Genomic DNA, 114,475 nt, shown 5'->3' on the forward strand with positions numbered 1-114,475 from the left:
CGGGTTACACCTTCCCGAAGCAGTGCCGGAGCGGCTACTGCGTCTGAAATTCAGCATCCTCCTGTAAAGCGCAGTGGCGGATGGTTTCAGTCTTTTTTGTTGATTTTATTGGTCGCTGCCTGCTCCGGATTGGGGTACTGGGGGCTGACCATGTATGAACAGCTGCAGGCCGAGAGAGCGTCGGTAGCAGAGTTGCAAGCGCAGATGAAAGAGATGAGAGGGCTGTTGAATCTGGCGGAAACCAGTGCCCAAAAATCGGGAGATACGTTGCTGGATCAGGTTACCAGCATGAGCAAAGCTGCGCAGGATAAGTACAAGCATTTTGATTCTGAGATCGCGAAGCTATGGGCGATTACCTATCAGAAAAACAAACCTGAGCTGGAAAAGCAGGCGAAACAGATTGCAGGTCAAAATAGTCAGCTCAACTCTCTGGATAAACAACTAAAATCCCAGGGTGCTCAGCTGAAAGCGCAAGCAGAGAAAATTAGTGAAGAGACAAAGGCGATTGCCGCCCAGACGAAAGCGCTGAATGCCGTTAAACAATCATTAGCCGTGCAGCAGAAAAAGATCACTGCGATGTCCGCTGAAGTGAATAAAAGCAAGTCTTCAGTCAAAGACCTGGTTTCCGCTGACCTGAAAAAGGTGCGCTCTGAAGTGGTAGCGGCGCAAACGGCGATGCGTCTCAGTGAAGAAGTAATGACAGAAGAGCAGGCAGTATTAACTGCTTCTCTCCGCAAACTGACAGATCGCACTGCGGCACTGGAAAATGGGCAGCGCAAAAACGGTTTGGAACGGCGCGTGAAGAATAATGAAGATGCGGTGCGTGCTTATGATGCGACACGTCGTGAGCTGAATCGGAACTTGCTGCAGATTAAGAAGAAAATTAACGAGTTACAGCTGGCTGTAGAAAAGCAGGTTAAGTAATCCCTGAGGGCGATGGCAGATGATTAAAGTTTATGGTGGTGTATTTTCCCGTGGCAGCATGGTGATGTGCGCACTGGAAACATTGGGTGTCGAATATGAAATGGTATCAATGTCGGCCCGTGATCCGAATACACAGACCGCCGAATACCGTGCGCTGAATCCTACGGGTAAACTGCCGACCATTGTTGATGGTGATCTGGTACTGTTCGAGACGCAGGCGATCTTGTTTTATCTGGCACAGAAGTACGGTAACAATCTGTTGTGGGCCGATACAGCGGAAGAGGTGGCCGACATCTATCGTTGGTCACTGTATGTGAGCAATCAGATGGAAGTGCCCTCGCTGAACTTGCTGTTACAGATGAAGTACAGCCCGGATGGCCAAGGTGATCCGGCTAAGATCTCGGAAGCGAATGCTGAATTGGACCGTTTTCTGCCAATACTGGAGCAGCGCCTGGAAGGTCGTGAGTTTGTTGCCTGTGATAAGCGTACAGTCGCGGATATTCACGGTGCCAGCGTATTAGCATGGGCCAAACTGTCTGGATTTGATTACGATCGTTATCCAAACGTACATGCCTGGATCAAGCGTCAGTTGAAGTCTGAGGCTGCGCAACGGGTAATGGCAAAAGCAAAAGGGTGATTCGGGTGCTGAGGGGGATGATTACCCCCTTAGCTAACGCGGATTTGATCATGGCCTGTATAACAGGCAGAATAAGCGGTTTCCTCTGAATATACTTTGAACACATCCATGAAAATTCGTGCGTTCTTTGCACTGACCCTACCTGATTCCGTCGTGCGCTGGTTAGCTGACCACGCAGATACTCTCTGTGAATACGATAAGCAGGTCGAAGTAGAATGGGTTGATTCAGAGACCTACCACCTGACATTGTGTTTCCTGGGCGATATTAGTCTGGAGCAGGTGGATCAGGTAGAAGCTCTGGCACGTGAGCGGCTGAAGGATAGCACCTCATTTCAGGTGCATATCAATGCAACTGACTATTACCGTGTCAGTAAGAAGTTGGCGCTGGTTGCTGCGCTACCCAATGCCAACGAAGAGATTATGCATCTGCACGATCTGATGGGGCAGGTTGCTACCGAGGCAGGCATTCCGCAGGAAGACAAAGGTTTTAGCTTTAGGCCACATGTCACGCTGGGACGCTTGCCAGGTAAGAAAAATGGATTTAAGCCGCCAGAAGCGTGGCCAGAGGTTGATCTGATCAGTTTGGCTGATTCGGTTGTCCTCTTTCAGAGTAAACCGGGGGAGCGTGGTTCGATTTATACACCGCTGTTCGAAATCCCCCTGCAAGATTTGGCTTAAGCGCTTTATTCAAGCGACCCCTTAAGTTTCCCAGACATCCCAAATTAGATACTAAATTTATGCGTGCTCCTGAACTTCTGTCCCCTGCCGGGACGCTGAAAAATATGAAATATGCGTTCGCCTACGGGGCGGATGCGGTCTACGCAGGTCAGCCTCGTTATAGTCTGCGAGTGCGTGAAAATGACTTCAATATGGATAACCTCCAGACCGGGATCGATCTGGCGCACAGTCTGGAGAAGAAGTTCCTCGTCGCAAGTAACATCATGCCTCACAACGGCAAGCTGAAAACCTATCTGGATGATATGCGTCCGGTGGTTGAGATGGGACCTGATGCACTGATTATGTCTGATCCCGGCCTGATTATGATGGTGAAGGATACCTTCCCAGATATGCCGATCCATCTGTCTGTCCAGTCCAATACAATGAACTGGGCAACCGTGAAGTTCTGGGAGCGGATGGGTATTGAGCGTGTCATTCTGTCCCGCGAGTTGTCACTGGACGAAGTGGCAGAGATCCGTCAAATCTGTCCGGACATGGAGCTGGAGGTGTTTGTACACGGCTCTCTGTGTATCGCTTATTCAGGTCGTTGTCTGTTGTCGGGTTATATCAATCACCGTGATCCGAACCAGGGTACCTGTACCAATTCGTGTCGCTGGAAGTATGACGCCCATGAAGCCAAGCAGGATGAAACGGGCGATCTGATTCCTCTCGCTCAGGACGGTCAGGAGCAGGCAGCAGAGGCTGCGCAGCAGTTTGATCCGACGACTGATCTGGGGCTGGGTGGTCATACTGATACGCCGTACTTGCTACAAGAACGTTCACGTCCGGGTGAATATATGCCTGCTTATGAAGATGAGCACGGTACTTATATCATGAACTCCAAAGACCTGCGTGCGATCCAGCATGTACATCGTTTGGCGGAGATCGGTGTTGACTGTCTGAAGATCGAGGGACGGACGAAGTCTTATTACTATGTCGCCCGTACTGCTCAGGCGTACCGTAAAGCGATTGATGATGCCGTTGCCGGACGTCCGTTCGACATGGGTCTGATGGATGAACTGGAAAATCTGGCGCACCGTGGTTACACCGAAGGTTTCTACCGTCGTCATGTTCACGATGAGTATCAGAACTACGAAACCGGTAACTCTATCGGTTATCACCAGCAGTTTGTGGGTGAAATTCTGGGCCGCGAAGGTGACATGTTGAAAGTGGACGTGAAAAACCGCTTCCAGAAAGGTGATACGCTGGAGCTGATGACGCCGCAGGGTAATCGCAAGTTTGTGCTGGAAACGATGCACAACAAAAAAGGTCAGGATGTCGATGTTGCACCGGGTTCCGGTCACGTGGTCAGCATCCCGATGGGCGGTGATTTTGATCCTGAGCATGCACTGCTGATGCGTGATCTGCGCGACGTTGAAACAACCCGCAAGAAATAAATATCGCGCGCCCATGGACCTGAGTAAATACAGTTTCCGGCGCGCACTGCGTCCCTTCTCTTTTACCGTTGCACTGGTGGTCTGCCTGACAGGTATCGCGAGTGCAACGGTGTCTAGTGCCTTCAGCAGTCTCTCTGCCGCGCTGGTTTTAGCCGGTGGTTTACTGCTACAGGCGGGTGTTAATCTGATTAACGATTACGCCGATCGTCATCAGCTTGAAACCAACATTACGAATGCTGCTCATCTGCGTGCGATGATCCGAATCGAGCAGAACTTCCGCATTGGCCTCACATGTTTTCTCTTGGCATCTGTTATCGCGCTATATCTGGTGACCCAGGTGGGTCTTGGGTTGCTCTGGCTCGCGCTATTGGGGATTATCGGAGCGTTGGGGTATACCTTGGAGCCGATGAACTATAAACGCCGGGGATTGGGCGTGGTGCTGGTGTTCTGGTTTATGGGCGTATTGATGGTCAGTGGCAGTTACTTTGCGGTGACCGGTGATCTGTCTGCGATGGTGGTGTGGCAATCGGTGCCGGTCAGTCTGCTGACATCACTGTTGCTGCTTTCCAACGAGTTGCGGGACTATGAAGCGGACCGGAGGGATAATATCGCGACGCTCAGTGTGCGAATTGGTTATGCCCGCGCCTCGGGTCTCTATCTCATTATGGTTATCTCGACCTATCTTTCAGCGATGACGCTGTGGTGGAGCGGGGCGCTGCAGTCGCTCTGGCCGCTGTTGCCGAGCTTGTTATGTGCACTCCCTCCTTACCGCCTGCTTCAGGCGGATGAAGCTCAGCGTAAGGCGTTGACCCCGTTGACCGGGCGTCTGTTTCTGGTCTTCGGATTGGGTTACTGTCTGGCGCTATTTCTCTGAGCCGATCACTCTTCCGCGCTGCAGTAATTAAGACTAATGCCGAGCACCGAATCACTTTCTAATTAGTGTATAATCTCGCCACAACTAATAAGCGGTCCTGTGGTTGTTGTCTGTCAATGCGGTCTGAAAATACTGTATTAATAGGCACTTCCTATCTGCCCCATGAGTGATGGGAGCAAGCCGTTACCCTAATGACAAAGAGCCAATTGGAGTGTCGCCGAATGAGTGTTATTCGCCAAGACGACTTCATCAGCAGTGTTGCTGATGCCTTGCAGTTTATCTCCTACTATCACCCGATCGATTTCGTTCAGGGCGTTCACGAAGCGTATCAGAAAGAGCAGAACCCAGCGGCGAAAGACGCGATGGCTCAGATTCTGATCAACTCCCGTATGTGTGCGGAAGGTCAGCGCCCAATCTGTCAGGATACCGGTATCGTTACCGTCTTCCTGAAAGTGGGCATGAACGTGACCTGGGACGCGAAAATGAGCGTGACCGACATGGTGAACGAAGGTGTTCGTCGTGCATATACTCATCCTGACAATGTTCTGCGTGCGTCCATTCTGGCTGATCCTGCCGGTAAGCGTCAGAACACTAAAGACAACACGCCAGCGGTTATCCACTACGAAATCGTAGAGGGTGACGAGGTGGAAGTTCACGTTGCAGCGAAAGGCGGCGGTTCCGAGAACAAATCCAAAATGGTGATGCTGAACCCATCCGACAGCATTGTTGACTGGGTTGTTAAGACTGTGCCAACCATGGGTGCAGGCTGGTGTCCGCCGGGTATGCTGGGTCTGGGTATCGGAGGTACCGCAGAGAAAGCTGCCGTACTGGCGAAAGAATCTCTGATGGATCCGATCGATATCCACGAACTGCGTGAACGTGGTCCTCAGAACCGCGTTGAAGAACTGCGTCTGGAGATTATGGATGCGGTCAACAACCTGGGTATCGGTGCGCAGGGTCTGGGTGGTCTGACAACCGTTCTGGATGTGAAGATCATGGATTATCCAACTCATGCGGCGTCTCTGCCGGTGTGCATGATCCCTAACTGTGCTGCGACACGTCACACCCATTTCACACTGAACGGTAACGGCCCTGCCGTGCTGACGCCTCCATCTCTGGATGAGTGGCCGGAAGTGACCTTCGAAGTAGGTGAAAGCACCCGCCGCGTTGATCTGAACACCGTAACACCTGAAGATGTTAAATCCTGGAAGCCTGGTGAAACAGTTCTGCTGAACGGTAAGATGCTGACCGGTCGTGATGCAGCTCACAAACGTATGGTTGAGATGCTGAACAACGGTGAAGAGCTGCCGGTTGATCTGAAAGGTCGCTTCATCTACTACGTGGGCCCAGTAGACCCAGTGGGTGATGAAGTCGTAGGTCCTGCTGGTCCTACAACGGCTACCCGTATGGATAAGTTCACCCGTCAGGTTATCGAAAGCACAGGTCTGCTGGGCATGATCGGTAAATCTGAGCGTGGTCCGGTCGCGATTGATGCAATCAAAGATAACCAGTCGGTTTACTTGATGGCTGTCGGTGGCGCTGCCTATCTGGTCTCTAAAGCGATCACCAACGCAGAAGTGCTGGCCTTCCCGGAAATGGGTATGGAAGCGATCTACGAGTTTGACGTGAAAGATATGCCAGTGACAGTGGCAGTGGATGTGAACGGTGAATCCGTACACAACACGGGGCCTGCTAAATGGAAGAAAATTATCGCTGAAGAGATCGCATAAGCGTCTTCTTCTTAGATAGTAAAAAGCCCCGCAATGCGGCAATGCTGTTCACTTTAGGGGAGCCGCTTTGCGATCCACTGGATAACGGGTTTTTGATATCTTCACCGTCCGAGGCGTTGTTCGCCTCGGACGCCTCTCTAAAAACAGACCACCAATGCCTGATCTCAACTCCGATAGCCTTCGTCCTGTGCCGGATACCGGGTTAGCTGCAGCCATCACTATCAGTTGAACTGCAATGTATTGGCATACAGATTTAAATCTTATTTCGGATGGCCTTCTATCAAAGGCGATTGCTGCCAGAGAGGCCTCTCTTCTGATTACGTTATACGTCAGTAAAAGGCCCCAAACTTCTTGATAGATCAACTCGACTTTCTTGCTGCGCAACGTGATTGCATTGTGTTGCATTGAGCTCTTAATATCGCGAAAACCAAGCTCTATCTCCCATCGTTCTTGATATAACCCCGCAATAGCTTTTGCGCTATACGTTTCTACCGGCAAGGATGTGAAGACAGTTTTCATGCCATCTTTGACTTTATAGCTGACTTCCCGTACCTCCCAATATTCGGGTAACTCCGGGTTTTTCTTTCGAGCCTGGGGTGAGACTTTCATCTTTACCAGCCGATCATTTTTTCCGTACCTTTGCAGCTCTTCTCGCACAAGGTTTTTGCGTTCAGGGATGAGCCAGTGACGGTTTTTACCTTGTCGTGATACGTTGAGCAGTAAATTAGCCCCCCAAAAGCCTTTATCAAATAAGGTAACGGAGTTATCAGGTATTTGATGTAAAAACGCGTCAGCGAGTCGCATTTCGCTACGGCGGTAGGGGCTAATCTGGGCATCAACAACAATATGCGATCTCACATTCATGAGGGCCACGAGCCGCATCATTGGAAAAGGTGTTTGGCGTTTTGTTGATGTATTTCCCGAACCGAAGTGCTCACGTAATTCAGGCGTATCCGGGGTTCTGAATAATGCCCCGTCTACAGCAAAGACCTGTAGCCCTTGCCACTCATCACCCGTATATCGTTCACGCCCCCATTGGTGGCCGGTCTGGCAAAATAGCCACTCTATGGGCTGCGAGCCGAGTCTTTTACGGGCCTCGGTCACACCGCTTTTAGCAAGCAAGCTATCTGATGCCAGGCCTTGCGCACAGATATTCAAGCGCCGAGCAACCTCATGAACGGGCTCATCGCGGAAAATTGCCATACCCAGTACGAGCCACAACACTTGATCTGAAGGCAGGCGTCTACGTCGAATAGTTGCTTTATCAGATAGGGTTAAAGCCGATTCAACCCATTCAATTGGAATATTATGAGTAAATGTACTCAAATCTGAGAAATTGAAAAGCTCACCAAGGTCGAGAAGGGATTGTTGAAAAGGCATAAAAAAATCCGATGCTGAGAACAACATCGGATTTTCTACTAAGCCTGCTTTTACCTCAAATGCTTAAGTGAACAGCATTGCCGCAATGCGGGGCTTTTTTGTGGCGGGCTGTTAGATCTGCGCGCGAACCTGTGCGAGAGAATTACTTCGCAACGATCGGTGACAACCCGTTTTTCTCTGCATATTCCTGAAGCTTTCCGTTTGCTTTCATGGCTGCGACAAAGCGGTTTACTTCCGATAACCATACATCGTCATTTTTAGGTACGGCATAGGCATACGGTGTTGGCGCCAGTGGTGTTTCAGGAATAAGCAGCTGAGCCCAGCGAGTGAGTGCTGCCATGCGTTTACCGTAAGGGTAATCCGTCATAAAGACGTCGGCGCGACCGCTTTGTACTTCCTGTTCACGTGCTTTGAAACTATCCACGACGCTTAGCTCCGCCTGCTGGAGATAGTCGCGCATCACCGGTTCCATATACGTACCTTTCTGCACCACGATGATGTTCCCTGGCTGATCAATGTCATCCCAGGTTTTGATGTGTGAGTTAGATTTCATGCTGATCGCGTAGATTCCGCTGGCCAGGTGCGGTTCGGAGAAATCCATATGAGGTTTTCGGCTGTCGCGCACACCGACACCGTGCATCGCAATATCACAAGCATCGTTGCTCATGTTTTTCACCAAGGCACCAAACGAGCTTTCGACAAAAGTGAGTTTTACATCGAGTTGTTCTGCGAACGCTTTAGCCATATCGATATCGATCCCTTCCAATGACATCGTACGAGGATTGCGGTAGCTGATGGCAAAGTAATCGGGCCATATACAGACTTTTAGCTCGCCGCGGGTTTTTATCTGATCAAGTCGGGAGTCTGCATACAACGGTTGTCCAAGCAGGCTGAAGGTGAGGGCTAAATAAATTAATCGTTGTACAACATATTTCATGGCGGCGTCCTGACTCAACGATGGGGAGGTTGATGACCATTACTATCATGAAGCTTTTGTAGTGAGCTACTGTGAGTGGGTGAAAAACCGCGATATTGTGTACTAACTTGAGTTGGGCCAAGGTTTTATTGGGTTGGTTTGGCAGATAACGGCTTTTGACTTCGCAATCTGTGAAGAGTTTTTAAGTGCGTAACGCCGTTGTCTCAGTATAATCCGTCAGGTTGGTTGTGGTTTATTGCAGATATTCCGGACTGACGCACTTTCTCTATTGAGCTGTATTGATGATGCAAAGCCCTCGTGACCTGAATATAGGTATCAGTAAAAAGCCCTTTATTGCCTGGGTCGGGGTTATTGCGCTTGCCGTCATGTTGCTGTTTACGGCGGTGCTGTGGTTTAGTTTCAATCAGGCGGTGCAGTCACGCAATGCAACGGCTGATCTTTATAGCCGGATGGTTGAGGGATCGATTACCCGCACGATCGAATCGATGGAGGTCAGTCTGATCTCCATTGTGAATGAAATATCCAACACCAATAATCATACCGATACGCAAAGCCATGTGGAGCATCGGGTTAAGCAGATACTCGGTTTTGCGCCTCATATCCGTCAACTTACTGTGGTGAAAGGTGATGATGTCTGGATTGATTCTGCTGGCCGTACATCGGGACAACTGAATTTATCGCTGATCGGGTTTGATTATCAGCAGCACAATGAGTTTGCGTCGGGGTTAAAAATTGGTAAACCGCTGCATGGGCGTTTTTTGCCTATACTGGGTAAACCTGAACCCGGACGTAACCGCAGGCTGATCCCTTTTGGTCTGGATTATACCGAACCTCAGACCGGAGACCGCTATCAAGTTATAGCGGCATTTAATCCGGGCTATCTGCAGCACTATATATCTGAACTGCAACTCGCCATGAGTGACAACGTATATCTGGTGAACTTTGTTGCCGATGCCTTGCTGGTTCACGGTGAATACTCTCCCCATAAGAAGACAGTTACATCGTTACTCAGTCAGTTAGTCCTTGAAGGTCAGGATGAACGCTCGAAGTTGGTTCAGGAGGGCTATCTGCCACAGAGTTACACCGCTGTAAGATTGTCTGAAAAGTACCCTCTCGCTATTTCCGTGAATATAGATCATTACAGTACCTTCAGAATCTGGCGGCAGGATAACTCCGCGTTGTTCTGGGGGCTTTTGCTGGCTGGGCTGGTGATTCTCACTTCTGCGGTTATGCTGATCTATAGCTACCGTAAATCCCTGACAATGAGAGAGCAGCTACATTTGTTATCTGCGGCGATTCAGCAATCATCGATTGCCACCGTGATTACGAATGAAAACCGGGAAATCCAGTACGTAAATAAGGCGTTCACAGATCTGTTCGGATACCAGATGGCTGAGTTGCTGGGTAAAACACCGGTCGTTCTGCAGTCTGAGCATACTGATCAATCAGTGTATGAGGCACTGGATGAAAAGTTGAAGGATGCTGAGCCGTGGCAGGGTGAATTCGTCAATCAAGACAAAAATGGCAATCTGATTACGGTGGAATCCAATATCTTCCCCGTACAGCATCTGCACGGACAAGATACGCACTTCATATGTATGCTCAGTGATATCCGTGAGCGTAAGGATGCTGAAGAGCACATCCGTTTGCTCTCGCGGGTGGTGGAGCACAGTCCAACGATTGTGGTAATCACCGATCCAGATGGAAATATAGAATATGTTAATCCCATGTTTGAAGAGGTCACGGGATACAGTCTGGATGAAGTATTGGGGCAGAATCCACGTTTGTTGAAGTCTGGTGAAACGGATCAGGATGAGTACGAGCGACTGTGGGAGACTATTTCTTCAGGTGGCGTCTGGGTAGGAGAGCTACACAATAAGCGTAAGGATGACAGCCTCTACTGGGAGCGGGCCAATATCGGCTCCATTAAGGATGATCAGGGTGAGATCGTCCACTATGTGGCGATTAAAGAGATCATTACCCAGCTGAAAGAAGATGAGAAGCAACTGCGTCTGGCGTCGGCGGTCTTTCAGACTGCAGCGGAAGCGATCATGGTGACGGATGCGGATAACCGTATACAGATGGTGAATCCGTCCTTCAGCCAGATTACCGGTTTTAATGAAGAAGATGTGTTGGGGCAAGATCCCGGCATTCTTAAATCGGGTAGACATGGCAACCATTACTATCAAGAGATTTGTAATGCGCTGACGCAACGAGGCTTCTGGGAAGGTGAAATCTGGAATAAGCGTAAAAATGGAGAGGTGTATCCAAAATGGCTGACCATTTCTACGATGCGCGATGCTCAGGGAGATGTAGAGGGGTATGTTTCTCTGTTTAACGATATTACTCAGCGTAAGAAAAACGAAGAGTTGATCCTGCAGCAAGCTAATTTTGATGCATTAACCGGTTTACCCAATCGTAATTTGTTTGCAGATCGCCTGTCACAGGCGTTATCGCGCGCCAATCGTATTAACGCCCAGGGAGCGTTGCTATTTGTAGACCTGGACCGCTTTAAACTGGTCAACGATACCCTTGGTCACTCGGCAGGTGACAAATTACTGAAGGAAACATCTGAACGACTCAAAGTGTGTTTGCGGAGCAGTGATACTGCTGCACGTTTAGGGGGGGATGAGTTTGCAGTCATTCTTCCTGATATCACGGATCCGTATGTGGTGAAGAGTGTTGCTCACAAAATACTGGAGAGCCTGTCGCAACCCTACCTGATTGATAGTCACGAGGCGTTTGTCTCTGGCAGTATCGGGATCACGATCTACCCGGATGATGGCCTGGAGGCTGAACATTTGGTGCGTAATGCTGACAGTGCGATGTATAAAGCGAAAGAGCACGGACGTAATACCTATCAGTTCTATACGGCCGAGATGAACGATGCCGCCTTGCGTAAACGTGAGTTGGAAAACTCGCTTCATCAGGCGCTACGAGAGCAGGAATTTACGCTGCATTATCAACCGATCTGGAATATCCACACGGGTGCGTTGGAAGCGGTTGAAGCACTCATTCGATGGCAGCATCCGGTGCATGGTCTAATTTCACCATCTGATTTTATCCCGGTTGCAGAAGAGGTTGGTTTAATCAGCAAGATTGGCGCTTGGGTGATGGAGGAAGCATGCTGGTTCGGAGCCTCGTTGCATCAGTATTGTGATACGCCTCCAAAGATCAGTGTGAACGTTTCCAGTCGACAGATTCAGCGCCTGGATGTGGCAGAACTTGCAGAGTCTGTATTACAGATGACAGGGATGAGCGGTGAGCGGCTGATTGTAGAGATTACAGAAAGTATTCTGATCGCGGATGAGCAAAAAACACACCAGCAACTGGAGCGACTGCGTGATATGGGTATTGATATCGCTATCGATGACTTCGGTACAGGTTACTCGTCGCTGAGCTATCTGAAGAAATACCCGATTAGTCGCCTGAAGATTGATCGCTCCTTTGTGAGTGATCTGGCCCAAGATGCGGAAGATCGCGCGTTGGTGAACGGTATTATCTCACTGGCCAGTTCACTGTCATTGAAGGTGATCGCGGAAGGGGTTGAAACCCGGGAGCAGGTTGAGCTGATCCGGGAAATGGGATGCCACTCAATTCAGGGGTTCTACTTTGATCAACCGCTGGAAGGCTCGGCGCTGGTGGCCTTGCTGGAGAAGCAGCCGGTCCCTGATGTGAATCCGGTCAACTGATATTGATGACCTCTCTGCAACAGAGTGTTCGTTAACTTCTTAACCAATCATCTGGTATAGTGGCACTTATCTCGGACAGATCTATCTGCATCCGATGTCTCCTCTCTGCCATCCTTGTATGGCTAGCCGAACAACCCTATTTCAAGACACCTGAATGCCAGAACATTACGCACAAAAGCCGTCCGCCCGTTGGTTGGCGTTAGTTAGCATCTGTATCGCCACTTTTTTGATTCCACAGTCGATGTCAGCCGTGAATATGGCCCTGCCTGCGATAGCGGAAGATCTGCAGGCGGATGCCGTTCTGGTTAGTTGGTTACCAACGGCGAATATCTGGGGCAGTATTATCCTAATGCTTCCGGCCGGGCGGATCGCGGATATGATCGGTCGTAAACAGGTGTACCTAGCAGGTGTATTGTTCTTCTCTCTGTCGTCGTTGATGGCGTTGGTTGTTGAGAGTATTGAGTGGTTGCTGATCGCGCGGGTGCTGCAAGGATTAGCGAGCGCAATGGTATTCGCCACGGGAATGGCGCTGGTGAGTACGATCTTTGACGCCAAGCAGCGCGGGATGGCGCTGGGGCTGGGATCAACATCGGTCTATCTGGGATTAACCTGCGGGCCATTGATTGGCGGTTGGCTTACAGAAGCCCTGGGATGGCGGGCGGTTTTTTGGGCGCCGGTTCCGTTTGCAATGATCGCAATGATACTGGTGGTTGTGAACGTTAAAGGGCAATGTGTCAGTGTCGTCAAAAATAAGCTGGACTGGTTGGGCAGTCTGTTATTTGCATTGTGGACGACGGCGTTTTTCTTTGGTCTGTCGGGGTTGCCCGATCCTCGTTATGTGATAGCCCTGATTGCCGGTTTAGCGCTGCTTTATCTCTTTATCCGTCAACAGAGTGTGGCTGAATATCCGCTGATACGGCTGAGGGCGCTGGCCGATAACAAAGTATTCTCCCGTTCGATTATTGCCAGCTTGTTTATGTACGGTGCGCATTATCCCGTGCTGTTTCTGCTCAGCTTATACCTGCAATACATTCAGGGCATGTCGCCGAGCGAATCCGGTCAGTTAATTCTGGTGCAGGCACTGATCATGGCCTGTTTGGCACCGTTTGCCGGAAAATTGTCAGACATCTATGAGCCAAGGCTGATCGCGACAACCGGCTGTTTGCTGTTCGGTTGCGGTTTCGCGGTGTTGATCGGCCTGGATGCTGAGAGCAGCCTGACCCATGTACTGATTGGTTTGATTTTGTTGGGGAGCGGTTTTGGTTTGTTCTCATCGCCGAATAACAATGCGGCGCTGAGTTCGGTACGGCCTGATAGACTCAGTATTGCATCGGCGTTGCTCAATCTTTCCCGGACGCTGGGTAATATGTTCAGCATGGCAGTGGTGGTGCTGCTAGTTAATTTGATGATGGGTGAAGAAGCCATTACACCCGAGCAGTATCCGGCATTGCTTCAGGTGATTCGGGTGGCATTAGGGCTGGCCTTTATCTATACGCTGGTCGCCGCATTCTCCTCGTACAAGCGGGGCAAAATACGCGGTTGAGCGGTGCATGTACGGCGGCTACCCGTTCGGGCTAATATAGAGACAGTATTAGTTTAATTTGAGTGCTGCTGTATTCATGTCCGGAAAGCAAGATCTTACACCGCCCGCCAATATTGACTCAGAAGATGCCTGGGTCAGTGTCATCCAGAAAATGGATGAAGCCTACGCTGATCTGGTGCATTCACAGGTTGAGGTCGAGGAAAAAAACACGGAACTGGAGGAAGCCCGAAGCTTTCTGCACAGTATCCAGAGTGCCATGAGCGATGTGTTGATTGTGTGTGATCAAAACGGCGTGGTACAGGGGGTGAACCGAGCACTGGAGCAACTGACCGGACGCAGTGAAGAGGAGTTGATGGGTGCTCGTTTCACGGATCTTATTGCCACAAAATATCATTCCAAAATCAGCAGCTTTATGGGGCAGTTGCGTATTCAACCGGTGCGTGATTGCGAAGTGGAACTGATCGGCCGCGATGGTCTTGTCCCGCTCTCTATGAATTGCTCCCCCCGTCATAATCACCGCGGTCGCCTGATCGGCATGGTGATGGTCGGTCGTCCTCTGGGTGAGCTGCAAAAAGCGTACAAAGAACTTAATGCAGCACACGCTGAACTTAAGCTGGCGCAAGAGCGACTGGTGCAATCAGAGAAGATGGCGTCGTTGGGTCGACTGGTCGCCGGCGTTGCACATGAACTCAATAACCCGATCAGCTTTGTCTACGGCAATATGCACGCGCTGCAGCGATACACCGACCGCCTTTGCGCATATTTCGATGCGATCAACGAAGGTAATAGTCGTGAACAGCTGAAAGCGATGCGTGAGAAGTTGCGGCTCGATAAAGCGATCCGTGATCTGAATTCGCTGGTGGAAGGTACGATGGAGGGGGCGGACCGGGTCAAAGAGATTGTTAACGACCTGCGTCAGTTCTCTTCGACACAGGAGTCAGAGAAAGCGGTGTTTGATCTGAGCCATGTGATCAAAACCGCGATGCACTGGATTATAAAAGAGAGTAAAGCGCCGATCGATGTGGTGGAAACCATTCCTACCGATTTGACTGCGTTTGGCCACTCCGGTCAGATCCATCAGGTGGTAGTCAACCTGATCCAAAATGCCGTGGATGCCATGGACGCATCGGATCCAAAACGACTGCTGTTAAGTGCTCAGATTGAGGACCGGAAAGTAATCTTTGAGGTTCGTGATAGCGGGCCCGGGATACCGGATGATTTCCTCTCCCGTCTGTTTGATCCTTTCTTTACCACTAAGCCTGTCGGACAAGGTACAGGGCTGGGATTGTCGATCAGCTACGGTATTGTTTCCGAGCATGGCGGGGAACTGGTGATTCAGAACCATCCTGACGGTGGCGCGTTGGCATCATTAACGTTGCTGACCGAAGAGCGTTGCGAGGAGTCCAATCGTGCCTAATCTTCTATGGTTACAGTCCGGTGGCTGTGGTGGTTGTAGCATGTCATTGTTGAATGCTGAATCGCCAGACCTGATGACCCTGTTGGATGCAGCAGGTATCGAGCTCCTCTGGCATCCTTCACTGAGTGAACAGACCGGCAGTGAAGTGATTGCACTACTCGAAGCAATCATCGACGGAGAGCAGGCGCTGGATCTGTTGTGTATTGAAGGTTCCATGATGATGGGGCCGCACGGTACAGGGCGTTTTCATATGCTAGGAGGCACGGGTAAGCCGATGATCCATTGGGTGCGCGAGCTGGCTGAAAAAGCGAAATACACGTTAGCAGTGGGGTCTTGTGCTGCATACGGAGGCATTACAGCAGCAGGCAGCAACCATACCGATGCGACGGGCCTGCAATATGACGGTGAACTACCTGGCGGGCTGTTGGGTGAGAGTTACCGCTCATCAGAGCACTTTAAGGTTATTAACATCGCTGGCTGTCCGACCCACCCGGATTGGGTTACGGAAACGCTGATCAGTATTGCCTTGGGTGAGCATGGGGAGTCGAACCTTGATAGCTTGGGTCGTCCACGGATGTATGCCGATCAACTTGTTCATCACGGTTGTAGTCGTAATGAATATTATGAGTACAAAGCCAGCGCGACCGCCCCGGGTGAACGCGGTTGTATGATGGAAAATATGGGTTGTCTGGGAACTCAGGCACATGCTGATTGCAATATTCGCGACTGGAACGGTCATGGCTCTTGTACCAGCGGCGGTTATGCGTGTATCAACTGTACCGCACCAGAGTTTGAAGAACCGGGTCACAGCTTTACCAAAACTCCTAAGATTGCAGGTATCCCTGTCGGTCTCCCTACGGACATGCCTAAGGCATGGTTTGTTGCGCTGGCATCCCTGTCAAAAGCCGCGACGCCTGAGCGTTTAAAAGAAAACGCTACATCGGAACAATTGATCTATCCGCCCACCATACATAAACGCAAAGGTTAATCTGAGGACGTTGATGAGTCGTATTTTAGTAGGCCCGTTTAACCGCGTAGAAGGTGATCTGGAAGTCACTTTGGAGACCGACGGAGATCAGGTGCGAAGTGCACGGGTGAATTCTCCATTATATCGAGGGTTTGAACAGATCATGTTGGGCCACAATCCGATGGATGCGCTGGTCTACACACCGAGGATCTGTGGAATCTGTTCGGTAAGTCAGTCCGTCGCGTGTGCGCATGCTTTAGCGGATTTGATGCAGGTAGAGATGCCGGAGAATGGCCTGCATTGTACGAATTTAGTTCTCGCCAATGAGAATATGACGGACCTGCTAACCCACTTCTATCTGTTCTTCATGCCTGACTTTGCCCGTCCGGTATATGCCGGTGAAGATTGGTTTGAAATGATCGAGAAGCGCTTTAAAGCCACGAAAGGGGATGCAACCCGCGTGATGTTGCCCGCGCGGGCAGATTTTCTGCACCTGATGGGGTTGCTGGCCGGAAAGTGGCCACACACACTCAGTTTGCAGCCGGGTGGTACGACCAAACCTGTTGAACCACAAGAACGCATCAAACTTCTGACCATTATTGCGGGATTTCGTCGTTTTCTGGAGACGGAGCTTTTTGGTGATGATTTACAGGTGATTGCTAGCCTGACATCTGTGACTGAGTTAGAGCAATGGCGCCTTCAGAAACCGTGGTATAGCAGTGACTTCCGAGCATTTTTACACCTAAGCGAGCAGCTTAATCTTCAGCGCTTAGGTCGAGCGACAGATCAGTTCCTGAGTTATGGTACTTATCCGCAGTCCAGCGGGAAGGTCTTTAAATCAGGTGTCTATCTGGGAGGTGAGCACTTACCGTTAAGCAGTGTTGCGATCACTGAAGACGTATCACATTCGTGGTTAGAGGGCGGAAGCAAGCCTCGCCACCCTTCCGTTGGTATTACGATTCCGTCGCTTGAAAACGAAGCCGGTTACAGTTGGTGTAAGTCGCCCCGTCTCAATGACCAGGTGGTAGAAGTCGGAGCTTTAGCTCGCCAGGTGATCAATGACCATCCGCTCGCTCATAGTCTGATTCTGGAAAATGGAGGCAATGTCCACAGCCGTATCGTTGCGCGCTTATTGGAGTTGGCCATTGTTGTTCCTAAGATGGAAGCTTGGGCGAAATCGATCGATCCAAAAGCGCCGTTTTGCAATCATGCAGAAATGCCGGATAACGGTTCAGGTACAGGTATGATTGAAGCCGCTCGTGGTGCTTTAGGGCATTGGTTAGAAGTGAAGAAAGGTAAGATTCACCGTTATCAGATTATCGCTCCGACGACCTGGAACTTCTCTCCGCGTGATCAGCAGGAGACGCCGGGTGCATTGGAGCAAGCGCTGGCGGGAACACCGATCAGAAAGGGAGAAACGGAACCCGTCGCAGTACAGCATGTAGTGAGATCGTTTGATCCTTGCATGGCCTGTACGGTGCATTGAAGGCGATTGATATGTGGACGGCCTTCTTCTTTGTTTGAATAGGGCGTTGTTCAATGCGCTATGACGCTTTTAAAGGAAAAATAATCGCGTATTATCCGTAATCTATCGGGCTGAATTTTCGATGCGTTTTCAGATGAAATATGCCCTCTAATACATGAAGTTGTTTTGACCTGTTAGAACGTCGCTTTGCATAAGGGCGTTACTTTCTGAAGACGAGCAGCCGGATATCAGGGAAGAGATGTGGTTGCAGAAGTTAAAGCGGGAAATAGGGACGTTATGCAAAATACTATTTATGGATTTATCGTCAGCTTGCTCTTCATATCAGCACTGAGTTTTTCAGAGGATGGAATTGCTGATGAAGAAGTTGACTACTCCCTGGAGAGTGCTTATTTCTCAACTATCGCATCCGGTCACTTAGAGGCAGTCAGAAAAGCACCCGGTGTAGTGAGTGTCATCACGGCCGCAGATATCGCTTCTATGGGCGCGACTCATCTTGATGAAGTGTTGGAAACTGTTCCCGGTTTACATGTTTTGAGGTCTGACCTAAGCCGGCTGGAGCCTGTGTATAGTATTCGTGGCCTCCAGAGCGGTTTTAATCCGCAGGTTCTCGTTTTATTTAATGGTATTGAATTAAAAAATACATTAAGTGAAGGTCTTCCATCTGCATTCCATTTGCCTCTAAATTCGATAGAACGTATAGAAATAATAAAAGGTGCTGGATCGGCACTTTATGGTGCAAATGCGTATTCTGGTGTCATTAATATAATCCCAAAACGTGTCCGAGATTATATGCCTGCTATTACACAGATTAGAGTCGGTAGTTTTAATAGTAAGGAGCTTACATTTCAGTACAGGAAAGAAAATGTTCAGGGTGCTGGAATGTTTTTTTCAATGGAGCAGCAAGTAAGTGGCGGTGATAGTCGACGTATTATTGACCGGGATTTACAAGCCAGTATTGATCAACAGATGGGAACTAAGTCTTCATTGGCTTCAGGTGGGCTGAATACGGATTATTCGGTTACAAACATCCTTTTGAATATTGAGAATGACGAATGGAGCTGGAATAACTGGTTTTGGCAAAATAAGGACGCTGGGACAGGTCAAGGTGTTGCTCGGGCTTTAGACAATCAAGGCTATGTCGATTCAAGCTCTTACATATCGCATCTTCAATACAAATCGATTATAGATTTTGAGAGTTCAATAGAAAGTAATATTGGATATCATTATTTAGATGCGGAAAGCCTTTTTAAACTTTTCCCCAATGGAAGCCTCATTCCAATTGGTAAAGACGGAAACCCTTTTACACCACTTAGTCATCCTGTGCTCTTTGAGGATGGAGTAATCGGGGCGCCAGAGTACAATGCGCATAAAGTCATTGCAGATGTAACTTACCAGTATATCGGTTTCGAAGACCAAATTTGGCGATCTCAAGTTGGATTTCAGTACACATCCTTTGAAACATCAGAACGTAAAAACTATGGTCCAGGTGTTCTGGATGGAACGGTTTCACCCATCCATGGTGATTTAACCGATGTGACGGATTTGCCTTACGTATTTCTTGAGGATCAGGAGCGACGTAACGTATTTTTTGCCGTTCAAAATCAATGGTATTTTCATCCCGAATGGACATTAACGGTGGGTGGACGTTGGGATAGATATTCTGAATTTGGGAGTATATTTAACCCTAGACTGGGGCTTGTCTGGGAGCCGCGTCATGATTTCACTGGTAAGTTGCTGTACGGTGAGGCATTTAGAGCGCCGTCGTTTAGTGAGTTATATATGAAAAATAATCCCAGTGGGATTGGTTCTTCGTCCTTACTGCCTGAGCGAATTAAAACCTATGAAATCGTGGCTGATTATCAGGTCGCACCCTCTCTAAGGCTCATTAATAGTGTGTACTTCTACAAAGCTGAAGACCTTATCGAAAACAAATTGGTTGGAAGTGTCTATCAGTTTCAGAATGCTGCGCAACAGGAAGGTTACGGGCTGGAGATCGAGGCACAATGGGCGCTCAGTTCTCAACTGAAGCTAAAGGGACAATATAGTTATCAGCATAGTGAAAATACTGACACCGGAGAGGTTATTGCTGATGTACCAAACCATACAGGGTATCTATCCATAGATTATAAGATGCTGAATGGCTGGGCGCTCCATCTGAATAATCACTGGATTGGTTCCAGTGTGCGTGAGCGTACTGATACACGCGACAAGCTAAGTGGTTATGCATGGAGTACGCTAAAAGTGTCTAAAGCGTTTGAGCAACGTAATTTAGAGACGGCTGTTATTGTTAAAAACCTCTTTGATGAAAACGCCCGCACACCCTCGTCACCTATTATTCCAGGGGACTATCCGTTAGAAGGCCGTAGTATCTGGGCTGAAATCACATACTCATTTTGAGCGTGAAATACGCAGATTAAATGTCATATAGGGGCGGATAGTCTATCCGCCCGCCCATGCTGATTATGCCAACAGACCCTGCAGTTCAGTTGCAGTCGCTTCCTTCAACAGTTGTTCTACGGTTTGTCCCTGCTGTGATCGTTCGAGGCAGATAAAACGATTATTTCCTCGATTGTCTCGATATTCGATATAGATAAACCAGACGTTGTTAAGAGATTGATTGGAATCCTTACGTTTACCTTCGGCTAGCCAGATCTTAAGTGGGCGTAGGCTATGTATATGTCGTCGGGTATAGGTACGGTTATACGTATTATTGCTTGGCTGTGTTGATGCTGGAAACAGTTCGGAATCAACGGCGGTAAGAGTGTGTGCTTCAAACATGAGATGCTCCCATAAGGTTATGAGAGCTGACGTTGGAGGGCGACCTGATTTATTGTCGGTTCGACCACATCGCTGGAATAACAGCAAACCACCTTGCCCAGGTTGGCAGGTTGGCGAGGACGTCAGCCCTTCTCTTGATGTATTTAGAACTGATACTTTACTGGGAAAGAGCACGGCTAGCAAGCTGGTCCTGCTAACTTAGAATATGATGCCCGAATAAAACCGTTATCGAGGTAGGAGAACGAATGAGGCTGGGGAATTCGGTAAGGGATATAGAACAGTACTTTTTTCGCCACTCAGGTTTGCCTCAGATGGAGCTGCGAAGTACAGGGCATAGTACTCAGGGTTACAAGGCTCACAGTCACAAGGAGTTTTCAGTTGGCGTGTTGAATGCCGGCACCACATGCCTGTCATACGATGGTCAGGAACGGGTTGTACAGGAGGGAGACCTCGTGATGATTGAACCCGACAGGATTCATGCCTGTAATCCGATTGATGGCGGCTCGAGGGCGTATCATATGCTCTATATCGACGTTCAGTGGTGCCGGGAAAGGTTGTCGCTGTTATACGGAAAAGCGATCACTCACTTCTGTTGTGATCAGTTTGTAATACGGAGTCCGGCTGCATCAGGTCTATTTATGATGCTCGTTGAGACGCTGCAGAGAGGGAATGCAAAAGGAGCGGCTCATGTCTTGGATCAGCTAGCCATAACGTTGCTTCTTCAGTACTGTTCGCCAATGCCTGTTTCGTCCAGGAAAAGTGAGCTAAGTGTACAAATAAAACAAAAATTGATGGCCGATCTCAGCCAGCCTCCGTCTCTGGGCGACTTGGCAGAAGAGTTTGGTTGTGCGAGAGAAACTTTAATCCGGACGTTTAAAGAATCTTATGGAATTACCCCAAAGTCTTTTGTGAGCAATGCACGGGTGGAAAAGGCAAAACTTTTACTGCGCTCAGGCGCTAGTATTGTAGATGTTGCGTCTGATATGGGGTTTGCTGATCAGAGCCAGTTCCATCGCGCTTTTGTGAGCTACACGGCGTCCACCCCTCGGCAATATCAACAATCCAGATCAATTTCCGACAACCTTTCCTAGCATTGGCTCAATAAAGTATCGGTTTCCCCAACTTAGCTGATGCTTAGGATACATATGACTTCATTGGATTATCTGATTCCAGCGGCTTTCCCCGCGCTTGTACTGGCTCACTTTGTTGCATTGCTGAGTCCGGGGCCGGACTTCTTTTTAATCGCAGGAAATGCGATCAGGCATAACCTTCGCGGCAGCCGTTTTATCTGCCTGGGGGTGGCGCTGGGTAATGCTGTGTATATCGCTGTGGCGATTCTTGGTTGGAGTGGAATCCGGGACAACCCGCAGCTCTTTTCTGTGATTGAAACCATTGGGGCGGGTTATCTGTTGTGGATAGGTGTGCAGCTGTTACGAAGTCGTCCACACGCGTTAGCGCTGGGCTCAAACGAAAGCCAAGTGCCAGGGCTACTGAAGCAACTGTTTCTGGGGATCAACTCTGCGCTGCTTAATCCGAAAAATGCGCTGTTTTATATGAGCTTAATGGCCGTTATTTTAGGGCCGGATGTGACGTTATTGCAGCAGATAGTTTGTGGGATTTGGATGGTTTTGGCAGTGTTTCTATGGGATCTCTTTATTGCGGGAGCAATTGGCCATCAGAGTGTAAGAGGCGTGCTGAACCGCAAAATACACTGGGTGGAGCGAGGGGCTGGAGCCGTACTGATGAGCTTTGGTGTTGGATTATTGGTGCAAACCAATGGTCGTGGTTAGTCTTATCACTCATGTTATGGGTTATCAACGCGCGTGGATATGGGGACTCACGAGCACGAGTATGGGCACGTGAGTCTGCAAGTACACAACACTGGGAATACGGACAAATCGTTTCCCCAGTGTGAATACTATGCATTTGGAACTGACTAAATACCGAGCTTTTTTATCACATCTTTCTTGAATAGAAGCGACTCATTGTCGTCCGGAATTTCGGCGGCCAGCTTATCCAGTGCGGCTTCGAGGTTCAGCACGGAGTTCAGGGTATCTTCACATATAAACCCAGCCACCGGACCGATGTATTCTGCCAGACAGTCTTCCAAGATCGATTTTTGTGCATCACTGCACTCGAATACCGGCTCGGGTGTAACGTCTTTGGGGATCTCTTTAGGCGCAAGATCGGCCAGTGTTTTGATGATCTCATGGGTCGGTGGCAAAGGCGTATGTTGGTCAGTCAGCATGCCTTCCTGGAACTGGTGGCGTGCATTGCTGATATCAAACATGGCATCCAGTGCTTCGATGCCATGTTTGTTGAAGTAGTAGATGTAGTTGATCTCCCCACCTTCGATGATGACATGGGCAGAGCGATTACAATCGGTGGAGATAAACAAACTGCCGCTGACTTGCTTTCGGCACAGTTGTTTAATCTCCTCTACGACCTGGCTAAAAGGCAGATAATGCTGTGACATAGCAGGTTACCTTTCTCGTAGTCGTTCGATTGTAATATGCAGGCTGGTATTCATGCGCTTGATCGCTTTTGCCAGCGCGCCTATTTCGTCCTCGCGTTCGGTGCCATCGATATCCCCATCTAACTTGCCACGGCTGATTCCGTCTGCGATGACAGTTAGTTTGGCAATCGGGTTGAGCACCAGCTGTCCCATCATGATGTAGAGCACCAGAGAGGCAATGATTGCACTGGCAATAGCACCCATGATCGCGTTCTGGCTCAGAGTGTAGGCTTCTGCCATCACTTTCTCTTTCTCCAGTACCACTCCGATCATCCAGTTGCTGCCGGATAACCCTCGCAGACGACGGTAACTGGTCATCACGGTGTTATCGCCAATCTCCAGCTCTTGCAATTCGGAACTCAAGCGGGGCTGCTTACCGGTAAAGAGTGCATTGATCGATTTTCCGTTCAGGCTGGAATTAGGGTGACTGATGATGTCCCCTTTGGAGTTGAGCAGAAAGGCGTAACCGGTATCGTTAAAGTGCAGGGTATTGACCGCCTCTGACACGGTTTTTAGGCTGAGATCGCCACCGAAGGCTCCTTTAAACTGACGACCGTCGTAAATGCCTGCAACCGCTGAAATCAGGATGTCGTTGGTGGCTGAGTCAGCATAAGGGTCCGTTAGGATCGCTCGGTTGTGGTTACGTGCGCGGTCATACCAAGGGCGTTCGCGGGCATCCCAGTTTTCACCCGGATTCCAGTCCTGATCGTTAGATATCGGTTTACCATCGGTATTCAGACCGCCAAAAACAAGAATGAACTCTTTCTGCAGGAGCGGGCGATTCATGGTGTTCTGAATAGTCGTCTGGCTAAAGTCGTCGGCGATCGTTTCTGACATCATATTGATGATTGCCAGTTTGCCGTTCAGCCAGTTGGTGATTTGGTGTGAAAGCGCTACGGTGGCTTCGTTGATACGGTTTTCGGTACGTTCGTAAAGCGCATTTTGCACGGTGTGGTATTGGGTCCACGCGAACAGGGAAAATGCAATCATGATCACGGCGGAAGTCGCCAGTGGGACTTTATGTGAGATTTTCAAAGTGGGTATGCCTTTTTCTGAAACCGCACAGATTCTTTGAACTGGCGGGTTTCGGTTTCTTATTTTTGTTGTTCAGGCCGCAGTGACCGACGAAAGGTATCGGCTTTCTACGAGGTTTACAGGCAGAAAGAACTATCTGTCTGCAAACGAGAAGTGGGGAAGGGCGTCAAACAGGGTTCTGTTGTGATTCTGGTCCATTACTACATCCCGGTACGTAATTGAATTAGTCAAAGTGTTAACTAGAGGAACCGTTTGACTAACATAGAAGCTGTATTCAGGATCGATTAGGGCCAGTAAGGCCTTGTGTGTGGTGCCAGATGCGTATGAGATTGATTTCGGTGATCAGTCGGTTGTTATCACATATTGATTTGATTGATGGGATGCAACAGATATTGGACCTGTGACCGTTGGGCTTGCATAGCGATAGGGTTGCCCCGTTTGTTTCGCTTCATACATCGCGGCATCTGCTGTCGCGAGCAATTGCTCTGCACAACTGCATTGATCAGGATACAGTGTGATACCGATGCTGGCGCTGACAGACACCGTCTGCTCACCGATATCAATCGGTGCCTCGATGACTTTTTGCAAACACTGGATCACCTTATCGGATTCGTGCTGGCCGTGAATGGCTGGCACTATAATGACAAACTCGTCGCCCCCGTAGCGTGCAATCGTATCCGTCATGCGCAGGGTGTTTTTCAGGCGATTTGCGATCGTAATCAGCAGTGTGTCGCCTGCTTCATGTCCCAACGTGTCATTGATGGGTTTAAAGCCATTCAGATCGATAAAAAACAGTGCCAGCGATCGACCATTGCGATCAGTGTGCGCGACCTCCAACTCTAAACGATCATAAAATACACGTCGGTTGGCAAGGCCTGTGAGGGCATCGTGATTGGCCAGATCTGCCAGCTCTCGTTCTCTATCTCGATGATGGCTGATATCAATGACAGTGGTTAAGTAGAGTAACCGGTCGTCCAGATAAAACTCTTTTTCATGCAGCTCGATAGCAAAGTGGGTGCCGTTGCTACGACGTCCAAACCAGCCGTCCTCTGATGGGTGGAAAATGGCATCGCGTTTAAGGATTGTTAGGTCCTGCTGACTGTATCCAAAAGCCTCTCGGCACAGGGCGTTAGCCATACAGACCTGTCCACCTTCATCGATAATCAATAAGCAGGATGAGGTGTTATCCAAAAGCTCAGATAGACGCTTAATCAACTGTCCGGAATGCTGACTGCTTTTCCGGAATAGACGAATAATATGTGCAAAGTTAAACAATGCGAGCAAGAACGTGAAAAACTGTGCCTGCCTTAGGCGTGATGTTTTCTCGCCCGACATATCCTCAATCCGGGTCGTCAGTTGATTCATTAGTGTGAGGATTGCTCGATTATTGGCTTCGAGGGAAGATTTCAAGGCTGTAATTGTCGCCGGAGAGTTATCTCCCTGAATGAAGCGTTCAGCCATAGGCTTCAGATTCGATAACGCCTGTTCAGTGGTCTCTACAATGCCTAACACTTCGGTGTCTTCGAAGGCGATGAATGGAATCGGTTTATCCCGGGTATCTGTGACCTGCCCACCGGTTTTAAATGCAAACAGGGTATTGGTGAACAGACGATACACCTCGATAAACTCTTGTCGGTAAGCCGCCTGATTGGTGTTATTCGCTTGGTGTAGTTGCAGAGAGGCTTTGGTGAGTTGTTGCGATAACATGCGCTGACGTCCGGCGATGTTGATTGCGAGTGCATCGGCCTCAACCTCTTCGGTAATCTGTAAATTAATGCCAAGGATCGCAAAATCCAGTAGAAGGAAAATACAGATAGCAATAAAGAGTGAACGTCTATTGCTGTGCGGCGCACGAGTAAGCAGATTCATCCTGATTCCGGGGGTAGTGATTGAGCGCTGGGTGTGTCAGGCGGTCAATTTAGTCCCGTATTGTTGGATTATCCAGCCGGTTGATAATAATCAATTCAATAATTGATACTGCTCATAATATGTTCGATTTTACAGCATGCCTTAGCGACGAATGGTCTCTTTTGATGGCGAACCAATCGTCACTGGCATGTATCTGTCTGTTTGAATAATCAGGCAGCTTCCGCTTCTTTATCCGTATAGGTTGCAGCGATATCGATAAAGGTCTGCTCCACCGCCAAAAACGCCTCAATGACCGCAGGATCAAAGTGGCTGCCATTCCCTTCCAGAATAATCGAGCGGGCTTTGTCGTGGGAAAATGCAGGCTTATACACCCGCTTCGAAGTGAGTGCATCATAGACATCGGCTAATGCCATCAGGCGGCCGGAGATCGGAATTTCTTCTCCTTTGAGACCATTTGGATACCCTCGGCCATCCCACTTTTCGTGATGGGTCAGACTGATTTCGCGTGCGATCTGCAGGAAGGAGTTACTGCCAAGCTGAGCTTCTGCCACCTGCAGCGCATCGGCACCGATCTGAGCGTGTCCCTTCATGATTTCGAACTCTTCGTCGGTCAGTTTACCGGGTTTCAGAAGAATGCTGTCCGGGATGCCCACTTTGCCAACATCGTGTAAGGGGGCTGACTTGTGGAGCAGGTCGATGGTGTCAGCGTCGAGCTCTGCACGGTATTTTTCCTGAGTACTTAAGTGCTCAGCCAGTACACGGACATAGTTTTGCGTACGCAGGATATGGCCACCGGTTTCGTTATCACGGGTTTCTGCCAGACTGGCAAGCCCCAAAATACTGGCATCTCGGGTGATGCTCAGTTCTCGGGTGCGTTCTGCCAATGCGTTAATCATCTGGTTAGTATGCAGGGCCATCAGACCAAATTCATCATTACTGGTCACCGGTACCTGTACACTCAGTTCTCCACGGGATACTTGTGCCAGTGTTTGATTTTCGGCGGTGATAAAGAGCTTAAGATTGCGAGAGTAGCCGATAATAATCGCCAGGATGTAAAGCATCATCGTGCCGATGACAAAGACAATTTCGCCCAGAATATAACGTTGAGAGGTTTTCAGTGGGATACTGTCGCCGGTATGGACTAACCACTCCAGATCTTTATTGATGACCAGAAAAACGACGCCGATCACTGCGATCGCACAGATGGCTGCAAACCAGACAAATTTCTGTGTTAGTGGATACGGGTTATCATCCGGTGTGAGTTGCTGATCTGAGTCGCGCAGCATCTGAGCCAGCTTGAACTCACGAAACAGTGCCAGTTCACAGGCGATCAGGTAGCCAAGTACCGTCATTCCAACGATCACTTTGCCTCCGCTTTCCAGCGGAAAACCATGCATTAGCCAGTTATACAGCCCCAGTAGCGCCCCGAAAATCAGAAACAGTGAAAGGTCTAATTTGAACTGACTATTAACCTGCTGTTTGTACGGTAGTTGGTTTAGACGCTTTTCCAGTGTGACGCGAATTGCGCCCTGTGCACAGAACGCCACCAAAATAGGGATCAGCAGTTGCGCAGTGGTCAGGGAGTCAAGAAAAGGACAAACCTGAATACTGTAGACTGAAAATAGAATCAGTGCTGTCAGATAATGGAATGAGGTGCGTCTTACGATTGCCTGCATGATGTTTTTGAACCCTCTGCTGTGCACTTCTGTCCGCTGTAACATCCCGGACTCTATCACGCTTAATTTCCAAACCAAGAAGTAAGTTATAGATTTAAATACAGAAAAGTAAAATGCCACATGTCATTCTGGATGAAATCGGAGAATAGATCAGAGAAAGCGGAGTTCAGGATCCTTAAGGTTGGATGTTTCTCCAGATATCCGTTAAGTTCAGGGAACGTGTCGTAATGAGTAATTACCAATGACTATCTTTTCGGTATTTACGCAGTTGAATCAGGCTTACCTGCTGGTTGATCTGTCCGACTGGTCAATTCCAGTGGTGAATGCCCGTGCTGCAAACATGTTAAGGCAGACCGAGAAGACGCTGGAGTCGAGTGACCTATGGTGCTCCCGTCTCAAGCCTTTGTTACAGGCAGGCATGTCTGAATCTGATCTTGTGTTTCACATTGATAGTGCACTCTATCAGGCGCGTTGTTCTGAAATAGTCGCCGAAGAACAACGTTTTCTTGCGATCAATCTGATCCCCTTTTTATCGTCTTCCAGCCATCAGCGTGATGTATTTGCATTGCTTGATAATCTGGGCGCATACGTTTACTGCAAAGATGTGAATTACAACTATACCTATGCAAACCGTCAGGTCTGTGACCTGTTTGGTTATCCATTGGAAGAGGTTATCGGACAGAGTGATGCACGTTTCTTTGGCGCTGATACAGCGAAAGCACTGGTAGAAGGCAGTGACTGTTATGTGATTGAAGACGGTGAGGTCATTGAAAAAGAGGAGATCAACTATGTGCCGGGGTTGGGCGAGTATCGTCACTATCTGACAGTCAAAAAGCCACTGCACAACGAACATGGCGAGATCATTGGTTTGTTTGGTATATCAACCGATGTGACCGAGCTGAAAGTCGCTGAACGTCGCTTACGCGATAGTGAAACCAAACTGAGCACCATTCTCGATAACGTGGGTGCATATGTCTACATCAAAGATTCTGAGCGCCGTTTCCGTTATATCAACAAGAAGACGGAAGAACTTTTCGGGCTTTCCAGCGATAAAATCCTGGGCATGAATAACTATGAGCTGTTGGGCGATATTCAGGGAGAAGAGTTTGATCGTACTGACCGGCAAGTATTTGAGGCGGGTACGCGCATGGCATGTATCGAGACCTTTAACGCCGGTGATGACACCTATTATTACTGGTCAGTGAAAATCCCTCTGGAAAACGATAGTGGTGAAATTGATCAATATATCGGTATGTCGATGGATATTACCGAGCAGAAAAAGCTCGAGTACCAAGTGCGGGAAGCCAATCGAGCGTTAAAAGAGAAGGTTCGTGAAATCAGTCATTTACGTGATGAACTGCACGATCAGGCGATTCGTGATGCGCTGACGGGATTGTATAACCGGCGTTTTATGGAAGATAAGGTCGAGCAGACTTTTGATGATCGGCGTGCAGGGGCTTGTACGCTTATGATGATTGATGTCGATCACTTCAAGAAGGTTAACGATGAGCTGGGTCACAAGAAAGGAGATCAGGTATTGCAGCTGCTGGCGACGCTGATGCAGGATGAATGCAGGGTCGAAGATATGGTTTGTCGCTATGGTGGTGAGGAGTTTTTAATTCTGCTGCCTGCAACGGATATTCATGTCGCCTTTCGTAAAGCTGAGTGGATTCGTAAACGGTATGAAGTATTGGTAGCCGAGACCTATCCAGAGGCTGCGGGTAGTACGATTTCGATTGGCTTAGCCTCAGCACCAGACCATGGAGCCGATTTTTCCAGTGTATACCACTGTGCAGATGAGGCCTTGTATGGGGCGAAAAGTAAGGGAAGAAATTGTTCGGTGATGGCTCATATCTGAAAGGTGTCGTACTCCAGTAAAGACTATAAAAGTTCAGTGTCGGAAACATATGTAGTTGGCAAACGTAAACGGTTTCTGGAATGGTCCGATTCTTCTGCTAATATTACATTCGCAGTTTAAGCGAACTGTTGTTTTATAAGGTCATAAAATAAAAGGATTTAGTATGACCCAGTACCACCTCGCGCAATTGAACATTGCGACCCCGCTTTATGAATTGACAGACCCACGGATGGTGGAGTTTGTTGATAACCTCAATCGGATCAACACACTGGCAGAACAACATCCCGGGTTTATCTGGCGCCTGGTCGGTGATGATAATAATGCCACCAGTTGCGTGATTGCCGATCGACCGGGCGTATTACCTAATCTTTCCGTTTGGCAGGATATGGATGCTTTCAAAGACTATGTCTACAAATCAGATCACGTTAGCTTCTTGAAACGTCGGGATCAGTGGTTTCAATGTAGTGAAGGCCTGCTGGTAGTGATGTGGTGGATTCCCGCCGGGCACCGGCCAACCATTGAAAAAGCGGTTAAACGACTGGATTATCTCGCCGCACACGGACCTTCTGAACAGTGTTTTTTTGTACCGTATAAATCGTTGCCTGCACTGACCGTTGCTGATACGGCAGTGATTGATCTATTGGTGTCATAAAGAGCTGTTATATGATCAAACTATTTCGCCAGCGGGAAACACTTGCAACTTGGATATTACGTACCTTATTAGCGGGTCTGCTGTTACTGGTCGAGATCGCGAATGCGGAACCGAGCAATGCAGCATTGCCCTCCATTCAAAAAGTGTTTGATCAGCACAGTGCAATCATGTTGTTGATTGATCCGGCTTCCGGACAAATCATCGATGCCAACCCCGCCGCCAGCCGTTTCTATGGTTACTCTCAGCAGCAACTGCAAACCATGAAGATCCAACAGATCAATACCCTCACCCAAGAAGAGGTCGCAGCGGAACGAGCGCATGCCACTGAGCAGCAACGTAACTTTTTTGTCTTTCGGCATCAGCTGTCGAATGGCGAAGTGCGAACCGTTGAAGTTTCATCGGTTCCGTTTGTATTTGATGATAAGCCATTGCTGTTTTCTATTGTGAATGATGTCTCAGAACTGCGGGAAACCCAGGCTGCGCTCTGGCACTATCAAACTCAGCTAGAAGGTATGGTAGACCGTCAGACCGAAGCCTTACGTGAAGGTGATGAACGTTTGATTACGCTGTTGCTGGCCGGTTCATTGGTGCTGCTTTTTACAGTGTTGGTTTTACTAAGGCTGCTTATCAAACGTCGGCAGGCAGAAGCAGCACTGACATTGGAGCAAAAACGACTGGAAGAGATTATTCGTGGTACCAATGTTGGTACCTGGGAGTGGCAGGTGGAGAGCGGAGATATCGCGCTCAATGAGCGTTGGGCAAATGTAGTTGGCTATGAGCTGCATGAACTCAAAACGCTTACGATCCAAACACGCTTAGACCTGATCCATCCGGATGATCGCATCAAGTCAGATATGCTAATCGGGCAACTGTTCCGTCATGAACTGCATCACTACGAGTGCGAGATTCGCCTTAAACATAAAGAGGGGCACTGGGTCTGGGTGATGGAGCGGGGCAATGTGGTGGAATGGTCCGACAGTGGCAAACCGTTACGGATGTCCGGCACCCACCAGGATATCAGTCGTCGTAAAGCTGCTGATGCACAAATTCAGTATCAGGCGAAATACGATGCTCTGACCGGGTTACCCAATCGTGTACTGTTTCTGGAGCGTTGTGAAGCAGCGATCTCGGCGGCGAGTCGTACCAATGACCACGTCGCACTGTTGTTTATTGACTTGAACAAGTTCAAGCCGATCAACGATACGCTTGGCCATGAAGCGGGTGATCAGGTTTTACAGGAGATTGCTGCCCGTCTGGGTAAAGTGGTCCGTGAAGGTGATACGGTGGCGCGTTTTGGCGGTGATGAGTTTGTTATTTTGCTGACAGGATTACATTCACCGGAACCAATTAGTCGCATTGCACATCAGATCATTGAGCACGTGGACGAACCTTGTCCGCTCAGTGATGGGGATACTGTGTCCGTGAGTGCCAGCGTAGGGGTAGCGTTATATCCCGATGACGGTCCATCAATCGATGCGTTGTTGCGCAATGCGGACTTTGCTATGTACGCGGCTAAACGTGGTGATCAGGGTTTCGTGGTTTACGCCTCGGAGGTATCGGAATACGCCTGTCAGTTGCAATAAGCGGTTTAGCCTTGTCGCACGCTTCGTTATGATCAACGTTGAAAAAATCACAAGGCAGGATATTCACGCGTGAACAGCCCGACAGATGTGCAGATCTTACTCATCGAAGATGATGTAAAGCTGACCGAATTGCTGGACCTTTACCTCAGCCGCAATGGCTACAAGGTTGCAGTCGGGCACAGTGGCGCGGATGCTCAACGGTTGTTGGATGAGATGAATCCCGAGCTGTTGATTCTTGACCTGATGTTGCCGGGGATGGATGGGTTAAGTATATGTCGGGCGGTACGCGCGACCTATCACGGAAAAATTCTCATCCTTACGGCCAGTGACGACGATATGGATCAGGTCGCAGCTCTTGAAATGGGCGCCGATGACTATGTCTGTAAACCGTTGCATCCACGCGTGCTGCTTGCACGGATTCGTATGCTGCTGCGTCGTCATGAGGAAGAACCGGCTAATGGTAATACTCTGTTGGTTAATGAAGAACGTATCACTTCTACGCAGTCCCGGACATTTGGCCAGCTGACGATGGTCTGCACAACCAAACGCTGCACGTTGGCGGGTGAAGCGGTCAACCTAACGCCCGCTGAATTTGACCTGCTTTGGTTGTTAGCACAACATCCGGATCAGCCACTCTCCCGTGAAGAGCTGGTTAAACAGACCCGTGGCATAGAATACGACGGTGTAGATCGTACGATCGATAATCGGATTGTTATTCTACGTAAAAAGTTACAGGACAACGCTTCTCAGCCACAACGCATCATCACCGTGCGTGGTAAAGGTTATCTGTTTGTTGCCAACAGCTGGCACTGAGTTGTAACGATTTCCGACATACAAACCCGTACATTTATTCCCATGACCCAATGTCCGGCTGCTGCCACAATGGGACCTATGATATCTCTGTTGTTAAACCTTTCAGGCTAATCTCAGGACACCTGTATGGCGCGTTTATTCATCACCCTCTACGCCGGAATCATTGTCTCTTTCTATGTTTTTCTATTCTCTGTTGAAATCATCGCGACCAGTTTGTCTTACGACGTAGGCGCACAGGATTCGCGCAATACGCTGATGGGCTATGTTGCGTTGCTTTCGCGGGTTAAAGCTGCGGCGGGAGAGCAGGCGATGCAGGAGGCGATGCATGAAGTGGCAAACCTGAACGCAATGTTGGCTTCAGAGGTAACCGATCCGGTTGTTCTGAATCACCCAAAAATTAAAGCGTTGCCAAGTCCCGGCGGAATGGTTGATCAAATCGATCTGGAAGAGCACGAGCCGGCCTACTTTCGTTTGGCTGAAGACACGCGGGTATTTCGGGTGATTGATGATCCTGATGCGGAACTCTGGGCTAAAGAACGTTTGCTCAACACCCTTGCTCAGTGGGGACTGCTGTTGGTGATGGGGTTGATCGTGGGCGTATGGTTCTTCTACCTTCACCGTAAATTAAAACGATTGGAGCTTGCTTCCGGTCGGATCGCAGCTGGTGATTTCAGTGCGCGTGTGGGTGAGGATGGTGGCAGTCGTGTTGGCGGTTTGAACCGGGCGTTTAACGGCATGGCAGAGCGGGTGGAGCAGCTTATCGCCAGTCATAAACGGCTGACGAATGCGGTGGCTCATGAATTGCGTACCCCTATATTTCGGTTACGTTGCCAATTGGAGCTTCTGGAGCACGGTTGTGCGAAAGAGGAGCACGATCAGTTTGTGGAAGGGATGGAAGCTGACCTTGAAGAACTGGAGACGATGGTGGATGAACTACTCACATTTGCCCGCATGGAGCGCGCTGATCTTGATGTGAATCTGGTCTCCACCGATCTGGATCATTGGTTGAATCAACAATTACCGATGTTGATACGTAGCAGCGACCTGCCGCTCAGTCTCAACATCGACCAGCCGGTATCGGCCATGGTGGATTCGAAGCTGCTACAGCGTGCGATTACCAACCTGGTACGCAATGCAGACAAATACGGTCGAGAACAGGTCAGAATCTGTCTGTTGCAGACAGCGGATATTGCACAGATCTGTGTGGATGATGACGGACCTGGTATTCCACCGTCTGAGCGTGAACGTGTGCTGGAACCCTTTGAGCGTTTGGACAGTGCGCGTACCCGTAAGACAGGGGGATATGGCTTGGGCCTGACAATTGTGCGAGAGATTGTGGCCTATCATCGGGGCAGTGTGTTAATCGAAGACGCTCCATTAGGCGGCGCGCGGATTATTATTAATTTGCCCCGGAGCGTATAAATGTATGTGAATGTAAGGGCGCGTACATACATTCACATACAGAATCCAGATACTGTCAGGGACATCGGGTCGGCAGAATACACTCATCGAATTTAAATACGGATGAGGAATTCACCGATGAAAAAACTAATTATTGTCAGCACCCTGACCTCTTTGTTTGCCGCGTCAGCCGCTATGGCGGGTGATATGACCGTGGTAGGTGGTGTAGCAACCTTCGAATCACCGTATAAGAACTTTGATGATGACACCGCCGTCTATCTGGATGCCCGCTACAAAGAGGGGGATTTCAGTATCGATGAACGGGGTCTCAACTACCGCGTGTTAGGTACAGATGACACGCCGCTGAATATCCATGCAACGCTGACCAGTGCGGGCGATGGCTACGATACAGATGACTCCACCGTCTTTACGGGTATGGATGAACGTGATGGCAGTTTGGATCTGGGTGTTAGCGCAGATTACACCCTGGGTGATGGTCAGGTGAAAGCAACGCTGGTGCATGACATTACCAACAATCATGAAGGTTTTGTGGCGGATGTGAACTACAGCCATGACTTTGAACTGGATTACGGTCTGACCGTGGTGCCGCGTGCGGGTGTGGCGTATACCAGTGAAGACTACACCAACTATTACTTCGGTGTTCGTCAGAGTGAAGCAACCGGCAGTCGAGCTGCCTACAACGCCGACAGCGCTTTGAACCCGTATGTGGGCTACCGCATGACAATGCCACTGGCAGGTGCATGGAGTCTGGTACATGAAGCTGCGTATGTTTGGTTAGATGATGAAATCACCGATTCCTCTTTAGTTGATCGTGACAGCGCCTGGGTCGCAGCATTTGGTGTCGGTTACACCTTCTAATCAGATTTAGTTTTTGGCGCTCCGGAGATTCCAATGGAGCGCCACTCCCTCCGACTCGCTTATCTTTGCGTTCACCTTCCGGAATACGATGAAGGGGTGACCGGAAGTGTCTTAGGGGGCAGGTTTATTGGGTTGATGGTCTCTCCAAGTATTTAAATCTGTCCCCGTTTTTTATTTTCTATTTTTTATTTTCAAAAGTAAATTCAAGGATCGATAATCCATGCACGTGATTAAACTGACCTCCATCGCAGCGATGGTGCTGTGTGCGGGCTGCAGTGCTGTCAAAGCCGTACCGGAAGCCAAAACTGTTTTTCTGGTCGAAGATAAACCGGCTCAAAGCTGCCAGTATCTGGGCGAAGCGATTGGCAGTCAGGGGCAACTTCCTATCGGGTAACTTCACCGCCAGCGATAAATTGATGGAAGGGGCGCGCAACGACTTGCGCAACAAAGCCGTCGATATGGGGGGGAATACCGTGCATGTGCAGAACATTACATTACATTACATTACATCATCCCAATCGGATGACGCTTTAGGAACCACCAACACGCTGGTGGTTGGGCACGTTTATCGTTGCTAGTTCAAAGACTGGAAGTGGCGGCTGAACGCCACTTCCAGTGCCGATTATGGCGTGTCAGGTTTCGCCGCCCGATGCAGATGGACATCCAGCTGCGGGAAGGCGATCTCCAGCCCGGCATCTTTGAATTTCGCGGCGACCTTGGTGTTTACCCGATGCGTCATTTCCAGACGGTCGGCCATCGCGTTCACGTATAAGCGCAGTTCCAGATTCAGTGTGCTGTCGGCAAAGGCTGTAAAGAAGGCTTCGGGTTTAGGGTCTTCCAATACCCGATCTTCCTCTGTGGCCGCTTCCAACAGCAGTCTGCGCGCCAGTTCCGTATCAGAGCCATAGGCAATGCCCACCGGAATCACAATACGGGTTACTGAATCGGTCAGTGACCAGTTGATCAGTTGCTGGGTAATAAAAGTCTTGTTGGGAATGATCACCTCTTTGCGGTCCCAGTCTACAATCGTTGTCGCGCGGATCTGAATACGGGTGACTGTGCCGGTCAGGTTATCAATGGTGACGGTATCGCCGATACGCACCGGTTTCTCAAACAATATGATCAGACCGGATACAAAGTTCGCCACAATCTCCTGCAAACCAAAGCCTAGTCCGACACCCAGTGCCGCTACCAGCCACTGCAGTTTCCCCCATTCCAGCCCGAAGTTGGAAAACGCGCCCAATATCCCGACCAGAATCAGCATGTATTTAATGAGTGAGCTGATGGCGTAACCGGTGCCGGGTGTCAGATCCAGGTTGCGCAGGATCAATAGCTCCAGGAGTCCTGGCAGGTTGTATGCTGCGAGTAAACTGAGGCTGAGAATCACCACGCCAAAGAGGAGCGATTTCAGGGTAATATGGCGGGTCACTTCGCCATCATCAGATAGCGTGCTCCACAACTCTACGTTGTCCAATGCGCCGAAGAACGGCAGGAAACCACCGAGAAATCCCCAAAGCATTCCCACCAACATCACCAGCGTAGCGGTTTTTAGCAGGGTGCGTGAGTGATCAGAGATCGTTTGTAAGTTCAGATAGTTCGTTTCAAGAGGCGGTTCATCCTCCTGCTTTTCCCGTGCGGCCAGGATTTCAGCACGGCGTGCTTTCACCCGGTCAAACTCCAGGCGACGTTCTGAGATCAGGACCAAACGCATGCCCAGCTTGTAGAACACGATGACCGATAACAGCACCATCAACGTTTGTAGGACCGCATAGATCATGAAGTTGACGGTGAAGGTATATCCGGCGGCGGTCATGGCCAGCATTGATACGTTAAACAGTACTAATGCGGACAACCATAATTCGGCGCGGGACCACCAACTGATAGATTCAGTCAGTTGGTTGAGCTGCAGTTTAACCCGCCACAGACTGCTCCAAAGCAGAACGATGATGGTGATCAGCGCTAACATGACCAGACGCACAAGCCCCGAACGCATCTCGTCTGAATCAATATTCCACAGATAGATTTGGAACAATAATAGCGGCAGGCAGGCCAGATAGAGTATGGCCAGACGCTGGCGTAAGGCCCGAGTTAGTTTTTCACTCATGTTGAAGTGAGCGGCAAACAGGCCATGGGGCGTTTTCAGCCAGTTTCGCAAGCTGTGTATCACCCAGGTACTGATCGCTGCTACCACACTGAGTGTGGTCCAGGTTTCCGCATCCGGGTGAGCTGGGTTAATCAGGCTGCGGCCTGCCAACCAAAGCGTCATTGGCAGCGGTAACGCCGTCGCGACCGATAGCACCATCGTTTGTACACTGTGGTGAAAGCGATCATGAATCACATTCCCTATCTGCTGTCCCCACTGTTCCCGGTGCTGGCGATGATAGTGGCTCAACCAGCTGAAGCCCAATACCGCGAACAGCAGCAGTAGCGCCCTTAAGAAGGTGGAATCATCAGCTCTGAATAGCGGTTGAGATTGCTCCGCATTCCAGTGCTTGATCAGCTGCCCGGCGGAGATGAACAGTTCTTTTGGCCAATCCAGATTGATGGGGTTAGAGACCGGATTCCAGAGTAGCTGCTTGGTCAGCAGGTCGCTGTTACTTTCAATATGTTGATTGATCTGCTTTTCGGTACTCAGGGTTTGATTAAGGATACCGATCAGCTGTTTATGTGCATCGGTCAGTCGGATTATGAGTCGCTCTCGGTCATTCAGTAGATCTCGATACAGGGATTGTTCCTTGTCGTTGAGATCCGTCGAAATGGATGTTGGAGGCTGACCTTGCAGGCTGGTGGTTTCTGTTTGCTTCTGTTCCAGCAGGGTGTTTTCAAGTCGTAACAGGTTAATCGCGTTGGCGGTGAGCCGTGTATCAACGGGTTCCCGATTACGGAAGATAAAGCGACGTTGCTCAGGACTGACGTGGCTGACTTCCAGTTCCAGCTGCTGCGCGATCGAGCGGAATGTACTGCTGAGCGTGCTTAAACGTTGTTGTATCAGCAGACGCTTAGTATCGGCTTGTTCTATCTGGCTGAGAAGGCCGCGCAGTTCAGTTGAGAGTTGCTGGTTTTCGCTATAGGCATTGGCGAGGAATGGATTGACCTGAATATCGGACAGATCACTTTCCAGCTCTTGCAGCGTTTTTTCGGCTTCGCTGCGTTGGCGCTCCTGTTTGTATTCACGCAGCTGATCCAACAAGGCTGACTGCTGAGCGTGCTCGTTCTTGAGTTGCTGCCATGTTAAACGGGCAATCTCAGCCCGGCGCGGCAATACCAGCAGTTCCAGTTCCAGAACCTGTACCCGTAATCGCCGCTCGGCAAAGCTAGCGCTCTGTAATTGCTGGAGCAGATCACTATTTTCGCCGCTGGTACTGCTATCCGAGACATCCAGTTTCAGACTGGTGAGTTCTTCACGGATACTCTGCTGTCGTTGTTCTGCCTGGGTTTCTGCCTGACGTTGCAAAGCCTGATCGCGTTCGACTTCAAGTAAGCGGGTGTTGATCGATGTGAGTTTCTGATCCAGCTGTTCGTCACTCAGGCGTTCCGGGTGGCGGAGCGTTGCTTCTTTCAGACCCTTATCAAGCACCGTTTCCAGCGCTTTGATCGTTGCAGGCTGGTGGTCGATCTCCTGTTGTAGATCGCGTATCTGCTGATGCAGTTGCTGCTGGCTTTGCAGGGCTGCCAGTGTTTTCTGAAGTAGCTGGCGACGGTTACGATCGGTTACCGTATCGGTATCGCTCTCCGCGAACTGCTCAATCTGTTGTTGCAGCTGTTTGATATCTTCCTGCGTATCGGCGCGGGCCACCGAGGTCAGTGAAAATAGTGTGATCAGGGTAAAAAACAGTGCCAGTAACTGGACAGAAAACCGTGGCATCGGTGGTCCTCAAAGCTAGGTGGTAAGGCTGTCATTAACTATATGCAGAAAGTCCGCAAAGGGACATATCAGATCTGCGCAGCATCGTCCCTGTGACTCGGAGAACGCAAAAAAACTCCCCCCCGTTAGAAATTCATGCTCTGATAGTTCGATACAGCTCTAATCAGCAGATCGGTTCTACAACGGGAAGTAACAGGTAACATGAAGACTCAGCATAACGGCGTTCGGCTCAGCATTCACGGTTTGGTACAAGGTGTGGGGTTTCGTCCGTTTGTCTGGCGTCTGGCGCAGCAGCTGAAGTTAAATGGCTGTGTGTATAACGATGCCAGTGGTGTCAAAGTTGAGCTGTTAGCTGATGCGCAGCAGCGGGCGCTGTTTATTGACAGGTTGTATGCTGAACTGCCGCCGTTGGCCCGAATTGATGGTGTGGATAGCAGATCGGCGGACCTGCCGGACTTCTGCGGTTTTGAGATTGTGCAAACCCAGCAGGGGGCAGTGAGCACTGGCTGCGCTCCTGATGCTGCCACGTGTCCACAGTGCCGTCAGGAACTGTTTGATCCCGGTAATCGTCGTTTCCGATATCCTTTTATCAACTGCACACACTGTGGACCCCGCCTGAGTATTATCCGTCAGATTCCCTATGACCGGGCGTCAACAACGATGGCCCAGTTTGAGCAGTGTCCTCAGTGTCTGGTGGAATACCAAAATCCTGCAGATCGGCGTTTTCATGCACAGCCCAATGCGTGCGCTACCTGCGGACCGCAGGCATGGCTGGAGGATCATACCGGTACTCAGATAACGACGGATGATCCGTTTCATACGCTGGCCCGGGCGCTGAACGATGGCAAAATTATTGCGATTAAGGGGCTGGGTGGTTTTCACCTGGCATGTGATGCAAGCAACCCAGTCGCGGTGACAGAGTTACGTCGGCGTAAACATCGCCCCGATAAAGCCTTTGCGCTGATGGGACGTGATCTTGAGGTGATAGGGCAGTATGCGGCGGTGGACGATACTGCAGCTGAATTGCTTCAGAGTTGTGATGCGCCTGTTGTGCTGATGGATGCGGTTACAACTAACTGCCCACGTCTGGCGGACACTGTTGCCCCCGGTCAGTATCAATTGGGATTTATGCTGCCTTACACCCCGGTGCATCTGCTGTTGATGGAAACGCAGTCACAACCGTTAGTGATGACCAGCGGTAACCGAGCCGGTGCACCGCAGGCGATGAGCAATGAAGACGCGCGCGAGCAGCTCAATGAGATCGCTGATCTGTTTCTGATGCATGACCGCCCGATTCAAAACCGGGTGGACGATTCTGTGGTACGCCAAATAGACGGGCACAGTCACTGCTTGCGCCGTGCAAGAGGGTACGCGCCGACGTCACTCGCGTTGCCAGCGGGCTTTGAATCCGCCGCCGATCTGGTTGCCTTGGGGGCGGAGCTAAAAAACACCCTCTGTCTGCTGCAATCCGGTCGTGCCATTGTGACTCAGCATCTGGGGGATCTGGAAGATGCCCGAACCTATGAGCAATACCAGCGTACCTTGAGCCTCTATCAAAACCTGTATCAACATCAAACTTCACTGTATGCCTGCGATCTGCATCCGGAATATTTATCCAGCAAACTGGGGGAGCAGATCGAGGAGCAGGGCAATCATCTGATTAAAGTGCAGCATCATCACGCTCATCTGGCTGCCTGTCTGGGTGAAAACGGCTATCCGCTTGAGGGTGATGCGGTATTGGGAATCTGTCTCGACGGTACCGGCTTCGGTTTGGACGACACATTGTGGGGAGGCGAGTTTTTACTCGGTGGTTATCAACGGATAGAGCGCGTGGCCCATCTCAGACCGTTTCCGTTAGTCGGCGGAGTGCAGGCGATACGTGAGCCTTGGCGATGCCTCTACGCACAGGTGAAACAGGCTCAGCCTGAAATAACACACGATCAATTGGTGGCAATATTTCCTATGCTGGTGGATAAGCCCTGCGCAACGCTGGACAAAATGATTGAGAAAAGACTTAACTGTCCAATCACCAGTTCTGCGGGGCGTTTATTTGACGCAGTGGCCGCAGCGCTCGGATGCCATGCTGAACGCATATCTTACGAAGGGCAGGCCGCCATCGAGCTGGAAACTTTGGCCCGACAGGGCAATCCCGATTCAATCCCTTATTCGCTGACACTTGATCGGTCTGCAAATCAGATTGATCCAGCCTCTTTTTGGCTGCAGTTATTGCAGGATCTGAACGAAGGCACGCGCACCTGCGCAGATATGGCGTATGCTTTCCATAAAGGATTTGCCAATGCCGTGGTTGGGCAGGTTTTGAACCTGCGTGAACAGCACACCTTTAGCGCCGTTGCGCTCAGCGGAGGCGTAATGCAAAACGGTTTATTGTTCAGTGACTTGCATCAGCAATTGACCGCAGCCGGGCTTGAAGTGATGACCCATCAGAGACTACCGTCCAATGATGGCGGTATCGCCTTTGGTCAGGCATTAGTCGCTGCTGCACAACAGGGAACACAGGTGCGATAAGTTATGGTAATGTCCACATCTGGACGATGCCAATTGATAGGCAGCAGTCTTTATTAGTAAAAAAGTAAACAGGAGTATATATGGCAGGCTCTCCTAGAGGCCGGGGAAGAGGCGGATATAAGAACGCCAATCCGAAGCTAGTCGGTCGGGGAATTTTGGAAAGTGTGGCAACCACCGGACCTTTTAATGATTGGGTTGGGATGCCGCAATATTACATCCACATGCTGACGGTTGATGCTCAGGAATACAGTTATCAGTCACTTGATAAAACAGTGGAAATTGAGCTGGGTAAAAAAGTGACGTTCCGTTACAGAGAGACGGCTAAAGGCCAGATTGTTGATAAAAATTCTCTTGGGGTCGTGATTGACCCGAGTGAACTGATGTAAACGGAATCAACGTTTACAGTAACCAACTCATTTACCGTTTGCCCGCCCAGGCAGGTAAGTGAGTTGGCTTTCAGATTGTTCTGCTCAGTCTCATAGAGTGTTTCAATTGAGCGCTCATCTTCTAATAGGGCGGTGCGTCTTCCGCATCGTGATGCAGTTCCCCAATGGTCTGTAAAAACAGCTCCTTCGCCCGGTTGGGTTGAGTGGATTTTTTGCTAATAACCGCAACCCCCAACAGAAACTGTTTGGTCTCCTTCGCAACCGCTTTGAGTTGTCCTTTCTCCACATACGGCTTGGCGATCTCCTCCGGGAGGAAGCTGATAAAGCAGCCAGACAGCAGCAGTGCAATACGGGCTTCATAAAAGTATGACACGCCGCCAAGGTTCATCTGAGATAACTGCTGATAGACTTCCTCGTGAGGCTTCAGGCCCGCATGAATTAACTTATGTTGATTGACCATCTCATCGGTTATCTCGTTTTCGGGCACCTCGAATAAAGGGTGTTCCTCGCCACAGTAAACATAATGTACATCGGTAAACAGGTGGATGTAGTTCAGACCTTCTAAACGGCGATGATAGGGGATAATGGCCACATCCAGATGGTTGTTCAGCACCATCTTTTCCATGGCGGTCATATGTTCCACTTCAATCAGCAGCTCCACATCAGGTGCCTGCCGGTGAAATTGTTGGAATATCTTTGGCAGCATGCAACGTTCATCGATACTGAGCCAGTCGCTAAATGCGATGCGCAGTTGCCCGGACGGACTGGTACTCAGGTTGTTGATAGTATTTCTGAACTGATCAAGCTGACTTAACAATAGCGTGATCTGGTCGTAGATAACGGCACCTTCTTCCGTCAATGCAAAGCCGCCACGTCCCCGCTTGCACAACTTCATATTGAGACGAGATTCCAGATTGGCGATGTGATTGCTGATCGTGGGACGGCTGATATTGAGCTCAGTTTCTGCGGCGGAAAACCCCTCGCATTCCACCACTGTCTTAAAGACCTTTAACTGCTTAATTTCGAAATCGCCCAGTTGTCCTAGTGCTTTTGTTGCCATCATCGAGACCTGTAAATACTTCTGTCAGAGTCAAAATTATAGGTACTTATGTTTGGAAATATATATCTAATGCTGTCGTTACGTAAAATTTGACGAACCTTTACGTCGAGAGCACAAGATTTAACCAGAAAGGGAGATTTGGGAAGGTAGGCGGACACAATCAAAGTCTTCCATTAGTTGATGTACCACAAGGGTGAGATATGTTTAAAAAGATAAAAAAGAAGCTCTCAACGTCTGCTTTAGCAATGGCTCTGGGTCTAAGTACAGTCGCTGCCGATGTGTCTGCTGCCGAGCACAACTGGCGCTTCAGTAACTTGTACGGACGGGGCACTGCATTTGGTGAAGTCTACGAAAGCCTGGCGAAAAACATCGAGACGATGTCCGAGGGGCGCATCAAAGTACAAGTGCTTTACTCCGGTGAAGGCGTTGGTACCAGTGGCCTGCTGGGCGCTGTGAAATCAGGCCTGATTACGATGGGCGCCCCTTTCCAGTCGATGCATGCGGGTGAATTACCGGCCGGTGTTGTGGAGATTGGTTTGCCGGGTGGTACAGATGATCCGAAAGAGCTGCAGACCCTGTTTCATGACAAAGGATGGGATAAGGTGCTGACCAAGGCGTACGGCTCTCAGGGCATGGTATGGCTGGAGCCGTATATTCAGCCTCCGGTGTATGTGCTGACTAAACAACCTATCAACTCGGTAGAAGACCTCAAAGGCCTGAAAATTCGCGCGCCGGGAGCTTATGGCAAGTTCCTGCGTAATCTGGGTGCCTCTCCGGTGTCACTGGCATGGAGCGAGATCTACACCAGCTTAGCAACCGGTGTTATCGACGGTTCGATCGGCAGCAACATGATCGATCACCGTGACGGTAACCACGTAGAAGTCGCGAAGTATATGTACCGCTTGCCACTGGCTGGCGCGCAGGTACTGCCAATCGTTGTACACCGTGGTGCATGGAAGAAACTGCCAGACGACCTGAAAGCCGCCGTGCGTAAAGCGACCGAGGTGCATGCTGCTGATCAGTTGCGTTTGTCCAAACAGTGGGAATCCGAAGCGGTGGCTGAAATGGAGTCTAAAGGCCTCCAGTGGAGTCCAGAGCCATCAGATGCAGACCGCGAAGCGTGGGCAACCGCCGGTGCTGGCCTTTGGGATGAATACGCTTCAAAAGACAAATACAGCAAGCAGCTGATCGATATTCTTCGTAACGGCCAGTAAGTCCGGCGAAGCTTTGGATAGGGTGCTTTACGGCACCCTTATTCGTTGCAGGTGAATCTATGGTTATTTCCTTTCTTAGAGGTTTCTGCCGAAGCATTGATGCCTTGGTAAAAGGGTGTGGAAAACTGGCCTCATTGCTCATGCCGTTGCTTGCGCTGGTGGTGGCTTTCGAAGTGTTTTCCCGCTACGTACTCAACAGTCCAACCATTTGGGCATTTGATCTGTCGCTCTTCATGTTTGGCTATATCGCTGCATTGGGTGGTGCGCATGCGCAGCAGAATCGTGCACATATCAATGTCGATATTCTCTACCTTCAGGTGTCGCATAAAACCCGCAGTGTGTTCAACCTGATCTCCTACGCATTGGGAATCTTCTTCTTAGTTTTGATTGTTTATATGTGTTTTGGAAAATACGAAGAGGCGCTGGAATTCGACTATCGCCGACAGAGCGAATGGGCGCCACCGATGTTTCACTTCTGGGTCATGATGTGCGTGGCAGGCGGTTTGTTTATCGGGCAATTGTGCAGAGATATGCTGGCTGAACTGTTCTTTTTGGTGACCGGTCGTCCACTGCTTGAGGAGGTTGCCCATGGGCATTGAGATGTTAACCGTGGTGCTGTTGTTATGCATCCTGGTCTTTTTTGCGTTGGGTGCTCAGGTCGGACTCGCATTGGGTGGCATCGCGATGGCGATAGGTTATATGACGTGGGGGGACGGTATTTTTAACGTCATCCCTTCGACACTGGAAGCGACCTATTTCAGTTTTATCCTGCTCGCCATTCCGCTGTATATCTACATGGGGCAGCTGCTGACTAAATCGGGCATCGGTGATGCGATGTTTAATTTTAGTCAGATGCTGATCGGGCGTGTACGAGGCTCTCTGGCGATCAGTGTGATCGGCGTATGCTCAATGATCGGTGCCATGGTGGGTATTATTGGCGCGGGGATTATGACATCGGGCAGCATCGCGCTGAAACCGATGCTGGAACGTGGTTACAACAAACGTCTGGCACTGGGTGTCATCATGGCGGGCGGTGGGTTGGGTATCCTCATTCCACCGAGTATTCCGATGATCATGTTTGCCGCATCCACACAGAACTCCGTGGGCCGGATGTTTTTGGGGGCGATGTTACCCGCCTTGCTGACGGTGGTGCTGATGATTCTTTATGTGGTGATCAGCTGCATGCTGAACCCGGATCGCGCGCCGCGGGATAAAGATATTGCTGAGCAACCCGTACTCAAGGGGAAAGAAAAGCTACGTATCGCGCGTGACGGGTTGTTTTCGATGATTCTGATTGTTGCCGTGTTAGGCAGCATCATCTCGGGTATTGCGACACCGACCGAGTCCGGTGCGATTGGTGTGGTTGGCGCGATCTTTTTAGCGATCATCTTTAAACGCTTTAAAGCCGATATGTTTCTTCACGCGGGATTTCAGACGGCGACGCTGGTCAGTGTTGCGATGTGGATTATCTTTGGTGCCTCGGTATTCAGTAACTTCCATCTGCTGATGGGAGTACAGAATATGGTGGCGGGCTTTACCGAAGGTCTGGATCTTCCGCCGATCATGATCATCATCATGTTCCAGCTGATCATGCTGTTATTAGGCTTCATCATCGATGAATTCATCATTGTCCTGATGTGCGCGCCGATATTCACGCCAATCGCTGTTTCTCTGGGGTACGACCCGATCTGGTTTGGTGTGCTGATGATCATCAATATTCTGATCGCGGTTCAGACACCGCCCTACGGCTTTGCGCTTTTCTATCTGAAGGGGATCGCGCCGCCGGATATCGGTATGTCTGAAATCTATAACTCGGTTACGCCGTTTATCCTGTTAAATCTTGCGGTGTTGATACTGTGCATGGTCTTTCCTGAGATTGTGACCTGGTTGCCAAATACTGTGATGGGGGAGGGTTAATCTGATGTTTAATAAAGTGCTTTTGCCGGTAGATCTGTCCCATGAAGATCATATCCGGGAGCTGATGCGAGTGGCTGTCAAAATGGCGGAGGGGGAGTCGCCGGAAGTGCATATGCTCTATGTGGATCAGAGCCTGATCCACAGCGCCGGTTATCCCCATCTGAATGAGCAAAGCATTGCAGACCATCATCGTGACGCTAAACATACGATGGACCGATTATTGGCTGAGTTACCGGAAGGTTTGATCGGATTTAGCCATTGCTGTGAGGGAACTGCACACGACCAGATCCTTGAAACCGCGCAAGCTTTGGCCGTCAACGTGATTGTGATGATGGCGCGTAAACCGGGCATTCGCAGCTATTTTATTGGCTCCAATGCGGAGCGAGTGGTACGTCATGCGGGGTGTTCGGTGGTGATCGTGCGCAACGATTGATCTTACATCTGATGCGTTACCAGGTATAAAAAGTCCGGGCTCATCCCCGGACTTTTTTTGTTTTGAACTATCTTATCCGATTCATGACTTCAGGCTGTTCGTCAGGTTTCTTCCCATTCGCTTTGTTGGGGCTTAAGCGCTGATGCGTGGGGTTGTTTATCGGGCTGTTCCGGTCAGTTCGGCTTTCTTTCCTATACTTAGAAAACTCTTAATCAGTTTGATGGTGAGCGGAAATGAAGAAAACAAAGCAGATTGTGGCTTCAGTTCTTATCATGATGCTGGGCCTTATACAGTTGCCCGTCGCTCAGGCGGCAATGATCACGACCGACCAAGCGATACAAGCGCAGCAGGGTGATGCTGAGCGGGCACGCTTGATCTCCTTGCTGCAAAAGGATGAGTTGCAACAACAATTAACAGCCTATGGATTGGATGCGTCGATGGCGGCGGAACGGGTCCGTAGCATGAGTGATGCCGAGGTGGCGATGCTTAATGCGAAGCTGGATGAGTTACCGGCGGGTGAAGGGATTGTGGGCCTGGCTGCTTTGTTCTTTATCGTATTCATCATCACGGATGCATTGGGTGCGACAGACATATTCACCTTTGTTAAACCGATCCGATGATCAGGATCTCTGCATTCCTGAATGTGCATAAACTCAATATATGGCTGATTGTAGGAAGCCTGTTTCTGACGGGGTGTAGCAGTACAGGTGTCTGGCGTGAGCAGGCCAGCAACCTGCATCAACTCCCCATATCTGTCGAGCTGGACGATACACCATTCTTTCCCCAGACCCAATATCATTGTGGGCCTGCTGCGCTGGCGACGATTCTAAGTGCGACCGGTGTTGATACCGTGCCTGACGAACTCACACCTCACGTATATCTGCCCAAGCGACAAGGAAGTTTGCAGGTTGATCTCGTGGCGACCACCCGCCGTTTTCAACGGTTGCCCTATGAATTAGCGGGACGTCTGGATGTGCTCTTTGCCGAAGTGGCTAACAATCACCCGGTGCTGGTGATGCAGAATCTCGGATTTGATTGGTTGCCGCAGTGGCATTACGCGGTCGTAGTTGGTTATGACCTTGAGCGGGAAACGATCACGCTGCGCTCAGCTGAAGAGAAGCGGCATGTGGTTCCGATCTATACCTTTGATAAAACCTGGGCGCGGGCGAAGCGTTGGGCCATGGTGGCCGCACCACCTGAACGTATCCCTGTGAGCGCAGATGCCGATCAATATGTGCGTGTTGTGCGTGATCTAGAAAAACTGCATCCAGAGATCGCTGTTAGCGCCTACCAGCATGCAATAGAGCGCTGGCCGGAGAATGCCCTGATATGGTTGGCGCTGGGTAATGCGTTGTACAGTCAACAGCAGTATCAGGGTTCTGTGACAACGTACCGTGAAGCACTGCAGCATCATCCTGACAACGAACAGCTGTGGAATAACTACGCCTATGCGTTGAGCTCTGTCGAGTGTGGCGAAGCGTCTCGCGCTGCGATTCACTGTGCGGTGCGGATTAAACCGAATGACCCCCTCTTAATCGACAGTCTCTACGAGTTGCACCAACATAACGTCAAGACGGCATTACTGTGTGATGTGGTGCATTGCCCTCTATAAGTTGAGACATTCTCGGCTCGATCTGTCTATATGGAGACCCCATGGACGGGGCGTGCACTCCATCTTCCGACCTTCGTCGCTGCTAACTGACTTGCCGTTTGTTCGGTCAGGCTGGTAAGTCAGTTATCCATTATTTTTGTTGTTCCCCTCCTGATCGTTGATTCCTAGTGGTTTTTAAACTTGGCCCACTCTTTGCTGAAGCTATAGCTAACCAATAAAAAACAATAAAGCTGAACACTGTTTGCTGCCGCACCTTTTGCATCTGGGGTGAGTGGGTCAAAACGAGCAGTGCTTCTTCAGCGGTACCACTGCCGGAGAGAGCCGAATGTCCCAAATCGAAACCTTCTACGAAGTCATGCGACGACAGGGGATCACCCGTCGTAGCTTCCTCAAATACTGTAGCCTGACCGCCGCTGCTCTGGGTCTGGGGCCAACGTTTGCGCCGCAAATTGCGCATGCAATGGAGACCAAAGAGCGTACGCCGGTGATCTGGTTGCATGGTCTTGAATGCACCTGTTGTTCCGAGTCCTTTATCCGTTCTGCACATCCGCTGGTTAAAGATGTGGTGCTGTCGATGATCTCACTGGACTACGACGATACGCTGATGGCGTCCGCCGGACATCAGGCCGAGGCCATTCTGGAAGAGACCATTCAGAAATACAAAGGTAAGTACATTCTGGCCGTAGAAGGCAATCCACCGCTTAACGAAGACGGTATGTTCTGTATCGTGGGTGGCAAACCGTTTCTTGATCAATTGAAGCACGCGGCGAAAGACGCTGCTGCGGTTATCGCGTGGGGTTCCTGCGCGTCCTGGGGTTGTGTGCAGGCAGCACGCCCGAACCCAACGCAAGCTGTGCCAATTCACAAAGTGATTACCGATAAACCGATTATTAAAGTGCCCGGCTGCCCGCCGATTGCGGAGGTTATGACCGGTGTGATCACCTACATGCTGACCTTTGGTCGTTTACCGGAGCTGGATCGTCAGGGGCGTCCGAAGATGTTCTACAGCCAGCGAATCCACGACAAATGTTACCGCCGTCCACACTTTGATGCGGGTCAGTTTGTAGAGCAATGGGATGATGAAGGCGCGCGCAAAGGCTACTGCTTGTACAAAGTGGGCTGTAAAGGACCGACTACTTACAACGCCTGTTCAACGGTGCGCTGGAACGAAGGCACCTCCTTCCCGATTCAGGCGGGTCACGGGTGTATCGGGTGTTCTGAAGATGGTTTCTGGGACAAAGGTTCTTTCTATGATCGCCTGTCCAATATCCCGCAGTTTGGCATTGAGAAAAATGCCGATCAGATAGGTACCGCCGTGGCCGGTGGTGTGGGTGCGGCCATCGCGGCCCATGCTGCCGTGAGTGCAGTGAAACGCGCGCAGCACAAAGGAGATCAGGAATAATGACCGAACTGAATACAAAAAATCTGGATAACAGCGGTCGTCGTATTGTTGTTGATCCCGTGACCCGTATTGAAGGTCACATGCGTTGCGAAGTAAACGTGGATGAGAACAACATCATCCGAAACGCGGTGTCCACCGGTACCATGTGGCGTGGTTTGGAAGTGATCCTTAAAGGTCGTGACCCGCGTGACGCCTGGGCGTTTGTTGAACGTATCTGTGGTGTCTGTACCGGAACCCATGCACTGACCTCAGTGCGCGCAGTGGAAGATGCGCTGGGTATTCAGGTGCCGCTCAACGCCCACCTGATCCGTCATATGATGGACAAAACCCTGCAGATTCACGATCACATTGTCCATTTTTATCACCTGCACGCGCTGGACTGGGTGAACCCGGTCAACGCGCTAAAAGCCGATCCAGTGGCAACCTCTGAACTGCAGCAAATGGTGTCGCCGAAGCATGCGAAATCCAGCCCGGGTTACTTCAAAGACGTACAGACGCGCCTGAAGAAGTTTGTAGAAACCGGCCAATTGGGCCTGTTTGCCAACGGTTATTGGGATAACCCTGCGTATAAACTGCCGCCAGAAGCGGATTTGATGGCCGTTTCCCACTATCTGGAAGCGCTGGATCTACAGCGTGATATTGTCAAGATTCACACCATCTTTGGTGGTAAGAACCCGCATCCGAACTACATGGTGGGTGGTGTGGCGTGTGCGATTAATATCGATGGCACAGGTGCGTCCGGTGCGCCGGTGAATATGACCAGTCTGAACTTTGTACTGGAGCGTATTCGCGAAGCGCAGGAGTTCACCAAAAACGTTTACCTGCCGGATGTGATGGCGGTGGCGAGTATCTATAAAGACTGGCTCTACGGTGGCGGTCTGGCAGCAGAAAACGTGCTCTCCTACGGTACTTATTCACAAGTACCGTACGATAAATCCACCGACCTGCTGCCTGCTGGTGCCATCATTGGTGGTAACTGGAACGAGGTGCATCCGGTGGATGTGCGCGACCCTGAGCAGATTCAGGAGTTCGTTGATCACTCGTGGTACAGCTACGCCAACGGTGAAAAAGGCCTGCACCCGTGGGATGGGGAAACCGAGCCGAAGTTCGAGCTGGGCCCGAATACAGTCGGCACCAAAACTAACATCAAAGAGCTGGACGAGTCCGCGAAATACAGCTGGATTAAAGCACCACGCTGGCGCGGTCACGCGATGGAAGTGGGGCCGTTGTCCCGTTACATCATCGGTTACGTATCCGGTCAGGAATATGTACAGGAGCAGGTGGATCGCTCGTTATCCGGCTTTAATCAGGCCACCGGTCTGGATCTGGGACTGAAACAGTTCCTGCCGTCCACCTTGGGCCGCACGCTGGCCCGCGCGCTGGAATGTGAACTGTGCTGTGACACCATGTTGGATGACTGGCATCAGCTGGTGAACAACATCAAGAACGGTGACAGCTCGACCGCCAATGTGGAGAAATGGGACCCAAGCACCTGGCCAAAAGAGGCGCTGGGTGTGGGGATAAACGAAGCCCCCCGTGGTGCGCTCGGTCACTGGATCAAGATCAAAGACGGCAAGATCGAAAACTATCAGGCGATTGTGCCGACCACCTGGAACGGATCGCCGCGTGATGCGCAGGGCAATATCGGCGCCTTTGAAGCCGCGTTGCTGAATACGCCGATGGAGCGACCGGATGAGCCGGTGGAAATTCTGCGTACGTTGCACAGCTTTGATCCGTGTCTGGCGTGTTCTACACACGTGATGTCCGAAGACGGTCAGGAGCTGACTAAGGTGAAAATCCGGTAATGTGCTGCGCGTAGGGTCGGTTGAGTCTGGTTCTGCGCGCCGTTCTGGGAGGTTAGAAAGATGACTATGTCAGTAAAAGAAGACGACCTGCTCACCGGAGAAGATGCAACTCGTGAAGAGCAGGAAAAACCGATCACCCGCAAACAGACCGCGGTGTACGTATACGAAGCCCCGGTGCGTTTATGGCACTGGGTGACCGTGTTCTCTGTACTGGTGCTGTGTGTCAGCGGTTATTTTATCGGATCACCGTTACCGACTATGCCGGGTGAAGCGATCGATAACTACCTGATGGGATATATCCGCTTTGCGCACTTTACGGCGGGCTACATCGTCGCGATCGCATTTGTTGGCCGTATCTACTGGGCGATGGTGGGGAGCAGTCACGCGCGTGAACTGTTTTTCCCTAAGCTGGCGACCCGTAAGTGGTGGAGCGAAGCGATCCATGAGGTGCGTTGGTATCTGTTTCTGGAGAAAACCCCGAAGAAGTACATTGGCCATAACCCGCTGGGTCAGCTGGCGATGTTTTTCTTCTTTGTGCTGGGCATGATCTTCATGATCATCACGGGTTTTGCGCTGTACGGCGAAGGACTGGGGCAGGGCAGCTGGGCCGATGTTGTTTTCGGCTGGGTGATTCCGGCGATGGGGCAGAGTCAGGATGTTCATACCTGGCACCATCTGGGTATGTGGTACCTGATCACCTTCATCATGATCCATGTGTACGTGGCGGTGCGTGAAGACATCATGTCCCGTCAGAGCCTGATCTCCACCATGATTGGTGGCTGGCGTATGTTTAAGGATGACCGCCCGGATTGATCCGGCGGCATCTGACTATCTTCCGATTGCTCTGGGAGACCGTTGGTAGTCACTTATCAGACCCACCTACTGATCAGTGACTACAGGCAAAATACCTTCAGGAACCTGCCGTTCCTGAAGGTCACGATTGTCATTCAATAGTTGGGCCTGCCGAAGGTATCTTATGCCGGAGGCGGGCCGTTTTTTCAGAGTTGAGTCCAAGAGGTATCCCGTGCAAGCAGCCGTACTTCGGCGACGCTTTTGTAGCCGAAAACCGGAACATCCCGGCGCCTTCCTTGAGCGTTGCTACATGAAACCGCTCCATATCTCCCAGTCTGAACTGGCCCGAACACTGGGCATATCCCGTCGGCGGGTGAATGAGATCGTCAATGGGCAGCGAGCGATCACTGCTGATACGGCCCTTCGTTTAGCCGAATGCTTCAAAACAACCCCGATGTTCTGGCTGGAAAAACAGCAGTTGTGGGAGTTATACGAGGCGAGTCGACAGTAATTTTCCGTTAGTCCGACTCTCCTTATCCGGGCGATGCGGTTAGGCAAAAAAAAGCCTGCATACGCAGGCTGTAAATCAGGAATCACTGTTTACTGCGTGGGTTATTTAAAGTCACACTGCGCCAACATCGGACCAAAGGCCTGGTCGCCGGGAACTATGTTTTCCACGACGAAGAGATCTTCATCGCTTTTACGTTCTGATGCCTTTTTGATACGCATCTGGTACATGTCGTGCACCATGCGGCCATCATTGCGCAGGTGTGCATTACGGGCGAAGAAATCGTCTGGTTTGTTGGCTTTCATTTGGGCCATGACCGCGTCGCTGTTGTCGGTACCTGCTGCTTTGATACTGTTCAGGTAATGCATGGTCGCGGAATACACGCCAGCATGAGCCATCGATGGGATACCTCCATGACGGGCTTTAAAGCGCTTTGACCAGGCGCGGGTATCATCATCCAAATCCCAATAGAAACCTGTGGTCAGCTTCATTCCGCCTGCAATGTTCGGGTCCAGTGCCAGCGCACTCTGGGTAAATACCAACAAACCAGCGACATCCATGTTTTCGGTCAGACCAAACTCGGCTGAAGTTTTCAACGCGTTAATAAAATCGGAACCGGCGTTTGCGAGTGCGACCACATCGGCACCGGATGCTTGCGCCTGCAATACGTATGAGGAGAAGTCGGTAGTGCCCAGAGGTGCACGGACAGCGCCGACAACTTCACCGCCATTACTGGTGATCACTTTAGAGGCGACGCCTTCCAGTGCGTGGCCAAACGCGTAGTCGGCGGTGATAAAGAACCACTTTTTCTTACCCGCATCGACCATCGGTTTTACTGTACCGTTGGCTAGCGCAACCACGTTATAGGTCCAGTGTGCATTGTAAGGTGAGCAAGCTTTCGTGGTGAAGGCATGGGAGGCAGATGCACCGATTAGAGCGATTTTTTTATTATCGGTCAGTACCTTAGTCACCGCACCGGTGACTGATGAAGCGACCAGGCCGGTTACTGTATCGACCTGTTGATCTTCAATCCACTGGCGTACTTTGGCTGAACCTATATCGGGCTTGTTCTGATCGTCAGCGCTGATCAATTCGATTGGTTTACCTAATACCGTGCCGCCAAAATCTTCCACAGCCATCTGAGCAGCCGTGACGCAACCCGGTCCACAAATATCGGCATAAACACCCCCCATATCTCCCAGTACGCCGATTTTGACGACGCCGTCGGAGATGGCTTCTGCCTGTGCACCTGTTGTCATCAGGGCGCTGATAGTTAGACCAAGTGCGATTTTTTTCAGTGTTTTCATTGCGGATCCTTATCTCTCTAATTTTTATTTTTGAATAAGCATGCGGTGATGTGAAAAGCGGTCTGTCAGACCGCGTCGAGTTCGCTCAACGAGATATCGTTGTACCGTTCGCGTAAGTTGCGTTTCAGCAGTTTACCTGCGGTGTTTTTCGGTAAAGCGGGTGTAAACACGAAGGACTTTGGAATTTTGAAAGCCGCCAGGTGTTGCTGACAGTGGGCTTGTAACTGTTCGGAATCGACCGTTTCATCGTCCTTCAGCACGATGACAGCGGTGATCGCTTCAATCCAGCGTGGGTGTGGTGTACCGATTACGGCAACTTCGGCTACGGCGGGGTGCAGGTAAAGGGCTTCTTCCACATCACGGCTGGCGACCAGCACGCCACCGGTATTTACCACATCCTTAATGCGATCAACGATATAGATGTAACCCTCCTCATCGGCATAGGCGAGATCTCCGGAGTGGAACCAGCCACCTGCAAAGGCTTCAGCCGTTTGTTCTGGCTTATCCCAATATCCCACCATCACATGGGGAGAGCGGTGGATAATTTCACCCCGTTCACCCGGTGGGCAATCTTCCAGTGTCACCGGATCTACGATGCGGGTTTCCACCGACATTACGGGTTTGCCAATGGAGGCGAGACGTCCTTCCTGTTCATCCGGTGCAAGCACTGTGGCCAGCGGTGCCATTTCGCTTTGCCCGTAGCAGTTGAACAGCTGACAACCCGGCAGACGGTCTTGTAACTCGGCGACGATCGGTTCCGGCATGATGGAAGCGCCGTAATAGATATTTACCAGTGAGCTGAGATCATTCTGTTCAAATCCCTCATGCTGCAATAAGCCGATCCAGACCGTGGGTGGTGCAAATACTGAGTTCAGTTTTTCGTGGCTGATGGCGTTGAAAATGGCGTCTGGCGTCGGTGTCTGTAAGATGCAATTCATCGCGCCGGTCATCAATGCAGGCATAGTAAAGACGTGCATCTGGGCGGAGTGATACAGCGGCAGCGCAGCAAGTAAGCGGTCATTGGATCTGAGCTGTAGGTGCTGAATGCAGCTGCTGTATTCAGCCATAAAACCCCGGTGGGTGTGCATCGCGCCTTTGGGATGCGAAGTGGTACCTGAGGTATACAGGATTTGCACGATGTCGGTGTCGCATATGGATACCTCGGGTGGTGAGGCATCGGTGTTGGCCTGAGCTAGCTGAAGAATATCCGACAGCTCTGTGCTGGTATTGGTCGTATGCAAGCTACCGCGCTGTCTGATCTGAGTATCTTCAAGAACAGCGTCTACATTGTCTGCCAGTTCGTCATCGATATAGATGGCCGATGCACCGGACTGGTTGAGCAGATAGAGCAGCTCTTCTTTAACCAGTGCAAAGTTGATCGGTACGTGGATCAGACCCGAGCGAGCGCAGGCCAGAAATAACAGCAGATAAGCATCGGAATTTTTACCGTACGCCGCGACTCGATCACCTTGCTTCAGGCCACTCGACAGCAGGTGGTTGGCAACGCGATTCACCGCCTGATCTAACTCACGGTAGGTCCAGCGCCGGGATTGAAAGAGCAGGGCGTCCTGATTGGCATAACGTTTAGTGGCGCGGCGCAAGCCGTCGCCAATCGTGTTTACCGTGGCAATTTCTACTTCAGGGAGCATCATATCCGCCTTCTTATTGTTGTTATTTAAGACGAGTGTCTGTTAGAAGGCGGGTTGCTGACAATGATCAAACTGTCCAAAGGATTTGATCAAAGAGGACAGCTAATTATTGAGTGGCTTGATTGCTCATGTACAGGCTGGGAGAAACACCGGTCCAGTTCTTAAATGCCCGGCAAAATGCGGCTTGCTCGGTAAAGCCGACCAGTTGACTGGTTTCCGCAACGGACAGGGATTCTTCGGTCAGCAGGCGGATCGCCATATCGCAGCGTACCTGATCCTTTATCTGCTGAAAGCTGGCGCTTTCATCTTTCAGTTTGCGGCGCAGAGTCCGGGAGGTCATATGTAGTCGGTTGGCGATCTCCTCCAGTGTCGGGGGCTGCTCCAGACCCTGTTTGAGAATCTGCCGTCGTACCTGAGTACTGAGGGAGTGATCGCTCCCCACCCGGCGTAATATCTCCAGCGGAGACTGGCGTAGGAACAACTCCATCTCAATCGGATCACGAGCCAAGGGCAAAGTCAGCAGTTTGCTGCTGAAGGTGAATCTGGCGGTTGATTGGTCGAATAGCAGATGATCACCAAACATAGATGGGTATTCATCCACATGATCCGGCTGTGCATAGTTAAAGCGGGTGGTGTGGATCGGCACTTGGGTGTTGACCAGCCAGCAACTAAGGCGTTGCCACATCAGCAGAATGAACTCCTGCAACAGGTGATCAGGATCGTATTGTGGCTGTTTTAACGTGGCGGAAATGTCTACCAGGTCGCCGTCACAGCTGAGGTTAAATTCGATCTCATCCTGTACTGCGTTATAGAAGCGGATGCTCTGCTGCAGCATCGCACCGAGTGTCTTGAACTGGAATAACGATTCCATCATCAACGCAAACACGCCGTTCTTACAGGGCCGTGCTGTGAGCCCCATAAACTCATCTCCGGTGCTCCGCCACACTGCTTTGATCAGATTCGCCAGCTGTACTTCCGTGATCCGTGCATTCGGTTGGTGAATCAATTCAGCCGGGACAGCGGCACGTTCGAGCAACGGCATTGGATCAATGTCGGCCAGAAGTGGCCCATGAAGGCAGGCTTGAATGTAGTGATTGGAGACCAGTTTACGCTTCATTGTTGATAATGGTTTTCCCGTATTTTCTCTGAGCATACCTTGTTGCCGCACAGGGCACAAAATCTACCTTCGACTGACACTGCAAAGTGTCCGCACGGTCATTTTTATCAAATAGATTGTCTTTATCGGTCATAGAACCGCCGTCCCGCTTCACCGGATACTGCCTGCCACAAGAACAATAAAGAATCTGACAGGAGTAAACGGCCGATGAATATTAGAAACAAAGTAGCTGTCGTCAGTGGTGGTGCCTCGGGGTTGGGGTTGGCAACCAGTCTGCGTCTGTTGGCTGAAGGGGCTTCAGTACTGGTACTGGACTTGAACGAAGACGCAGGCCAGACGTTGGCTGAACAATATCCTGAGCATGTTCTTTTTTCCTGCACCGATGTGACCAATGCTGATGCCGTTGAACAGGCGATTGATCAAGCAATGTCGAATTGGCAGCGGCTGGATATCTGTATCAACTGCGCCGGTATCGTGGCAGCGGGTCGAGTACTGGGTCGTGAGGGGGCGTTGCCACTGGCGCAGTTTAGCAATGCCATCAATATCAATCTAAACGGCACCTTCAATGTACTGCGTGTTGCGGCTGAGAAGATGGCGGCGGGTAAAGACGGCGAGCAGGGTGTCATTATCAATACCGCCTCAGTCGCGGCTTTTGATGGTCAGTCCGGACAGGCTGCGTACAGCGCAAGCAAGGCTGCCATTGCCGGGATGACATTGCCACTCGCCCGGGATCTGGCGTCCCACAATATCCGGGTGATGACCATCGCGCCGGGTTTATTCGATACCCCGATGATGACCTCTCTGCCGGAAAAAGTACGTGAGCCATTGATCGAAATGGTGCAGTCCCCCAAGCGTTTTGGCTTGCCAGAGGAGTTTGCCGATCTTTGCTGCCACATCATCAGCAATCCCTATCTCAATGGCGAGGTGATCCGCCTTGATGCCGCCATCCGCATGGAGCCTAAATAGGAGATTGATATGCAAACTGATGCTGAATTGGCCGAACTGGAACTGTTCCGCGAGATGACCTGCCGTGCGCTAAAACAGGAGGTTGAGCCGTATTACGAAAGTTGGGAAAGCGCAGGACAAGTGCCGCGTAAGCTCTGGCAGACACTCGGACAGGCCGGCATGTTATGTGTCGACCTGCCGGAACAATACGGTGCTGCAGACGCCTCGTTTGAAGTGGCTCAGTTGGTGATTGGAGAGATGGCTCGGATGGGATTTGGCGGCCTCGCCAGCGGTCACAATATCCACTCCAACATCGTTGCGCCTTACATCCTGCATGTGGGCAATGAAGCCCAGAAAGCACACTGGCTACCGCAAATGGTGAGCGGTGACGTGGTGGGGGCGATTGCGATGACCGAACCCGGAGCGGGCAGTGATCTCGCAGCGCTACGTACCACCGCTGTGCGCGACGGTGACGATTGGCTGATCAACGGCAGCAAAATATTTATCACCAATGGGTTGTTGGCTGATCTGGTGATCGTGTGTGCAAAAACAGATAGCAGTGCGGGGGCGAAAGGGATCTCCCTGTTTTTGGTGGATACATCGTTACCCGGCTTCTCCCGGGGCAGTGGTATCAAAAAGATCGGCCAGCACAGCAGCGATACCGCTGAGCTGTTTTTTGACAATCTACGGGTGCCTGCGGATGCGTTGTTGGGCGAGGAAAACCGTGGCTTCTTTTACCTGATGCAGGAGCTGCCACGGGAACGACTCGGCTGTGCAACACAGGCCATTGCCGCCACAGATGGTGCGCTACAGCTAACACTGGATTATGTGCAGGAACGTAAGGCCTTTAGTCAGACCGTTGGCAGCTTTCAGAACACTCGCTTTAAGCTGGCTGAAGTGAAAACCCAGTTGGAATTGTGCCGAGCGTATTACCAGCAATGCATGGCGAAATACGTGGCAGGAACGATGACAGTCGAGGATGCGGCCTTGCTCAAGCTCAGTGCTACCGAGATGCAGTGTCAGGCTGCGGATCAATGCCTGCAGTTGTTCGGTGGTTATGGCTATACCGCTGAGTACCCCATCTCCCGTTTCTACGTCGATGCGCGTGTGCAGACCATCTACGGCGGAACGTCCGAAATTATGAAAGAGGTGATCGCCCGTCCGATGCTAGGACGCTGAGGCGGTTATCTAAGGATCTGAATTATGAACTTAAACAATGTTGTGATCGTCGATGCGGTACGCACCGCAATTGGTTCTTTTGGTGGCAGTCTGTCCGGTTTGACGCCTGCTGAACTTGGAACCGTGGCCGCAACCGAGGCGATCCGCCGTGCGGGAGTTCCGGCTACGGATATCGACCATTCGGTATTTGGTCATATCATCACCACCGCGCCGCAGGATGTGTATCTGTCGCGCCATATTGCTCTCAACGCGGGTTTACCGGAAAGCTCTGCGGCGGTGAATATCAATCGCCTGTGTGGGTCTTCGGTGCAGTCGGTCATTTCTGCGGCGCAACTGCTGATGCTGGGGGATAGTCAGATCGCACTGGCGGGTGGTGCTGAAAGTATGAGTCGTGGTGCTTACCTGATGCCAGCTGCCCGTGATGGTGCCCGTATGGGGGATACTCAGATCGTGGATATGACGCTCGGTATTCTGAGTGACCCCTTTGGCAGCGGTCATATGGGCATCACCGCAGAGAATATCGCAGCTCAGCAGGGATACCGCCGTGAAGACCTTGATCGCTTTGCTGCTGAAAGCCACCGCCGCGCCAGTGAAGCGATGGAGCGGGGCTATTTCAACGATCAGATCGTTCCTGTCACGGTAAAGCAGGGGCGTAAAACATTTGTTTTTGAGCGTGACGAACATCCACGTGAGGAAACCACGGAAGAGAGCTTGTCCAAGCTGCGTCCGGCGTTTAAAAAAGACGGTATTGTTACCGCTGGCAATGCCTCTGGTCTGAACGATGGCGCGGCGGCGATGGTGCTGACCACGCAGCAAGAAGCGGAGAGGCGGGGTCTACAGCCGCGCTGTCGTATCCTCAGCTATGCCTTTGCCGGTGTTGAACCCCGCTTGATGGGATTAGGGCCGGTTCCGGCAGTGAAGCAGGCGTTGCAGAAGGCTGGGTTAAGTATGCAGCAGATCGATGTGATCGAGTCCAACGAGGCGTTTGCTGCACAGGCGATGGCAGTCACTGAGCTGCTGGAAATGTCGCCGGAAAAGGTGAACCCTAACGGAGGCGCGGTGGCGCTGGGGCACCCAGTCGGGGCGACTGGCTCGATCATTATCGTCAAAACCATGGCGGAACTGGATCGTACACAGGGTCGTTATGGTCTGATTACCATGTGTATTGGGGGCGGGCAGGGGATTGCACTGATTATTGAGCGGCTATAACGAGGCGTATCAGCGTGGAGGCTTTGAGAAAGAGGTGTCTGGCACCTCTTTCTTCGTTTTAGGGGGCTATTTCAGGCCGAGTATATTCAGCGGATGAAGCTTGTCGGGCAGTACTTTTTCGATCTGTTCGCGAGCCTTCTCGACCGGAAAAAAATCCGGTATCGGTGGCAGGTTGTTTTTCAGATCCTGAAGTGGATTGGTACCTTCCAGATCCCGCTCGGTCAGAGATTCCGTGATCAGGCGTTTGATCGGTGCGATGTTGTTCGCAAGGCGCAGGGTGGCTTTGCGTGCCAGCTTGGCGGCCAGGGTCTCGTTGGTAAAGAGGCCAACAACCACGTTGGTGCCGTGATAGAGCACGCGGGTTGTCCGCATATGGCTGGTTTCGTAGGCCTTAAGCAGTGCCGGGCTGGCGATATCTGTACCTTCAGCGATGGCGTGGCTGATCTCTTTGGCCAGATTCGCCTGTCCGCGCAGCCCCAGGTTGAAGCCGTGGGCAGTGACCGGATGCATACCAACGGCGGCATCACCGATCAGGGCGAAACGGCGTGCAACAAACTGGTTGGCGTGTACAGCGACCAGTGGATAGACATGACGTTTGCCGATCAGCTTCATATCACCCAGCAGACCATCAAGCTGCTGCTCAACGTTGTGGTTAAACTCTGCTTCGCTCATCTCAGCAAAGCCTTGTGCATCACGACTGTTAACGGTGATAACAACGGAGGAGCGGTTACCATTCATTGGCAGAATCGCGGTGGTGCGGCCGTACATGAAGCATTCGAACGCAGTTTGCTGGTGCGATTTGGTATGTTCCATCCGGCACACAATGGCGGTGCGGGAGAAGTCGCGCATCGTTGCGGACAAACCCATCTTGCGACGTGTTTCAGAGAACCGGGTGTCGGCTGCAACGACCAGTCGTGCCTGAAGGACTTCACCGTTATTCAGTGTGACGTAGCCGTACTCATCATCGGTATTGACCTCTTCGACCACACTCTCCGTGCGGATCTCAATCTGAGTGTGACTGCTGGTCTCTTCGTAGTACGCCTTGCGGATCAGGTGGTTGGGAACCAGATATCCCAGTGCATCCAGCTTTTCCGTCTCGTTGTCGAAATCCAGACTGTAGCTGGACTGACCGTCAAAGACACGGGCCGCTTCAATGGGAGAGATACCGTCTTCAGGTATCCGCTGCCAGGCACCGGCTTCTTTCATCAGCTTTGCGGAAAGGTGGGTCAGGGCAATTTCACGGCCGTCTTCCGGTGGATCGGCCAGTGTTGACTGAGATGAGCGTTCGACAACCACGACCTTAAGCGGCAGGTCTGCTAAAGAGCGGGCAAAACTCAGACCGGCTGGACCTGCACCGATAATCAATACGTCATACGGCTGCTGCACGGCTACCACCTTTTAACTGTTAAAAAGGGGGTAGCTTACCTGAACTCTCGAATTCTACCCCCGACATGGATCAAATACTCTGTGGCTGATTGAACGAACCTTCATCATTGGCGGTGGGTTTTCGACAAAAACCGTCAAAGTATAAGAGCGGCGGGGGCTGGGTGATCCCTGATGTGGATATATTCTTTTTTTTTGCTTCAGATCAGGTCTTTAGCCGTCATTATATTCGGACTTTGATCGCATCTCTCAGTACAATAGCGTCAGGCCAAAAGCCTTGTTTTTAAACGGTTTGTGTACCCCACAACCTAATGCTCAGAGTATCTGGAGAACCCTATGAAACTCACCCATTCCTCACTGGCCTGTCTGGCCCTGTCCACTGTGCTCAGTTTTAGCGCACAGGCGGCCGAATCGATCAAAATTGGTATCGTTGGTCCTTTTAGCGGTTCACTGGCCCAGTACGGTGACATGCAATTGAACGGTGCCCATACGGCCATTGAAATGATCAACAACCGTGGAGGTGTCAACGGACGTCCGCTGGAAGCGGTTGAATACGATGATGTCTGCGAACCGAAGCAGGCGGTCACGGTGGCTAACCGGATCATCAACGACAATGTAAAATTTGTGGTCGGACATCTCTGCTCCGGTTCGACCCAGCCCGCGACTGATGTTTATCAGGATGAAGATGTGCTGGTGATTACCGGTTCAACTAATCCGGGTATTACCCAGCGTGGCTATTCCAAGCTGTTCCGCACGATTGGTCTGGATTCTGAGCAGGGGGCTACCGCGGCTGACTATATTGCTCAGGTGGTTAAACCCCAGCGGGTGGCTGTGATTCACGACAAACAACAATACGGTAAAGGCGTAGCACTGATCGTACGTGATCTGCTGCAGGCGGAAGGTATCGAGGTTGTCAGCACTGATGGTATCAACAGTGGCGCTAAGGATTTCAGTTCGCTGATCACCAAGCTCAAACGTAAACAGGTGGATTTTGTCTACTACGGCGGTTACCACCCTGAGCTGGGCTTGATGATGAGACAGGCGAAAGCCGCAGGTTTTTCACCCACGTTTATGGGACCGGAAGGCTTGGGCAACAAAGATATCGCTTTTCTCGCCGGTCAGGCTGTCGAAGGTTTGCTGGTGACTTTGCCGGTACGCTACGACCTACAGGAGAAAAACCAGCCCGTTGTTGAATTGCTGAAACAGAAGGGCGTTGAACCGAGCGGCCCGTTTATCTGGACAAGCTTTGCGGCGGTAGAAGTGTTAGCCGATGCCATGCAGCGTACGCAGTCTGATGCGCCCGTTGATGTTGCCGAGGCGCTGCATAACTTCACGTTTGAGACGGTGCTGGGACCGATACGCTGGGATGAGCACGGTGACCTGCAGGGGTTTGAGTTCGGCATCTATCAGTGGCACGCCGATGGTACCGGGACGCCGGTTGTACGACAGTCAGAATAACGCGTTTTAGTCTGATTTCTGTCCTATCTATTTCCGTGTGGTGCGCGGGAATAGATGGGGTGGAGATTAACGTTTCGTTTTTTTTGTAATGTGGAAATTAACTTTCCGGTTTGTGCTTGTCTTTAGCTGTAACCCTCCCCGTAACACCCCGTTATTCCTGAATATCTGTTTTCTGAACGTGTTGGCACGCTCCTTGTAACGTCTGTTGTTATAACAAAAGTCATAACAATAACACGGCACAGAAGACGCACAGATGAACGATAAAAACATCCTCATTCTTGGTATTGGCAACATCCTTTGGGCTGATGAAGGTTTTGGTGTGCGTTGTGTGGAAACGCTGAACGAACGTTACCGCTTTGGCGACAACGTCAAACTGATGGATGGCGGTACCCAGGGGATCTATCTGGTGCAGCATGTGCAGGCGGCCGATGTGCTGGTGGTGTTTGATGCCATCGACTACGGCCTTGAGCCAGGTACCCTGAAGAAAATCTACGATGATGAGGTGCCCAAGTTTATGGGCGCCAAACAGATGAGTCTGCATCAGACAGGCTTTCAGGAAGTGCTGGCAATGGCCGAGTTCACCGGAAACTACCCAGAGCATCTGTTGCTGGTGGGTTGTCAGCCCGTTGAGCTGGAAGACTTTGGTGGCAGCTTGCGTGAGCCGGTACGTGCACAGATTGATCCCTCGCTGGAGATTGCCCTCGATTATCTGCAGCAGTTTGGTATCACACCTGAAAACCATGATCAGCCTGCCGAAGCGCTGGCGCCGGGTGAGTTGGGGTTGAATGAGTATGAAGCGGGTCGTCCCTCTGAAATGGATGCGTTCCGTAAAGGGGATTTGAGATTCCTAAATGACGAGACCGCTGAATCTGGAGAGCGCTGAGATGTGCCTCGGTATCCCGATGCAGGTTGTGCGCAGTGATGAGCATCGTGCTGAGTGCCGTAACGGTAGCGAGTCCGAATGGGTGGATATGTCGCTGGTCGGAGAGCAAGCGGAAGGATGCTGGGTGTTGGTTTTTTTGGGCGCGGCCCGCGAGATCTTAGATGAGCCACGCGCGATGCAGATGCGTGATGCACTGAGTGCGGTACACGCTGTGATGCAAGGAAGTGAGACCGATCTGGACAGCTTGTTTGCCGATCTGGTGGACCGTGAACCTCAGTTGCCGGCGCACCTGCAGAAAAACTGACAGCGAACATACAAGAATAATCTGAAGTAGCCAAAGAAGTAGCCAGAATAGGAACCAACTATGCCATCGCCTTTGATCAATCGACTGGTCGACGAGCTGGGTTATCCCCGCCTAGACCAGAACAGTTTCGACGACTTTATCAAATCAGCGCCGTTCTCCGTGTTGTTCTTTACCGAAGAACCTAAACGTTTTCCGGAAAGTAATGACGTGGCAGTTATCCTGCCGGAACTGGTTAAAAACTTTCCACAACTGACGCCAGCTGTGATTTCAACTGACGCCGAAAAAGCGTTGCAGGGCCGATACAACTTTACCGTCTGGCCCGCACTGGTGTTTTTGAAAGAGGGACGTTATCTGGGCACTATCACCAAGGTGCAGAACTGGGATGTGTATATGGCTGAGATCGGCAGCATTTTGGCACTTGAGCCGCGTCGAGACCCGGGTATTGGTATTCCGGTTGTGGTTAATCCAGTGGCTAGCAGCTGCGGTCAGTGAGGTAAAAAGCATGCAGAACAACGGTATTGAATTGCTGAATATTCCGATGGGTCCGGGCAGTCAGGACGAAGGCGACATGGTGCTCGACTACATGAAAATGCCATCGGAGATGAATTCCTACGATATTCCTATACTTCCGGAAGCTGAAGCGGTGCAGACCTGCCCACATGCAGTCGCTGCGATGGAAAAGCTGCAAGGCTTGCTGGATCAGTATCAGCCGGGACAGCAGACGCAGTCGATGCTGCTGGACGCGATGCCGGAGGCCGATCTGGATATGCTGAACCAGATTCTGGGTGAAGGTGAGGTAAGTGTTGCGATTGAAGGCGCACAAGCGGTCAAAGTGCAGGAAACGGTTATGGCGGGTGTCTGGCGCTTACGTACCCTCAATGCGCAGGGGGATGTAATCTCGGAAACACTGGAAGTGGCTGATATACCGGCCTGTATACGTGAATCCTCATTCAGAATTCAACGGTCTCTGGATGTTGATCCGGAGCAGATGCCCGCAGGTGTGTTGAATGCACCGTCGGTGCTGGTGGAAATTGCGGAAGCGTCACAGGCCTTTGATGGCCGTCAGCCTGAAACGCCGCATGTGATCAACTTGTCGTTGCTGCCATTCTCTCCGGAGGATCATATTTATCTATCTGAAACGACCGGAACCGGAGCGGTAACGATGCTGTCCCGAGGTTATGGCAACTGCCGGATAACCTCGACGGAAGTGAATGGTTTGTGGCGCGTGCAGTACTTCAACAGCACCGATCAGCTGATTCTGGATACGCTGGAGGTCACCGATATTCCGGCTGTGGCCTGTGCGGCAAAAGAGGATCTGGATGATTCGGCTGAACGTCTGAAAGAGATCCGCGAAGTACTGGTTTGAGTGAGGACTGACGATGAATTATCAGGGCTTTGAAGGCAGTTATCTGGGCGACAGCAGTCGTATTGAAGATCAGGCCAAACTGGAATGTAAAATTTGCTGGCATCAATATGATCCGGCCGCCGGAGATCCTGTATGGCAGATCGCATCCGGTACACCCTTTAGCGCGTTGCCGGATCATTGGCGCTGTCCTGAATGTGACGGTGATAAAGATCAGTTTATGGTGCTTGAGGACTAACACTTGAATCAGGTTACTGCACTTCAGGCGCACTTTGATCTTGTCTCCGAGCGGATGGCAGATCTGCCCGTGTATAACTCTCATCTGGTCGTTGAAACGGTCGGTTTTAAGGAGTTTGCCGGGAGAGAGCTGGGCGTACTGATCACGCCGTGGTGCATGAATTTGATGCTGTTACCTGCGGAGGCGGATGTCTGGTTTGACTGGGATGAACAGCACGTTGGCGCAAAGCAGATGATTGCGCTGCCATCGGGGCAGTATGAGTTTATCTTCGGTTGGGCTGAAGCGGTAGGTGGTTACTGCAGTTGTTCGTTGTTTTCGCCAATGTCCGAGTTTGAGGCACAGGACGTTGCCGTTGAAACCGCGCAAGAGGTGATGAAAGCGCTATTTGACGGTGATAATGAAGCGCCGACAGATCGCCAAAGAGCGCAACGCGAACAGCGGGAGCAGGAGCGGTCGGCTCAGAATGTCGATCCGGTAACCACTGAACCTGTGGCAGTATCTGAATCCGCTAAAGAAAAACCAACACCTGAAAAACTCAGCCGCCGTGGCTTTTTGACGGCGGGCTTTGCACGGAGGTCGACATCGGACGCCAGACCTAAGGTTGGGGGGAGATCATCATGAACGGGATCGCCAATCTTGCCGGTAAGATCCGTGTTGATGTGCAATGGCGCGAAGGTCTGATTCAGCAGGTACAGTTGCATAGCAGCCGGCCTCGGGAGATCACCCGTGTGTTGCAGGCCAAACCCTTAACGCAGGCACTGTCGATGGTGCCGATGATCTACTCCATGTGCGCGGTGGCGCAGACAGTAGCATCACTGCAGGCCGCCGAAAGTGCATTAGGGATTGAGATCAAACCGGAAGTGACGCATGCGCGGCAGCTATTGGTACAGGCTGAAACAGCCCGCGAGTTGGGATTACGTCTATCGCAATACTGGCTGGCCGATACGGCTCAGGTTGTGGCCCTGATGCAGTGGTTTACGGGTGTGTCTCAAGAACTGCGATGGGCGCTGGATCTCAATCCGCGTGTATCTAATCTTATTGAGGTGCAGCGGATCAGCTCAGAACTGAAAGCGATTCTACTGCCGCTGGTGGGTATGGAAACCGAGTTGAGCCGGTTATTGTTTGGCGATGCTTCGCACACGCCGATCGGGGAACAGCTATGTGACCTGCAGGAAACGTTCGGTGATATTGAACTCGCCTTAGGTGTTTTGCCGTTAGAGGTTCAGCAGCGTGCCGACCTGGAGTGGATCAAAGGGTGTTTAGCGTCTGCTGATGCCGTTGAGTTCAGTGCAATGCCAGACGCGGATGGTATCTGTTTTGAAACCGGTGTCTGGGTGCGCAACCGGGAGTCCGGTTTAGTGGTGCAAGGGCGGGCTGCAGGCTTGAATGAACTGACACTTCGTTTTTTGGCTATGGTATCTGAACTGCAAGCGTTGCCTGCCCGGATGCGATCAATGGAGCCGCATGCCGCTTTGCCAGCAGGGGATTCAGGTCCGGAGAGGGGGGCAGGTATGGGGATGGTTGATGCTGCGCGGGGCGTGCTGATTCATCGCATAGTGCTGGATGGGAATTCCGTGTCAAACTGCAAGGTAGAGGATTACAACATCGTCGCCCCGACCGAATGGAATTTTCATCCGCGTGGGACGCTGGTCCAGATGTTGGAGGGTGTGCAGGTTAACCGGGAACGGTTGCACAGTCTGGTGGAAAAACTGATTCTTCTGGTGGACCCCTGTGTCGCCTGGGAGATCGAGGTCGGAAACTGATCATGCATGAGATGTCGATTGCTGAAGGGATTATTCAGGTTCTGGAAGAACAGGCGAAAGCACAGAATTACCAGCGGGTAAAAACCGTGTGGCTGGAGATCGGCCCGCTGGCGATGATCGAAACCGAAGCGCTGAGCTTCTGCTTCGATGCAGTCACACGCGGCAGCCTCGCCGAGGGGGCTAAACTAAATATTATAAATATAGTGGGCGAAGCCTTCTGTCTGCAGTGCCTGAAAACAGTGCCTGTGCAGAAACGGTATGACGCCTGTCCGGAGTGCGGCAGTCATCAGCTGCAGGTCACTCAGGGGGATGAAATGCGGATAAAAGAGCTGGAGGTCGAGTAGTTATGTGTACCGTTTGCGGATGTTCCGAGGGTGAAGTTCAGATCGAAGGTGGGCACCACCACGATCATAGTCACAGCCATGAGCACCATCATCACGACCACGGCCACGCGCATCATAGTCATGAACATCACCACGATCACGGTCATCAGCCCGACAGTAGTGTGGTCGTGAGTGACGGTGACAACATTCATTTTGGGCAGGGGCCTGCGCATGCGCATGTGGCTGGTATGAGTCAAAGCCGTATGGTGCAGATCGAGCAGGACATTCTGGGCAAGAATGATCGTTATGCTGCGATCAATCGCGCCCGCTTTGAGCAACAGAGTCTGTTTGTACTGAATCTGGTGTCCAGCCCCGGCTCGGGTAAAACCACGTTGCTGACGGAAACCCTGGAGCGTATTAAAGAAAACCGCACAGTAGCGGTGATCGAAGGGGATCAGCAAACGGCCAACGATGCCAACCGCATCCGTGAAACGGGTGTACAGGCGATTCAGGTGAATACCGGCAAGGGCTGTCATCTCGATGCGCATATGGTGGGACATGCCATGGAACGCTTTGAGGATATGAAAGGTGGTCTGCTGTTCATCGAGAACGTTGGAAATTTGGTCTGTCCGGCCGCATTTGATCTGGGGGAGGCGCATAAAGTCGCGATCCTGTCGGTGACCGAAGGTGAAGACAAACCCCTGAAATACCCGGACATGTTCCATGCCGCGGATCTGATGATTCTCAATAAAACCGATCTGCTGCCGTATCTGGATTTTGATGTGGAGCGTTGTATCGACTATGCCCGTCAGGTGAATCCTGATATTCAGGTGCTACAGCTTTCAGCCCGTTCTGGTGAGGGAATGGACGGCTGGATCGAGTGGCTGGAGAGCCGCCGTAAACATATGATCCAGAGCCGTATCGATACACTCCAGTCTGAAATCGACCAGTTCCACGCATTGCTATGATGGATTTCGAGAACCGCCCCACCGTGCTTTGCGTTGATGACGAGATACGTTCGTTGGAAACGCTTGAGCGTACGCTGGATGAAGAGTTCGACGTGCTCACGGCCAGCAGTGCCGACGAAGCGATGGCGCTGCTGGAGCACAATGAGGTGCAGGCGATCCTCTGTGATCAGCGAATGCCGGATAAAACCGGCGTAGCCTTCCTCACCGAGGTGCGCGAACGCTGGCCGCAAATTGCCCGACTGATTCTGTCCGGCTACACCGATTCGGAAGACATTATCAAAGGGCTGAATGAAGCCGGTATTCTGCAATACATCACCAAACCCTGGCACCCGGATAATCTGCTGTTGATCATGCGTGGAGCCTGCCGCTTGTGTGAACTGCAGAACGAAAATGAGCTGCTGGCGATGGAGATGCGCCTGACTGAAGGTCAGGCCGAGCAGAACATCTCACAGAAGAAACAACGCTTACAGCAGGCGTTTCAGCTGGATGAGATCCGTCGTCATCCCGATAGCCCGTTAAACGCTATCTGTAATCAGGCGGGTAAAATCGCGCCTTACGATGTGTCGGTGCTGGTCACCGGACCTTCGGGTGCAGGTAAAGAGCTGTTCGCGCGTGCGCTGCACTACAACAGTCTGCGGGTGGATAAACCGTTTGTGGTGGAAAACTGCGGTGCGATGCCGGATGAGTTGTTGGCGTCTGAGCTGTTTGGTCACAAAAAAGGCTCCTTTACCGGTGCGATTAACGATCACGAAGGGCTGTTCGAACAGGCTAACGGTGGCACCATTTTCCTCGATGAAATTGGCGAGATCAGTCCCGCTTTTCAGGTGAAACTGCTGCGTGTTTTGCAGGAACGTGAAGTCCGGCGCATTGGTGAACATCAACGGCGTAAGGTGAATGTGCGGATTGTGGCCTCTACCAATCGTGACCTTGAAGAGGAGGTGCGTGCCGGACGTTTTCGTCAGGATCTTTACTTCCGGCTGGCTGAAGTGACACTGGAATTGCCCTCCTTGGACCGCCGTACGGTGGATATTCCGGTACTTGCCAAAGGTTTCCTCGACAATGCGATGCAGGATTTCGATAAGCCGGTGAAGGGTTTCAGCGATGAAGCGCTGGATTGTATGAGTCGCTACTGCTGGCCGGGCAATGTACGTGAGTTGCAGAACGAAGTGCGCCGTATGCTGGTGCTGGCCGAAGATGAATGGCTGACTGCCGATCTGCTCAGTCCGCGTGTCTTGCGCGCAGCACCGATTGAAGAAGCAGAAGAAACCGAAATACTCGCAGGTCTTGAAGGTACGCTGAAAGAGCGGGTTGAGACACTCGAAAAACGTATCCTGCGAGAGACCCTGATTCGCCACCGCTGGAACAAAAGCCGTGCCTCCAAAGAGCTGGGTTTATCCCGCGTGGGGTTGCGTTCAAAACTGGAACGCTATGCCCTGGAGCAGAGCGGATCAGCCATCGCCCCCGAGCAGAAACAGTAACCGGAGATAGAAGTCACTATGTGTTTAGGAATTCCCGGACAGATCGTTGAGATCAAAGACGCCGATGAAGGTGTTGCGATGGTTAATGTCTCCGGTGTAAAGCGAGAAGTTAATCTGGGCTGTGTGTTGCCGGAAGACGGCAATCTCGATGCATTAATGGGTCGCTGGACGCTGGTGCATGTGGGGTTTGCCATGAGCCTGATCGACGAAGAGGAAGCGCGGAAAACGCTGGAAATTCTGGCCGAACTGGGTGAGCTGCAAGAAGAGCTGGATGCGATGCAGAATACCGAGGTCGACTGAGCGAGGGCTTTGACATGTCTGATAAGAACGATGCGAATAATATGCTCGGTGCGCTGTATCCCTTTATGGGCAGTGAGCAGGGCGATAAGCCGGATACCCGCGATAAATCGGCTGAGTTGCTGGATTCCATCCGTCTGAAAACCGAAGAAAGTATCGCCGCCAAGCAAGCCTTTTTTGCCAAGTACAACACAGTACTGGCTGATATTGCCGCGGCAATCGCCGAGTCCTACCGTCAGGGAGGGCGTTTGATCACCGCCGGTAACGGTGGCTCATCTTGTGACTCAGCTCACCTGGCGCTCGAGTTTATGCATCCGGTGACGGCGGGGCGTCCTGCGTTGCCTGCGATCAACCTGAGTCAGGACAATGCCATGTTAACGGCGATCTCCAATGACATCGGATTTCAGCATGTGTTGCCCCGCCAATTATTGGCCTTGGCAAAACCCGAAGATGTGTTAGTGGTGTTTTCCACCAGTGGGAACTCCGCCAACATCACCGCTGCCTGTGAAAAAGCGAAGCAGCTGGGGCTGACAGTGGTGGCGTTTTCGGGGGGCGACGGTGGTGAGCTGGCAACTCATAAAGCGGTGGATCATTGTCTGATTGTCGAAACCGACAGTGTGCATCGCATTCAGGAGTGCCATCTGGTGAGTTACCACATCCTGTGGGATCTGGTGCATACCCTGCTGGCGGACGAACGCGGCTTTATCGGTGAGCACGGCCGGTGATCCCCAGAGCATGAACGTAGGTTGGCCATCACGTAGTGATGCCCAACAAATAGTATTGAAAGTGTGGGCTTTGCTTTGCAAAGACCAACCTACGGGGTGTGAGGCCCTGAATAACAACATCTCTGTGAGCAAAGACAGATGAAATTTGTAGACGAATTCCGTGATCCGGATATGGCGAAAGTGATTCTCGAACGTATCCATACATTGGTTGATGAGATCCCGCAGGCACAGGATCGGCCGTTACAGATTATGGAGGTGTGCGGTGGTCATACCCACTCTATCTTCCGTTACGGTCTCGAAGAGCTGCTGCCCGATAAAATCGAGCTGGTGCACGGTCCGGGTTGTCCGGTCTGTGTATTGCCGATGGGTCGCGTGGATGATTGCGTGGCGATTGCTGAACATCCCGATGTGATCTTCACCACCTTTGGTGATGCGATGCGGGTGCCGGGTTCGAAGAAAAGTCTGCAACAAGCAAAAGCGGAAGGCTGTGATATCCGGATGGTGTATTCACCGATGGATGCGCTGCTGTTGGCCCGCAAACACCCGGATAAGAAAGTGGTGTTCTTCGGGCTGGGGTTTGAAACCACCATGCCCAGTACCGCGTTGACGCTGAAACAGGCAGAGAAGGAGGGGATCAACAACTTCTATCTGTTCTGTAATCACATCACCATCATCCCGACTATCAAGGCGATTCTGGATTCGCCGGATATGTATATCGATGGTTTCTTGGGACCGGGTCACGTGAGCATGGTAATTGGTCAGGCACCCTATGAATTTATCTCAGCCCAATACCAGCGTCCGCTGATCATCTCCGGTTTTGAACCGTTGGATGTATTGCAGTCTCTGCTGATGGTGCTGGAACAATTAAAAGCTGGCGAAGCCAGGATTGAAAACCAGTACAAACGCATCGTACCTGATGGCGGCAACATGCAAGCGTTGAAGGCGGTGTCTGACGTATTCGAACTGCGCGAGTTCTTTGAATGGCGAGGTTTAGGTTCGATTGACCACTCCGGCGTACGTATCCGCGATGCGTATGCGCAGTACGATGCCGAGCGCGCCTTCGCATTGCCGAACCTGAAAATTGCCGATCCTAAATCCTGCCAGTGCGGTGAAGTGCTGAAAGGGGTGATTAAACCCTGGCAGTGCAAAGTCTTTGGCAAGCAATGTACTCCGGAAACCCCGATGGGCGCGCTGATGGTGTCCACCGAAGGGGCCTGCTCCGCGTACTACAGCTACGGCAAAATTGACGCCCGTAATATCGCCTGATTCCTGAAGAGTAGATGTAATGACAAAACCGCAACGACGTACATTGAAAGCTTCCACTATCACCATGGCCCACGGTGCGGGTGGTAAAGCGATGCGTGATCTGATTGAAGATGTGTTTGTGGGCACGTTTGACAACGAGAATCTCAATAAACTGGAAGATCAGGCGCGCTTTGAGCTGGCTGAATTGCAGGCTCAAGGTCAGAAACTGGCGTTTACGACTGACAGTTATGTGGTCGATCCTGTGGAGTTCTGTGGCGGTGATATCGGCACGCTCGCGGTGAATGGCACTGTGAATGATCTGGCAGTATCGGGTGCTATTCCTAAGTACCTCTCCTGCGGCATGATTCTTGAGGAAGGTCTGGAAGTTAGTTTGTTGCGTCGTATCGTAGCCTCTATGCGTCAGGCGGCTGATGAAGCTGGCGTCACCATCGTAACCGGTGATACAAAGGTGGTGCCCAAGGGTAAGGGTGACAAGATCTTTATCAATACGACGGGTATTGGCGTGATCGCTGAAGGCGTCAATATCTCGGCAGAAAACTGCAAGCCGGGCGATAAAGTGATCGTCAACGGTTTTGTCGGTGATCACGGTGCGGCCATCCTGAACGCCCGTGGTGATCTGGCGCTTGACGTGGAGTTAGCCACCGACTGCCAGCCCTTGCATGGTTTGATGCAGGCGATGCTGGAAGTGTGTCCGGAACTGCATGCGGTGCGTGACGCCTCCCGTGGCGGGGTAGCAACCGTGCTGAATGAATTTGCAGAATCGTCCGAAGTGTCGATCCGTCTGTTCGAAAACAAAATTCCGGTACGCGACGAAGTCCGTGGTGTCTGTGAAATTCTCGGCTTGGATGCGCTTTACTTCGCCAACGAAGGCAAACTGGTGGTCGTTGTTCCAGCTGAAAAAACGGACGCGGTGCTCGAAGTGATGAAAGCGCATCCCGCTGGACAAGGTTCGGCCATTATCGGTGAGGTGCTGGAGGGTTATGCCGGGCGTGTGCTGGTACAGACTGGCTTCGGTGGCGAACGCATTCTCGATATGCTGGTGGGCGAACAACTACCGCGTATCTGCTGATACAGGTGGTTCTTCGCTCGTATCCCTATTTTTCTATCGGACTTTTCTGTCCGGTTCAAGGTCCGCTGCCCCCGGAGGCAAACCTTCTGGCAGTCGGCTCTGCGTAGCTGCAGGAGCCGGGGGCGGCACTTCTATTGGTTTCTACTCACCTCAAACGTTAAACCAGCTCCGATCTGACGTCTGACATACCTGATCGACCGTTAGCTTTTGAGGCTGGAGTGAAGAATCTGTAGCAGAGGTACTAATCGCTCATGCAGAGATGTGTGTGGGTGTTTTAGGGCGGAGGGCTTAAGCGGAGGGATAAAAAAAGTCGGGCTAAGGGGCCCGACCAAGGAGTGGGTGACAAAGCGTCAGAAATGCACCCTGCGTCAGAGGCTTAACCTTGGGGACCTGAGCAGGGTCAGAGTGATCAGGCTGCCAGCAATGTGGCGCCTGCAGCAGCGATTGCCAGACCAGCCAATTTGGCCAGTGCTGGCAGTTGGGTTTTTACGGTGTTTGCTGCCATACCACCGCAAAGGTGAAGCATCAGGCTAGAGCCGAGGAAGCCTGCTGCGAACAAGGTCATTGAGGAAGTCGCCGCTTCAGCGCCATGGGCGTAGCCGTGGAACAGTGCGAATCCACCGCTCAGGCCCAGCGCAACAGCTGTAGGCAGACGTGCCGCTGTGGCAATCAGCAGGCCGAGCATGAGTACCGAGGTGGCAATGCCCGCTTCAACAATGGGCAGGTTAAATGCAGTCTGTCCCAGCATAAAGCCCGCTATCAGTACCAGCATGAATACCATTGGGATCTGGAGACGTAGCTTGTTTTTCTGCATGGCTGCCCAGAACCCAACCGCCAGCATCGCCAACAGGTGATCGACACCAACCAGCGGGTGAACCAAACCGCTTAGCAGGCTGCTGTGTTCAGCAACAGATGCGGTATGGGCAAACGCGGGGGTGGAGGAGAGTGCCAGCAGGGAGGCAGCGGTGGCTACTTTTAGCTTCATATCGGTCTACCTTTTTATTTTGGTATTCGTTCAGCACTTAACGCGGGTGAAGGTTAAATGCTTTTATAGATGAAATATTGATAGCAAGCTTGATGCCAGAAATTCAGGTAGCGGTGAGGGGTATGCGCAAGCGCTTATCAGTCGGGGCTTTGCGGCGAATACAGATACCGCGATACTTGTACGTGACGTGAGCTGCAACGGTATTAGTGGAAAGTGATTTACCACTTCAGCAGCAAACTGAACGTTCAGCTTTGTATGCGTTTGGGTGTAGGTGTTGCGAGGCGTTCCGGTGACGGTGAGAGGAAAAGTAGGGTTGATCTGAATCTCTGGATGAAAGTGTTTCATATTGCACTGAAAAGTTAATAAGTTGCGGCTAAAAAGCGCTAACTTTCTAATCTTTGAGCGGCTAAAATTTTCTTTGTGTTTGCAGCGTTCTGCTCTACAATTCGCCCATCAAAAATAGTGTTTTTATGCCGTGATTAAAGAGCCTTTTGAACTCGCTCCAAAGTCTATAGCTGAGCAGGTTCACAGGTTTCTAACGCATTGATTTTAGTACTGGAGAGCACCCGAGTTGGCATCAAACGGTAAAATTAAACTGCAGGGCTTTAATAACCTGACTAAAAGCCTGAGCTTCTGTATTTATGATGTTTGCTACGCAAAAACTGCGGAGCAAAAAGCAGAGTACATCGAGTATATCGATGAGCAGTACAACGCTGACCGTCTGACAGAAATTCTGACAGAGGTATGTGACATTATTGGCGCTAACGTGCTGAACGTAGCGCGTCAGGATTACGAGCCGCAAGGGGCCAGTGTCACCATTTTGGTCGCTGAAGAGCCGATTAAAGATGCGGAGAATGTTGACCAGACTGAGAAGCCGGGTCCGCTGCCTGATTCCGTGGTAGCACACCTGGATAAAAGCCATATCTGTGTGCATACCTACCCGGAAGCACATCCGGATAATGGTATCTGTACCTTCCGTGCGGATATTGAAGTCTCCACGTGCGGGATTATTTCTCCGCTGAAAGCCCTGAATTACCTGATCCATAAACTGGAATCCGATATCGTCACCATCGATTATCGCGTGCGTGGTTTTACCCGTGACGTCGACGGTGTGAAACATTACATCGATCACGATATCAACTCCATCCAGAACTTCATTAGTGATGATATTTGTGATCTGTACAGCATGGTGGACGTGAACGTTTATCAGGAGAATATCTTCCACACGAAAATGATGCTGAACGATTACGATCTGGATCAGTACCTGTTTGGCGCGACCAAGGAAGATCTGACCGGAAAAGAGGTCAAAGAGATCACAGATCGTCTGTTCAAGGAGATGCGTGAAATATTCTACGGCCGGAATCAGCCGGACATGCCTGCCGGTTAAGCCTTCTTGTCCAGGACAATAAAAAAACGCGGCTCTGTCCGCGTTTTTTTATGCCTGCTTTTTGACGTTAGCTCCTAAACTTGTAGGTAATACTGCAACACGCGGGGTGAATCATGTTTCTGAAAGAGCGTAAATATGGCCATTTGATTGAAGTGGTAGAGCTAACGGATCTGTTTGATCCTTATCAATCACGGCTGATAGGACGTTGCCATTACGGTGAGGAGTTGCAGGAAGCGGAACAGTACGCGAAACAAGAGCTGTCATTTCCGTCAGGTGAAGATCTGCCGAAATGCTGGATTGATCCTCACTATCGGGATCATGAACTGGTGCGCTGATTGCTCAGCGCGTTCCAGCTCAGCGCATACTTTTATGGCTGGTTACTTCACCTCTATGGTTATCGGGTCCGATACCACCGGTGGGTTATGTGGTTTATGCAGGTGATCCCCCAAAATCAGTTGCAGGGTATGTTTTCCGGGCGACAGGGTGAGGGTGGTTTCGGTTTGGCCTCCGCCAAAGTGTTTTACCTCGGCCCCCAAGGGTTGATCGAGTGGCGGCAGTGATTCCATATCGATCAATAGATGGTGATGTCCGGTGTTTTCTTTCTCTATCCCTGCGGGTGATACGCCCATTCCTTTGAGGCCAAATATCACGGTAAACGTTGTAGAGACGGTTTCCCCGTTGCTAGGTGACACGATATAGGCTTTGGCAGCACTGTGGCCGTCGGCCAGTGCGGCGGCAGAGATTAAGCCACTTAGAACAAGTGTTATGCTGTTCGCAATCAGTCTGTTCATAGGGTCTTCCAGTTTTATTTGGTTGCCGACTTTAACTTAGTTGATTGTTGTGTCGTGTTATTAAACGCAGGGTGCAGCTTTTCCAGCTTACGTTTAGCTGCCAGATAACGTGGTGTTGGCCCAACATCTTCATAGACCGGATCACCATCCTCTACCCGGATCACTTTGCTGCCCTGGCGATAGGGCATTGAGGCTTCAACTTCCTGTAAAACTGTATGCAGTAGAGCGGTGATCAACTCACTCTGCTCCATATCAAAGACATCAGCCAGTGCCTGCAATCGGATTAAATCGTCATCACTGATTGGAAAGGAAACCTCCGATACGCGTGATTTGTGATGGGCTTTTGTTTCGAGCTCTTCCAGCAGACGAGAGACATGTAAATTGGCCATATCGACCTCCGTTCCGGGAATCATGAAAAAAGGATAGTTGAGGTGCGGGGAGTTTGCTTCGAACCTAGCGCGGCATAAGTTACGTAGCTGCGAAAGCCCCCATTAAACAGAGGTTTTTTTCGTGAGGGAATTTCATTAGAATTGGCGCTCATTTTTTAAGCAGATTGTAAGGTTTTACTCGATGGCGAATATCAAGGTGCTGGTAGGCTCTACCTACGGTAATGCGAAGCAGGTAGCGGATGATTGTGCTGATCAGCTAAACGGTCTTGGTCACAACACCGTCGTTCTGGAAGATCCGGAGCTGGACGAAGTGGTTGCAGAGGAAACAGACGTTTTGTTGGTGTGCACTGCAACCATCGGTCTGGGCGAAATTCCTAACAATCTGATGCCGCTGTACGCGAAGCTGAAAGACAACACGCCGCTGATGCCGGAAAAACGCTACGGTGTTATCTCTCTGGGCGATAGCGGTTACCAGAACTTTGCCAATGCAGGCAAGCAGATGGACGAGCTGATGCAGGAGCTGCAGGTGCAGCGTGTTGGCGAGCCACTGGTGATCGATGCCTGTGAAACTGAAGATCAGGAAGAAGCTGCAAGCGAATGGGTGAGCGGCTGGGCTGCTCAGCTGTAAACGCTAAGCGCAGAAATAAAAAAGCCTGAGCAATGCTCGGGCTTTTTTGTGGGCGTTAAATAGGTGAAAGCTTACTTTAATAAGAAACCGCGTTCTTGCAGGAACGGCAGCATGTGAGGGCGAGACTCTTTCACCAGCATGCCGGAGATCTGTTCACTCCAGCTCATATCTTTAGTGCCGCCGGTACGGGTCTTATAGTAATCGCGTACATGGGCATCGTAGTCGGTGATCAGGCCGCGATCGGCTTCGTCATCGTATACGTCTTGTTTTAGCACGACGTTCACGGGTAAGCGTGGTTTAACCTCAGGATCTTGTGCCGGATAACCCAGACAGAGACCAAACACCGGATACACCATATCCGGCAACTGCAACAGATCAGCTACTTCGGCGATCTTATTACGCAGTCCACCAATATACACGGTACCTAAGCCGAGTGATTCAGCCGCAACGACCAGATTTTGCGAGAACAGAGCGGTGTCCAAAGATGCGGTGATGAACTGTTCAGTGAAGCCCGACTGCATCTGCGCATCATGCATATCACAGGTGAGCTGGTGGCGTTTCATGTCGGCACAGAACACCAAAAACACAGGTGCTGCAGCAACGTATGGCTGACCACCGGCACAGGCTGCCAGTTTCTCGCGGGTGTTTGGATTGCTGACCTGAATAACGGTACAGGCCTGAATAAAGCTGGATGTAGCCGCTGCCTGACCCGCTTCGACCAGTGTTTCAACGGTCGTTTGTTCCACCGGCTGGTCGGTGAACTGGCGGATGGAGCGGTGTGACTTGAGTAGATCGATAACGGCGTTCATACGTTGGGCTCTGCTTAGTAATTCGGAGATGGCAGAAACCTTAGCAAGTTAATTATCTGCTGAATAGTCATCTCATGTGTAGGTTTTATCCTTCTTTCAGCGCACTTGTCTGAAGGTCAGATTTATTCGCGGCTGGCGGGGCTTTTGAGTCCGTGGAACACTGTGTTGCCAGAAATGCTGTAACTCGCCGCTCATCAATAGCAGAGAGCCGTGTTCGAGTACCAGTTCCTGCTTGGTCGCGTGGTTGTCTTTACGGCGCAATAGAAAGCGTCTTGCTTCCCCAAGGCTGATCGATGCGATGACCGGGTTTTCTCCAAGCTCCGCTTCATCGTCGCTGTGCCACCCCATACTGTCCAGACCATCACGGTAGAGGTTCATCAATACGGCATTAAATGAGCCGTATCCAAGTGCTTCAAGTTGTTCCCGAAGGCATTGTATCGCCGGATGCCATGCTGCTGCATCCAGACACAGATTGGAGTACCGGTATGTGATACCCGGTTCGCCCTGGAAGCACTGCAGACGGGGGATTGGATGTTTCTTCCCAAACAGTTGGATACGATCCTGTTGCCAGTGAATCTCTTCACTGAGAGCTTTCAAAAGCTGATCTGCCTCGGTTGCCTGTAAAAAGTGGCTATCGTAGTCCAGTGTACCGTTTGGCAGATCAGTGTGTACGTTGGTCATTTCGGGGGGGATTCATCTCAGGAGTTGTTCTTTGACTGCATGGGCTAGCGCTTCGGCAATTTCAATTTTATTACTAGGGTGCGGAATGCAGCTGGTGGTGATGACTTTTGCCACGTCCGAAAGTTGTTCATAGGCATTGCGTGAAAAAAGCCCGTGCACTCCGATGCAATAAGGTTGTTGTAGTCCGGCGTTTCTAAGGTGGGTAACGGTTTCCTGCATGGTCCGGCCACTGGAAATAATATCATCCACCAATACCGGCGTATGTGAATGCCAATTCTCGACCTCGGGCAGGGTTACTTCGACGTCGTAATCGCCGTGGCGAACTTTTTGTAGCACCTGAAATGGAGCATTGGCCAACTGAGCAACCTGTGAAACCCATTGCTCACTTTCGCTGTCTGGTCCGATGAGCAAAGGCTGGCTGACATTGAGCTTAATCCATTCGGCAATGAGCGGTGCTGCCGGAACAACGTGCGTAGGGATACTGTAGATCTCATCCAAACTGTTGTAACGATGCAAATGAGGGTCCACTGTGATCAGCCAATCCAGAGCATCCGAGAGCAGGCGGGCATAGGGGCGGGAGCTGACACACTCGCCCGGTTGGAAACGTTTATCCTGACGCATGTAAGCCAGGTAAGGTGTGATCAAACCAATCTGTTGGGCACCGAGTTCACGCAGGGTATCGATTAGAAATAACAGGCGTAGGGTCTTTTCATCGGGGCGGTTGAGGTTGCAGAAAATAACGACATCTCGCCCTTCGCACGCATTCAGCACGCGCAGATAGCTTTCACCATCGGGAAAGCGACGTTGATCGAGCTGTCCTGTCTCTGCCTGCAGCGTGTTACCAAGCCTGGTTGCCAGTGCGGCATCTGAGTCGAGATTAAAGAGCAGTGGCTGCATCGCAGGCCTCCTTGTCTGTACTGACCTGAACCGTCTCTTCATGGGCTTCCAGATATTCGACGGCGTAATTCAGTTCGCCCACGCTTTCCGCATGGATCGTAAGCAACGGCTGATTTGGGCGCACCTGGTCACCCAGTTTGACGTGTATCTCAACCCCGGCGGCCAGATCGGCAGGGGCTCCTGCCAGTTTGGCGACTTGTGAGAGTCTGCGGTTATCTACGCTCTGGACCCAGCCCTGCTGATGCGCGATCAGTTCAAAGCGATAGGGTGCGATAGGGGGTTCGCGAAGGCCGCCCTGGGCTTCACAGATTTTCTTGAACTTGTTCCAGGCCTTGCCTGTTTCTATCAGTTCACGTGAACGTTTACGACCTTCCCCTTTAGGCATGTCGGTCGCCATCTCCAGCATGGCTCCGGCCAGTTCTATCGCGCGGGCTTTCAGGTCGCTTGGGGCGTCGGCGGTATTCTGTAGTACGGCAAGAATATCGCGTGCCTCCAACGCGGGACCGATACCCACGCCGACCGGCTGGCGGCCATCACTGAACATAATGTCGATGGTCAGGCCCAGTGCGTTGGCCACTTTTCGGAAGCTATCAGCTAATTTATCCGCCGACTTTTGACTGCGTACTTTTGCGGTCGGGCCAACGGGCATATCAATAAGTACATGGGTGGCACCGGCTGCGATTTTTTTTGATAGCACTGAGGCGATCAGCTGACCTTCACTATCAATATCCAGTACACGTTCCACTTTGATCAGCAGGTCATCGGCGGGGGAAAGACGAACGGAACCGCCCCAGGCTAAACAGCCACCGTTTTCACACACCACTTGTTTCATCTCATCCAGTGATAGGGAAACATTGGTCAGGGTTTCCATCGTATCCGCTGTACCGGCGGGTGATGTGATTGCGCGGGATGAGGTTTTCGGAACGGTCAGTCCGCTGGCGGCAAGTATAGACACAACAATCGGTGTAGTACGGTTACCGGGTAGGCCGCCAACACAGTGTTTATCCAGCACAATGGGTAGCCCCCAGCTGATTGTACTGCCGGAATTCACCATCGCTTCGGTCAGATCGGTGATCTCACGATTGTTCATGTTGTCGTTGCCGCAGGCAGTGATGAATGCCGCCAGATGAATATCGGCGTAACGCCCGCTAACGATATCGTCGATGATCTCCCGATACTGTTCCTGTTTCAGCGTATGGCCATAGACCTTGGCACGAATGTGAGAGATTGAGCCGATCGGTGGCGGGTGGGAGGCCCAAATGCTATCCCCTTCCTCCAGCTCCAGTTTCTTCCAGGCGGATTCCGATAAGCCTATTTCTCCGCCGTGCAGCAGCTCGCCGGTGATGATATTCAATGTGGCGATCACGTGAGAGTGCTCAGTGCGCACTAAAACACGGGAAAGCGCTGAAAAGCCTTCTGATTTACAGACTGCACTGTCTGCACGCAGGTAAATAGTAAGCTCCTGTTGTGTGTCCAGACCGAGGCGGCGGGCTTTGAGGGGTGTCATCCTTTCTGGTATGAAAATCATATAAGTACCTCCCGATCAGGTCAGTATAAGTGACTGTATCTGATACTGTAATCAGCTTATTGATCAAGCTCAGGCGAATTTCGATCAGACGGCTATGCTTTCATAAGTGAATCCTAGGAGGATGGGCTGTGAGTGAATTAATAGATGAATCGTGCAGCGCGTGCCGTGTTGGGGCGCCACAGGTAGGTGAAAAGGAGAGCCGTGAATTACTGTTACAAATCCCGGATTGGGCCATTGTGACGTTAAAGGAGGTTCCTCAACTCAAACGTGAGTACAAATTCGGCAATTTTGTTGATGCACAGGGCTTTTGTAACAAAGTGGCGGACATGGCCGAGTCCTTTAATCACCACCCGGAAATTACCTTCGGTTGGGGGTATGCGCGCCTGACCTGGTATACCCATAAGATCCACGGGTTGCATCGTAATGATTTTGTTTGTGCAGCAAAAAGTGATCAGTTATTCAACGAATCCTGATGCCGTTATTTCATCCTTGCTGAAAACTGCAGCCCGCTGAATAGTGCTGCGTGCAACAGGCTGATAGAATAGCCGCAATTTCAGCGTAGTGGTGTGGAGACGAAGGACAGATGGAACGCAGATTCAGACTGGTATTGGCCTGCCCGGACCGGGTAGGTATCGTCGCGATGGTCAGTAACTTTATTTCCAGTCATGGTGGTTCGATTTCAGATGCTAACCAGCATTCAGATCCCAGCACCGGATGGTTTTTCATGCGGGTTGAGATCAGAGCGAAGTCTCTATCCTTTTCTCTGGAAGAACTGAAAAACGCGTTCGCGCCAATTGCCCAGTCATTTAATATGCGTTGGGAAATTCATGATTCCGAGCGTCCGAAGAAAGTGATCCTCATGGCGAGCCGGGAGTCCCACTGCCTGGCTGATCTGCTTTATCGATACCATGAAGGGGAGCTGGACTGTGAGATCCCTTGTGTCATCTCTAATCACGATGACCTGCGCAGCATGGTGGAGTGGCACAATATTCCGTATTTCCATGTGCCTGTGGATAAAGCGAACAAGGCGGAGCATTTCTCCCGTGTGAGTGAGTTGATTCACGAACACGAAGCGGACTCGGTCGTCCTCGCGCGTTATATGCAGATTCTGCCGTCTGATGTATGTGAGCAGTATCAGCATCGCATCATCAACATCCATCACAGTTTCCTGCCGTCGTTCGCGGGTGCTAAGCCTTATCATCAGGCGCATGAGCGTGGTGTTAAACTGATTGGTGCAACCTGTCACTATGTGACTGAAGATTTGGATGCCGGTCCGATCATTGACCAGGACGTGATCCGTATCAGCCATCAGGACCAGCCGGAAGATATGGTGCGCTTGGGACGTGATGTGGAGAAGACCGTGCTGGCCCGTGGTTTACGCTGGCATCTGCAGGATCGTATCTTGGTTCAGGGCAATAAAACGGTCGTATTTAACTAAAGTATGGCTTTTCGCGTTGCGAGTCGGCGGGGATTGGTATAAAGATAAGGATAAGGGCTGGGTTCAACACCCATGATGTTGTCTCTGGGGACAGCCCACCAAGGAGGAAAAACAATGCTGCGATCTGTAAAAGCTCAGGATTACATGTGTGAAAAGCTTGTGACTTTCACACCTGAAACAGACCTGTTTGATGCCATAAATCAGCTTATCGAATACGGTATTACCGGGGCTCCGGTGATTGATCGTCATGGCAAGTTGGTTGGTCTGTTATCTGAAGCTGACTGTCTGCGTGCAATCCTCACACTGACCTATCATGAAGAAGAGATGGGTGGTGTTGTTGGTGATTACATGGTGGAAGAGGTACACACCGTTAACTACGATGCTGATATCATCATGGTTGCGGAAGAGTTTATTAATAATGGTCGTCGTCGTTTGCCCGTTGTAAACGGAGACAAGGTGATCGGACAGATCAGCCGACGTGATATATTGCGTGCAGTTGAGACGTTCGCACAAGACGGCTGAGTATATACGCTGTGTTTCCAGAGGCCGCAGCTTAGTCTGCGGCCTTCTTATTTTTAGGGTATTAAACTGCTGATGGGTTATCAGATTCCGGAACAACCTTTGTTGATTTACCCTTCTCTGGCTGAGCGATTCGGTCTGGAAGAGGCGTTGTTGCTGGGTATTTACCATCAGCTGTCACAGCGTACGGGTTTGCGCCTGCGTTCTGGGCAACGTGAGATTAAGCTAGATGCCCACAGTTGGCGGCAACTGGTTCCGTTCTGGTCGCAGGATCAGTTGGCGATGGTGACCAATAGCCTGGTTGAACAGGGTGCCATTGACGCCAGCCTCAGCAAAACGCTGGTAAAAATTGTCCTGTTGCAAGACGATCAGCCAGCGGCTGCTGTACCTGTAATCCCAGAGACCTCAGAGCAAGTAGTAGAGCGAGACTCAAAGCCTGCGTCAGAGGTTGAGGTGGTCAGTCGCTTAAGCGTGATGGATCAGCCTCCGCCATTGGTGGATGCACCGCCTTTGGGGATGGCGACGCCACCGACCCAGCCGATTCCGCCTGAGATGCCTCCTGTATCGGAGCCACCTGTTGCGACTCAGGCTCCGTCACGGCGACAACCGCCGCGTCAAACGACTCAATCGCGTACACCCGCGCCTGCTTTTGGTGGCAGTACGGGCTGGCGGCGTCACAAAAGTGAGCTACAGGTGATTTTTGAACAGCATGAAGAGCGAAATCAGCATCTTCATGCCATGTTCCTGGGATGGCAGCCATCATCTAACTTCTTCGAGTTGCTGGCACGACAAGGTATTAGTGAAGAATTTGCCCGTGAATCGATTGATGAATTTGTGCTTTACTGGGTGAATAAGGACCGTCGTGAAACCAGCTGGGATCAGAAGTTCCTGGGATGGGTTAAACGGGAATGGGTCAAGAAACAAACACGCGATGGACGTGAACAGCGTCAGGCACAGCAACAGACAGGCTTTAACCATGAAAACTCCCGCAGAGATACTCGCGAAAACCGAAAACGGGTTACCCAAGCCATCATGGACATCAAGGACACCGACTGGTAACGCGCAGGCACAGGTTTCTCAGCAGCAATCAGAACAGCCGCAGCAGCAACCCATCAGCAACGAAACCAAAGTGCTGGTGAACATGATCTTTGCTCGCTTTATGGCGATTTATGGTCACAAGTTCAAAAGCTGTTTCGAAACACAGAATGAACTTAGCCTAGCAAAACGGGAATGGGCACTTAGTCTGCGTGGTTTTGGTGAGCCTGAGCTGGTCATTGCGATTGATCGGTGTAAAGAAACCTTGGCGTGGATGCCATCCGTGTCAGAATTTCTAGCTATTTTACGTGAAGTGAAAGGTGATGACGGCTTGCCTGCCGCCCGTAACGCATATATTGAAGCTTGTATGCATGCCGACCGCCCATCGAAACATAACTGGAGCCATCCCGCGGTGTACCAGGCGGGTAAGGCAACCGGCTGGTTCCGTCTGCGTAGTGAAGATGAATCCCAGGTTGTGGGGGATTTTAACTATCACTATCAGGTGATGTGCCGACGCGCACGAGATGGCGAGAATCTCGACCAGCAAGTTCCGGTGGCGCTTGAAGACAAGAGCGATAATACGCTGGTGGACTTTATCCAGCGTTGGGGTGAGGAACAGGAGCTGGAGCCTCAGGTTGCCGCGAAGTTACTTTATTATCTAACAAAACCCAAAGGCAGTACGACCCGTGCACGTTTCCAGCAGATCGCACAGCAAGATGCGGATCAATTGGGGATTCAACTGCCGCAGGACTATCAGTAATTACAGCCCTCTGCCGCGTTTGCCAGAGGGAACAGACTTTCACCGGCTCTGATCTGGTAGTTGTCACAAAAATACCGCATTATCACTGACCTCGTCTGACTTTCAGACATTCTTACGCGTTGCTGTTACCTGATCTCTTCCATAGCTTGTATTTCTGTCGATCGTTATTTTATCGATGAAGTTGGCGTATGGCTGTGAGGGTAATGTTATCCCTGAAGATACAGATAGCTCCTCCGGTTGATGAACAAGGAGAGGTGGATCTATAGCGATATCTTTTGGATTTGTCAGCGTACCGTTTATCAATAGGAACTGATTAAATGGAACAGAAAGAACGTATCGCATTATTTATAGACTTAGATAACCTTGTTGGTTTTTGCCTTGATGATGGCTTACCCATTGATATAAAGGGCGAAATCAAAAAACTTGAAGAACACGGCCGTATCAGCATTCGCCGTTCATTCGGGGATATTGTCAAACTGCCGATGGCGTTTGATAAGAAGCAGGAACTGCGTCAGATGTTGCAGGCCAATCTGGTGCAACATGAGGATATTCCTCACTACAACAATTACAAAAACACGGCAGATATTCGCTTAGCTATTGATGCGCTATCGACAGCCTATACCCACCCCGATATTAATTACTTCGCGGTCATTGCGAATGATCGCGACTTTATGCCGCTGTTTGCCAAGCTTAAAGAGATCGGTAAAACCGTCATCGGGATCGGCAGCACCAGCGACTCAGTCGGGGAGTTGTATAAAAGCGCCTGCGATATTTTTTACTATCACGATGAGTTGGGTCAGCAGAAACCGAAAATTGAAAAGCGCTCAGTGAGCAGCGAGCAGGATGTGATCAACCTGTTGCTGGAGACGGTGGAATATCTTGAAAGCGAAGAGAAAAAACCGCTAGGTGCGACGATTGTCCCTGAGATGAAAGCACGCGCTGACCTGGATTTTAAGAACTACTCCTATGGCTCTTTCCGTGGCTTCTGCGAGATGTTGGAAGGACGCGGTATCATTTCCACTGTACCGCAAGGCGGCGATGTTATTGTCTCGATTGTTGATCAGTCAGGGGCTTTGGATACCGGGGCTGTTGCGCTGCGTGCCAGCGGCTTACTGAATGATTACATGGAGTTCGTCAAAAGTGTCTTTAAGCTGAGGGCCGACCTTCCTGACCACGAGCAGCGCTTGGAGATCTATCAGAAGGCAGACGAACTTCTGGCAGAAAATCCGGATGGGGTGTCGCTTAAAGAGCTATCAAAAGACGTCACGGCAGCATTAGGGCTGGAAAATGGTGAGCAGACTGCGGTGTATAAGATCATCTACACCTTGTATCGCTCTGAGTGTTTCTTGGCTGAGCGTACTGAAGACAGCTACAACCCTCAGATACTGCACAGCATTGTCAGCCACGAAGATATGGAGAAGAACTTGATCAAACGGCTGATCATTCTATTCCGTAAGCATAATCCCGAGCGTGAATTTAATGCACATAAGTGGTCGGAAATGTTCGTGGGCAACACGTCGTTTTCACGGCTGATCAAGTTTGTGTACAACTACGAATAGATCGGATCAAAAATAGAGACACAAAAAACGGCGGGATCGTAAAGATGCCGCCGTTTTTGTCTCTGATCACTTCAGAGGTAGCTCAGGCATCTAGCTTAGGTTACCGCCAAACATCTGACCGATTGCTTCAGAGAGCTTTTCACTACGATCCGGGTTACGGAATACGTGAAGGATCAAGGCGCGCAGGTCGGGCATAAACATCAGGTCTGCCAGAATGCGTGAGAACCCAACCTGACCGGATTTACCTGCGGCCAACGCTTCAAGGTAGGGCTTGAGCAGTTCTGGAAACCGCAGGCTGATGCTGCAGCGGGTTGCGATTGCGGCCAGTACTTCCGCTTCCTGCGCATGTGGTGTTGCTAAAACCGCCAGCAACAAGTCACGCTTCGCTTCTTCGTTGTGGGCGTTGGAGATGCCTCGAATCTGGGCCGCCACGTGATTGGCGGTGGTCGCGTCATCCTGCAGGCTGACGAGCATCCGCTTGCTCAGTGCGGCAAACAGTTTGTGATCGGGCTCGATGTTTTCCAGACAGGTACAGAGCACTTCATACGGCTCTGGTGGCAGCTGTGCGATCGCAGCAGCCATGATTTCACTGTTACGCCCTTTTTCATGACGGATCACCAGATCAGCAATGCCCTGATAGCCGAGAGCCTGCCACTGGTCAAAACCCATCTGTCCGGCAAAGTATTGCTGTGAGTATTCGTAATACTGGGATGCGGGCTGCCCAATCGCCAAAGTCGCGTGGGCGTGGAAGATCGCCATCTTTTCCTGTTCTGGTTTGAAGGAAAACGGATTGTCCTGCAATGCATCTTTCTTCGCGCTATCGCTATCGCCTGACATCATATTGCTGATGTTCTGGAAGAGACGGTTCATGAAGTCATCACGTGCAGCCTGAACCAGATAGCCCTGCTCATCCAGTGGCAGTTTAAGGAACCAGACCACGTTCTGATCCTTAAGCTTCGGATTCCACATCAACAGTGCGATCCATGCATGGTGCATAAAAGGCGCTGGATAAGGGACCTGTGCCTGTTCCACTTTGTTAAAGGTTTCGGCTGAAATTTTGCTGACCCGGCGCCCCATATCAAAGATACGCAGCTGGGTATCGGATTGGCGCAAAAACTCAACAAGGGATGGAATGTCGGACATGATCGGATCTCGGTAAAGATTTCTTAAACGCGGCCGATTTTACCAGTCGTGCGGCGCAAGCGACAGCGCTACCTTGGCAGGACAAGAAGCCGTCCAGAGGTCTCGTATCGCAAAGGTTTGTGGCGTGTTTTAAATCAGTATCTTTTTGTGCACATTTTTTGCAACAAAAGTGTAAACCAGATAACCTAACCTTAGGTTTTAAAAGGTTATATTTAATAGGGAGTTAAAGGGCTCTTGAACAGCTCTCTTCTAGCATTAGGACGCTCGATGGTTGGTAGTCTGCGAGACTTGGCACCGATCATTCTAGTCATTGGTTTCTTTCAGGTTTTCGTTCTACAGCAAAGCGTTCCCGACCTCGTCGGATTGATCGTAGGTTTGCTGTGCGTGGTCGCCGGCCTGACTTTTTTCATCTACGGACTTGAGATGGGTTTGTTCCCCATTGGCGAATCCATGGCCAACGCCTTTGCGCGGAAAGGCAGTGTCTTCTGGCTGCTGCTCTTTGCGTTTTGCTTGGGGTTTGGGACCACGGTGGCTGAACCGGCGCTCATAGCGGTCGCTGACGAAGCGGCCAAGGTGGCGTCGGTGGGTGGGATGATTGTCGATTCGGATGAATCCCGCAGTAGTTACGCGAACGGTTTGCGCTTCACTGTTGCCTTCTCCGTTGGTCTGGCGATTGTTCTGGGTGTGTTGCGAATCCTCAAGGGTTGGTCGATTCAGTACATGATTATCGCCGGTTATATGATGGTGGTGATTATGACGATGTTTGCACCGCGTGAGATTATCGGTATTGCTTACGACTCCGGTGGCGTAACCACATCAACAATTACCGTACCTCTGGTCACGGCATTGGGTGTGGGTTTGGCGTCGTCTATTGAAGGTCGTAATCCAATGATCGATGGTTTTGGATTAATTGCCTTTGCATCGCTGACTCCCATGATATTTGTCATGGCTTACGGGATGGTGATCTGATGGAATTCATTCTGCAACTGATCGATATTACGCTCACCACCATCAAGGATGTAATTCCGATTGCAGCGATTATTTTCGGCTTCCAGCTGTTTGTAATCCGTCGCCCGATACCGAATTTGAAACGTGTATTAATCGGTTTTGCCTATGTGATTTTTGGTCTGGCTTTGTTCCTGCTTGGTTTGGATAAGGCGCTGTTTCCCATTGGCCGTCTGATGGCCGAGCAGCTGACAAATCCTGACTTCATTAGTCAGTGGAGTGACTCTGTACCGGGACAATTGCACTGGAAAGATTACTATTGGGTCTTTCTGTTTGCCTTCCTGATTGGTGCGAGTACAACCATTGCTGAGCCGTCTTTGATCGCTGTTGCGATCAAAGCAAACGAAGTGTCCGGTGGCGCTATTGGTGTCTGGGGATTACGTATTGCGGTAGCACTGGGTGTTGCCGTTGGGATCTCGCTGGGAACCTGGCGAATTGTCACTGGTTATCCGATTCACTGGTTCATTATTTCAGGCTATATCGTGGTGGTTATCCAGACGATATGGGCGCCGAAGATGATTGTGCCACTGGCCTATGACTCGGGCGGTGTAACCACTTCGACGGTCACCGTACCGCTTGTTGCGGCCCTGGGGTTGGGGCTGGCGGAAACAGTGCCGGGACGTAGTGCACTGATCGATGGTTTTGGTTTGATTGCTTTTGCAAGTCTGTTCCCGATGATCACGGTGATGGGCTATGCACAAATTACTGAATGGTCGGCGAAACGTAGCAGTAAAAAAGAACGTGAAACTGCTGAAGTCTGATCAGTACCTTGATACGTAAAAACGGAGAATTGCCGTGCATTTCAAACTGTTAGTGGTATTTGTAGAAGATACCAAAACAGATCAGGTCATGAAGGCTGCACGAGAGGCTGGAGCCACTGGTGCAACCGTAATCACCAATGCTCGTGGTGAAGGCGTGAAAAAAACCAAAACGTTTTTTGGTTTGTCATTGGAAACTCAGCGTGATGTCCTGCTGTTTATCACCGAAGAGCATCTCAGTCGGAAAATTCTGGAAACGATTGCTGAGGTTGCTGGATTTGATGAAGCGCCAGGGCGTGGTATTGCGATTCAGTTAGATGTCGAAGATGCGGTAGGTGTTGCGCACCAAATCGAGACACTGACCAACGTGGTAGAGGAAGAGATATGAGCGGCAAAAAAGAGGTCGTACGCGTTAAGGATGTAATGACTCAGGACTATGCGATGGTTGATGGTCTGGTGACGATTAAAGAGGCACTGGATCTGTTCAAGCAGAAGTCCGTTTCTGTTCTGCTAATCAACAAACGTCATGAAGACGATGAATACGGTATCCTTTTGTTGTCTGATATTGCAAAAGAAGTGGTCGCTAAAGATCGTGCGCCAGAGCGGGTGAACGTCTATGAAGTGATGGCGAAGCCAGTGCTATCTGTCGAGGCGCGTATGGATGTACGCTACTGTGCCCGGATGTTTGATAACTTTGGCTTAGCATCTGCACCGGTGATCGACAACGGTCAGGTGATGGGTGTTGTGGGTTACAACGATATCGTGCTGAAAGGCCTGATCTGATCTTTGATTTTCTGCTATAAAAAAGCGGACCTTCACCTTATGTTTGCAGTGAAAAGTCCGCTTCTCTCATCAATGATACCGGCGCAACATTTGCGCAGTGTCTTAATGTCGTACGTTTAATGCATCGTCCAGCGCTTTGATCAGCTCAAGCAGCTGATCTGTCTTCGCCTCAATTCGCTTAAAGGCTTCTTCTGCCATCGCATGCATATTGCTGTTCTGTGGTAGGGATATATTCTGTTCAATCATTGTTTGCAGACGCGGAAGCATTAACCACTGTACCCACTCCGTAAACATCAGTGTATCCACACAAAACGGCTGCTGGCTGCTCAGGGCTTCAGCTGAAGGCGATGTTTCGGCCCACAGCTGCTGCGACTGCATTTCAGACTGAATCGAGCTCAGAAGGGCGCCGACGCGTGCGTTCCGATCCATTACTTACCCCGTGCTTCCTTCAGCGTGTCAGCAATCAGGAACGCAAGTTCCAGTGCCTGCTCACCGTTCAAGCGTGGATCGCAGTGAGTGTGATAACGATCCGCAAGGCCTTCTTCAGTGATCTGGTACGCGCCGCCAATGCACTCGGTAACGTTCTGTCCGGTCATCTCAAAGTGTACGCCACCGGCATAGGTGCCTTCTGCGCGATGTACCTGGAAGAAACCTTTCATCTCTTTCAGGATGGAATCGACGCTACGGGTTTTGTAGCCGGAGGAAGCCTTAATCGTATTGCCGTGCATCGGATCTGAGCTCCAGACCACATTGCGTCCTTCCTCTTTAACAGCACGGACCAGAGGCGGCAGCATGGTTTCGATGTTCTCTGCACCCATACGAGCGATCAGTGTCAGACGGCCAGGTGTGTTATCCGGATTCAGGATATCGATCAGGCGGATCAGGTCCTCTCTGGAGGTACTTGGGCCGACTTTTACACCTACCGGGTTCTGTACACCGCGCAGGAACTCAACGTGAGCGTGATCCGTCTGGCGGGTGCGGTCGCCGATCCACAGCATATGAGCAGAGCAGTCGTACCACTGATTGGTGATGCTGTCCTGACGTGTCAGCGCCTCTTCATAACCCAGCAGAAGGGCTTCGTGAGAGGTGTACAGGCTGGTCTCATGGATCTGAGGGGTGGTACCTGCATTCAGGCCGCATGCTTCCATAAATGCCAGTGCCTGATCAATCTGACCGGCCAGATTTTGGTATTTTTCACCCAGTGGGCTCTTTTCAACGAAACCAAGGTTCCACTGGTGTACCTGATTCAGATCGGCAAAGCCGCCCTGAGCGAATGCGCGCAGCAGGTTCAGAGTGGAAGCAGACTGGTGGTAGGCCTGTAGAAGGCGCTCAGGGTCCGGTGCTCGGGAGCCCGCGGTGAAGTTGATGTCGTTGACAATATCGCCTCGGTAGCTTGGCAGTTCAATGCCGTTGCTTGTCTCCATACCTGAGGAGCGTGGTTTAGCAAACTGGCCCGCCATGCGGCCAATTTTTACCACCGGGCAGCTACCCGCAAACGTCAGTACCACTGCCATTTGCAGCATGACCTGAAACGTGTCACGAATCTTATTCGCATTAAACTCTGCAAAACTTTCCGCACAGTCGCCACCCTGAAGTAGAAAGGCGTTACCGTTTGCGACCTCTGCCAGTTGTGATTGCAGGGCGCGAATTTCACCGGCAAACACCAGAGGAGGCATTTCTGTCAGTGTCTGTTCGACCTGCTTGAGGGCAGCCTGATCCGGATAGTCCGGTTGCTGGACGATTGGATGGTTACGCCAGCTGTTCGGGGTCCAGTTTTGCATGTTGAGTCCTGAGAATTTCGTAAGTTAAGGGCGACAGTGTAAGGCAATGCATTAAAGAAACAAGAGGACGATTTTCCTGTTTGTCATTTTACGTTAGGGTAAATGCAAATTTTTAGGAGGTTATGACATGGCAATTGAAGATCGCGAGAACGGACTGGCAGTACGCACCGAGGTAATGGGTGAGGAATTCGTACAAAAAGCCATCGATAACACCACTGAATTTACAGCACCCTTGCAGGATTGGATTAACGAAAATGCCTGGGGTTCAACCTGGCAGCGTGAAACTCTGCCACGCAATACGCGTAGTTTGGTGACTATCGCGATGCTTGCAGCGCTGAAAGCACCGACAGAGATGAAAGGACATGTGCGTGGAGCGTTGCGTAATGGCTGTACGCCGGAAGAGATTCAGGAGGTGTTGCTGCACTCTATTGTTTATTGTGGCGCGCCCGCTGCTCAGGAAGCATTCCGCGCCGCTAAAGAAGTGATTGAAAACTGGGAAGGTTAGCAGCGAAGTAGGTGTGAGTTGGTAAACAATGTATTGCTGAATTGAATATTGGCAGGCAAAGCGGGTCGCTCAGATCACCGATGCCAAGCCATCCCCGCAAAACAACATCCTTGTTAATCTGATCAGGCTGATTTGATGCCGGTCAGATTGCGGAAAGAGACTTCCTTGGCGGTGTTGAGGAAGTCCACCATAAAGTCTGCATTTTTCTGGTCTTCTCTAATCGCAGCGTATAGGGTGCACCAGACGCCTTTCTCGCCCAGTGAGCGCGCGGCGATATATTCTCTTTGCAGGTATTCATGCAGCGCCCAGTTAGGCAGGGCGGCGACACCACGGCCACTGGCCACCAGTTGTAACATCATCACCGTAAGTTCTGCCGTGCGAATGCTGCTCGGCTCGACGCCGGCTGGATCCAGAAAGTGGTTAAATATATCTAAGCGACTCGGTTCGACCGGATAGGTAATCAGAACTTCCTGCTCCAGATCAGTTGGGTGGATATGTTTTCGGGCCATTAAGCGGTGCTGTTTACTGATTGCCAATACTGATTCGTACGTAAACAATGGCACGTAGGTAATGCCGTTGCGCGGTTCGGGGTCAGCGGTAATGACCAGATCCAGATCACCGCGTGCTAGCGCGGGTAAAGGCTGAAAACTAAAGCCACTGGATAGATCCAGCTCGACTTCAGGCCAGTGCTGGCGGAAATGGTCAATCGTAGGCATCAGCCAGTCAAAGCAGCTGTGGCACTCAATACAGAGGTTCAGACGTCCTGCTTCCCCACCTGCTAATCGGGCGATATCCCGCTCAGCACTGCGAATCATGGGTAGCATCTCGTCCGCCAGAGAGAGCAGTCGTTGCCCGGCACTGGTAAAGCAGATCGGTTTTGTTTTGCGGATAAACAGCGAGCAATCCAACCGGTCTTCGAGGTCCTTTATCTGATGAGAGAGCGCTGATTGTGTCAGGTGAACACGCTCGGCGGCTTCAACCAGACTGCCCGCATCACGGAGGGCAGACAGTGTTTTCAGATGACGAAGTTCGATCATTACTTGCTCCCCTGTGACAGATGTATGTCGAAGTATAGTTGCTCTGTAGGGAATAGAGGTGAATCGGGCTGGATTCAATCGTTCCAGCCCGATTGTCAGTGCGGAATAACGCTTATTCTGGGGTTCCGACCAGCAAAAACTCCAGCAGTGCTTTTTGAGCATGCAGTCGGTTTTCTGCTTCGTCGAAGACAACAGAGCGAGGATCATCCATCATCTCTGCGCTGACTTCTTCGCCGCGATGAGCCGGTAGGCAGTGCATGAAAATAGCGTCTTTGTCAGCCAGGTCCATCAGCTCAGTGGTGACCTGATAACCAGCAAACGCTTCTTCGCGCTCTTTTTGTTCTTCTTCCTGACCCATGGATGCCCAGACATCGGTGACAACCAGGTGGCTGTCTTTCATCGCTTCTTCCAGTGTGCGGAAGATGGAGATGCGGTCTTTGTTCTCTTCCAGCAGCTCGGCCATCGGTTCGAAACCTTCCGGGCAAGCAATGTTCAGATGGAAGTCGAACTGGCGGGCTGCATTAATGTAGGAGTTGCACATGTTGTTGCCATCGCCCACCCAGGTAACAGTCTTACCCTGAATGCTGCCGCGGTGCTCACGATATGTCTGCATGTCAGCCAGTAGCTGGCATGGGTGATATTCGTTAGTCAGTGCGTTGATCACGGGCACAGAAGAGTTTTCTGCAAACTCCTCTACGATCTCGTGTCCATGGGTACGAATCATCACCACATCGACCATACTGGAGATGACGCGGGCGCTATCGGAGATTGGCTCGCCGCGTCCCAGCTGTGTATCACGTGAGGATAAAAACATTGCATGGCCACCAAACTGTGCCATACCTGCTTCAAAAGAGACGCGGGTACGGGTTGATGATTTTTCAAAAATCATCGACATCACACGGTTTTTCAGTGGCTCATACACTTCGCCATCGCGAAGGATGCGTTTCAGTTCAATTGCTCTGTTGATAACAGAGTCAAGCTCCGCAGGAGACAGGTCCCGCAGAGTCAAAAAATGTCTTATTTTCATTATGGGTTTCTCGCTGCGTCTGACGAGACCGCGTGTTAAACACGCGGCTTGGCACGATCGTCAGCAGAGTAGATCTTGATCAGTTTTGAAATGGTATTAACCAGAAGGTCTGCTTCAGTGTCTGACATGATCAGTGGAGGCAGCATACGAACAATCTTGCCACCGCCGGTCACGTTCAGAAGAACACCCTTTACCTTGGATAGAACGGCCAGCTCTGTACCAGCTTCGCTCAGTTCAATCGCGATCATCAGGCCTGCACCACGTACTTCTTTTACGTAGTCTGCGCCAGCAAGCTGTTCGCGGAAGCCCTGTACGATGCGGTCGCCCAGTTCTTTAGCGCGCTCTGCCAGCCCTTCATTAGTGATTGTATCAACAACTGCCAGCGCAGCAGCGCAAGCCAGTGGGTTACCACCGAAGGTTGAACCGTGATTTCCAGGTGCAAGGATAGTTGCAGCCTTACCGCTTGCCAGACATGCACCGATAGGTACGCCGTTGCCCAAGCCTTTTGCGGTAGTGACTACGTCGGGCACGATGTTGTTTTGCTGGAACGCAAAGTATGTCCCCGTACGGCCGTTACCCGTCTGGACTTCGTCCAGCATTAGCAGCCAGTCCTGTTCGTCACAGATATCACGCAGCTGATTCAGGTAATCGTCTGCCGGGATAGCGACACCGGATTCGCCCTGAATGGGTTCAACCAGAATAGCGACAACGTTCGGGTTGTTCGCTGCAATCGTGCGGACAGCTTCAACATCGTTGTAAGGCGCACGAACAAAACCTGCAACCAGTGGCTCGAAACCAGCCTGAGCAGAACGGTTGCCGGTTGCACTGAGTGTTGCCATTGTCCGGCCATGAAACGAGTTATCCATGACGATAATGGTTGGCAGATCAATGCCTTTCTCGTGACCGTATCGGCGTGCAATCTTGATGGCGGCTTCGTTTGCTTCAGCACCGGAGTTGCCAAAGAATACGTTGTCCATACCTGCAATGCGCGTCAGGCGTTCAGCCAGCTGCTCCTGCAGGGGAATAGAATAGAGGTTGGAAGTGTGCATCAGGCGGGCAGCTTGCTCGCTGATTGCGTGGGTAACCGCTGGGTGTGCGTGACCCAGACCGGTAACTGCGATGCCGCTCAGGGCGTCCAGATACTTGTTTCCATCCGTGTCATACAACCACGCGCCTTCACCGCGTTCAAAAGCAACTGAAAGCCGGTTGTAGGTTTTCATTACTGGCTCAAATGCCATAATCCTCTCCATACAACGCAAAAAGGCAGCTAAGAGCTGCCAATAAAAAGCAGATTCTATTGTGTGTCCAGCCTATTTTCAATAGTTGATTCCTGTATGTCAGAGATAATAAAAATCAATTTTTGGCTATTGATAAGTTTATTCTATCGTTCTGATTGAGAAATCTAAATATACATTAACAGAGTGATATGGTCGGATATGTGATAATATTTCTGCACGAGAAGGCAGCTGTCCATTGTCTTCAAAGTGTTAGCTGAAAGGTGCATGAATGAGCGTTATTGATACCATTAAAGAGCAGATCGAAAGCAACGACATCCTGCTGTACATGAAAGGTACACCACGTTTCCCGCAGTGCGGTTTTTCTTCCCGCGCGTCTGAAGCGGTGATGGGCTGTGGTGAGCGTTTTGCGTTTGTAAATATTCTGGAAAATCCGGAAATTCGCGCAGAGCTGCCTAAGTACGCAAACTGGCCAACCTTCCCGCAGTTGTGGGTTAAGGGTGAATTGGTAGGTGGATGTGACATCATCTGCGAAATGGGAGAATCCGGCGAACTGGCAGAACTGATCAAAGAAGCGGCTGCCGCTTCTGGTGACGCTGAAGCCGAATAAAAAAGATCCGGATGAGAGGCTTGCAGATGCAAGTCTCTTTTCTATTATGGATACTCTAAAACGAAATATACCCACTAACGGAGACATGCAATGGGCGTACTCGTAGGTAAACAGGCACCAGACTTTACAGCACCAGCAGTACTGGGTAACGGTGAAATTGTTGATGCTTTCACTCTGTCTGAAGCAGCAAAAGGCAAGAAAGCGGTTGTATTCTTTTACCCGCTGGACTTCACTTTTGTTTGTCCTTCTGAACTGCTGGCTTTCGATCATCGTATCGAAGAGTTCAAAAAGCGTAACGTAGAAGTGATCGGTGTTTCTATCGATTCTCACTTCTCTCACAACGCTTGGCGTAACACGTCAGTAAACGAAGGCGGTATCGGTGCTGTTAACTACACACTGGTTGCAGATATGACTCATAGCATCTGCCAGTCTTACGATGTTGAATCCGAAGGCGGCGTTGCTTTCCGTGGTTCTTTCCTGATCGATGAAGACGGTCTGGTGCGTCACCAGGTTGTTAACGATCTGCCGCTGGGCCGTAACGTTGACGAAATGCTGCGTATGGTTGATGCGTTGGCATTCCACCAGGAGCACGGTGAAGTTTGCCCGGCTGGTTGGAACCAGGGTGATAAAGGTATGGTTGCTTCCCCTGAAGGTGTTGCATCTTACCTGACTGAAGAAGCTGATAATCTGTAATTCAGTTTCAGATAGTCCATAAAAAAACCCGCCATGTGCGGGTTTTTTTATGTCTGCCTATTTTTTGCAGGGCGGGGATCAGATGGTGAACTCGTCACCGTAATCCTGTGCCGCCAATACCATGTCCCAGCCGCCAAGGTCTTTCCAGCGATTCACAATGGAGCAGAACAGTTCAGCAGTTTTTAGTGTGTCGTACAGTGCTGAGTGAGCTTTTTTGCCATCAAACTCAATGTCAGCAACTTCGCAGGCTTTTGCCAACACGGTCTGGCCGTAGGCCAACCCGGATAGCGTGGCGGTATCAAAGCTTGAAAACGGATGGAAAGGGTTGCGCTTGATATCATTTCGTTCCGTTGCCGCGTTCACAAATCCCTGATCAAATGCAGAGTTGTGTCCGACCAGAATTGCGCGTTTACAATCGTGCGATTTGATCGATTTACGAATAGGGCGGAAAATGTTTTCTAATGCTTCCTGTTCGCTGATGGCACCACGGTCGGGATCGAATGGATCGATGCCCGTGAAATCCAATGCTGCACGTTCAAGGTTGGCACCTTCAAACGGCTCTACATGGGCTTCGTAGTACTTATCGACCATCAGGTAACCGTTTTCATCCATGGTCAAAGTGGCTGCTGCAATCTCCAGCAGAGCATCGGTATTGGCGTTAAAACCGGCGGTTTCAACATCAACTACAACCGGAAGAAAACCGCGAAAACGGCTTGCCATTGGGTGTTTGTACGAATCTTGACGGCTCAAAGGATTCCCTTACTTTCTGAATTGCTCACATATTGCCCGCCATTCTACCAGCGATGTAATTTGATAGCTAAAGGTGTTGTTGTCAGAGCCGAAAGAGATAATATAACAACAGATTTCCGAATGTTGCAGGTGTTGTCGTGTACTTAAAACTGGTTCCCATACTTTTGCTTTGGCTGGTCAGCACGCTTGTGCAGGCAGTGAGCTATCGGGCAACCATTGAAGAGTCCAACTGGGAGCTGGAGTCCTCCATCTTCGTCTGTCGTTTGTCTCATGTGATTCCTTCCTTTGGCAATGCGGTGTTTGAGCACGAAGCGGGTGAAAATGTTCACTTTCTGCTTGATCCGACTGAAAAAGGTCATTTTGCCAAAGGTGCGATGCTGGTATCTGAAGCCCCACCATGGCGGCCGGGTCTGATGACTCAGGCGATTGGCCCTGTAAAGGCGGTTAAGCAGGGGCAGTTGGATGTGAAAACAGGTTATGCCAAATCGATGCTGGCAGCCTTGCATAAGGGTTTGATGCCTACGTTTACCACTGAAACCTGGTACGGCACCCCGGAATACCTGCGTGTCTCGGTTTCTGCGGTCAATTTCCGTAACGCATACACTGACTATGTAGGCTGTGTGGCGAAGTTGCTGCCGGTTAACTACCGTCAGGTGGCGCGAACGGCTGTACTGTTTCCGCCGGGAGAGTGGAGACTGTCTGATTCGACGCGTGAGCGTCTGGACCTGATCATCCTTTATATAAAGAACGATAACAGCGTTCAGTCGGTGTATGTGGATGGGCACAGTGATGCCGCAGGTCGTCGTCTGGCTAACCGGGATTTGTCGAAAAAACGTGCTGAAGTCGTAAGTGAATACTTCGTCAAGCAAGGGCTTGAGGAGGGGATGGTCACCACCCGTTATCACGGTGAGCGATATCCAGTCGTACCCAATAACAACAAAGCAAATCGTGCGCGGAACCGACGTGTCACCATTCGTCTGGAAAAAGAGTAAAACTCGCGATATATGGTCTGCCATACGGTAGGCTTTTTCTGCTATAATCCCGCCCCTGTTTCTTTTTGAACCCGGTCGCGTCCTGCGGCCGATGTTTGCACAAGTTGGAGCTTGAGAATGTCCGAAATTAAGAAGGTTGTTCTAGCCTATTCCGGTGGTCTGGACACTTCCGTAATCGTCCGCTGGTTGCAGGATGAATACAACGCTGAGGTAGTCACCTTTACTGCCGACCTGGGTCAGGGTGAAGAAGTTGAACCTGCACGTGCCAAAGCCGAAGCGCTGGGCGTAAAAGAGATCTACATTGAAGATCTGCGTGAAGAGTTTGTGCGTGATTTCGTATTCCCAATGTTCCGTGCAAATACCATCTATGAAGGTGAGTACCTGTTGGGTACGTCTATTGCACGTCCATTGATCGCTAAGCGTCTGATTGAGATTGCTAACGAAACAGGTGCTGATGCAATTTCTCACGGTGCGACGGGTAAGGGTAATGACCAGGTTCGTTTCGAGCTGGGCGCATACGCGCTGAAGCCGGGCGTTCATGTCATCGCACCGTGGCGTGAGTGGGATCTGACATCCCGTGAAACCCTGATGAAGTATTGTGAAGAGCACAATATTCCGGTTGATTTCGCTGGGAACAAGAAGAAGTCGCCATACTCGATGGATGCTAACCTGCTGCACATCTCTTATGAGGGTGACATTCTGGAAGATCCATGGGCAGAAGCTGAAGCTGATATGTGGCGCTGGTCTGTTTCGCCTGAACAGGCTCCGGACGAAGCAACCTATATGGATCTGACCTACGAAAAGGGTGACATTGTCGCAATCGATGGTAAAGCGATGAGCCCGGCGACTGTTCTGGAATATCTGAACAAGGTCGGTGGTGAGAACGGTATTGGTCGTCTGGATATCGTTGAGAACCGTTTTGTTGGTATGAAATCCCGCGGTTGTTACGAAACTCCAGGGGGTACTATCATGCTGCGTGCTCACCGTGCGATTGAGTCGATTACACTGGACCGTGAAGCCGCTCACCTGAAAGATGAGTTGATGCCACGCTACGCTAAGGTCATCTACAACGGTTTCTGGTGGTCAGAAGAGCGTAAGATGCTGCAGAAAATGATCGATGAATCTCAGCAGGTGGTAAACGGTGATGTTCGCCTGAAGCTATACAAGGGTAATGTGATCGTTGTTGGTCGTCGTTCTGAAGATTCTCTGTTTGATGAGAGCATCGCAACGTTTGAAGATGATGCGGGTTCTTATGATCAGAAAGACGCTGCTGGTTTCATCAAGCTGAATGCGCTGCGTATGCGTATTGCTGCCAGCAAAGGTCGCGATCTGCTGGAAGATTAAGAGCTTTCTGGTCTGACCTGAAAAAGCCCTGCGTTAACAGCGCGGGGCTTTTTTGTTTCCGGGCGATGGTTCTTTTTGCCCGTGGCAGGAAAACTGTGCTACGTTTGTTTCTACCTAGTTGTGCAAAAGCCTATGGAAATCAATTACTCAGGAAAGTCGGTTCTGATCGTCGACAACAAGCTCTCTGAGCTTGGCGCGTTGCGACAAATCCTGGGTCAGCTAGGTGTGCAACGGATTCAGGTTGCCTCATCGGTCAACATGGCCTTGAGCCTGATGCGGGTTGAGCAATACGATCTGTGTTTTGTTGATTACGACTTGGGGCGTGATGAAAAAAACGGCCTGCAGTTGTTGCATGAAGCAAATGCGGAGCAGTTGTTCAGCCACCGCAATCTATTCGTTTTGGTTGTCGACTCAGAACGTTCACATCTGTTATTTGGTTCCCTTGAGAACTCACCCGATACCTACATATCTAAACCCTATGATCTGATGAGCTTACGGGCCCGCCTCGATAAAGTGATGCGGGTGAAGCATGTCACAGAGCCTGTGGATCGTTTGCTGGATGAACATAAGCTGGACAAGGCATTAAAAGCCTGTGATCAGCTAACCGATATGTTTCCGGGTCTTCATCTTTACCTGAGTCGCCTGAAAGGCATTGTCCTGCTGCAGCTTGAGCGTTATGCGGAAGCCGCAAAGTTGTTTGAGGGCCTGATAGAGCGGCGAGATCTGCCTTGGGCAGAGGTAGGGTTGGGATCAGCGTTCTTTCACTTGGGACGCTACGATGATGCGCTGCGCATGCTAAACCGAGTTGTGGACAACGAGCACCTGTGTGTTGAGGCGTTTTCTTGGCTGGGGCGGGCATACTGGGCGACAGGGGCGTTGCAGCAAGCGATCAGTTTAATGCGCAAAGCCGTAATGCTGCAACCAACTTCACCGCAGTTGCTACGTGAGTTGGCAGATCTGGCAGCCCAGGCGGAAGATTGGAAGATCGCAATCGATGCCTACCGTTCGGCTATTCGTTATGCCCGGAACTCCGTGTTTCAAGAACCTTCTGCATATTTTGGTTTGGCCCGAGCTCTGGCTCATCAGATGTCCAAAGCAGATCACCCGCAAGAGGCAGAAGAGGAAATTATCCGTCTGTTGGAAGACGTGGTGTTAGATCACCAGGGATACGATGAGATCGGCTTACATGCCAAGCTCTGTGCGAGTGATATTTTTAAGCTAGGGAATGTGCCTGAGTTATCTGAACAGCGTTTGCGGGATGCATGGGCGATGTTTCAGCAGCTGGAGAAAGAGGTGCAGTGTATCTGGCTGGATTCCATCGTGGATGCCTCAAATGGTAGCGCTTTATCTTCTGAGGTGACTGAGTATAAAAAAGTGCTGGCGACGGTGATGGTGACCCTGCATTGGGGGAAAGCTAATCTTCGGGCCATGCTGTGTTTTAGAAAAGGCGAATTTGAGCAAGCATTTAAGTTATTTGCTCAGGCACATGAAATGTTGCCGCGACATGCGGGGATTGCATTGAATATGGTGCAGGCCGGCATTGAGGTCGCACGAAGATCCCGTGGTAATATGGAAGCACTGCTGCGTTGTGATGCCGTATTGGCGAAAGTTCGCTTTGGTGAGCTATCTGCTCGCCAGCAGGCGCGTTACCGTACATTAGCGCAGCGTTGCGCTGAACTGGATCGTCAACTTCCTGAAACACTTTGATGATAAACATCAGTCCATCGTTTATAACTACTTGATCTAAATCCGTATGATCGGTTGGGCTAATTGCATTCAGGCAATCAGGTAGCTAAAATCGCCGCCAGCCAGAATTTTATCCAGCGGGCGTTCTATCTGGCATCTCTTTGCCCAACTCTAAGCGTTGATAAGCTATGAAAGCACATAAAATCCAGCAAGCTCCCATTCCTATGCGAAATGTAGGTCCGCTGAAAATCAGTGGTCCGGTTCTGGATGAAAAAGTTTCAGTCCCGCTGGCAACTTATGAAACCCCGTTGTGGCCGTCTGTAGGTCGTGGCGCGCGGGTATCTGCTCTGGTTGAAGATGGTATCAAAACCACGGTGATTGATGAGCGTATGACGCGTTCGATTCTGTTGGAAGCGGATGATGCGACAGCAGCAATGTTGGCTGTTGAGTCCATCAAGTCTCGTCGTGATGATCTGCAAGCGGTTGTGGCCACTTCCAGTCGCTTTGCCAAGCTGATTGAGATGAACAGCCAGATTGTGGCAAATCTGATCTATCTGCGTCTTGAGTTCACCACGGGTGATGCTTCCGGACACAATATGGTTACCAACGCTGCAGACAAGATTATTCCGTGGTTGCTGAGTGAATATCCGCAGCTGCGTTACTCTTCGATCTCTGGTAACTATTGTTCCGATAAAAAAGCCACCGCGGTTAACGGTATTCTGGGGCGTGGTAAATACGTTGTCAGTGAGATTCTGATCCCGCGTGATATCTGTGAACGTCGTCTGAAAACGACGCCAGAGAAAGTGGTTGATCTCAATATTAAGAAAAACCTGATTGGTACGATGATTGCCGGTGGTTTGCGCAGTGCGAACGCGCACTATGCCAACATGTTGCTGGCGTTTTATCTGGCGACCGGACAGGACGCTGCCAATATTATTGAAGGGTCACAAGGTATCGTGCACGCGGAAGTACGTGACGGTGATCTGTATTTTTCCTGTACGTTACCAAACCTGATTGTAGGTTCTGTTGGTAACGGTAAAGGTCTGGATTTCGTAGAAGAAAATTTGCGGGCTTTGGGATGTAAAGAAGATCGTGAACCGGGTGCAAACTCCCGTCGTTTGGCTGCAATTTGTGCTGCTACGGTGTTGTGTGGCGAGCTGTCTCTGCTGGCTGCTCAGACCAACCCAGGTGAGTTGATGGAAGCTCACATTAAACTGGAACGCTAATGTCTGATCCTACGAACGATCGGAAGATCGAGCATATTCGCGCCATTGAGCGAGATCCGTCGACTGATCGCGAACAGCGCTATTTTGATCGTTACCACCTGCTTCATCGGGCTTTGCCTGAGTTGGCGTTGGATGAGATTGATACGCAGACAACGTTTCTGAATAAAAAGTTGAGTTTTCCATTGCTGATCTCCTCCATGACCGGTGGTGATCATGAATTGGTGAACACGATCAATCGCAATCTGGCTATAGCAGCAGAAGCGACCGGTGTCGCCATGGCCGTGGGTTCTCAGCGCGTTATGTTTACGTCGCCTGATGCCCGCGAAAGCTTTTCCCTGCGTCAGTATGCTCCGTCGACCGTATTGATCGGTAACATCGGAGCGGTACAGCTGAACTATGGTATGGGGTTAGAGCAGGCCAAAGAAGCTGTGCAATGCTTGGGGGGGGATGGGTTGTATCTGCACCTCAATCCTTTGCAGGAAGCTGTGCAGCCTGAAGGTGATACCGATTTTTCGAATTTGCAGCAAAAAATAGCCGCATTGGCGAAAGCGCTGGATGTGCCTGTCTTGTTGAAAGAGGTAGGATCCGGTTTGTCACCCGCAGATATTGAGCTGGGGTTGTCTGCCGGTATTCGCCATTTTGATCTTGCGGGTACGGGTGGTACGTCATGGAGCCGAATTGAGCATCATCGACGCAAAGATGGTTCCGATCTGGGGCTGTGTTTTCAGGATTGGGGCATTCCTACACCAAAAGCCCTGCAGCTGGCGGAACCGTATCAGGACCGTGCAGCCTTTATCGCTAGCGGTGGTCTCAGAGATGGGATTGATATGGCTAAATCTGTTATACTCGGCGCCTCTTTGTGTGGTATCGCTGCGCCGTTGCTGAAACCGGCTATGGAATCGGCAGACGCAGTGATCACGGAGATCGAACGGATGCGCCGTGAATTTACCACCGCTATGTTTCTGCTGGGTGCTCAGAATGTTCCTGCTTTATTTCGGAACCGGGCCCTGATTCTTGAAGAATGCTGAGGATCGAGACGTTCTATGTCTGTCGGTATTGACGAAATAAGTTTCTATACATCGAATTACTACTTGGATCTGCGCACCTTGGCAGAAGTGCAGCAAACGGATCCAGATAAGTACTATGAAGGCATCGGTCAGGAAAAGATGGGCATGGCCGCGCCTGACGAAGATATCGTTACGATGGCGGCTAATGCTGCGCTGCCACTGATCGAGCGTGTGGGCTCAGATGCTGTTAGTACTTTGATGTTCGCTACCGAGACCGGTATCGATCAGTCCAAAGCTGCGGGTGTCTACGTACACCGTCTTTTGGGCATGAGTAACAACTGTCGCGTCGTTGAGATGAAGCAGGCCTGTTACAGCGCGACGGCTGCTATCCAGATGGCGTGTGCACTGGTTGCACGTACGCCAGAAAAGAAAGTATTGGTGATCGCATCTGATGTAGCCCGCTATGACCTGGATACACCCGGTGAAGCGACGCAAGGCTGCGGTGCTGTAGCGATGCTGATCTCTGCTAACCCTCGTTTGCTGGAAATTGACCCTGAAGTGGGTAATCACACTGAAGATGTGATGGATTTCTGGCGTCCGAACTACCGTTCTACCGCGTTGGTTGATGGTAAGTACTCCACTAAAATTTATCTGCGTGCGCTGAAGAAAGCCTGGGAAAACTTCCGTGAAGTGAGCTCATTGGCGTTCGACGATTTCAGCCACTTTTGTTACCACCTGCCGTTCAGCCGTATGGCCCAGAAAGCACATCAGCATCTGGCGAAACTGAACAAAGCAGACATGACCGCAGAGCAGATTGAAGCCCAGATCGCGGACACACTGAGTTATAACCGCATTATCGGTAACAGTTACACCGCGTCTATGTATATCGGCCTGACATCGCTGCTGGAAAACTGTAAGCAGAACATTGCCGGTACTAAGATCGGGTTCTTTAGCTATGGCTCTGGTTGTGTCGCTGAATTCTTTTCCGGTACGGTAGTGGCAGGTTATGAGAAATATCTGCATTGCACAGAACATCAAACGATGTTGGATAACCGCGAAGAAGTTTCATACGAGAAATACCTTGAGCTGTATCGTCATCCCGATCCGCGTGATGGTTCTGACCTGACGATCGAGAAAGTGACCAAAGGTCATTTCCGTCTGGCCGGCTTCAGCCAGCACAAGCGGGAATACGTCGCGAGCTGATGAATGCAGTAGCCCCAGGTAAGGTCATCCTGAGTGGCGAGCACTCGGTGGTGTACGGGGCGCCCGCGATTGCATTGGCTGTTGGCGAGTCTATTCAGGCTCGCTTCTCCCCTGATCTTTCCCAATACGTTGTTTTAAATACGAGTGACGCTGAGCGCTTTTCTATTGCCTGTGATCAACTGGCAGTGCTGAAGCAGAGGCTGGATCTGCGTTACGCTGAATTTGAAGCGGGTGATCGACCCGTTGATCAGATTCTGGATGCTCCGCAGGAGCTGTTGTTGTATGCCTTGTCTCACTTTTCCAATCTTCCCTCCGGGACCTTAAGCACAGACTCTACGTTGCCGACTGGAGCAGGTATGGGCTCATCTGCGGCGGCAATCGCTGCTACGTTGGTGATGGCTGAACAGTTGAGTGCAGAGCCCCTCACGCTGACAGAGCGCTTTAGGTTGGTACGTTATTGCGAACGCCTGCAACATGGGCGAGGCAGCGCGATTGATGCGGCTGCGGTCACTTACGGAGGTTTGGTTCAGGTGCAGAACTCCGAAGTTACGCGTCTGGATTGTCATTTAGGTCAGGGCTGGTATCGAATCAATACGGGGCGGCCACAGGTATCAACAGGTGAGTGTGTTGCTGCGGTGCGTGCCAAGTATGAGGACAGTGCGGTCTGGTCTGAATTTTCAGATATTACGAGAGCCATCCCCGCAGCACTCACCAGTCCGGATACGTTGATGGGGCTGTTGCAGGAAAATCATCGTCTATTGCTGCGCATAGGTGTAGTACCTGAACCCGTGGTGGGTTTTATCCGTGAATTGGAGCACTTAGGCGGTGCTGCCAAGGTTAGCGGCGCCGGTGCTCATCAGGGTAATCAAGGTGGTTTGGTACTCGCTTATCTGCCTAATCATTGCTCGCGTAACGAAGTAGACCGTTTATGCCGCGTTTATGATTATCCGATTACATCCCTAACAGAGGATAGAAAAGGTGCCCGTAGCATCTGAAATTAAGGTATCTGCTCCCGGCAGCATTATGTTGATGGGAGAACATGCGGTGTTGTTTGGACATCGCGCACTGGCCTGCGCTGTGGATAAGTACATGCATATCAGCCTGCAGCCCCGAACGGATCGCCAGATTGTTATCGATTCAGCGCTGGCAAATTATGAATCCTCATTAGATCAGTTGATTGAGGACGAGCGCTTGAGCTTTGTGCTGGCAGCGATCCGTCGTTTTCAATCGAGTTTGACCACCGGTTTTACTTTAACGATCCGTTCTGAATTTTCTCATACGGTGGGGTTAGGCTCCTCCGCGGCGGTGACTGCCGGCGTGGTTGCAGCGGTGATGACCTTCGCGATAGGTGACTCTCCGGATAAAGATACCCTGTTTGATCACGCGCTCGCCGTTGTGCACGAGGTGCAGGATGGCCGGGGATCCGGCACCGATCTGGTGGCGTCTGTATTCGGTGGACTGATCGGTTATACCGTGCAGCCACGCCAGATCGAAGCCTTGCAGGGTATTCCTCCCATCAGTTTGTTCTATGCCGGATATAAAACCCGTACTCCGGATGTGCTCAAACAGGTCGAAGCACGTAGTGCCAGTCAGCCGCAGATCTATACTGAGCTGTATCAGCTAATGCATCAGACAACCGTCGCAGCAGAAAGCGTGATTAAGACACAGAGCTGGGCAGAGCTGGGTAAGTTGATGGACATCTATCAAGGGTTGATGGATGCCTTGGGCGTATGTGATAAAACCATTGCCGACATGATCTGGCGCTTACGCAGCTCCGATCAGGTTCAGGGGGTGAAGATCTCCGGTTCCGGGTTGGGAGACTGCGTGATCGCATTAGGTGCAGACGCGACGTTAAATATGCCGTACGAAGAGATACCGGTTGCGGTATCAGCCAAAGGGGTTGAGGTTACATATGCGTAAGATTGATGTTGTAAAAGGATTGTTGCCAGCGACGGTTGTGGCTGGAGAGCGGGGGGAAGCGTTTGCCCCTAGCAATATCGCGCTATGTAAATACTGGGGCAAACGTGATCGTGAACTGAATCTGCCGATCAATGCCAGTTTGTCGGTATCGTTGGCGCATCTGGGGTCTCACACCATCGTGACTGAGTCTGATACCGGTGCAGACCGTGTGGTGCTGAACGGCATCGAACAATCAACTGACAGTAAATTTGCCCGTAAAGTGGTGGAGTTCGTGTCGTTGTTCCGCGGTGATCTGCAGCAGCCTGTGTTGGTCAGCACGGAGAATAATATTCCTACCGCGGCGGGTTTGGCATCGTCTGCATCCGGTTTTGCGGCGCTGATGTTGGCACTGAATCAGTTTTATAACCTGAATCTGACGGATATCGAGTTATCGGCATGTGCCCGAATGGGCAGCGGCAGTGCATCCCGCTCGATCTTTACCGGTTTTGTTGAATGGCAGATGGGCCATCGCGATGACGGTATGGATAGTCATGCGATTGTATTGGATAAGCCGTGGCCGGATCTGCGGATTGGCCTAGTGAAAGTGACCACAGCCGAAAAGAAAGTGGATTCCCGTGCGGGCATGCAGCGCACAGTAGAAAGCGCCCATCTTTATCAGAGCTGGCCGCTGCAAGCAGCGGCTGATCTGGAAAAACTGCATCTGGCAATTGGGCAGCAGGATTTCATGCTACTGGGTGAAACCGCTGAACAGAATGCGCTGTCGATGCATGCGACGATGATTGCGTCCTGGCCACCGTTGCTCTATTGGCAGCCAGAATCTGTCGCTGCTATGCACAAGGTTTGGGATCTGCGTGCGCAAGGGTTACAGGTCTACTTCACGATGGATGCCGGACCAAACATCAAATTACTATTCCAGCAACAGGACGAAGCCGCATTGCTTGAGGCGTTCCCTGAACTGGAAGTGGTTGCACCGTTTTCCAGTTGAAGCTGACCACCGATAGCCGTTGAAGGGAGTCAAAGACCAATGTTGCGATGGATTCTAATGCTGCTGGTTGCCGGTGCGGTTGTGCTGGCAGGGTTTGTCATGCTGGCGATAAAAAGCAGCGCTGAGCTGAGTTATCAAGAAGCGGGTGGGACCGAATATAACTGGCAAGGCGCGTATACCTATTGTGAAGCAGAAGGTGGCCGACTCCCCAGTGTACTGGAGCTGACCGGCTTGCTGTATCGTGGTGCTTTGAGCAATCAACAGACCGACTACTGGAGTCGGACGGGCATGTTTGGCTATGCATTTGGCGCAAACACAAAATCTAAGATTCTCAGCTTTGATCGTTTTAGCGATATTGATCACGTTGTTTGCGTGCGTGACTGAACACATCTTGTTACTCAGGCTGCATTGGGTATGAGTTATGCTGCCTCCCTTTCTTCCGTACCTCCCATACAAGGCTTTTTGCTGACCCGGCAGCAACTCGACCAGGCGGAGGGCATCTGTCTGCGTTACTGGGTTTGCGGCCCTGAGGGTCCGTTCAGCGTTGATATTCCCGCGCAGGAAGCCGTCTTTTTTATTCATGACGAACAGCTGGATGCTGCCCGCACCGCCTTGGCGGGTTTATCAGGTTGGCGGCTGGCGAAAGTTGATCTTCAGGATCTGAATCAGCTTGGTGTGAGCGCACTGTATACGACCTCTCTTAAGTCTCACCGGCAGGCGATAGAGCGCCTGCAACGCGCAGGGATTGCGTTGTTGGAAGAGGATATTCGTCATGCTGACCGGTATCTGATGGAACGCTTTATTCAGGGTTCAGTGACGGTCTACCAACGCAATCAGCAGGCCTTACTTAAACCCGGTGACTATGTGCCCGAGTTTCGTGTGTTGTCGATCGATCTTGAAACCACGATGCGGGCGGACAAGATTCTATCCATCGGTCTCTACAGCGATCGCGTGCAGCTGGTGTTGATGACGGGAAAAGGTGAGGACCAACCGGGACTGGAATTTGTGCCGGACGAGCGTCGTTTGCTGAGACGGTTTGTTGAAGTGGTGCGGGCAGAAGATCCGGATATCTTTATCGGCTGGAACGTCGTGGGTTTTGACTTTCGGGTACTGTATCAGCGGGCTGAAGCGCTACAAATGCCGTTGCTGCTGGGACGTGACAAGCAACCATTGCAGCTGCACCAATCAGGGCAGGGTAAATGGTATGCCCGCCTGAGTGGTCGTATTGTGTTGGACGGTATCGATACGATGAAAGGGGCCACATTCCAGTTCGAGAGCTTCTCACTGGAGTATGTCTCCCGCCATTTTCTTGATCGAGGTAAGCTGATTGATCACGTCGAACAACGTGGTGATGAGATCCAACGGTTATACCATGAAGATAAACCTGCCTTAGCGCGATACAACCTGGAAGATTGCCGACTGGTTTGGGATATCTTTGAAAAAGCACAACTGCTGCACTATCTGGTGGAGCGGGCGCGTTTAACTGGCTTGCCACTGGATAAGGTGGGTGGCTCTGCAGCAGCATTTGATAACCAGTATCTGCCATTAATGCACCGGGAGGGTTATGTTGCCCCTGAATATGCCTCCGGACAATCCGGTTTAGATGCCCCCGGTGGTTATGTTATGGATTCCCAGCCGGGACTGTTTCGTCAGGTATTGGTGCTGGACTTTAAAAGCCTGTACCCCAGTATTATCCGCACCTTTAAAATTGATCCGGTTGGAATGGCGGAAGGTCTGAAAGAGGGGGCTGATACCGAGTGTCTGGTGCCGGGATTTAATCACGCTATTTTTGACCGCAGTAACAGTATCTTACCGGGCTTGATCGAAGGTCTCTGGCAGGCACGGGATCAGGCTAAGCTGGAGAAGAACCAGCCGTTATCACAGGCGATCAAGATCATCATGAACTCATTTTATGGTGTGTTGGGTTCCAATGTGTGCCGCTTCTACGATCAGCGTCTTTCCAGCTCGATTACACTGCGTGGTCATGAGATTCTGACCCGTACTAAAACCTGTATAGAGGAGCAGTTTGATCATACGGTTATTTATGGTGATACCGACTCGGTGTTTGTCTGGCTGGGTGATGACTATCCTCAGGAGCAGGCCGATGCCCGTGGGCGTGAATTGCAGGATTACCTCAACGCGTGGTGGCAAAAAGAACTTAAAGAGCGATTTGATCTGCCCTGTTATCTGGAGCTGGAGTACGAAACCCATTACAGCCGGTTTTTGATGCCACGTATGCGTCACTCGGAAAAGGGCAGTAAAAAGCGCTATGCCGGTCTGCAGTGTTTGAGTGGCGGTGAAACGCGTATGGTCTTCAAAGGCCTGGAAAATGTCAGGACTGACTGGACGGCGCTTGCGCGTGATCTGCAGCAGGAGCTGTATGAACGTATTTTTCGTGAGCAGCCGTGGCGAGCGTTGCTGAAAGAGCGAGTCGCAGCCGTGAAGGCAGGGGAGCTGGATGACCAGTTGATCTACCGTAAACGTATCCGGCAACCGCTGGCGGAATATACCCGCAATCGTCCGCCTCACGTGCAGGCGGGACTGAAAGCTGAACAACGGTATCAGGAACAGGGCATACCCAGCCCGTTTCGACCGGGTGTGCATGTGGAATATGTGATGACCGTCAACGGGCCTGAGCCGCTGGAGTTTTTACGTTCCCCCATCGACTATCAGCACTATATCGATAAACAGGTGCAACCAGTGGCGGATACCATTCTCACGTTTATTGATGAAGACTTTGATCGACTCACGGCCCCGCAATACCGCTTGTTCTGAAACTGAGCGGTTATTGATATGACTTCGGGAGCCTGTGTAAATAATCCTCTATAGTGATACATGTTTCTTGTTTATTTCTTAGAGTTTTGTATCCATTGAGGTGGTCGATGTCTGAAATTCCTTCGAAAGATCTGCAGGGTGTAGATTGGTATGGCCGGGATCTCTACAAAGCCAACCTGGCGGGGGCTGACCTGCGCGGGGCGAACCTTGGTGAAGCCGATATTAGCCATGCGTGTCTTAAGGGGGCTGATCTGCGTGAAGCTGATCTGTCCGGGGCCAATCTCTATAAAACGGATCTGTCCGGGGCCAAGCTTCAGGGGGCGACGATTCGGGATGCTGATCTGTTTCACGCAATTCTGGATGGCGCGGACTTTACCGGCGCTTGTCTGATTAAATCCAATCTCAATGCCAGCTCAGCGCGTCGCTGTTGTTTTGATAAGGCTGATTTTTATGAAGCCAGTCTTTATAACGTAGACCTGACCGATGCGCATATTCACGGGGCGGACTTTTTCCATGCAGACCTGTTTCATGCCCGACTGCATCGTACCGATCTGACCGGCAGTGATCTGACCGACAGCTATCTGACCAATGCCGAGCTGGTGGATGTGGTGTTGGATGGTGTCGATTTGAGCGGCGCGGCGATGCCCGATGGCACGGTGTGTGCGCCGGGCTCCATTGGCGAATGTAAGCCAAAAGAGAGCGACGCGATGGGCTTCCCGCCAATCATGCCACCGTTCTGACAGTTTTCGTTAGCGAAGCTAAATAATAAAGTTATAGGCTTCAGCGGCGTCTTTCCGGGCAGGATCTTCCAGTGCGCGGATCACGTCCGGTAGTTGATCCGCAGGTACGGGCTTGCTGTACAGATAACCCTGAATCAGATCACACTCCAGACCTTTCAGATAATCCAGCTGTTCATAGTTTTCCACCCCTTCGGCTACTAGTGTCAGTCCCATACTGTGTGACATAGCGATGATGGCTTTGACCAATGAGGCGTCATCCTCGTCGTCGGGCAGGTCGCTGACAAACGCACGATCTATTTTAAGCTTATCGATAGGGAAGCGTTTGAGGTAACTCAGTGATGAGTAGCCGGTACCAAAGTCATCAATGGCGAGCATGACTCCCAGCGATTTCAGCTCGTTGAGCCAGGTAATCGCTTCCTCTGAACCATCAAGAAACATGCTTTCGGTAATTTCGATGATCAGCTTGTTGGGATTCACGCCGGTTTTAGTGATCAGTGCTTGTGCTGCGGCGGCATTAAAGCCCAGATGACGTTGGCTGCTAGAAATATTGATCGCGACCGACAGTTCCGTGAGCCCAAGTTCACACCATGCTTGCATCTGTTGGCATGCGTGCTCAAAGACCCATAACCCCAGCGGTTGAATCAGCCCGGTTTCCTCGGCCATCGGTATAAAGTCGGCAGGGCTGACGATGCCGCGTTCCGGGTGACTCCAACGCACCAGTGATTCAACTGACTCAACCTTGCCGTTTCGGGTGTTTATGATCGGTTGGTAGTAAAGCTCGAACTCATTGTTCTGCAGTGCGAGACGCAGTGCTTGCTCCAGCTCGGTGCGATTTCTCACTTGATCACGCATCTCGGCATTGAAGAACTGATATTGATTTCGCCCCCGTTCTTTTGCCTTATACATCGCCATATCTGCGTGGCGCAGCATGGTATCGGCGTTGGTTGAATCCTCAGGGTAGAGTGAAATACCGATGCTGGCACCGATATAAATTTCGCGTTCTTGCAGATCAAAAGGTTCACGCAGACAGTCGATCAGACGCTGGCTGGTGGCAGAGGCGTGTTCGGTGGAGTGAATTGTCTGGAGTATCACCACAAACTCATCCCCGCCAAAACGGGCGATGACATCCTGGTCTCGAATTTCGTGACGTAAGCGTTTGGCAACTTGCTGCAGTAATGTGTCGCCCACGGCATGGCCCATGGTGTCATTCACGGCTTTAAAGCGATCCAGGTCGACAAAAAGCAGTGCGCTGCAGTGCTGATTATTACTGGCATTGAGTACCGTGTTCTGCAGCTCTCCTTTTAGCATGGTACGGTTAGGCAGGCCGGTGAGTGCATCAAAGTTAGCCTGTTGTCGGATCTTGTGCTCCTGCTGTTTACGTTGGGTAATATCTGAGAAGACCGCGACATATTGTTGAACTTTACCCTGCGCATTTTTGATCGCGGAGACGGACAGCCATTGGGGATAAACCGACTGATCTTTGCGCTTGTTCCAGATTTCACCGGACCACTGGCTATGTTGGTTCAGGCTGGTCCACATATCGGCGTAGAATTCATCGGTTTGCTGATCTGAACGCAACAGGTTTGGTGTTTTGCCTCTAACTTCTTCTAATGGATAGCCGGTGATTTGGGTAAACGCAGGATTGACTGAAATGATGCGGCTTTTCGCATCGGTAATCAGGATCCCTTCGCGGGTAGTTTCAAAGACGGCCGCGTTCATACGTAGCTCATCTTCCGCTTGTTTCTTCGCAGAGATATCGTCTTTGACCGCTACATAGTGGGTGATTTCATTGGCATCGTTACGCAATGAAGAGATCGTTGCTGATTCCCAGTATAAGGTTCCGTTTTTATGCTTGTTGCGGAAGATGCCTTGCCACTCCTGACCGGCATGAAGGGCTTGCCACATCTGCTGATAGTCATTGTCTGAGTGATAGTCTGACAGGAAGATGCGAGGGTTTGAGCCAATCACTTCCGCTTTGGTGTAGCCAGATGTTTCTTCAGCCCTAGGATTGATGTATTCGATGTTTCCATTGAGGTCGGTAATGACGACAGATACCGGGCTTTGTTCCAGAGCACGGGATAGTTTACGCAGTTCTAGTTGGTTGTGACGAGAGTGGGTCACATCAATCCGTACCCAGACTTCACCGCCTTCCGCCGTGGGTGTTTCATTGCTCAGGTAACAGTGGCCATTACTAAGAATTTGTAAGTTGTGTCGATGGTTGTCGTTATCGGGGGAAGCATGGATTGTTTGCGCAATATGCGGTTCGATTTTGTTGAGTAACAGTTGGCGATTGATACCTACTTTCAGATCCACTTTTAACCAGGGGTAACAGTGCTTAAACGGCTCATTAAAGAGTACCAAATTGCCAGCCTGATCAAACAGAGCAAAAGCTTCGTTGAGGCTGTCTACGCCGTCACGCAAGCGCAGACGCGCTTTCTCGGCGGACTGGTGAGAAATGGCCAGTTTCCGAAACAGAAAACCCAGCCATAACAGGAGCAGAGAGCAGATCGCCAGTAAAAGGGTGCTGTAGTGTTCACCTTGCTTAATTTCCTGCGCACGGTGGAAGCGGTACGCCTGATGCAGTTGGCTAAAGGTTTTTGCTGAGGGGATCTGCAGATAGTCTTCGTGTAATTGAGACAACGCTTGTTGCGCTTTGAGAT

109 protein-coding genes and 1 riboswitch (2 of these 110 running past the window's edge) are annotated in these 114,475 nt (G+C 50.9%); of the genes, 80 read left to right on the plus strand and 29 right to left on the minus strand.

What is annotated here, in order from left to right; genetic code table 11:
• The 6 genes from IOQ59_RS08615 to IOQ59_RS08640 all read left to right on the plus strand — a co-directional run.
• Nucleotides 1-924, plus strand: partial view of a hypothetical protein gene (locus IOQ59_RS08615; RefSeq protein ID WP_193952875.1) — the 3' portion only. Its footprint begins 51 nt before the window's first position; the window shows 924 of its 975 coding nt (coding positions 52-975); its start codon lies beyond the left edge, outside the window; the stop codon is at nucleotides 922-924.
• A gap of 19 nt (nucleotides 925-943) precedes the next feature.
• Complete coding sequence (locus IOQ59_RS08620) at nucleotides 944-1,561, plus strand: glutathione S-transferase family protein (RefSeq protein ID WP_193952876.1); 618 nt, start codon at nucleotides 944-946, stop codon at nucleotides 1,559-1,561.
• 108 nt (nucleotides 1,562-1,669) lie between these two features.
• Nucleotides 1,670-2,239: an RNA 2',3'-cyclic phosphodiesterase gene (gene thpR, locus IOQ59_RS08625; RefSeq protein ID WP_193952877.1), complete on the plus strand. Its 570-nt coding sequence runs from the start codon at nucleotides 1,670-1,672 to the stop codon at nucleotides 2,237-2,239.
• 59 nt (nucleotides 2,240-2,298) lie between these two features.
• The gene (gene trhP, locus IOQ59_RS08630; RefSeq protein WP_193952878.1) at nucleotides 2,299-3,675 is read left to right on the plus strand and encodes a prephenate-dependent tRNA uridine(34) hydroxylase TrhP; all 1,377 of its coding nucleotides are present in this window, start codon (nucleotides 2,299-2,301) and stop codon (nucleotides 3,673-3,675) included.
• Nucleotides 3,676-3,688: 13 nt separating this feature from the next.
• Entirely contained in the window at nucleotides 3,689-4,549 is an 861-nt protein-coding gene (locus IOQ59_RS08635; RefSeq protein WP_193952879.1) for a prenyltransferase, read from the plus strand.
• 221 nt (nucleotides 4,550-4,770) lie between these two features.
• Nucleotides 4,771-6,279 carry a fumarate hydratase gene (locus tag IOQ59_RS08640; RefSeq protein WP_193952880.1) on the plus strand — a complete coding sequence of 503 codons (1,509 nt, stop codon included), beginning with the start codon at nucleotides 4,771-4,773 and terminating at the stop codon, nucleotides 6,277-6,279.
• 48 nt (nucleotides 6,280-6,327) lie between these two features.
• On the opposite strand, the gene IOQ59_RS08645 is transcribed toward IOQ59_RS08640, so the two are convergent.
• Together IOQ59_RS08645 and IOQ59_RS08650 are read right to left on the minus strand one after the other, a co-directional pair.
• Complete coding sequence (locus tag IOQ59_RS08645) at nucleotides 6,328-7,659, minus strand: IS4 family transposase (protein WP_193952997.1); 1,332 nt, start codon at nucleotides 7,657-7,659, stop codon at nucleotides 6,328-6,330.
• Nucleotides 7,660-7,801: 142 nt separating this feature from the next.
• Nucleotides 7,802-8,596: a substrate-binding periplasmic protein gene (locus IOQ59_RS08650; protein WP_193952881.1), complete on the minus strand. Its 795-nt coding sequence runs from the start codon at nucleotides 8,594-8,596 to the stop codon at nucleotides 7,802-7,804.
• Nucleotides 8,597-8,877: 281 nt separating this feature from the next.
• Between IOQ59_RS08650 and IOQ59_RS08655 the strand changes: the two genes are divergently transcribed.
• The 6 genes from IOQ59_RS08655 to IOQ59_RS08680 all read left to right on the plus strand — a co-directional run bounded on the left by IOQ59_RS08655 (nucleotide 8,878) and on the right by IOQ59_RS08680 (nucleotide 20,098).
• Nucleotides 8,878-12,288: a bifunctional diguanylate cyclase/phosphodiesterase gene (locus IOQ59_RS08655; RefSeq protein WP_193952882.1), complete on the plus strand. Its 3,411-nt coding sequence runs from the start codon at nucleotides 8,878-8,880 to the stop codon at nucleotides 12,286-12,288.
• A 154-nt stretch (nucleotides 12,289-12,442) separates the two neighbouring features.
• Entirely contained in the window at nucleotides 12,443-13,831 is a 1,389-nt protein-coding gene (locus IOQ59_RS08660; protein ID WP_193952883.1) for an MFS transporter, read from the plus strand.
• A 76-nt stretch (nucleotides 13,832-13,907) separates the two neighbouring features.
• Nucleotides 13,908-15,248: a PAS domain-containing sensor histidine kinase gene (locus IOQ59_RS08665; RefSeq protein ID WP_193952884.1), complete on the plus strand. Its 1,341-nt coding sequence runs from the start codon at nucleotides 13,908-13,910 to the stop codon at nucleotides 15,246-15,248.
• Nucleotides 15,241-16,236: an NADH-quinone oxidoreductase subunit B family protein gene (locus tag IOQ59_RS21600; protein ID WP_371871843.1), complete on the plus strand. Its 996-nt coding sequence runs from the start codon at nucleotides 15,241-15,243 to the stop codon at nucleotides 16,234-16,236. The genes IOQ59_RS08665 and IOQ59_RS21600 overlap by 8 nt, the downstream gene beginning before the upstream one ends.
• 13 nt (nucleotides 16,237-16,249) lie before the next feature.
• The gene (locus IOQ59_RS08675) at nucleotides 16,250-17,701 is read left to right on the plus strand and encodes a nickel-dependent hydrogenase large subunit (RefSeq protein WP_193952885.1); all 1,452 of its coding nucleotides are present in this window, start codon (nucleotides 16,250-16,252) and stop codon (nucleotides 17,699-17,701) included.
• 240 nt (nucleotides 17,702-17,941) lie between these two features.
• Nucleotides 17,942-20,098 carry a TonB-dependent receptor plug domain-containing protein gene (locus IOQ59_RS08680; RefSeq protein WP_193952886.1) on the plus strand — a complete coding sequence of 719 codons (2,157 nt, stop codon included), beginning with the start codon at nucleotides 17,942-17,944 and terminating at the stop codon, nucleotides 20,096-20,098.
• A gap of 63 nt (nucleotides 20,099-20,161) precedes the next feature.
• On the opposite strand, the gene IOQ59_RS08685 is transcribed toward IOQ59_RS08680, so the two are convergent.
• The gene (locus IOQ59_RS08685) at nucleotides 20,162-20,479 is read right to left on the minus strand and encodes a hypothetical protein (RefSeq protein ID WP_193952887.1); all 318 of its coding nucleotides are present in this window, start codon (nucleotides 20,477-20,479) and stop codon (nucleotides 20,162-20,164) included.
• Between the two features lie 38 nt (nucleotides 20,480-20,517).
• Nucleotides 20,518-20,625: riboswitch (SAM-I-IV-variant riboswitch) on the minus strand.
• 165 nt (nucleotides 20,626-20,790) lie between these two features.
• On the opposite strand from IOQ59_RS08685, the gene IOQ59_RS08690 reads away from it, so the two are divergent.
• Nucleotides 20,791-21,570 (plus strand): helix-turn-helix domain-containing protein, encoded by a 780-nt coding sequence (locus IOQ59_RS08690; protein WP_193952888.1) that lies wholly within the window; start codon nucleotides 20,791-20,793, stop codon nucleotides 21,568-21,570.
• A 54-nt stretch (nucleotides 21,571-21,624) separates the two neighbouring features.
• Nucleotides 21,625-22,269: a LysE family translocator gene (locus tag IOQ59_RS08695; RefSeq protein ID WP_193952889.1), complete on the plus strand. Its 645-nt coding sequence runs from the start codon at nucleotides 21,625-21,627 to the stop codon at nucleotides 22,267-22,269.
• Between the two features lie 146 nt (nucleotides 22,270-22,415).
• On the opposite strand, the gene IOQ59_RS08700 is transcribed toward IOQ59_RS08695, so the two are convergent.
• The 4 genes from IOQ59_RS08700 to IOQ59_RS08715 form a co-directional block, all read right to left on the minus strand.
• A complete protein-coding gene (locus IOQ59_RS08700) occupies nucleotides 22,416-22,955 on the minus strand; it encodes a DUF8082 domain-containing protein (protein WP_193952890.1) in 540 nt (179 codons plus the stop codon).
• 6 nt (nucleotides 22,956-22,961) lie between these two features.
• Nucleotides 22,962-24,029 (minus strand): HAMP domain-containing protein, encoded by a 1,068-nt coding sequence (locus tag IOQ59_RS08705; RefSeq protein WP_193952891.1) that lies wholly within the window; start codon nucleotides 24,027-24,029, stop codon nucleotides 22,962-22,964.
• Nucleotides 24,030-24,371: 342 nt separating this feature from the next.
• Nucleotides 24,372-25,898 (minus strand): diguanylate cyclase domain-containing protein, encoded by a 1,527-nt coding sequence (locus IOQ59_RS08710; RefSeq protein ID WP_193952892.1) that lies wholly within the window; start codon nucleotides 25,896-25,898, stop codon nucleotides 24,372-24,374.
• Between the two features lie 209 nt (nucleotides 25,899-26,107).
• Entirely contained in the window at nucleotides 26,108-27,574 is a 1,467-nt protein-coding gene (locus tag IOQ59_RS08715; protein WP_193952893.1) for an HD domain-containing phosphohydrolase, read from the minus strand.
• A gap of 241 nt (nucleotides 27,575-27,815) precedes the next feature.
• Here IOQ59_RS08715 and IOQ59_RS08720 point away from each other — a divergent pair, with 241 nt between their 5' ends.
• The 8 genes from IOQ59_RS08720 to IOQ59_RS21175 all read left to right on the plus strand — a co-directional run bounded on the left by IOQ59_RS08720 (nucleotide 27,816) and on the right by IOQ59_RS21175 (nucleotide 35,338).
• On the plus strand, nucleotides 27,816-29,432 hold the full coding sequence (locus IOQ59_RS08720) for a sensor domain-containing diguanylate cyclase (RefSeq protein WP_193952894.1): 1,617 nt from the start codon (nucleotides 27,816-27,818) through the stop codon (nucleotides 29,430-29,432).
• 163 nt (nucleotides 29,433-29,595) lie between these two features.
• Nucleotides 29,596-30,084 carry a DUF3291 domain-containing protein gene (locus tag IOQ59_RS08725; protein ID WP_193952895.1) on the plus strand — a complete coding sequence of 163 codons (489 nt, stop codon included), beginning with the start codon at nucleotides 29,596-29,598 and terminating at the stop codon, nucleotides 30,082-30,084.
• Nucleotides 30,085-30,095: 11 nt separating this feature from the next.
• Nucleotides 30,096-31,667, plus strand: a complete 1,572-nt coding sequence (locus tag IOQ59_RS08730; protein ID WP_193952896.1) for a sensor domain-containing diguanylate cyclase — start codon at nucleotides 30,096-30,098, stop codon at nucleotides 31,665-31,667.
• A 69-nt stretch (nucleotides 31,668-31,736) separates the two neighbouring features.
• Complete coding sequence (locus IOQ59_RS21605; protein WP_371871844.1) at nucleotides 31,737-32,480, plus strand: response regulator; 744 nt, start codon at nucleotides 31,737-31,739, stop codon at nucleotides 32,478-32,480.
• 126 nt (nucleotides 32,481-32,606) lie between these two features.
• On the plus strand, nucleotides 32,607-33,902 hold the full coding sequence (locus IOQ59_RS08740) for an ATP-binding protein (RefSeq protein ID WP_193952897.1): 1,296 nt from the start codon (nucleotides 32,607-32,609) through the stop codon (nucleotides 33,900-33,902).
• A gap of 117 nt (nucleotides 33,903-34,019) precedes the next feature.
• Nucleotides 34,020-34,760 carry a MipA/OmpV family protein gene (locus tag IOQ59_RS08745; RefSeq protein WP_193952898.1) on the plus strand — a complete coding sequence of 247 codons (741 nt, stop codon included), beginning with the start codon at nucleotides 34,020-34,022 and terminating at the stop codon, nucleotides 34,758-34,760.
• A gap of 220 nt (nucleotides 34,761-34,980) precedes the next feature.
• A complete protein-coding gene (locus IOQ59_RS21170; protein ID WP_228050790.1) occupies nucleotides 34,981-35,154 on the plus strand; it encodes a DUF4156 domain-containing protein in 174 nt (57 codons plus the stop codon).
• The gene (locus IOQ59_RS21175) at nucleotides 35,123-35,338 is read left to right on the plus strand and encodes a DUF4156 domain-containing protein (protein ID WP_228050791.1); all 216 of its coding nucleotides are present in this window, start codon (nucleotides 35,123-35,125) and stop codon (nucleotides 35,336-35,338) included. The genes IOQ59_RS21170 and IOQ59_RS21175 overlap by 32 nt, the downstream gene beginning before the upstream one ends.
• A gap of 44 nt (nucleotides 35,339-35,382) precedes the next feature.
• Here IOQ59_RS21175 and IOQ59_RS08755 read toward each other — a convergent pair whose 3' ends face one another.
• Nucleotides 35,383-38,625 (minus strand): mechanosensitive ion channel domain-containing protein, encoded by a 3,243-nt coding sequence (locus IOQ59_RS08755; RefSeq protein WP_193952899.1) that lies wholly within the window; start codon nucleotides 38,623-38,625, stop codon nucleotides 35,383-35,385.
• Between the two features lie 201 nt (nucleotides 38,626-38,826).
• On the opposite strand from IOQ59_RS08755, the gene hypF reads away from it, so the two are divergent.
• Together hypF and IOQ59_RS08765 are read left to right on the plus strand one after the other, a co-directional pair.
• Entirely contained in the window at nucleotides 38,827-41,151 is a 2,325-nt protein-coding gene (gene hypF / locus IOQ59_RS08760) for a carbamoyltransferase HypF (protein ID WP_193952900.1), read from the plus strand.
• 80 nt (nucleotides 41,152-41,231) lie between these two features.
• Nucleotides 41,232-41,537 carry a hypothetical protein gene (locus IOQ59_RS08765; RefSeq protein WP_193952901.1) on the plus strand — a complete coding sequence of 102 codons (306 nt, stop codon included), beginning with the start codon at nucleotides 41,232-41,234 and terminating at the stop codon, nucleotides 41,535-41,537.
• Between the two features lie 121 nt (nucleotides 41,538-41,658).
• Here IOQ59_RS08765 and IOQ59_RS08770 read toward each other — a convergent pair whose 3' ends face one another.
• Nucleotides 41,659-42,600, minus strand: coding sequence for a LysR family transcriptional regulator (locus IOQ59_RS08770; protein WP_307726996.1), 942 nt, complete (start codon nucleotides 42,598-42,600; stop codon nucleotides 41,659-41,661).
• 197 nt (nucleotides 42,601-42,797) lie between these two features.
• Between IOQ59_RS08770 and IOQ59_RS08775 the strand changes: the two genes are divergently transcribed.
• From IOQ59_RS08775 to IOQ59_RS08820, 10 genes are all read left to right on the plus strand, one after another.
• Nucleotides 42,798-43,811, plus strand: a complete 1,014-nt coding sequence (locus IOQ59_RS08775) for a TRAP transporter substrate-binding protein (protein ID WP_193952903.1) — start codon at nucleotides 42,798-42,800, stop codon at nucleotides 43,809-43,811.
• A 59-nt stretch (nucleotides 43,812-43,870) separates the two neighbouring features.
• Nucleotides 43,871-44,410, plus strand: coding sequence for a TRAP transporter small permease subunit (locus tag IOQ59_RS08780; RefSeq protein ID WP_193952904.1), 540 nt, complete (start codon nucleotides 43,871-43,873; stop codon nucleotides 44,408-44,410).
• Entirely contained in the window at nucleotides 44,400-45,728 is a 1,329-nt protein-coding gene (locus IOQ59_RS08785) for a TRAP transporter large permease (protein ID WP_193952905.1), read from the plus strand. Before IOQ59_RS08780 ends, IOQ59_RS08785 begins: the two co-directional genes overlap by 11 nt.
• Nucleotides 45,729-45,732: 4 nt before the next feature.
• The gene (locus tag IOQ59_RS08790) at nucleotides 45,733-46,161 is read left to right on the plus strand and encodes a universal stress protein (protein ID WP_193952906.1); all 429 of its coding nucleotides are present in this window, start codon (nucleotides 45,733-45,735) and stop codon (nucleotides 46,159-46,161) included.
• A 233-nt stretch (nucleotides 46,162-46,394) separates the two neighbouring features.
• Complete coding sequence (locus tag IOQ59_RS08795) at nucleotides 46,395-46,781, plus strand: DUF6627 family protein (protein ID WP_193952907.1); 387 nt, start codon at nucleotides 46,395-46,397, stop codon at nucleotides 46,779-46,781.
• Nucleotides 46,778-47,773, plus strand: a complete 996-nt coding sequence (locus tag IOQ59_RS08800) for a PA2778 family cysteine peptidase (RefSeq protein ID WP_193952908.1) — start codon at nucleotides 46,778-46,780, stop codon at nucleotides 47,771-47,773. The genes IOQ59_RS08795 and IOQ59_RS08800 overlap by 4 nt, the downstream gene beginning before the upstream one ends.
• A 325-nt stretch (nucleotides 47,774-48,098) precedes the next feature.
• Complete coding sequence (locus IOQ59_RS08805) at nucleotides 48,099-49,175, plus strand: hydrogenase small subunit (protein WP_193952909.1); 1,077 nt, start codon at nucleotides 48,099-48,101, stop codon at nucleotides 49,173-49,175.
• Nucleotides 49,175-50,980, plus strand: a complete 1,806-nt coding sequence (locus IOQ59_RS08810; RefSeq protein ID WP_193952910.1) for a nickel-dependent hydrogenase large subunit — start codon at nucleotides 49,175-49,177, stop codon at nucleotides 50,978-50,980. The genes IOQ59_RS08805 and IOQ59_RS08810 overlap by 1 nt, the downstream gene beginning before the upstream one ends.
• A gap of 60 nt (nucleotides 50,981-51,040) precedes the next feature.
• Nucleotides 51,041-51,793, plus strand: a complete 753-nt coding sequence (gene cybH / locus IOQ59_RS08815) for a Ni/Fe-hydrogenase, b-type cytochrome subunit (protein WP_228050792.1) — start codon at nucleotides 51,041-51,043, stop codon at nucleotides 51,791-51,793.
• 211 nt (nucleotides 51,794-52,004) lie between these two features.
• Nucleotides 52,005-52,283: a HigA family addiction module antitoxin gene (locus IOQ59_RS08820; protein WP_371871845.1), complete on the plus strand. Its 279-nt coding sequence runs from the start codon at nucleotides 52,005-52,007 to the stop codon at nucleotides 52,281-52,283.
• A gap of 101 nt (nucleotides 52,284-52,384) precedes the next feature.
• Here the strand turns inward: IOQ59_RS08820 and IOQ59_RS08825 are convergent, their stop codons facing one another.
• The 4 genes from IOQ59_RS08825 to IOQ59_RS21180 all read right to left on the minus strand — a co-directional run bounded on the left by IOQ59_RS08825 (nucleotide 52,385) and on the right by IOQ59_RS21180 (nucleotide 56,486).
• Nucleotides 52,385-53,587, minus strand: a complete 1,203-nt coding sequence (locus tag IOQ59_RS08825) for an ABC transporter substrate-binding protein (RefSeq protein ID WP_193952912.1) — start codon at nucleotides 53,585-53,587, stop codon at nucleotides 52,385-52,387.
• 65 nt (nucleotides 53,588-53,652) lie between these two features.
• Nucleotides 53,653-55,239, minus strand: a complete 1,587-nt coding sequence (locus IOQ59_RS08830) for a fatty acyl-CoA synthetase (RefSeq protein ID WP_193952913.1) — start codon at nucleotides 55,237-55,239, stop codon at nucleotides 53,653-53,655.
• 103 nt (nucleotides 55,240-55,342) lie between these two features.
• Nucleotides 55,343-56,353: an AraC family transcriptional regulator gene (locus tag IOQ59_RS08835; RefSeq protein ID WP_193952914.1), complete on the minus strand. Its 1,011-nt coding sequence runs from the start codon at nucleotides 56,351-56,353 to the stop codon at nucleotides 55,343-55,345.
• Nucleotides 56,343-56,486, minus strand: coding sequence for a hypothetical protein (locus IOQ59_RS21180; protein WP_228050793.1), 144 nt, complete (start codon nucleotides 56,484-56,486; stop codon nucleotides 56,343-56,345). The genes IOQ59_RS08835 and IOQ59_RS21180 overlap by 11 nt, the downstream gene beginning before the upstream one ends.
• Nucleotides 56,487-56,560: 74 nt before the next feature.
• Between IOQ59_RS21180 and IOQ59_RS08840 the strand changes: the two genes are divergently transcribed.
• From IOQ59_RS08840 to bktB, 3 genes are read left to right on the plus strand one after another with little or no spacing between them, the layout of a single operon-like run.
• A complete protein-coding gene (locus tag IOQ59_RS08840) occupies nucleotides 56,561-57,319 on the plus strand; it encodes an SDR family NAD(P)-dependent oxidoreductase (protein WP_193952915.1) in 759 nt (252 codons plus the stop codon).
• Nucleotides 57,320-57,328: 9 nt separating this feature from the next.
• On the plus strand, nucleotides 57,329-58,477 hold the full coding sequence (locus IOQ59_RS08845; protein WP_193952916.1) for an acyl-CoA dehydrogenase family protein: 1,149 nt from the start codon (nucleotides 57,329-57,331) through the stop codon (nucleotides 58,475-58,477).
• 24 nt (nucleotides 58,478-58,501) lie between these two features.
• On the plus strand, nucleotides 58,502-59,686 hold the full coding sequence (gene bktB / locus IOQ59_RS08850) for a beta-ketothiolase BktB (RefSeq protein ID WP_193952917.1): 1,185 nt from the start codon (nucleotides 58,502-58,504) through the stop codon (nucleotides 59,684-59,686).
• A 66-nt stretch (nucleotides 59,687-59,752) separates the two neighbouring features.
• Here bktB and ubiM read toward each other — a convergent pair whose 3' ends face one another.
• Nucleotides 59,753-61,072: a 5-demethoxyubiquinol-8 5-hydroxylase UbiM gene (ubiM, locus tag IOQ59_RS08855; RefSeq protein ID WP_193952918.1), complete on the minus strand. Its 1,320-nt coding sequence runs from the start codon at nucleotides 61,070-61,072 to the stop codon at nucleotides 59,753-59,755.
• A 333-nt stretch (nucleotides 61,073-61,405) separates the two neighbouring features.
• Here ubiM and IOQ59_RS08860 point away from each other — a divergent pair, with 333 nt between their 5' ends.
• The 15 genes from IOQ59_RS08860 (at nucleotide 61,406) to hypE (ending at nucleotide 73,204) form a co-directional block, all read left to right on the plus strand.
• Nucleotides 61,406-62,527: a high-affinity branched-chain amino acid ABC transporter substrate-binding protein gene (locus IOQ59_RS08860; protein ID WP_193952919.1), complete on the plus strand. Its 1,122-nt coding sequence runs from the start codon at nucleotides 61,406-61,408 to the stop codon at nucleotides 62,525-62,527.
• A gap of 253 nt (nucleotides 62,528-62,780) precedes the next feature.
• Entirely contained in the window at nucleotides 62,781-63,410 is a 630-nt protein-coding gene (locus IOQ59_RS08865) for a HyaD/HybD family hydrogenase maturation endopeptidase (protein ID WP_193952920.1), read from the plus strand.
• Nucleotides 63,379-63,714, plus strand: a complete 336-nt coding sequence (gene hypC, locus IOQ59_RS08870) for a HypC/HybG/HupF family hydrogenase formation chaperone (RefSeq protein ID WP_228050794.1) — start codon at nucleotides 63,379-63,381, stop codon at nucleotides 63,712-63,714. Before IOQ59_RS08865 ends, hypC begins: the two co-directional genes overlap by 32 nt.
• A 60-nt stretch (nucleotides 63,715-63,774) precedes the next feature.
• Nucleotides 63,775-64,206, plus strand: a complete 432-nt coding sequence (locus IOQ59_RS08875; protein WP_193952921.1) for a thioredoxin domain-containing protein — start codon at nucleotides 63,775-63,777, stop codon at nucleotides 64,204-64,206.
• 10 nt (nucleotides 64,207-64,216) lie between these two features.
• Nucleotides 64,217-65,080 (plus strand): hydrogenase expression/formation protein, encoded by an 864-nt coding sequence (locus IOQ59_RS08880; protein WP_193952922.1) that lies wholly within the window; start codon nucleotides 64,217-64,219, stop codon nucleotides 65,078-65,080.
• Nucleotides 65,081-65,093: 13 nt separating this feature from the next.
• A complete protein-coding gene (locus IOQ59_RS08885; protein WP_193952923.1) occupies nucleotides 65,094-65,315 on the plus strand; it encodes a rubredoxin in 222 nt (73 codons plus the stop codon).
• Nucleotides 65,316-65,318: 3 nt separating this feature from the next.
• Nucleotides 65,319-65,936: a [NiFe]-hydrogenase assembly chaperone HybE gene (hybE, locus tag IOQ59_RS08890; protein ID WP_193952924.1), complete on the plus strand. Its 618-nt coding sequence runs from the start codon at nucleotides 65,319-65,321 to the stop codon at nucleotides 65,934-65,936.
• Entirely contained in the window at nucleotides 65,933-67,078 is a 1,146-nt protein-coding gene (locus IOQ59_RS08895) for a nickel-dependent hydrogenase large subunit (RefSeq protein ID WP_193952925.1), read from the plus strand. Before hybE ends, IOQ59_RS08895 begins: the two co-directional genes overlap by 4 nt.
• Before the next feature lie 2 nt (nucleotides 67,079-67,080).
• Complete coding sequence (gene hypA, locus IOQ59_RS08900) at nucleotides 67,081-67,422, plus strand: hydrogenase maturation nickel metallochaperone HypA (RefSeq protein WP_193952926.1); 342 nt, start codon at nucleotides 67,081-67,083, stop codon at nucleotides 67,420-67,422.
• A gap of 2 nt (nucleotides 67,423-67,424) precedes the next feature.
• The gene (gene hypB, locus IOQ59_RS08905) at nucleotides 67,425-68,369 is read left to right on the plus strand and encodes a hydrogenase nickel incorporation protein HypB (RefSeq protein ID WP_193952927.1); all 945 of its coding nucleotides are present in this window, start codon (nucleotides 67,425-67,427) and stop codon (nucleotides 68,367-68,369) included.
• Nucleotides 68,366-69,847, plus strand: coding sequence for a sigma-54-dependent transcriptional regulator (locus IOQ59_RS08910; protein WP_228050795.1), 1,482 nt, complete (start codon nucleotides 68,366-68,368; stop codon nucleotides 69,845-69,847). Before hypB ends, IOQ59_RS08910 begins: the two co-directional genes overlap by 4 nt.
• Nucleotides 69,848-69,865: 18 nt before the next feature.
• Nucleotides 69,866-70,147 carry a HypC/HybG/HupF family hydrogenase formation chaperone gene (locus IOQ59_RS08915; protein ID WP_193952929.1) on the plus strand — a complete coding sequence of 94 codons (282 nt, stop codon included), beginning with the start codon at nucleotides 69,866-69,868 and terminating at the stop codon, nucleotides 70,145-70,147.
• Nucleotides 70,148-70,161: 14 nt separating this feature from the next.
• The gene (locus tag IOQ59_RS08920) at nucleotides 70,162-70,869 is read left to right on the plus strand and encodes a D-sedoheptulose-7-phosphate isomerase (protein ID WP_193952930.1); all 708 of its coding nucleotides are present in this window, start codon (nucleotides 70,162-70,164) and stop codon (nucleotides 70,867-70,869) included.
• 138 nt (nucleotides 70,870-71,007) lie between these two features.
• Complete coding sequence (hypD, locus tag IOQ59_RS08925) at nucleotides 71,008-72,135, plus strand: hydrogenase formation protein HypD (RefSeq protein WP_193952931.1); 1,128 nt, start codon at nucleotides 71,008-71,010, stop codon at nucleotides 72,133-72,135.
• Between the two features lie 19 nt (nucleotides 72,136-72,154).
• The gene (gene hypE / locus IOQ59_RS08930; protein WP_193952932.1) at nucleotides 72,155-73,204 is read left to right on the plus strand and encodes a hydrogenase expression/formation protein HypE; all 1,050 of its coding nucleotides are present in this window, start codon (nucleotides 72,155-72,157) and stop codon (nucleotides 73,202-73,204) included.
• Nucleotides 73,205-73,613: 409 nt separating this feature from the next.
• Here hypE and IOQ59_RS08935 read toward each other — a convergent pair whose 3' ends face one another.
• Complete coding sequence (locus IOQ59_RS08935) at nucleotides 73,614-74,189, minus strand: HupE/UreJ family protein (RefSeq protein ID WP_193952933.1); 576 nt, start codon at nucleotides 74,187-74,189, stop codon at nucleotides 73,614-73,616.
• Nucleotides 74,190-74,760: 571 nt separating this feature from the next.
• Between IOQ59_RS08935 and speD the strand changes: the two genes are divergently transcribed.
• A complete protein-coding gene (gene speD, locus IOQ59_RS08940; protein WP_193952934.1) occupies nucleotides 74,761-75,576 on the plus strand; it encodes an adenosylmethionine decarboxylase in 816 nt (271 codons plus the stop codon).
• A 113-nt stretch (nucleotides 75,577-75,689) separates the two neighbouring features.
• Nucleotides 75,690-75,911 (plus strand): acetyltransferase, encoded by a 222-nt coding sequence (locus IOQ59_RS08945; protein WP_193952935.1) that lies wholly within the window; start codon nucleotides 75,690-75,692, stop codon nucleotides 75,909-75,911.
• A gap of 42 nt (nucleotides 75,912-75,953) precedes the next feature.
• Here IOQ59_RS08945 and IOQ59_RS08950 read toward each other — a convergent pair whose 3' ends face one another.
• Together IOQ59_RS08950 and IOQ59_RS08955 are read right to left on the minus strand one after the other, a co-directional pair.
• A complete protein-coding gene (locus IOQ59_RS08950) occupies nucleotides 75,954-76,367 on the minus strand; it encodes a DUF4399 domain-containing protein (RefSeq protein ID WP_193952936.1) in 414 nt (137 codons plus the stop codon).
• Between the two features lie 14 nt (nucleotides 76,368-76,381).
• Nucleotides 76,382-76,756: a hypothetical protein gene (locus IOQ59_RS08955; protein WP_193952937.1), complete on the minus strand. Its 375-nt coding sequence runs from the start codon at nucleotides 76,754-76,756 to the stop codon at nucleotides 76,382-76,384.
• Nucleotides 76,757-76,937: 181 nt separating this feature from the next.
• Between IOQ59_RS08955 and IOQ59_RS08960 the strand changes: the two genes are divergently transcribed.
• Nucleotides 76,938-77,384 carry a flavodoxin gene (locus IOQ59_RS08960; RefSeq protein WP_193952938.1) on the plus strand — a complete coding sequence of 149 codons (447 nt, stop codon included), beginning with the start codon at nucleotides 76,938-76,940 and terminating at the stop codon, nucleotides 77,382-77,384.
• Between the two features lie 71 nt (nucleotides 77,385-77,455).
• Here the strand turns inward: IOQ59_RS08960 and nfsA are convergent, their stop codons facing one another.
• The 4 genes from nfsA to IOQ59_RS08980 all read right to left on the minus strand — a co-directional run bounded on the left by nfsA (nucleotide 77,456) and on the right by IOQ59_RS08980 (nucleotide 81,299).
• Nucleotides 77,456-78,193, minus strand: a complete 738-nt coding sequence (gene nfsA, locus IOQ59_RS08965; RefSeq protein WP_193952939.1) for an oxygen-insensitive NADPH nitroreductase — start codon at nucleotides 78,191-78,193, stop codon at nucleotides 77,456-77,458.
• A 96-nt stretch (nucleotides 78,194-78,289) separates the two neighbouring features.
• Complete coding sequence (locus IOQ59_RS08970; protein WP_193952940.1) at nucleotides 78,290-78,874, minus strand: alpha-ketoglutarate-dependent dioxygenase AlkB family protein; 585 nt, start codon at nucleotides 78,872-78,874, stop codon at nucleotides 78,290-78,292.
• 12 nt (nucleotides 78,875-78,886) lie between these two features.
• Complete coding sequence (locus IOQ59_RS08975; RefSeq protein ID WP_193952941.1) at nucleotides 78,887-79,771, minus strand: ribose-phosphate pyrophosphokinase; 885 nt, start codon at nucleotides 79,769-79,771, stop codon at nucleotides 78,887-78,889.
• Nucleotides 79,752-81,299, minus strand: coding sequence for a thymidine phosphorylase family protein (locus IOQ59_RS08980; RefSeq protein WP_193952942.1), 1,548 nt, complete (start codon nucleotides 81,297-81,299; stop codon nucleotides 79,752-79,754). The genes IOQ59_RS08975 and IOQ59_RS08980 overlap by 20 nt, the downstream gene beginning before the upstream one ends.
• 128 nt (nucleotides 81,300-81,427) lie before the next feature.
• Here IOQ59_RS08980 and IOQ59_RS08985 point away from each other — a divergent pair, with 128 nt between their 5' ends.
• The 6 genes from IOQ59_RS08985 to IOQ59_RS09010 all read left to right on the plus strand — a co-directional run bounded on the left by IOQ59_RS08985 (nucleotide 81,428) and on the right by IOQ59_RS09010 (nucleotide 86,610).
• Nucleotides 81,428-81,772: a 4a-hydroxytetrahydrobiopterin dehydratase gene (locus IOQ59_RS08985; RefSeq protein WP_193952943.1), complete on the plus strand. Its 345-nt coding sequence runs from the start codon at nucleotides 81,428-81,430 to the stop codon at nucleotides 81,770-81,772.
• Between the two features lie 110 nt (nucleotides 81,773-81,882).
• On the plus strand, nucleotides 81,883-82,737 hold the full coding sequence (purU, locus tag IOQ59_RS08990; RefSeq protein WP_193952944.1) for a formyltetrahydrofolate deformylase: 855 nt from the start codon (nucleotides 81,883-81,885) through the stop codon (nucleotides 82,735-82,737).
• 114 nt (nucleotides 82,738-82,851) lie between these two features.
• A complete protein-coding gene (locus tag IOQ59_RS08995; protein ID WP_193952945.1) occupies nucleotides 82,852-83,259 on the plus strand; it encodes a CBS domain-containing protein in 408 nt (135 codons plus the stop codon).
• A gap of 72 nt (nucleotides 83,260-83,331) precedes the next feature.
• On the plus strand, nucleotides 83,332-84,315 hold the full coding sequence (locus IOQ59_RS09000; protein ID WP_193952946.1) for a DnaT-like ssDNA-binding domain-containing protein: 984 nt from the start codon (nucleotides 83,332-83,334) through the stop codon (nucleotides 84,313-84,315).
• Complete coding sequence (locus IOQ59_RS09005; protein ID WP_228050796.1) at nucleotides 84,233-85,051, plus strand: replication protein P; 819 nt, start codon at nucleotides 84,233-84,235, stop codon at nucleotides 85,049-85,051. The genes IOQ59_RS09000 and IOQ59_RS09005 overlap by 83 nt, the downstream gene beginning before the upstream one ends.
• Nucleotides 85,052-85,368: 317 nt before the next feature.
• Entirely contained in the window at nucleotides 85,369-86,610 is a 1,242-nt protein-coding gene (locus IOQ59_RS09010) for an NYN domain-containing protein (RefSeq protein ID WP_193952947.1), read from the plus strand.
• Nucleotides 86,611-86,700: 90 nt separating this feature from the next.
• On the opposite strand, the gene IOQ59_RS09015 is transcribed toward IOQ59_RS09010, so the two are convergent.
• A complete protein-coding gene (locus IOQ59_RS09015) occupies nucleotides 86,701-87,753 on the minus strand; it encodes a DUF3549 family protein (protein ID WP_193952948.1) in 1,053 nt (350 codons plus the stop codon).
• Nucleotides 87,754-88,020: 267 nt separating this feature from the next.
• Between IOQ59_RS09015 and IOQ59_RS09020 the strand changes: the two genes are divergently transcribed.
• Genes IOQ59_RS09020 through IOQ59_RS09035 form a run of 4 tightly spaced genes read left to right on the plus strand, consistent with a single transcriptional unit; the run spans nucleotide 88,021 to nucleotide 90,299 of the window.
• Nucleotides 88,021-88,722: a DUF1538 domain-containing protein gene (locus tag IOQ59_RS09020; RefSeq protein ID WP_193953003.1), complete on the plus strand. Its 702-nt coding sequence runs from the start codon at nucleotides 88,021-88,023 to the stop codon at nucleotides 88,720-88,722.
• On the plus strand, nucleotides 88,722-89,519 hold the full coding sequence (locus tag IOQ59_RS09025) for a DUF1538 domain-containing protein (protein WP_193952949.1): 798 nt from the start codon (nucleotides 88,722-88,724) through the stop codon (nucleotides 89,517-89,519). Before IOQ59_RS09020 ends, IOQ59_RS09025 begins: the two co-directional genes overlap by 1 nt.
• Nucleotides 89,520-89,553: 34 nt before the next feature.
• On the plus strand, nucleotides 89,554-89,904 hold the full coding sequence (locus IOQ59_RS09030; protein ID WP_193952950.1) for a P-II family nitrogen regulator: 351 nt from the start codon (nucleotides 89,554-89,556) through the stop codon (nucleotides 89,902-89,904).
• Nucleotides 89,901-90,299: a CBS domain-containing protein gene (locus IOQ59_RS09035; RefSeq protein WP_193952951.1), complete on the plus strand. Its 399-nt coding sequence runs from the start codon at nucleotides 89,901-89,903 to the stop codon at nucleotides 90,297-90,299. Before IOQ59_RS09030 ends, IOQ59_RS09035 begins: the two co-directional genes overlap by 4 nt.
• 102 nt (nucleotides 90,300-90,401) lie before the next feature.
• On the opposite strand, the gene IOQ59_RS09040 is transcribed toward IOQ59_RS09035, so the two are convergent.
• Together IOQ59_RS09040 and IOQ59_RS09045 are read right to left on the minus strand one after the other, a co-directional pair.
• Nucleotides 90,402-90,728, minus strand: a complete 327-nt coding sequence (locus IOQ59_RS09040; protein ID WP_193952952.1) for a YqcC family protein — start codon at nucleotides 90,726-90,728, stop codon at nucleotides 90,402-90,404.
• On the minus strand, nucleotides 90,728-92,080 hold the full coding sequence (locus IOQ59_RS09045; protein WP_193952953.1) for a class II 3-deoxy-7-phosphoheptulonate synthase: 1,353 nt from the start codon (nucleotides 92,078-92,080) through the stop codon (nucleotides 90,728-90,730). Before IOQ59_RS09045 ends, IOQ59_RS09040 begins: the two co-directional genes overlap by 1 nt.
• A gap of 127 nt (nucleotides 92,081-92,207) precedes the next feature.
• On the opposite strand from IOQ59_RS09045, the gene IOQ59_RS09050 reads away from it, so the two are divergent.
• A complete protein-coding gene (locus IOQ59_RS09050; RefSeq protein WP_193952954.1) occupies nucleotides 92,208-92,585 on the plus strand; it encodes a carboxymuconolactone decarboxylase family protein in 378 nt (125 codons plus the stop codon).
• 122 nt (nucleotides 92,586-92,707) lie between these two features.
• On the opposite strand, the gene IOQ59_RS09055 is transcribed toward IOQ59_RS09050, so the two are convergent.
• From IOQ59_RS09055 to IOQ59_RS09065, 3 genes are all read right to left on the minus strand, one after another.
• Nucleotides 92,708-93,622, minus strand: coding sequence for a LysR family transcriptional regulator (locus IOQ59_RS09055; RefSeq protein ID WP_193952955.1), 915 nt, complete (start codon nucleotides 93,620-93,622; stop codon nucleotides 92,708-92,710).
• Nucleotides 93,623-93,734: 112 nt separating this feature from the next.
• Complete coding sequence (gene argF, locus IOQ59_RS09060; RefSeq protein WP_193952956.1) at nucleotides 93,735-94,649, minus strand: ornithine carbamoyltransferase; 915 nt, start codon at nucleotides 94,647-94,649, stop codon at nucleotides 93,735-93,737.
• Between the two features lie 35 nt (nucleotides 94,650-94,684).
• On the minus strand, nucleotides 94,685-95,887 hold the full coding sequence (locus IOQ59_RS09065; RefSeq protein ID WP_193952957.1) for an aspartate aminotransferase family protein: 1,203 nt from the start codon (nucleotides 95,885-95,887) through the stop codon (nucleotides 94,685-94,687).
• A 268-nt stretch (nucleotides 95,888-96,155) separates the two neighbouring features.
• On the opposite strand from IOQ59_RS09065, the gene grxD reads away from it, so the two are divergent.
• Together grxD and IOQ59_RS09075 are read left to right on the plus strand one after the other, a co-directional pair.
• Nucleotides 96,156-96,494 carry a Grx4 family monothiol glutaredoxin gene (gene grxD, locus IOQ59_RS09070; protein WP_193952958.1) on the plus strand — a complete coding sequence of 113 codons (339 nt, stop codon included), beginning with the start codon at nucleotides 96,156-96,158 and terminating at the stop codon, nucleotides 96,492-96,494.
• Nucleotides 96,495-96,584: 90 nt separating this feature from the next.
• Complete coding sequence (locus IOQ59_RS09075; RefSeq protein ID WP_193952959.1) at nucleotides 96,585-97,187, plus strand: peroxiredoxin; 603 nt, start codon at nucleotides 96,585-96,587, stop codon at nucleotides 97,185-97,187.
• A 78-nt stretch (nucleotides 97,188-97,265) separates the two neighbouring features.
• On the opposite strand, the gene rnt is transcribed toward IOQ59_RS09075, so the two are convergent.
• Complete coding sequence (rnt, locus tag IOQ59_RS09080) at nucleotides 97,266-97,907, minus strand: ribonuclease T (protein WP_193953004.1); 642 nt, start codon at nucleotides 97,905-97,907, stop codon at nucleotides 97,266-97,268.
• A gap of 167 nt (nucleotides 97,908-98,074) precedes the next feature.
• On the opposite strand from rnt, the gene IOQ59_RS09085 reads away from it, so the two are divergent.
• The 12 genes from IOQ59_RS09085 (at nucleotide 98,075) to IOQ59_RS09140 (ending at nucleotide 111,815) form a co-directional block, all read left to right on the plus strand.
• Nucleotides 98,075-98,929, plus strand: a complete 855-nt coding sequence (locus IOQ59_RS09085) for an OmpA family protein (protein WP_193952960.1) — start codon at nucleotides 98,075-98,077, stop codon at nucleotides 98,927-98,929.
• A gap of 117 nt (nucleotides 98,930-99,046) precedes the next feature.
• Nucleotides 99,047-100,273: an argininosuccinate synthase gene (locus tag IOQ59_RS09090; protein WP_193952961.1), complete on the plus strand. Its 1,227-nt coding sequence runs from the start codon at nucleotides 99,047-99,049 to the stop codon at nucleotides 100,271-100,273.
• A gap of 132 nt (nucleotides 100,274-100,405) precedes the next feature.
• A complete protein-coding gene (locus tag IOQ59_RS09095; protein WP_193952962.1) occupies nucleotides 100,406-101,980 on the plus strand; it encodes a tetratricopeptide repeat protein in 1,575 nt (524 codons plus the stop codon).
• Between the two features lie 167 nt (nucleotides 101,981-102,147).
• The gene (locus tag IOQ59_RS09100) at nucleotides 102,148-103,185 is read left to right on the plus strand and encodes a hydroxymethylglutaryl-coenzyme A reductase family protein (RefSeq protein ID WP_193952963.1); all 1,038 of its coding nucleotides are present in this window, start codon (nucleotides 102,148-102,150) and stop codon (nucleotides 103,183-103,185) included.
• Nucleotides 103,185-104,213 carry a type 2 isopentenyl-diphosphate Delta-isomerase gene (gene fni / locus IOQ59_RS09105; protein ID WP_193952964.1) on the plus strand — a complete coding sequence of 343 codons (1,029 nt, stop codon included), beginning with the start codon at nucleotides 103,185-103,187 and terminating at the stop codon, nucleotides 104,211-104,213. Before IOQ59_RS09100 ends, fni begins: the two co-directional genes overlap by 1 nt.
• 15 nt (nucleotides 104,214-104,228) lie before the next feature.
• The gene (locus IOQ59_RS09110) at nucleotides 104,229-105,395 is read left to right on the plus strand and encodes a hydroxymethylglutaryl-CoA synthase (RefSeq protein ID WP_193952965.1); all 1,167 of its coding nucleotides are present in this window, start codon (nucleotides 104,229-104,231) and stop codon (nucleotides 105,393-105,395) included.
• On the plus strand, nucleotides 105,395-106,390 hold the full coding sequence (locus IOQ59_RS09115; RefSeq protein WP_193952966.1) for a mevalonate kinase family protein: 996 nt from the start codon (nucleotides 105,395-105,397) through the stop codon (nucleotides 106,388-106,390). Before IOQ59_RS09110 ends, IOQ59_RS09115 begins: the two co-directional genes overlap by 1 nt.
• Nucleotides 106,374-107,315 carry a mevalonate kinase family protein gene (locus IOQ59_RS09120; protein WP_371871846.1) on the plus strand — a complete coding sequence of 314 codons (942 nt, stop codon included), beginning with the start codon at nucleotides 106,374-106,376 and terminating at the stop codon, nucleotides 107,313-107,315. The genes IOQ59_RS09115 and IOQ59_RS09120 overlap by 17 nt, the downstream gene beginning before the upstream one ends.
• Entirely contained in the window at nucleotides 107,308-108,300 is a 993-nt protein-coding gene (gene mvaD, locus IOQ59_RS09125) for a diphosphomevalonate decarboxylase (protein WP_193952967.1), read from the plus strand. Before IOQ59_RS09120 ends, mvaD begins: the two co-directional genes overlap by 8 nt.
• A gap of 39 nt (nucleotides 108,301-108,339) precedes the next feature.
• The gene (locus tag IOQ59_RS09130) at nucleotides 108,340-108,684 is read left to right on the plus strand and encodes an Lcl C-terminal domain-containing protein (RefSeq protein ID WP_193952968.1); all 345 of its coding nucleotides are present in this window, start codon (nucleotides 108,340-108,342) and stop codon (nucleotides 108,682-108,684) included.
• A gap of 30 nt (nucleotides 108,685-108,714) precedes the next feature.
• The gene (locus tag IOQ59_RS09135; RefSeq protein ID WP_193952969.1) at nucleotides 108,715-111,075 is read left to right on the plus strand and encodes a DNA polymerase II; all 2,361 of its coding nucleotides are present in this window, start codon (nucleotides 108,715-108,717) and stop codon (nucleotides 111,073-111,075) included.
• Between the two features lie 107 nt (nucleotides 111,076-111,182).
• Nucleotides 111,183-111,815, plus strand: a complete 633-nt coding sequence (locus IOQ59_RS09140) for a pentapeptide repeat-containing protein (RefSeq protein ID WP_193952970.1) — start codon at nucleotides 111,183-111,185, stop codon at nucleotides 111,813-111,815.
• 18 nt (nucleotides 111,816-111,833) lie between these two features.
• Here the strand turns inward: IOQ59_RS09140 and IOQ59_RS09145 are convergent, their stop codons facing one another.
• On the minus strand, nucleotides 111,834-114,475 hold the 3' portion of the coding sequence (locus IOQ59_RS09145) for an EAL domain-containing protein (RefSeq protein ID WP_193952971.1). 610 nt of this gene lie beyond the right edge of the window; 2,642 of the gene's 3,252 nt are visible here — the last part of the coding sequence; the start codon falls outside the window, past its right edge; it ends in the stop codon at nucleotides 111,834-111,836.

It is taken from the genome of Pontibacterium sinense (assembly GCF_015209595.1).
In the GTDB taxonomy this organism is placed as follows: Bacteria; Pseudomonadota; Gammaproteobacteria; order Pseudomonadales; family Balneatricaceae; genus Pontibacterium; species Pontibacterium sinense.

Excerpts from the sequence above, each read along its gene's own strand:
- IOQ59_RS08620 (WP_193952876.1), top strand. The coding sequence starts at position 944 with ATGATTAAAGTTTATGGTGGTGTATTTTCCCGTGGCAGCATGGTGATG.
- thpR (WP_193952877.1), top strand. The coding sequence starts at position 1,670 with ATGAAAATTCGTGCGTTCTTTGCACTGACCCTACCTGATTCCGTCGTG.
- trhP (WP_193952878.1), top strand. The coding sequence starts at position 2,299 with ATGCGTGCTCCTGAACTTCTGTCCCCTGCCGGGACGCTGAAAAATATG.
- IOQ59_RS08635 (WP_193952879.1), top strand. The coding sequence starts at position 3,689 with ATGGACCTGAGTAAATACAGTTTCCGGCGCGCACTGCGTCCCTTCTCT.
- IOQ59_RS08640 (WP_193952880.1), top strand. The coding sequence starts at position 4,771 with ATGAGTGTTATTCGCCAAGACGACTTCATCAGCAGTGTTGCTGATGCC.
- IOQ59_RS08645 (WP_193952997.1), bottom strand. The coding sequence starts at position 7,659 with ATGCCTTTTCAACAATCCCTTCTCGACCTTGGTGAGCTTTTCAATTTC.
- IOQ59_RS08650 (WP_193952881.1), bottom strand. The coding sequence starts at position 8,596 with ATGAAATATGTTGTACAACGATTAATTTATTTAGCCCTCACCTTCAGC.
- IOQ59_RS08655 (WP_193952882.1), top strand. The coding sequence starts at position 8,878 with ATGATGCAAAGCCCTCGTGACCTGAATATAGGTATCAGTAAAAAGCCC.
- IOQ59_RS08660 (WP_193952883.1), top strand. The coding sequence starts at position 12,443 with ATGCCAGAACATTACGCACAAAAGCCGTCCGCCCGTTGGTTGGCGTTA.
- IOQ59_RS08665 (WP_193952884.1), top strand. The coding sequence starts at position 13,908 with ATGTCCGGAAAGCAAGATCTTACACCGCCCGCCAATATTGACTCAGAA.
- IOQ59_RS08675 (WP_193952885.1), top strand. The coding sequence starts at position 16,250 with ATGAGTCGTATTTTAGTAGGCCCGTTTAACCGCGTAGAAGGTGATCTG.
- IOQ59_RS08685 (WP_193952887.1), bottom strand. The coding sequence starts at position 20,479 with ATGTTTGAAGCACACACTCTTACCGCCGTTGATTCCGAACTGTTTCCA.
- IOQ59_RS08690 (WP_193952888.1), top strand. The coding sequence starts at position 20,791 with ATGGAGCTGCGAAGTACAGGGCATAGTACTCAGGGTTACAAGGCTCAC.
- IOQ59_RS08695 (WP_193952889.1), top strand. The coding sequence starts at position 21,625 with ATGACTTCATTGGATTATCTGATTCCAGCGGCTTTCCCCGCGCTTGTA.
- IOQ59_RS08700 (WP_193952890.1), bottom strand. The coding sequence starts at position 22,955 with ATGTCACAGCATTATCTGCCTTTTAGCCAGGTCGTAGAGGAGATTAAA.
- IOQ59_RS08710 (WP_193952892.1), bottom strand. The coding sequence starts at position 25,898 with ATGAATCTGCTTACTCGTGCGCCGCACAGCAATAGACGTTCACTCTTT.
- IOQ59_RS08715 (WP_193952893.1), bottom strand. The coding sequence starts at position 27,574 with ATGCAGGCAATCGTAAGACGCACCTCATTCCATTATCTGACAGCACTG.
- IOQ59_RS08720 (WP_193952894.1), top strand. The coding sequence starts at position 27,816 with ATGACTATCTTTTCGGTATTTACGCAGTTGAATCAGGCTTACCTGCTG.
- IOQ59_RS08725 (WP_193952895.1), top strand. The coding sequence starts at position 29,596 with ATGACCCAGTACCACCTCGCGCAATTGAACATTGCGACCCCGCTTTAT.
- IOQ59_RS08730 (WP_193952896.1), top strand. The coding sequence starts at position 30,096 with ATGATCAAACTATTTCGCCAGCGGGAAACACTTGCAACTTGGATATTA.
- IOQ59_RS08740 (WP_193952897.1), top strand. The coding sequence starts at position 32,607 with ATGGCGCGTTTATTCATCACCCTCTACGCCGGAATCATTGTCTCTTTC.
- IOQ59_RS08745 (WP_193952898.1), top strand. The coding sequence starts at position 34,020 with ATGAAAAAACTAATTATTGTCAGCACCCTGACCTCTTTGTTTGCCGCG.
- IOQ59_RS21170 (WP_228050790.1), top strand. The coding sequence starts at position 34,981 with ATGCACGTGATTAAACTGACCTCCATCGCAGCGATGGTGCTGTGTGCG.
- IOQ59_RS08755 (WP_193952899.1), bottom strand. The coding sequence starts at position 38,625 with ATGCCACGGTTTTCTGTCCAGTTACTGGCACTGTTTTTTACCCTGATC.
- hypF (WP_193952900.1), top strand. The coding sequence starts at position 38,827 with ATGAAGACTCAGCATAACGGCGTTCGGCTCAGCATTCACGGTTTGGTA.
- IOQ59_RS08765 (WP_193952901.1), top strand. The coding sequence starts at position 41,232 with ATGGCAGGCTCTCCTAGAGGCCGGGGAAGAGGCGGATATAAGAACGCC.
- IOQ59_RS08770 (WP_307726996.1), bottom strand. The coding sequence starts at position 42,600 with ATGATGGCAACAAAAGCACTAGGACAACTGGGCGATTTCGAAATTAAG.
- IOQ59_RS08775 (WP_193952903.1), top strand. The coding sequence starts at position 42,798 with ATGTTTAAAAAGATAAAAAAGAAGCTCTCAACGTCTGCTTTAGCAATG.
- IOQ59_RS08780 (WP_193952904.1), top strand. The coding sequence starts at position 43,871 with ATGGTTATTTCCTTTCTTAGAGGTTTCTGCCGAAGCATTGATGCCTTG.
- IOQ59_RS08785 (WP_193952905.1), top strand. The coding sequence starts at position 44,400 with ATGGGCATTGAGATGTTAACCGTGGTGCTGTTGTTATGCATCCTGGTC.
- IOQ59_RS08790 (WP_193952906.1), top strand. The coding sequence starts at position 45,733 with ATGTTTAATAAAGTGCTTTTGCCGGTAGATCTGTCCCATGAAGATCAT.
- IOQ59_RS08795 (WP_193952907.1), top strand. The coding sequence starts at position 46,395 with ATGAAGAAAACAAAGCAGATTGTGGCTTCAGTTCTTATCATGATGCTG.
- IOQ59_RS08800 (WP_193952908.1), top strand. The coding sequence starts at position 46,778 with ATGATCAGGATCTCTGCATTCCTGAATGTGCATAAACTCAATATATGG.
- IOQ59_RS08805 (WP_193952909.1), top strand. The coding sequence starts at position 48,099 with ATGTCCCAAATCGAAACCTTCTACGAAGTCATGCGACGACAGGGGATC.
- IOQ59_RS08810 (WP_193952910.1), top strand. The coding sequence starts at position 49,175 with ATGACCGAACTGAATACAAAAAATCTGGATAACAGCGGTCGTCGTATT.
- cybH (WP_228050792.1), top strand. The coding sequence starts at position 51,041 with ATGACTATGTCAGTAAAAGAAGACGACCTGCTCACCGGAGAAGATGCA.
- IOQ59_RS08825 (WP_193952912.1), bottom strand. The coding sequence starts at position 53,587 with ATGAAAACACTGAAAAAAATCGCACTTGGTCTAACTATCAGCGCCCTG.
- IOQ59_RS08830 (WP_193952913.1), bottom strand. The coding sequence starts at position 55,239 with ATGATGCTCCCTGAAGTAGAAATTGCCACGGTAAACACGATTGGCGAC.
- IOQ59_RS08835 (WP_193952914.1), bottom strand. The coding sequence starts at position 56,353 with ATGAAGCGTAAACTGGTCTCCAATCACTACATTCAAGCCTGCCTTCAT.
- IOQ59_RS21180 (WP_228050793.1), bottom strand. The coding sequence starts at position 56,486 with ATGACCGATAAAGACAATCTATTTGATAAAAATGACCGTGCGGACACT.
- IOQ59_RS08840 (WP_193952915.1), top strand. The coding sequence starts at position 56,561 with ATGAATATTAGAAACAAAGTAGCTGTCGTCAGTGGTGGTGCCTCGGGG.
- IOQ59_RS08845 (WP_193952916.1), top strand. The coding sequence starts at position 57,329 with ATGCAAACTGATGCTGAATTGGCCGAACTGGAACTGTTCCGCGAGATG.
- bktB (WP_193952917.1), top strand. The coding sequence starts at position 58,502 with ATGAACTTAAACAATGTTGTGATCGTCGATGCGGTACGCACCGCAATT.
- IOQ59_RS08860 (WP_193952919.1), top strand. The coding sequence starts at position 61,406 with ATGAAACTCACCCATTCCTCACTGGCCTGTCTGGCCCTGTCCACTGTG.
- IOQ59_RS08865 (WP_193952920.1), top strand. The coding sequence starts at position 62,781 with ATGAACGATAAAAACATCCTCATTCTTGGTATTGGCAACATCCTTTGG.
- hypC (WP_228050794.1), top strand. The coding sequence starts at position 63,379 with ATGACGAGACCGCTGAATCTGGAGAGCGCTGAGATGTGCCTCGGTATC.
- IOQ59_RS08875 (WP_193952921.1), top strand. The coding sequence starts at position 63,775 with ATGCCATCGCCTTTGATCAATCGACTGGTCGACGAGCTGGGTTATCCC.
- IOQ59_RS08880 (WP_193952922.1), top strand. The coding sequence starts at position 64,217 with ATGCAGAACAACGGTATTGAATTGCTGAATATTCCGATGGGTCCGGGC.
- IOQ59_RS08885 (WP_193952923.1), top strand. The coding sequence starts at position 65,094 with ATGAATTATCAGGGCTTTGAAGGCAGTTATCTGGGCGACAGCAGTCGT.
- IOQ59_RS08895 (WP_193952925.1), top strand. The coding sequence starts at position 65,933 with ATGAACGGGATCGCCAATCTTGCCGGTAAGATCCGTGTTGATGTGCAA.
- hypA (WP_193952926.1), top strand. The coding sequence starts at position 67,081 with ATGCATGAGATGTCGATTGCTGAAGGGATTATTCAGGTTCTGGAAGAA.
- hypB (WP_193952927.1), top strand. The coding sequence starts at position 67,425 with ATGTGTACCGTTTGCGGATGTTCCGAGGGTGAAGTTCAGATCGAAGGT.
- IOQ59_RS08910 (WP_228050795.1), top strand. The coding sequence starts at position 68,366 with ATGATGGATTTCGAGAACCGCCCCACCGTGCTTTGCGTTGATGACGAG.
- IOQ59_RS08915 (WP_193952929.1), top strand. The coding sequence starts at position 69,866 with ATGTGTTTAGGAATTCCCGGACAGATCGTTGAGATCAAAGACGCCGAT.
- IOQ59_RS08920 (WP_193952930.1), top strand. The coding sequence starts at position 70,162 with ATGTCTGATAAGAACGATGCGAATAATATGCTCGGTGCGCTGTATCCC.
- hypD (WP_193952931.1), top strand. The coding sequence starts at position 71,008 with ATGAAATTTGTAGACGAATTCCGTGATCCGGATATGGCGAAAGTGATT.
- hypE (WP_193952932.1), top strand. The coding sequence starts at position 72,155 with ATGACAAAACCGCAACGACGTACATTGAAAGCTTCCACTATCACCATG.
- IOQ59_RS08935 (WP_193952933.1), bottom strand. The coding sequence starts at position 74,189 with ATGAAGCTAAAAGTAGCCACCGCTGCCTCCCTGCTGGCACTCTCCTCC.
- IOQ59_RS08945 (WP_193952935.1), top strand. The coding sequence starts at position 75,690 with ATGTTTCTGAAAGAGCGTAAATATGGCCATTTGATTGAAGTGGTAGAG.
- IOQ59_RS08950 (WP_193952936.1), bottom strand. The coding sequence starts at position 76,367 with ATGAACAGACTGATTGCGAACAGCATAACACTTGTTCTAAGTGGCTTA.
- IOQ59_RS08955 (WP_193952937.1), bottom strand. The coding sequence starts at position 76,756 with ATGGCCAATTTACATGTCTCTCGTCTGCTGGAAGAGCTCGAAACAAAA.
- IOQ59_RS08960 (WP_193952938.1), top strand. The coding sequence starts at position 76,938 with ATGGCGAATATCAAGGTGCTGGTAGGCTCTACCTACGGTAATGCGAAG.
- nfsA (WP_193952939.1), bottom strand. The coding sequence starts at position 78,193 with ATGAACGCCGTTATCGATCTACTCAAGTCACACCGCTCCATCCGCCAG.
- IOQ59_RS08970 (WP_193952940.1), bottom strand. The coding sequence starts at position 78,874 with ATGACCAACGTACACACTGATCTGCCAAACGGTACACTGGACTACGAT.
- IOQ59_RS08975 (WP_193952941.1), bottom strand. The coding sequence starts at position 79,771 with ATGCAGCCACTGCTCTTTAATCTCGACTCAGATGCCGCACTGGCAACC.
- IOQ59_RS08980 (WP_193952942.1), bottom strand. The coding sequence starts at position 81,299 with ATGATTTTCATACCAGAAAGGATGACACCCCTCAAAGCCCGCCGCCTC.
- purU (WP_193952944.1), top strand. The coding sequence starts at position 81,883 with ATGGAACGCAGATTCAGACTGGTATTGGCCTGCCCGGACCGGGTAGGT.
- IOQ59_RS08995 (WP_193952945.1), top strand. The coding sequence starts at position 82,852 with ATGCTGCGATCTGTAAAAGCTCAGGATTACATGTGTGAAAAGCTTGTG.
- IOQ59_RS09000 (WP_193952946.1), top strand. The coding sequence starts at position 83,332 with ATGGGTTATCAGATTCCGGAACAACCTTTGTTGATTTACCCTTCTCTG.
- IOQ59_RS09005 (WP_228050796.1), top strand. The coding sequence starts at position 84,233 with ATGAAAACTCCCGCAGAGATACTCGCGAAAACCGAAAACGGGTTACCC.
- IOQ59_RS09010 (WP_193952947.1), top strand. The coding sequence starts at position 85,369 with ATGGAACAGAAAGAACGTATCGCATTATTTATAGACTTAGATAACCTT.
- IOQ59_RS09015 (WP_193952948.1), bottom strand. The coding sequence starts at position 87,753 with ATGTCCGACATTCCATCCCTTGTTGAGTTTTTGCGCCAATCCGATACC.
- IOQ59_RS09020 (WP_193953003.1), top strand. The coding sequence starts at position 88,021 with ATGGTTGGTAGTCTGCGAGACTTGGCACCGATCATTCTAGTCATTGGT.
- IOQ59_RS09025 (WP_193952949.1), top strand. The coding sequence starts at position 88,722 with ATGGAATTCATTCTGCAACTGATCGATATTACGCTCACCACCATCAAG.
- IOQ59_RS09035 (WP_193952951.1), top strand. The coding sequence starts at position 89,901 with ATGAGCGGCAAAAAAGAGGTCGTACGCGTTAAGGATGTAATGACTCAG.
- IOQ59_RS09040 (WP_193952952.1), bottom strand. The coding sequence starts at position 90,728 with ATGGATCGGAACGCACGCGTCGGCGCCCTTCTGAGCTCGATTCAGTCT.
- IOQ59_RS09045 (WP_193952953.1), bottom strand. The coding sequence starts at position 92,080 with ATGCAAAACTGGACCCCGAACAGCTGGCGTAACCATCCAATCGTCCAG.
- IOQ59_RS09050 (WP_193952954.1), top strand. The coding sequence starts at position 92,208 with ATGGCAATTGAAGATCGCGAGAACGGACTGGCAGTACGCACCGAGGTA.
- IOQ59_RS09055 (WP_193952955.1), bottom strand. The coding sequence starts at position 93,622 with ATGATCGAACTTCGTCATCTGAAAACACTGTCTGCCCTCCGTGATGCG.
- argF (WP_193952956.1), bottom strand. The coding sequence starts at position 94,649 with ATGAAAATAAGACATTTTTTGACTCTGCGGGACCTGTCTCCTGCGGAG.
- IOQ59_RS09065 (WP_193952957.1), bottom strand. The coding sequence starts at position 95,887 with ATGGCATTTGAGCCAGTAATGAAAACCTACAACCGGCTTTCAGTTGCT.
- grxD (WP_193952958.1), top strand. The coding sequence starts at position 96,156 with ATGAGCGTTATTGATACCATTAAAGAGCAGATCGAAAGCAACGACATC.
- IOQ59_RS09075 (WP_193952959.1), top strand. The coding sequence starts at position 96,585 with ATGGGCGTACTCGTAGGTAAACAGGCACCAGACTTTACAGCACCAGCA.
- rnt (WP_193953004.1), bottom strand. The coding sequence starts at position 97,907 with ATGGCAAGCCGTTTTCGCGGTTTTCTTCCGGTTGTAGTTGATGTTGAA.
- IOQ59_RS09090 (WP_193952961.1), top strand. The coding sequence starts at position 99,047 with ATGTCCGAAATTAAGAAGGTTGTTCTAGCCTATTCCGGTGGTCTGGAC.
- IOQ59_RS09095 (WP_193952962.1), top strand. The coding sequence starts at position 100,406 with ATGGAAATCAATTACTCAGGAAAGTCGGTTCTGATCGTCGACAACAAG.
- IOQ59_RS09100 (WP_193952963.1), top strand. The coding sequence starts at position 102,148 with ATGAAAGCACATAAAATCCAGCAAGCTCCCATTCCTATGCGAAATGTA.
- fni (WP_193952964.1), top strand. The coding sequence starts at position 103,185 with ATGTCTGATCCTACGAACGATCGGAAGATCGAGCATATTCGCGCCATT.
- IOQ59_RS09110 (WP_193952965.1), top strand. The coding sequence starts at position 104,229 with ATGTCTGTCGGTATTGACGAAATAAGTTTCTATACATCGAATTACTAC.
- IOQ59_RS09115 (WP_193952966.1), top strand. The coding sequence starts at position 105,395 with ATGAATGCAGTAGCCCCAGGTAAGGTCATCCTGAGTGGCGAGCACTCG.
- mvaD (WP_193952967.1), top strand. The coding sequence starts at position 107,308 with ATGCGTAAGATTGATGTTGTAAAAGGATTGTTGCCAGCGACGGTTGTG.
- IOQ59_RS09130 (WP_193952968.1), top strand. The coding sequence starts at position 108,340 with ATGTTGCGATGGATTCTAATGCTGCTGGTTGCCGGTGCGGTTGTGCTG.
- IOQ59_RS09135 (WP_193952969.1), top strand. The coding sequence starts at position 108,715 with ATGAGTTATGCTGCCTCCCTTTCTTCCGTACCTCCCATACAAGGCTTT.
- IOQ59_RS09140 (WP_193952970.1), top strand. The coding sequence starts at position 111,183 with ATGTCTGAAATTCCTTCGAAAGATCTGCAGGGTGTAGATTGGTATGGC.